Source organism: Aliivibrio sp. S3MY1 (assembly GCF_028765575.1).
GTDB lineage: Bacteria > Pseudomonadota > Gammaproteobacteria > Enterobacterales > Vibrionaceae > Aliivibrio.
Genome location: NZ_JARACO010000012.1, coordinates 1 through 108,284, shown reverse-complemented (window position 1 = coordinate 108,284; position 108,284 = coordinate 1). Strand labels below are relative to the sequence as shown.

Genomic DNA, 108,284 nt, shown 5'->3' with positions numbered 1-108,284 from the left:
CTAAAAGTAAAATGATGCAGACTAGACACCGCGGAGTGGCAGTTCAGTTGGTTAGGCTTTCTATTGGAGAGCTTAGCGGCCAGTCACGCCGGGGGACGTGTCGCTTTCAAGGTTGATAGAAAGTCCCGTTAACGTAGCCACTATTTAAAAAAAGCCCTAATCGAAAGATTAGGGCTTTTTTACGTCTGTATAAAAGTAAAATGATGCAGACTAAACACTGCGAAGTGGCAGTTCAGTTGGTTAGGCTTTCTATTGGAGAGCTTAGCGGCCAGTCACGCCGGAGGACGTGTCGCTTTCAAGGTTGATAGAAAGTCCCGTCCACTCCGCCACTATTTAAAAAAGCCCTAATCGAAAGATTAGGGCTTTTTTACGTCTGTCTAAAAGAAAAATGATGCAGATTAGACACCGCGGAGTGGCAGTTCAGTTGGTTAGGCTTTCTATTGGAGAGCTTAGCGGCCAGTCACGCCGGGGGACGTGTCGCTTTCAAGGTTGATAGAAAGTCCCGTTAACGTAACCACTATTTAAAAAAAGCCCTAATCGAAAGATTAGGGCTTTTTTACGTCTGTCTACAAGTAAAATGATGCAGAATAGACACTGCGAAATGGCAGTTCAGTTGGTTAGGCTTTTTATGACTGGTCTTTTTATTGAGAAATTATCTCTTTCTCTAGTAGCATTGTTCTTAATTTTTCTACACGCTTCCTATTTACACCAAAGTCAGAGTGTCCAGTACGAGACTCAGAACGAACAATAAGATTGCTCCCTTCTATTCTAAGCTCTAAATCATCAACAAAGCGAAAAACAGTGCTTGTCGATTCTATTCTGGCGTAGTTTTCGCTCATCACTGCAATCTTTGCACCTTTAAGCTGCTCGGCTATTTGAGCGATAGACTCTATTTTTGTATCGGAGTTATTTAGAGTGAAAGGGGAAGCGCTGAAATCCGTTCTAGTTTCTAATGTCGAGATGCAGTTAGGTTTATCAGCACACATCATTTTTGATTTATCAGGCATATTATCGACTCCTTTACTGCAGGCGGTAAGTGTTAGCAATATTGAAAATATGGTGAGTATTTTTATCATAGGTAAGTTCATTATTTTGAATAGGCGTTGTCAGTATAGAATAAAAAAGGCCAACATCGAAATGTTGGCCAAAGGTTTGGAAGGAAACCTGAATTAATCTATTTCAAAAACTATGATGCTGATAGCATTAGCGAATCCGCTTTTGCTTCTAGATTCGAGTTACCCATAAGGTAAGCATCAATTTCTCTAGAACATTCACGGCCTTCATTAATACAACGTACAATCAGGGATTGACCTGTACGCATATCACCAGCAGCAAATACACCTTTTTGATTGGTTGCATAGCCATTTGTTGCTACGTTACCACGGTCATCCAGTTTAATATCTAGTTGAGCTAATACACCTGTAGGTTCAGGATGTAAGAAGCCCATCGCTAAGAATGCTTGATCACAAGGGATCACTCGTTCACTACCCGCGACTTCATCAAATCCTGGACGTTCACCTGGCTTCGCATCTTGCCAAACGATATCAGCAATACGAAGACCTGTGACATTACCAGCATCATCAGAGATAAACTCTTTGGTTAAGATATTCCAATGACGTTCACAGCCTTCTTCGTGAGAAGTTGTTGTTTTCATTATCATTGGGTATTGAGGCCAAGGCATATTTGCAGGGCGTTTCTCTGGTGGGATCGGCATGATCTCAACCTGAGTAATGCTTGCAGCACCATGACGATTCGACGTGCCTACACAGTCAGAACCCGTATCGCCACCGCCAATAACAACAACATGCTTACCTTTAGCATGGATCTCTTTAGTTTTAAGATCCATATTATTAGCACGGCGGTTGTTTTGACCTAAGAATTCCATAGCAAAGTGAACGCCATTAAGTTCACGCCCTGGGATAGGAAGATCTCTTGGTACTGTAGAGCCGCCAGTGAGTAGAACGACATCGAAGTCTTGGCGTAACTGCTGTGCATTAATATCGACACCAATATGAGCATTAACTTCAAACTTGATGCCGGCATCAGCCATTAAGTTGATTTTACGATCAATGATGTCCATGCCTAACTTAAAGTCAGGAATACCAAAGCGCAGTAGACCACCAACTTTTTCATCTCGCTCATAAACAGTGACAGAGTGGCCTGCACTGTTTAATTGTTCAGCCGCGGCTAAACCTGCAGGACCGGAACCGATAATAGCGACAGTTTTTCCTGTTCGAGAACGAGGTTTTTTAGGTTGCGCGTACCCTTCACGGTACGCGGTTTCTACAATTGTTTTTTCGATATTACAGATGGTGATTGGGTCTTGATTAATACCAAGAACACAAGCACTCTCACAAGGAGCAGGGCACACTCGACCTGTAAACTCTGGGAAGTTATTGGTTGAGCTTAAGATCTTCCAGGCTTCTTCCCAGCTATCACGATATACCGCATCATTAAACTCAGGAATGATGTTACCAATAGGGCAACCGTTATGACAAAACGGAACACCGCAATCCATACAACGTGATGCTTGTGTACCAATCTTATCGCCAAATTCTTCGTTTAAAACAAATTCTTTATTGTCTTGAATTCGAACTATTGGGGCGAGTTTCTTTGGTAGCTCACGACCATGTTCTAAAAATCCAGTAGGCTTACCCATTATACTGCCTCCACTTCTTCCGTTTGTGCCTGTTGTGCTTCAGCTTTACGCTTTTGAAGAACCGCTTTGTAATCACGCGGCATCACTTTAGCCAGAGTGGTCAAGTTTGCTTCAAAGTTATCTAGGAAAGACTGAGCAACTTCACTTCCTGTGAATTCAACATGCTTAGTTAGCATTTCTAATAGAAGATCTTTATCTTCTTGTTCTATAGGGTCTAGGTCAACAAGTTCAGGGTTTAGTTTGCTTTCGAAATCACCAGACTTATCCCAAACATAGGCAACACCACCGCTCATTCCTGCCGCAAAGTTACGACCGGTAGAGCCAAGGATTAGTGCAACACCGCCAGTCATGTATTCACAACCGTGGTCACCAACGCCTTCTACAACGACTTTTGCGCCTGAGTTACGTACACAGAAACGCTCACCAGCCATACCACGAATATAAGATTCACCAGAAGTCGCACCGTAGAAACAAACGTTACCTACAACAATGTTATCTTCAGCGACAATCGTTGATTTTAGGTTTGGATAAAGTACTAGCGTACCGCCAGATAAGCCTTTACCCCAATAATCATTCGCATCGCCTTCGACTTCAAATTTCACGCCTTTGGCAAGGAAAGCACCTAGACTTTGACCCGCAGAACCGTTGAACTTCACGTTCATTGGTTGCGGCAAGCCTTGGTCTTTATAGACTTTTGAAATCTCATTCGACAGCATAGTACCGACACTTCGGTCAGTATTTAGGATATCGAATTCAGCAGTAACGGCTTCACCTTTTTCAAGTGCAGGAGTAGCGACTTGAATAAGTTTACGATCCAATACGTCTTCTAGATTATGCTGCTGTTTAATTTGGTTATAGATACCATCTTCAGCACGAGGTTGTTCAACGTGTAGTACTGGTGATAAGTCTAAGTTTTTGTATTTCCAGTGGCCGATATCATCACGAACTTTCAGTTTATGAGATTGACCAACCATTTCATCAATAGAGCGGAAACCAAGTTCTGCCATTACTTCACGTAGACCTTCAGCCATATACTGGAAGAAAGTAACTACATCTTCTACGCGACCGTCAAAGCGTTCACGAAGTGTTTTGTTTTGTGTTGCGATACCAACAGGACAAGTATTCTTATGACACTTACGCATCATGATACAGCCTTCAACAACAAGAGCTGCTGTTGCAACGCCCCATTCTTCAGCACCAAGAAGTGTTGCTACAGCAAGATCTCGAGGTGTTTTCATTTGGCCATCAGACTGAACAACGATACGGTTACGTAACCCATTTTTCAGTAGTGTTTGGTGTGTCTCAGCCAGACCTAGTTCCCACGGAAGACCAGTATGACGGATAGAAGACATTGGGGATGCACCCGTACCACCATCAAAACCTGCGATAAGAACCACATCTGCTTTTGCTTTGGCTACACCAGAGGCGATAGTACCAACCCCCGCTTCAGATACTAACTTAACGTTAACGCGGCCTTTACGGTTGGCGTTTTTCAGATCGTAAATAAGCTGTGCTAAATCTTCGATAGAGTAAATATCATGATGTGGTGGTGGTGAAATCAGACCAACTCCAGGAGTTGAGTGACGTGTTGCACCGATCCAATCATCGACTTTATCACCCGGTAGCTGACCACCTTCGCCAGGTTTCGCCCCTTGAGCCATCTTAATTTGTAGCTCATCAGCGTTAGTTAGATAGTAAGACGTAACACCAAAACGACCAGAAGCCACTTGTTTAATTGCTGAACGTTCCCAGTCACCATTATCTTTTTTCTCAAAACGAATCGGGTCTTCACCACCTTCACCTGAGTTAGATTTAGCGCCGATACGGTTCATTGCAACAGCAAGTGTTGAGTGAGCTTCGTGTGAGATAGAACCAAACGACATTGCACCAGTCGCAAAACGTTTTAGGATTTTCTCAATAGGCTCTACTTCTTCTAAAGGAATCGATCCTGCTGGATTTTTGATGAAATCTAATTGGCTACGCAGTGTTGCTGCATTATCACCTTGGTCATCAACCGCTTTCGCGTATTTCTTAAATTGACCGTAATCTTTATTACGAGTTGACTCTTGCAGTAGAGAAATTGTTTCAGGGTTAAACAGGTGCTTCTCACCACGTTGTTTCCACTGATATACACCACCCACATCAAGTACTTGAACTGGGATCTCACGAGTTGGATAGCCAACACGGTGACGGATTAGCACTTCTTTTGCGATATCATCAATCGTTAGACCTTGGATACGAGAAACGGTCCCAGTGAAGTATTTATCAACCACTGATTTACTGATACCAAGCGCTTCAAAGATTTGAGCGCCATGGTATGACTGCAGTGTTGAAATACCCATCTTAGAGAAGATCTTAAGCAGTCCGCCGTTAACCCCTTTACGGTAGTTATCAAACAATACTTTTGGATGTACTGTTGGGTCTAGCTTCTTAACTCGTTGAAGCTCAACAATTGTTTCTATTACTAAATATGGGTTAACTGCGTTTGCGCCGTAACCAACCAATGTAGCAAAGTGATGCGTTTCACGAGCATCGCCCGTTTCAATTACGATGTCACACTTAGCACGTAACCCTTTACGAATTAGGTGGTGATGAACCGCACCAACAGCAAGCATTGCTGGAATTGCTGCATGGTTTGAGTTTACTGCGCGGTCTGTTAGTAGAATGATAGAGTAACCATCAACGACGGCATCTTCTGCATACTGACAGATTCGTTTCAGTGCACGCTCAAGTTTACCTGCATCTTCATTAGCTTGGAAAACGATATCCAGTGTTTTTGCTTGTAGATGTTCGTTATCAATAGCACGCAGTTTTTCTAGCTCAGAATTTGAAAGAACCGGTGATTCAAGCTCAACCTTCTGACAGTGCTCAGGCGTTTCAGTAAGTAAGTTTTGGTCTTTACCTAAGTAGGTGTTTAGCGACATAACCATACGCTCACGGATCGGGTCGATCGGTGGGTTAGTTACTTGGGCAAACAACTGCTTAAAATAGTTAGATAAATGCTGAGATTGATGAGAAAGGATCGCTAGTGGCCAATCGGCACCCATAGCAGTTAATGGCTCATAAGCCGTCTTCGCTAATGGTAGGATGATCTCATTCACTTCTTCAGAGGTAACACCAAACGCTTGTTGACGGTTAAGTAGCCGTTCAGGAGAAGGTTGGCTGTATTGGTTTGTTGCTTCAGGCAGCTTATTTAAGTTTAGGAGATTCTCTTCAACCCATTTTTCATAAGGTTGTGATTTCGCAATACTATCTTTTACTTCCTCATCAGAAATAATACGACCTTGTTCTAAATCAGCAACAAAGATACGACCTGGTTGTAGGCGACCACGGAACTCAATGTTTTCTGGTGCTATTTTTACAACGCCAGATTCTGATGCCATTACAAGGAAATCATCTTTAGTCACAGTATAACGAGAAGGACGAAGACCGTTACGGTCAAGTGTTGCACCTACTTGAACACCATCAGTGAAACAAACAGACGCAGGACCATCCCAAGGTTCCATTACATTGGCGTGGTATTGATAGAACGCGCGACGGGTAGGATCCATGTTTTTATTTTCTTGCCACGCTTCAGGGATCATCATCATTAATGCGTGTGGCAAGCTACGGCCAGAAAGAACCAGCAGTTCTAACGCCATATCGAAGTTTGATGAATCTGAGCTGCCTTCCTGACAAATAGGAAGTAGCATATCCATTTCTTGTTGGCTAAAGAGATCGGATTCGATGATAGCTTCACGTGCTTTCATCCAGTTTAAATTACCACGAACAGTGTTGATCTCACCATTATGAGCAATGTAACGGAATGGTTGAGCTAGACGCCAGCGAGGGAAGGTATTCGTCGAGAAACGAGAGTGAACTAGCGCTAATGCCGTTACCATCGTTGGATTTTGTAAATCTAGGAAGTACTGTGGAACTTGCTCAGTCGTTAATTGGCCTTTATAAACAAGTGTTTTGTACGATAGAGAGTTGATGTAGAAATCATCACCAATATTAGAAATACTTTCTAAGCACACTCGAACGGTGTAATTACGTAGAACATACAATTTACGCTCAAGCTCTTCTGGGGTCATTGATGGACCACCAGAAATAAATACGTGTTCAAATTGAGGCTCTGTACTTAGGGGATCGTCACCTAGCATAGAGTTATCTACAGGGAGAGCACGATAGCCAATGATTTCCAAATCAAGACGTTGAGCATTACGCTCTAAAATATCTCTACATTGTTGACGTTTGTATTCATCTTTAGGGAATAAGACAACGCCAACACCGTATTTCTCAAAAGATGGCAGTTTAATACCAAGTTTTACGGCTTCTTCTAATAAAAATTCATGAGGTTTTTGTAACAGAATACCCGCGCCGTCACCACTGCATGGATCACAGCCTTGACCACCACGGTGTTCCATACGAGCAAGCATATCAAGTGCTTGAGTAACCACATCATGAGATTTACGGTTTTTGAGGTGAGCGACAAAACCGATACCACACGCATCATGCTCCAACTCGGGAGTATACATGCCTTGTGTATTCTGCTCTCTATCTACCATAGATACATCCTTCCAGTATTATGCAGACACAACTTCTCTACGTAAGTTTCTGTCTAGTCCTTTGCTAAATTTTAATCGAACTTGCTGTGAGTTAGTCTCAAGAAGTAGCAAGTTTGAATCCATTCTGGTGTTTGCTGGCATCACTTAATATGACGTGCAAACGAACCCAATCCATTGTGATATCTATCAAATACATTTTATCCATTGTATTTGTTGTTTGAGAGTAGATACCACTATCGAAAAGCCACAACATTCGTGTTGGTGGCAAATTAAACTATTTTACGATGTAACTATCCTACATTTTTGTCATATTAAATACCAACGAAAGTTGCACGTAATTTTCACTTTTTTTATTTAAAATGAATAAGTATTTATAATAATACGGCTTTTTTCGCGTTTAATTGCCACTTTATGCGTCTTTTATTGATATAAATTACAATTGCGAGTGACGATTTTCGCTATTATTTACGGTCTTTTTTTACAAACGAGTTAGCAACTTTCACAAATAGAATTGAGACTTCTTTTTATTTGTGAAGTAAGTACTTGATTTATTTAATTGGTTATCGCGATGCAACTTCATGAACTAGCAAATACCTTTGGGCAGGATTTACAACGCCGTTATGGTGAAAAAGTACATAAGCTTACTCTTCATGGTGGATTTAGTTGTCCAAACAGGGATGGAACGATAGGAAAAGGAGGCTGTACTTTTTGCAATGTAGCCTCATTTTCTGATGAACAAGAGCAGTTCAAATCGATTCATGATCAGTTGGTAGATAGAGCTGGAGAAGTGCAGCGTGCTAAAAAGTATCTTGCTTATTTTCAGGCTTATACTAATACCTTTGCTGAAGTCCAAGTTCTTAAAAATATGTACGAAGAAGCGCTTAAATCTGCAAATATTGTTGGTCTATGCGTTGGAACTCGTCCTGATTGTGTGCCTGATGCCGTATTAGACCTATTGAAGGGTTATGTTGATGATGGCTACGAAGTTTGGCTAGAGCTTGGGTTGCAAACGGCCAATGATAAAACCCTAAAGCGTATCAATCGAGGTCATGACTTTGCTTGTTATGATGCGATTACTCGTAAAGCAAGAGCGCTTGGGATTAAGGTGTGTACTCACTTAATTATTGGTTTACCCGGCGATACCCAGGAAGACTACCGCACTACATTAGCTAAAGTACTTGAAACAGGAACGGATGGACTTAAATTACATCCTTTACATATTGTTGAAGGCAGTACCATGGCCAAAGCGTGGCGAGCGGGAAAAATAGAAGCGCCAGAGATGGATGATTATGTCGATGTTGCTTGTGAGTTAATCAGATTAACCCCACCAGAGATTGTGTATCATCGAGTGTCAGCAACAGCACGACGACCTACTTTACTTTCGCCATTGTGGTGTGAGCCTCGCTGGTTAGGGTTAACTAACGTAGGTATGGCCCTTAATAAAAAAGGGGCGCAAGGTTCTCTGATAAACCAACCCTTCAAATATACAACGCCAATATTGAAAAAATAACTCAAATAGAACTAACCCTGATATTATTTAGTTGAATACTATCAGGGTGTGTTTATGAAGCAGTTAAAAATTCTCGCGCAATTTTATGTCGATCTCATGGTGAGACTTGGCATCATTCGTTTTAGTCTCCTACTTGCCATTGCTTTAGTTGCATTGGCCGTTATCGTTCAAGTTGGCGTTACGCTTGTATTAAGTGGTGAAGTTAATGATTTGGATATTGTTCGTTCGGTGTTTTTTGGGTTATTAATTACGCCATGGGCTGTCTTTTTCTTATCCGTCGTCGTTGAACATTTAGAAGACTCTCGTCAAAGACTTTCTAAATTAGTCAGTAAGATGGAAGAGATGCGCACTCGTGATTTAGAGTTAAATAAAAAATTACAAGGCAACATAAAGAAACTAAATCAAGAAATTGAAGAGCGTGAAAAAGCAGAAGATGCTCGACAAGAAGCGATGGAAGATCTTGAAAATGAAGTCTTTCAACGAGAAAAAGCGCAATTAGAATTAGCAGAGCAAACCGCATTACTTAGATCTTACTTAGATACCTCACCAGACATTATCTATTACCGAAATGACCTTGGTCTTTTTTCTGGCTGTAATAAAGCGATGGAAGAGCTGACGGGTAAAACAGAAAAAGAATTAATTGGTTTGTCTCCTAAAGACGTTTATAACGCAGAGGTTGCAGCAAAAGTTATTGATACCGATAGACAGGTACTGCAAGATAATAAACCATTAACTTATGAACAATGGCTAGATTACCCTGATGGGCGAAAAGCATGTTATGAGCTCAGTAAGATCCCATTCTATAGTAAGTCAGGGCGTCATCTTGGTTTGGTTGGTTTTGGACGAGACATTACCGAGCGTAAAGAATATGAAGAGGCATTACAAAAAGCCAGTCGTGATAAAACCACCTTCATTTCTACCATAAGCCATGAGTTACGCACGCCACTAAATGGCATTGTTGGTTTAAGCCGTATGTTGTTAGATACCCGCCTTGATGATGAACAACATAACTACATGAGAACCATTAATGTCAGTGCGATCACGCTTGGTAATATCTTTAACGATATTATCGATATGGATAAGTTTGATCGTCGTAAATTAGAATTACTTCCAAAACCTCTTGATTTTATAAGCTTTGTTACTGAGATGGAAAACATTTCAGGTTTGATGGCTGAGCAGAAAGGATTGCGCTTTGATCTTGAGCGATTAACCGACTTACCGGCAAATATTAGTGTTGATAGTACACGTTTGCGGCAGGTACTTTGGAATCTAGTTGGTAATGCCACTAAATTTACCAAAGAAGGCAGTGTTGTAATGTCGGTTGGTGCTGAAATTTATTCAGACAGTGCTGAGATTACTTTTGAAGTTGAAGATACAGGGATCGGGATCCCTGAATCAGAATTAGATAATGTTTTCGCCATGTATTATCAAGTTAAGCAAGGCAAAGATAATCTGCATGCCGTCGGAACAGGGATTGGCTTAGCGGTATCTAAAGAGCTTATAAATCTTATGGATGGAGACATTACCGTAAACAGTGAACTAGGCTTTGGCAGTACATTTACAGTAACCATTAATGTGCCATTAGTTGATTCTGTAGAAGAAGAAGAGGCGATGCCAGAAAAGAAAAGTGCTAAGTCATTACGGATCTTCATGTTGGAAGATATTGAGCTGAATGTGACAGTTGCTCGCTCGCTACTTGAAAGCCTTGGCCACACTGTTGATGTAGCCATGTGCGGTGAAGACGCTCTTAATCAATTTGAGCCAACTAATTATGATTTAGCTTTGCTTGATATTCAATTACCAGATATGACAGGGTTTGATGTTGCTCAGGCATTGAGAGATAAGTTCGATGAGTTACCGCCACTCGTCGCATTAACGGCTAACCTATTAAAAGAGAAAGATGAATACTTTGAAAAGGGCATGGATGAGGCGATAAGCAAACCTCTTAGTGTGAAAGCATTAACTGAGGTGCTTGAGTTATTTTCTATGTCAGATAAAAAAACGGTTCAACAGAAATTACAACAGCCAGTAAAAACGGCGGAACAATTAGAGAATGAGCAGCTGATTGAGCGTTTATTGGATATAGAGATGCTAGAGTCATACATTGATATTGTAGGAACTAAACCTGTTTATGCCAGTATAGAAATGTTTGAAAAAAGCATGAAAGAATACATTCAAATTCTAGATACAAATATGACAGCAAGAGATCAAGACGGTATTGTGTTTGAAACACATAAAATGAAAGGGGCAGCTGGCTCTATTGGATTGAAGCATATTCAACAAGTCGCTCAAAAAGCACAATCGCCAGATTTACCTGCATGGTGGGAAAACATTGATGATTGGGTTGAAGAAATTAAAAATGAATATGAAAATGATATTCAAATATTAAAAAACTGGCTAGAGCTGCAAGATAAATAAGGAATATTATGAGAAGGGTACTATTAGCTTCTGTAATGATGGTTGCGTTATCAGGCTGCCAAATGACATCTCAGTCACAAGCTGATTGGAAGCAGGATAATAAAATTGAAGTAATGAATGCTCAAATCCAGCTTAATTCAGCGATATGGGTTGATCAGATGCCTACCATTGGTGAAGAAAGAGATGAGAGTAAAGTCAATTTTGCTCTGACGTTAACATCAGAACAGGTAATCGCTCCAGAGCTAGTGATTGATAAAGTGATTATTCGCCAAGGTGAGAACTCATGGCCGTTAACAGAAGATGAATTTGAAGTTCGAGTGCATGATAACCATACATGGGAAATTGCAGGACAATCCTTCTACGATATAGATGCTGCACAAGCAGTTGATATCGCAATTGAAGCAAATAATGAGTGGATTGTTGAAACTGACGTTCAGATCGACACGGTTTATTAGTCAACCTCAACTAGAAGTTAGTCGCTTTATATAAACTAAAAATGCCCAGCTATTACTAGCTGGGCATTTTTTATTGGATAAATTAAAAGAGGCCTATAGCTCTTCTAAATCACCACAAAAACGGTAGCCTTCACCGTGAATCGTAGCAATGATCTCTGGAGTATCAGTTACTGATTCAAAGTGCTTGCGGATACGACGAATTGTCACATCAACCGTACGATCGTGTGGCTTAAGCTCACGACCTGTCATTTTTTTCAGAAGATCTGCACGAGTCTGGATCTTGCCTGGGTTTTCACAGAAGTGAAGAAGCGCACGGAACTCTGAACGAGGAAGCTTATAGCTTTCACCGCTTGGGCTTACAAGAGAACGGCTATTGATTTCAACTGTCCAACCATTGAACGTATAGCGCTCAACCGTTTTCTTATCTTCAACGGTTGTGCTTTGGTTCATTGAGCGAGTTAATAAGTTACGCGCACGAATAGTTAATTCGCGAGGGTTAAACGGCTTAGTGATGTAATCATCAGCGCCAATTTCTAGACCTAAAATCTTATCAACTTCATTGTCTCGACCTGTTAGGAACATTAGAGCCATATCGCCACGCTCACGAAGTTCACGAGCAAGAAGAAGGCCATTTTTACCTGGTAGGTTGATATCCATAATCACAAGGTTAAGTTGTTGCTCAGAAAGCACACTGTGCATCTCTTCGCCGTCACTCGCTTCAAAAACATTATAGCCTTCGGCTTCAAAAATGCTTTTTAGTGTATTACGAGTTACGTGTTCATCTTCAACGATTAGGATCTGAGGGGTTTGCATGGGCGGTACCTAACTAACTGATTAAAGTCAAAAGTAGAATTAAGGGTGTTAATTCTATAATAAAAAATTTACAAAATAGGAATAGATTCTTCAATACTCAACTAAAATGTTAAGAGAAGAATAGAATCCTAAACGGTACGCCATCCTTGGTGGTTGTTATTGAATATATACTCAATAACATGATAAAGCTCTAATTTCGTGAGCTACTCGCTGAAACTCCATTAGAAAGGGGATTTTAATCCCTTAACACCACTCTAACAATAAGCGGTTTTTATTTCCATACATTTTATTGATTTAGGTCAATAGTAATCGATATCAATACCGTGTAGCAATAAATATAGAGACATATTCATGTTAGCTTTGTAAATAATCATGCTAATAATCGCAAGGTATTTTAACGAATGTTGTTATTGTAGAGTCAGTTTTACAAACAAGGAGAAAATAAAATGGATTTATTACCCGATATTTGTGACCAATTTGAAGATAAAGTACAGCTCATTGATGTTGAGTTTAAAAATTATGGTGGAAAAGTGTGCTTTTATGGTGAAATTGTAACGGTACGTTGCTACCAAGATAATTCGTTAGTGAGAGAAGTACTACAAACCAACGGCAAAGGCAAAGTATTAGTGATTGACGGCAATGGTTCTTGCCAGAAAGCGTTATTAGGTGATCAAGTTGCAACACTTGCGGTCAATAACCAATGGGAAGGAGTCATCGTTTATGGTGCGGTACGCGATGTTGGTGCTATACAGAATATGCGATTAGGATTAAAGGCGTTAAGTACCTCCCCTTTTAAAACAGAGAAAAGAGGGGCAGGAGAGCAGCAGGTGTCTGTCACCATTAATACACAGATCATCTCTCCCGGCGATTATATTTATGCCGATCTCAATGGCGTTTTGATGAGTAAAGAATTACTGATTTAACGGTAAATATTAAAATTATAAAATCTTATTTTATAGATGAGACTCAATGACTTGAGGCGATATATTCTTTTTTTGTTAAAATAATGAATAATTTTTTCATTGACTTGTAAGAGGAAAGTAAGGTAATTATTGTATATCGCAATCATTTATTTTAGAGTTTTTATTATATGTTTACTATCAGCTCAATGATTATCACCACAACAATTACCGGCACCATGGTTGCTGGGGTGGGCTGATACGCGTAAGTATTTTAAAAAAGCCCGCCCTGATTAATCAGAGCGGGCTTTTTTTTTGCAATTTAGTTACTAATTTTTAACTGTATTCTTTCATTCTTTACCGAAATGGTTATTATGCTAAGAGCAGTAAGGATACTGCAGTAACACTCGTTTTTAGGGAGGATAGAAATGCGAGTATTAAAGTTTGGTGGTTCGTCATTAGCCGATGCAGATCGTTTTTTACGTGCCGCAGATATCATTGCCAATAATGCACAGCAGCAAGACGTTTCAGTTGTTTTATCGGCACCAGGAAAAGTAACCAATAAATTAGTCTCAGTGGTGGATAACGTTCTTACCAATGGGGAAGCTGAATTACAGATTTTAGAACTGGAATCTGCTTTTGTTCAGTTATTTAATGGAATTGCTACCGCTTTTCCACAAGTTGATCTTAAAACGCTTGAAAATAAGCTAAAAGATTCGCTTTCTCAACTTCGTCAGTATGTTCATGGCATCACCCTGTTAGGTATGTGTCCTGATAACGTATATGCAAAAATCATCAGTAAAGGTGAACGCATATCCATCGTTACGATGAAAGCCGTTCTTGAGGCTAAAGGCCAGCCGGCAAGTCTGATTGACCCTGTTAAATATCTCTATGCTCGCGGTGACTTCCTTGAAGGTGCTGTTGATGTTGATATCTCAACGCTCAACTTTAAAAACGAACCTTTACCTTCTGGGCATGTAAACATTATGCCGGGTTTTACTGCGGGTAATGCTAAGGGTGAGCTGGTGACATTAGGCCGTAATGGTTCTGATTATTCAGCAGCGGTACTTGCGGCTTGCCTTCGTGCTGAATGTTGTGAGATTTGGACTGACGTTGATGGTGTGTATAATTGTGACCCTCGATTAGTTGATGATGCACGTTTATTAAAATCATTAAGCTATCAAGAAGCCATGGAACTCTCTTATTTTGGCGCCTCTGTTCTACATCCAAAAACCATCGCACCTATCGCGCAATTCCATATCCCTTGTTTAATTAAAAACAGCTTTAACCCTCAAGGCCCTGGTACTTTAATTGGACAGGATACAGGCGAAGATAATCTTGCCATTAAAGGAATCACAACACTAAATAACTTAACAATGGTTAATGTTAGCGGTCCGGGCATGAAGGGCATGGTTGGGATGGCAAGCCGTGTATTTGGTGCAATGTCTACTTCTGGTATCTCTATTGTTCTTATTACGCAGTCCTCTTCAGAGTACAGCATTAGTTTCTGTATTGAAGCTGAAGACAAAGCTCAAGCAGAGCAAGTTTTAAGAGAGGCATTTGAACTTGAATTAAAAGATGGCTTATTAGAGCCGGTAGAGTTCACTGATAACGTAGCAATTGTGACCTTAGTTGGTGACGGTATGCGTACATCTAAAGGTGTGGCATCTCAATTCTTTACTTCATTGACAGAAGTAAACGTTAATATTATTGCCATTGCACAAGGTTCATCTGAGCGTGCAATTTCAGCTGTTATTCCAGAAGATAAAATTTCAGAATCAATCAAAGCGTGTCATGAAAACTTATTTAACAGTAAGCACTTCTTAGATGTATTTGTGGTTGGTGTCGGTGGTGTTGGTGGTGAGCTAGTTGATCAAATTCAACGTCAGCAACCAAAACTTGCAGAGAAAGGCATTGAAATCCGTGTTTGCGGTTTAGCAAATAGCCGTGGTTTATTGCTGGATAGTAAAGGCATTCCGCTAGATACTTGGCGTGATCGTATGAGTAATACGTCAGAAGAATTTAGTTTAGCTCGACTGATTGCTTTGGTGCAACGCAACCATATTATTAATCCTGTGATTATTGATTGTACGTCAGATCATGGCATTGCTGCTCAATATGTCGATTTCTTATCTGCGGGTTTCCATGTAATTACTCCAAACAAGAAAGCCAATACAGATTCAATGGCGTATTACCATCAGTTACGTAATGCTGCTCGTAGTACTCGTCGTAAGTTTATGTATGAGACAACAGTAGGCGCAGGTCTACCAGTAATTGAAAATCTTCAGAATTTGATTGCTGCTGGTGATGAACTGGTGAAGTTTAATGGTATTTTATCTGGTTCTTTATCATATATTTTCGGTAAGTTAGATGAAGGTATGTCATTAAGTGATGCGACTAATGTTGCGAAACAAAATGGCTTTACTGAGCCAGATCCTCGCGATGATCTTTCTGGTATGGATGTCGCTCGTAAGCTGCTTATTCTTGCTCGTGAATCTGGTCTTGAAATTGAACTAGATGATGTTGAAGTTGAACAAGCTCTACCACCAGGTTTTGATGATTCGGGGACTGTTGATGAATTTATGGCTCGGCTTCCTGAAGCGGATGCTTATTTTGCACAAGAATCTGCAAAAGCAGCAGCAGAGGGGAAGGTACTGCGTTATGTCGGTGAGATCCTAGAAGGAAAATGTAAGGTTCGTATCGCGGCTGTTGATGGCGATGATCCTATGTTTAAAATCAAAGATGGTGAAAATGCCCTAGCTTTCTATAGTCGTTACTATCAACCGATTCCATTGGTACTACGTGGTTACGGTGCCGGTACTGAAGTAACTGCGGCTGGCGTATTCTCGGACTTAATGCGTACCCTTGGTTGGAAATTAGGAGTATAAAAATGAGTGTGGTTGTTTATGCTCCAGCATCAATTGGTAATGTAAGTGTTGGCTTTGATGTATTAGGTGCCGCAGTTTCTCCTATTGATGGCACATTACTGGGTGATCGTGTTTTAGTTGAATTAGGAACAGAAGCTTTCACCTTAGCAACGGCGGGTAGCTTTGTAGATAAGTTACCTGAGAACCCAAAAGAAAATATTGTTTATGATTGCTGGCGTGTATTTGCAAGAGAGCTTGTAAAAAAAGGCACTGAACTTAAACCGATTCATATGGTACTTGAAAAGAACATGCCAATTGGCTCCGGACTTGGTTCTAGCGCCTGTTCAATTGTAGCCGCATTAGATGCGTTGAATTTATTTCATGATAAACCATTAACAGACATGGAAGTGTTAGCATTAATGGGTGAGATGGAAGGGCAGATATCAGGTGGTATTCATTATGATAATGTTGCTCCTTGTTATCTTGGTGGTCTGCAATTAATGGTTGAAGAGTTAGGTATTATCAGCCAAGAAGTCCCGTGTTTTGATGAATGGTATTGGGTGATGGCATACCCAGGAATTAAAGTATCAACAGCAGAAGCTCGTGAGATTTTACCTTCTCAATATCGCCGTCAAGATGTGATAGCTCATGGTCGTAATTTAGCAGGCTTTATTCATGCATGTTATTCAAAGCAGCCTGAATTAGCGGCGAAAATGATCAAAGATGTGGTGGCTGAACCCTATCGTGAACGCTTATTACCTAACTTTGCGAAAGCGCGTGAATATGCTGCCTCAGCAGGAGCGCTGACAACGGGGATCTCAGGTTCTGGTCCAACGCTGTTTAGCGTCTGTAAAGATAAAGACGTCGCTGAGCGAGTATCTCGTTGGCTACAAGAAAACTACGTACAAAATGATGAAGGATTTGTCCATGTTTGTTGTTTGGATAAGCAAGGCTCACAAGTAACAGGAAGTAAACTATGAAGCTGTATAACATAAAAGAAAATGATGAACAGGTCTCTTTTGGTCAAGCGGTTCGTCAAGGTTTAGGTCGTAATCAAGGACTGTTTTTTCCATCAGAATTGCCTAAGTTTGATGATGTTGATGCGCTTCTAGCTGAAGATTTTATTCCACGTAGTACTAAGATCTTATCTGCGTTTATTGGTGATGAATTATCACAAGATACAGTGAAAAGCATGGTCGAAAATGCGTTTCAATTCCCTGCACCAATTCATGCAGTAAAAGAGGGGGTTTATGCGCTTGAGCTATTTCATGGTCCGACATTAGCGTTTAAAGATTTTGGTGGTCGTTTTATGGCGCAATCTTTAGCTGCGGTAACAGAAGGCAATGAACAAATTACTATTTTAACAGCGACATCAGGTGATACTGGTGCAGCCGTTGCTCACGCATTCTATGGGATGGATAACATTAACGTTGTTATCCTTTATCCAAAAGGAAAGATCAGCCCGCTGCAAGAGAAGTTATTTTGTACACTAGGTAAGAATATTCATACTGTCGCTGTCGATGGTGACTTTGATGACTGTCAGGCATTAGTTAAACAATCGTTTGATGATGCTGAGCTACGTAAAGAAGTTGGATTGAATTCAGCGAACTCAATCAATATTAGCCGCTTAATGGCGCAAATTTGTTACTACTTTGAAGCCGTGTCTCAGCTGCCAAAAGAAAAACGTAATGAGGTCGTGATCTCTGTACCAAGTGGTAACTTCGGTAATTTAACCGCAGGCCTGTTAGCTAAATCATTAGGCTTACCAGTTAAGCGCTTTATTGCTGCAACTAACGTTAATGATACCGTTCCGCGCTATCTTGAAACAGGTAAGTGGGAGCCAAAAACGACGATCCCAACAATTTCCAATGCAATGGATGTGAGCCAACCAAACAACTGGCCTCGAATCGAAGAGCTATGTCAGCGTTTAGGTTGGGGGCTAGAAACGCTTGGTAAAGGAGCGGTAACGGATGAGCAAAGTGCTGAAACACTAAAAGCGATGCACGCTGAAGGGTATCTATGTGAGCCTCACGGTGCGATTGCTTATCGCATTCTTGAAGAACAGCTTAATGAAGGTGAGACAGGACTTTTCTTATGTACAGCACATCCTGCGAAATTTAAAGAAGTCGTGGATGATATCTTAGGTGGTGATCTGGAATTGCCAGCACCATTAGCGAAACATAATGCAATGGATCTATTATCTGAAGATCTTGATAACGATTTTGATGGATTAAAAGCAGTACTTCGTAAAGTTCAGTAACTAAAAGTATTAATAATATAACTCAAGTAGCACATCATAATTAATTGATGTGCTATTTATGAAAAAGCCTCTTAAATACAGACTAAATAAGTCATTATTTAAGAGGCTTTTAAGTATAAAAAACGGCACTCATGAGCAATGAGTGCCGTTTTTATTGAATTCAATGCACTCTAAAATTATAGAGTTTCAGTGAATGTACGTGCGATAACGTCTTTTTGTTGTTCAGTTGTTAGAGAGTTAAAACGCACAGCATAACCAGAAACACGGATAGTCAATTGTGGGTAGTTCTCTGGGTGCTTAACCGCATCTTCTAATGTATCACGTTGTAGAACGTTCACATTTAGGTGCTGACCACCTTCGATTTTTGGTGCTTTTTCAATGGCAACGTCACGGCTTTCGTATTCGCCTAGTTCATTTGCAGCAATTACTTGGTCAGCTTCAAAGCCTGAAGTTGCAACAACACAACGAGCTTCATTTTTCTCGCTATCTAGTAGCCAGATAGAGTTAAGAAGATCGTCATTTGCAGCTTTAGTAATTTGGATACCTGTGATCATTTTACTTTCTCCTAGTCCACTTTGTGGTTATTTTGTAAATATATTGTGGGTCACATTATATACATGATACCCTTACTTTGTATATTGATATAGGTCAAAAAACCACAAAAAGTGCTAATTATTTCGTCTTATAAACTTTGCTTTAAATCAATAAAGTACCATATAGCTAGCTTGTAGCACGAAAAACACAGTCTACCACTTTGTTGTTACATGTTTATTTTGTGGTAATATTACTACAAAATGGGTGTTTTATGTAATCAGTGAAATGGAAGGAAATCGTTAGGCAAAACAAGAGAACTACTGACAAATAAAGTGTTTACCGCAATAATAGTGTGACGTTAATTTTGAAAGGAAAGTACAGAGATGAAATATATTGGGGCTCACGTATCGGCGGCGGGTGGTGTTGATCAAGCACCTAAACGTGCTTATCAAATTGGAGCTAATGCATTTGCATTATTTACTAAAAACCAACGTCAATGGATAGCAAAACCACTGACAAGAAAAATCATCTCTGATTTTAAGGCAAACTGTAAGCGTTTTGGCTTTTCTAGTGATCAAATTTTACCTCATGATTCTTACTTAATTAATTTAGGTTCTCCAGAAGAAGAGAAGTTAGAGAAATCTCGAGCAGCATTTATTGATGAGATGGAGCGTTGTAATCAACTTGGTCTAACGTTACTTAATTTCCATCCCGGAAGTCATTTAAAGAAAATTTCAGAAGATGAATGTTTAGCCTTGATTGCCGAGTCAATTAATTTGGCGCATCAAGCGGTTCCTGATGTGGTTGCTGTTATTGAGAATACAGCAGGACAAGGCACCAATTTAGGTTGGAAGTTTGAACATTTAGCGCAAATTATCGATCAAGTGGAAGACAAAACACGAGTAGGGATTTGTCTTGATACTTGTCATACTTTTGCTGCGGGTTACGATCTAAGTAGCAAAGAAGCGTGTGAGCATACTTTTGCTGAATTTGAGCGCATTGTTGGTTTTCAATATTTACGTGGCATGCATATTAATGACGCAAAAATTGAATTAGGCAGCCGAGTTGACCGTCATCAGTCGTTAGGCGAAGGGAACATTGGTTGGGATTGCTTTGAGTATATTATGCAAGATGAGCGATTTAATAATATCCCTCTTGTTTTGGAAACCATTGATCCTGAAATTTGGAAAGATGAAATAGCCCAACTCAGAGCATTAAGCGAGAAAAAGTAATGACGACCTGGAATTCAATTTTATCAGCTGAAAAAGAAAAAGCCTATTACCAATCTATGATCGCAAAAATAGAGGCAGAAAGAGCGCTTGGTAAAATAATTTTCCCTGAAGAAAAGGATATTTTTACGGCATTTGATTTAACCGCTTTTGATGATGTGAAAGTAGTGATCCTGGGTCAAGACCCTTACCATGGAGCAGGTCAAGCTCATGGCCTCTCTTTTTCAGTTTTGCCTGAGACTAAAATTCCACCTTCTTTGCGTAATATGTATAAAGAGTTAGCGCAAGATATTGAAGGTTTTGTTATTCCAGAACACGGATATTTAGATAGCTGGGCTAAACAAGGGGTTTTATTGCTCAATACGGTGTTAACTGTAGAAGAAGGAAAGGCCCACTCTCATGCTAAATTAGGTTGGGAGACCTTTACTGACAGTATTATTGAGCAGCTTAATAAGAAAAAAGAAAATATTATCTTCTTACTATGGGGAGCCCATGCCCAAAAGAAAGGGGCCAATATTGATGTTATTCGCCACTCTATTCTAAAAGCGCCACATCCTTCTCCGCTTTCTGCACATCGAGGCTTTTTTGGCTGTAAACATTTCTCACAAGTCAATGAGCTATTAAAGTCGAAAAATTTATCAGAGATCAATTGGACGCCAATCGCATAACTTTTTTGTATAAATTTCGAACTGGTGAGTAAAGTAAGATAAGAGTCTATTTAATAAAAAGGAGAGCATTTAGTCTCTCCTTTTTATTTGTTTTAACGTTAAAAAACTACTTAAAAAAAGCGGCGTCAATGCTGCCTTTAAATGAGGGATCCAGTTCTTTTAGTTCGTGTAACAATTGGCGACGATCTTGAATTTCTTCTATCTCACGCCAAAGGCGCTTTTTTTGTTTTTTTTTGGTTGTTGTTTTTGTAGCTAATAAATCATTTAGTGTGTACCCATCCATAAGCACCTCATTTTATAAATTAGTTAATTATTACAAAGAGTAAAAGTATTTATTTAGCGTGTTATTAAATACCACAGAGTGAGAATTATGACCTTGAAGTGTTTCGCATTTGTTTGTTTTTAATGAATTTTATGTGAGATGGTGATCACTAAAATGATCTTAATTTAGAATTATGAACTACAATTTGCCCCATCTTTATTATTTAGCTAGAAAAAATGGACGGCTTTTTTGTTTGATTTTTGTTAATCAATGGAGCTATTTATATCTATTCGTTATTTGGTTGTTTTATAAACTATTTTTAGCTGTGATGAATGACTAAGAAAAAATAAAGGGAGAAAATAAGCTTGATATCCTACTGTTTTCTATTATTCATGATTAGGGTTTTATCGGCTGAGATAAGGTTAATGACTATTTGTTGATATTTTTTTATTGATTTAAATGTCGGTAATGTGTTTTTTTTATGTTAGTCAAATAAGTGTTAAGTCTAAGGTTGTAGAAAAAGTGTCATAAGCTCAACGTCTGTTTTTTTATTGATTTTTTAGTAAATACTGAGCATCATTCAGCGCGCTAATCTTATTGGGTGAGTAAATATTTAGATTTACTGTAAATAAGTGAATAGAGTTGCAATGTATGACGGTAACTCTCCACTATACCCAAATAATTAATCGACAATAACAATGAAGATTAGTGGGAGCGCTTTATATTATAAGCGTATGCAATCATTACTATTAATGTAACTGAGAGGGAAATGTGACAAGTCTTATTAATTTACTGAATGACCTATTGTGGGGTTCGGTACTTGTATATCTATTAGTTGCCATTGGTATCTACTTTACTATTCGATTAGGTTTTATTCAGTTTCGCCATTTTGGTCATATGTTTTCGGTACTGAAAAACAGCAGAAAATCAGATCCATCAGGAATATCCTCATTTCAAGCGTTATGTACCAGTCTTGCCGCTCGTGTTGGTACTGGTAATATGGCAGGGGTTGCAGTTGCATTAACTGCTGGTGGTCCTGGTGCTATTTTTTGGATGTGGCTGATAGCAATGCTAGGTATGGCGACTGCCTTTGCTGAGAGTACATTAGCGCAGTTATATAAAACCAAAGATGATGAAGGGAACTACCGTGGTGGTCCTGCATATTATATGGAAAAAGGATTAGGGATGCGCTGGATGGGCGTATTGTTCTCTGTCTTTTTGATCATCGCTTTTGGTTTGGTATTTAACGCAGTACAAGCAAACTCTATTGTAGGAGCAATGCAAACCGCTTTTGGTTGGGAGCCTCTATATGTAGGTATCGTAATTGTAATTATCTCTGCGGTGGTTATTTTTGGTGGCTTCAGAACGATCGCTCGTACGGCAGAAATAGTCGTACCAGTAATGGCTCTTGCTTACTTAGCTATTGCTTTATTTATCATGGTTACCAATATAGAAAAACTACCGGGCGTGATTACCTTAATATTTAAGAGTGCCTTTGGTCTGCAAGAAGCGGCAGCTGGTGGTTTAGGTTATGCGATAGCCCAAGCGATGATTAATGGTATTAAGCGTGGTTTGTTCTCTAATGAAGCGGGTATGGGCTCTGCGCCAAACGCTGCTGCTTCAGCGACACCATACCCACCACACCCAGCATCTCAAGGTTATGTACAAATGCTAGGCGTATTTATGGATACTATTGTTATTTGTTCTTCAACGGTAGCTATTATCTTAATGTCTGGTGAGTACGTGCCGCATGGTGAAGTGACGGGGATTGAATTAACACAATTAGCATTGAGCAGCCAAGTGGGTCATTGGGGTGGTATTTTTGTAGCTGTAGCGATTTTCTTCTTTGCGTTTACTTCAATTATTGCTAATTATTCTTATGCAGAAACCAACTTGATTTTCCTAGAGCACAATCATAAGGCTGGTATCGGTATTTTCCGTGTCGTTGTATTGGGTATGGTAATGTTCGGTGCATTATCTTCATTACCGACAGTATGGGCCTTGGCGGATGTTTCAATGGGATTAATGGCAATAGTTAACTTAATTGCTATTTCTCTATTATCAGGTACCGTTATTAAGCTTGCGAAAGATTATAATAAGCAGCTGAGTGAGGGGAAAGTTCCTACGTTTGATAGTAAAGAGTATCCAGAACTGCATTCTCAGCTTGAAGAAGGCATTTGGGATAACACGAAAGAGCAAAAATAATCATTGCGTTCACCCATTGAATAAATAGATAAAGCCACGCAACCGAACGTGGCTTTTTTATACCTGAATAGTTACTATCTTAATATATAAAAATATATAGGATATCTTGCTCATGCTTATTGTCGTTTCTCCAGCTAAAACTCTTGATTATAAAACGCCACTACCAACTACAATTCATACTCAGCCTGATTTTATTACAGATTCAGCGGAGCTTATTGACGTTTGTAAGCAGTTAACGCCATTAGATATTTCGAGTTTAATGAAGGTGAGTGATAAGATTGCAAGCTTGAATGCCGTGCGATTTGAAGAGTGGACAACGAATGTCACTCAAAAAAATGCTCGTCAGGCTTTATTTGCTTTTAAAGGTGATGTGTATACCGGCCTAGACGCAAACAGCTTAACCAGTAGTGACATTGATTATGCTCAAACCCATTTACGTATGCTTTCAGGGTTATATGGTTTATTAAAGCCATTGGATCTGATGCAGCCTTATCGTTTAGAGATGGGAACCAAGCTTGCTAATAAGCGAGGAACAAACTTATACCAATTCTGGGGCAGTTCAATTACTCAAAAATTAAATCAAGTTATTGCAGAGCAAGGTGATGATATCTTGATTAACTTAGCATCAAATGAGTATTTTAAAGCGGTTAAACCAAAAGAGCTCACGGCTAAGGTGATAACACCTGTTTTCAAAGATTGTAAAAATGGACAATACAAAATCATTAGCTTTTATGCAAAAAAAGCCAGAGGTTTAATGGCTCGTTTTATGATTGAAAATAGAATATCAACGATAGAAGAACTAAAAAGTTTTACCGTTGATGGTTACTACTTTGTGGATGCAGAGTCATCAAGCAGCGAACTTGTATTCAAAAGAGAAGAGCAGAAGAAATAATAGTGGTTAGATAAATAAATGTATCTTTTATGTAATTAAATTGTGTTAGCAATTATTCTTATCTGATAGTATTGGGTAGGTTATTGTAATTAAGGTTGTTTTTCTTTTCTTATTGAAGATAATGAGAGCAAATACGTGTGTTTAAAAAAGGATTTTACATCAAGCTGACGCTCGGAGTGTTAGAATTGGTATAAATCGTCAACATAATGGCAATCATCTCAGTTTATGCTGAGAATAACTATAAAGGACAAAGCAAATGGCAGATCAAGGCGCTGTAACTGATTTAGCTACTAGTGGAGTAGCAAATTTAGAACATTGGCTAACAGATAATTCAGAATTATTTATCACTTATGGGGTAAATATTATTTCAGCACTCGCTATTCTTTTTATCGGTAATATTATCGTTAAGAAAATCGCAGGTGGTGTAGGCAAGGCTCTTGAGAAAAAGAAAATGGATAAAGCGGTTGTCGACTTTGTTCATACTCTAGTTCGTTACCTTCTATTCATTATCGTATTAATTGCAGCTTTAGGTAAAGTAGGCGTTCAAACGGCTTCTGTGGTTGCTGTTATTGGTGCCGCTGGTTTAGCGGTGGGGCTTGCACTTCAAGGTTCTTTATCAAACTTTGCAGCAGGTGTATTAATTGTTGCTTTCCGTCCATTTAAATCTGGCGATTACGTTGAAATTGGTGGTGTTGCAGGTTCTGTTGATTCAATTCAGATCTTCCAAACTATTCTAAATACTCCTGATAACAAAATGGTTGTCGTTCCAAATGGTGGTGTTATTGGTAGCCCAATCACAAACTACTCACGTCATGCGACTCGCCGTATAGATCATGTAATTGGTGTTTCTTACAGTGCAGATCTGAAGAAAACAAAAGAAGTGATCACTAAGGTACTTGAGTCAGACGAGCGAGTTCTAAAAACACCGGCACCAAAAGTAGGTGTTGTTGCTCTTGCTGATTCATCGGTAAACTTTGTTGTTCGCCCTTGGTGTAAAACTGAGCAATATTGGGATGTTTACTTTGATACGCTTCAAGCGATTAAAGAAGGTCTGGATAACGAAGGTATCGAGATCCCATTCCCACAAATGGATGTTCATTTAAATAAAGTGGATTAAGTTTTATTTAAATCAAAACATGAAATGCTGCCCTCGGGTAGCATTTTTTTTGCTAGGTATTTAATGCATATCAATATATAAAGTACCTAAGGGAATTATTTATAACAACGACAGTCATAACTATATGATGTCACTTTGAGAAATTTAAAATGAAAAAAATAATCAGCGCTTTATGTTTATCGGCTTGTTTAACTCCGGCTGCTTTTGCGTCATCACCTGATTTCCCTCATCTTGAAGTGTCGGGAAAAGGTGAGGTATTTGTTGTTCCTGATATGGCTCAGTTTTCCGTTGATGTCGTTGAAAGTAAAGCAACGGCAGAGAAAGCGAAACAAGCAACAGATAAAGCAGTGACTAGTTTTCTGGCTCGTTTAGAAGTTCAAGGCGTTAAGCGTGAAAATATTAACAGTGGCAATATTCGTTTAACGCCAGAGTATCGTTATCCAAAAGGAAAAAAGCCAGAGCTTGTAGGGTATAAAGCGATTCGCAATATTACGGTTACGGTTATGGATTTAAATAAGTTAAATAGCTATCTAGACAAAGCCCTAGGTGATGGTATTAATCGCATTAACCAGATTGAGCTACAAACCAGTAAAGAAAAAGAATACATTGAAGCGGCGCGCTTAGAGGCGATTAAAGATGCCAATGAAAAAGCCAATTCATTAGCAAAAGGGTTTGGAACGCAGGTTAAAGGTGTTTGGAAAGTCTCTTATCATAATAACTACAGCCAACCTATTATGATGAAAAGTATGAGAATGGATGCGGCATCTAATGTGGCTGAAAGTTATCAAGACAGTCAAATGGTCATTTCTGATTCGGTATCAGTTGTTTATCGTCTTGAAGATTAAAGAGATATAGTGACAGAAAAAGGGTTACCGTAATGGTAACCCTTTTTATATCAAAAATAATAAACCCGGTTAATTAGTGCAGGATGCGAGCTCGGATTGTGCCTTCTATTGCTTTTAGTTGAACTAGAGCTTCTTCTGAACGAGCCGTTTCAACATCAATGACTACATAACCCATCTCAGCAGAGGTTTGTAAATATTGTGCTGCAATGTTAATGCCTTCATCAGCAAAAATACGGTTAATGCTTGTTAGAATACCAGGGCGGTTTTCATGAATATGAAGTAGACGTGAGGTATCTGTATGCAATGGAAGAGAGACTTCAGGAAAGTTAACTGATGATAAAGTTGAACCGTTATCTGAGTATTTTGTTAATTTGCCAGCAACTTCAACACCGATATTTTCTTGAGCTTCTTGAGTTGAACCACCAACATGCGGTGTAAGAATAACATTATCAAACTTCTGCAATGGAGACTCAAATGGTTCCGCATTTGTTTTTGGCTCTGTAGGGAATACATCGATAGCTGCGCCTCCTAAATGCCCAGATTCAAGAGCGTCACATAAATCAGGGATCTTCACTACCGTGCCACGAGCGGCATTAATAAAGATAGCACCAGGCTTCATACGAGCAAACTCCTCAGCGCCCATCATGTCTTTTGTGCCAGCGGTTTCTGGTACGTGAAGAGAGATAACATCACACTTATTTAGTAATTCACTCATGGTTTGGATTTGAGTAGCATTACCTAGAGATAATTTGTTTTCAATATCATAGTAATAAACACGCATACCTAGGTTTTCAGCTAAGATCCCCAATTGTGTGCCGATATGTCCATAACCTACAATACCCAAACGTTTGCCTCTCGCCTCAAAAGAAGAGTCAGCGCTTTTTTTCCAAACACCACGGTGAGCTTGTGCATTTTTTTCAGGGATGCCTCGAAGTAGTAATAAAATTTGTCCTAGTACTAATTCAGCGACACTACGTGTGTTTGAGAATGGGGCGTTAAAGACAGGAATACCGCGTCTTGCTGCTGCGGTTAAGTCAACTTGGTTTGTACCAATACAGAAACAACCAACAGCCACTAATTTGTTTGCAGCATCGAATACTTCTTGAGTTAATTGAGTGCGTGAGCGTAAACCGATGAAGTGAACATCTTTTACTGCTTCAAGAAGTTCTTCTTCTGACAATGAACCTTTGTGGTATTCAATATTGGTATAGCCATCAGCTTGGAAGACTTCAACACAAGATGGGTGCAATCCTTCTAAAAGAAGAACTTTAATTTTTTCTTTTTCCAGAGATACTTTTGCCATGGTGTTCTTATCCTTAAAAACAAATTTAAATGGAGAGTTTATGTTCAATGATTATAAAGTATCAAAAAATAATCAGTTTGGGTAAGAAAATTACGGAATAGTTAATAAAAAACGGTGCTAATGAGCACCGTTTGTAATCAAATGACATTTTTATCTCTCAATAATAAGAGATAAGAAAGGAGATTTATGTCTTAATCGAATTTTTTCACACCGTCAGGTGAACCAACTAGAAGTACGTCTGCGCCACGGTGAGCGAATAAACCGACAGTGACAACACCTGCAAGGCTATTGATTTTATCTTCTAATTCTTTAGCGTTAGTGATCTGCATATTATGAACGTCTAAGATCATATTGCCATTATCGGTGATTACGCCTTCACGGTATGCAGGATCCCCCCCAAGCTTAACTAGTTCACGAGCTACATAAGAGCGAGCCATTGGGATAACTTCAACTGGCAGAGGGAATTGACCGAGTACGTCGACTTGTTTCGTATCATCAACAATACAAATGAATTTTTCAGAAATAGCAGCAACGATTTTTTCACGAGTAAGAGCTGCGCCACCGCCTTTAATCATTTCGTTTTTAGCGTTGATTTCATCTGCGCCATCAACATAAACATCAAGACTGAAAACATCATTACACTCGAAAACGGGAATACCTAACTCTTTCAGCTTTTCAGTTGATGCGACAGAGCTTGATACTGCACCTTTAATTTCTTTTTTCATGGTCGCAAGTGCGTCGATGAAATGATTTACAGTTGATCCTGTACCAACACCAACAATGCTACCAGCTTGTACGTATTCTAACGCTGCCCAACCGGCTGCTTTTTTCATCTCGTCTTGAGTCATGACATTCTCCTAATGAAATAATAGTGTTTATACCAATTTAACTAAGCCGTTGATTAAAGGTTTAGTTAAATTGGCATTAAATGGAATCGGCGTGATTATAACGCACTGTTTTTTCTTCGTCAGGAAAAAGAAGTCAATAAACGGAGAAAACAGAGAATAAATGCAAACGTTTTCGTTGCTGGTTGATTTGACTGTAATATCGAGAATGGGAGGGGGGTAATTAGATCCTTACCAATGCCAGATCTGTTTTGGTGTAATTATCCGTGGTAGAGGAACATCCCAAGATTCAATGGGTAATACATCAACTTGCTGGCAAGCATGAGCAATACCAATAGGCATTGGCCCTGTTTGATTTTGCGCCCAATTAACAAGAGTGCGATCGTAATAGCCTCCTCCCATGCCTAAGCGATTACCCAAATGGTCAAAAGCCACAAGCGGCGTGATGATCACATCTAACCGGTTGACTGGAACGACCTGAGTTTTATTTAGTTTAGGTTCTAAAATTTGGTATTTATTTAAAATAAGAGGGGTGTCTTTGGTATATTCAAGAAACAGTAAATGCCCTTTACAAAAAGGGTGGATCACCGGCAGAGTGACGGATTTACCTTGTTTCCAGAGCCAGTCAATGAGAAGTGAGGTATTGATTTCACCATCAACAGAGAGATAAATAGCGACCGATTTGGCTTTTTGAATATAAGGATCATTAGCGCACTGTAAGACAAGGTCTGTGGCTGCTTGATGTTGTTCTTGAGGAGTTAATGAATTACGAGTGTGGCGAATGGATTGTCGAATGTGTCGACGAGATGTCATGGAATACCCCAAAGTGCCGTAGTGGTCGTAGCCCTTGAACCCTAGGTTCAAGGCGGATCAGCAAAATTTACCGTAGGCTTCTCAGTACAAGCCGAGCATGCTCAATAGTAAATAAATACTAACCCTAATTTGTGCTTATCGGCTCAGGGACATAGATCCGCCTACAAACACTCCAGGGTAAATTTTATTCTTTTGCTATCCTTAGCGAGAGCTCTATTCTGCCGTATTTTCTTCTATTTGGCTAGGCTTTACGGTAGAAATTGCCGCTTCTAATGCGTTAGCAAGTAATCCCATTCGCTCATAAACATCTGAAGAATGCTTATTTGCTTCTTTTTTCGCCATATGCAGTTCATAGCAGATATTTAACGAGGTAATAGTTAATAGTTGCTCTGTATTGGTTACTTTCGTTCGTTCAGATAATTCATTTACACGGTTATCTAAATCTTTAGCGGCCTCTTTTAATGCAGCTTCTTGGCCAGCAGGGCAGTTAACCTTGATGGCTCGTCCTAAAATTTGGACTTGCACGGCTTGGCTTGTCATCACAATACATTACTCATCGTTAAACTATGGGATTACACTGATAGGAAAGCATCCTCAGTGATAAGTAAATGAAACTATAAGAAATGCAGTAATAAGATTCAAGCATTTCCCTTATCTTTGTTGATAGTGGTTAACTATATTCTTAATAAAACAACAATATGATGAAAAGATACGCAATTGCGAGAGATAGTGAGTTTTCTGAGTATGCTCAAAGTGGTAGCATTGCGCTATCAATTATAAATACAGAGATCGTCTAATTATGAGCGAAATTAAAATACCTGAATTCCTGGCTGTAGAGTCAGTTCTAAAAGACAGCGGACTGGCTGTTACGCCATCAGAATTACATGGCTTACTGACAGGAATGATCAGCGGTGGATTATCGTTAGACGATCAAAGCTGGAAACCGCTCATTTATGACTACACTAACGATGGGATGGGATGGCCAGACAGTGCTATTCAAGTTGGTACTCAGGCTTTCCAATCAACAGTGGAAGAACTGATGTCGGAAAAAATAGCGTTATCACTATTAATTCCTGATGAAAAAGAAACGCTAATGAATCGCGCAGATGGGTTAAGTGAGTGGGTTAATCACTTCATTTCAGGGCTTGGGTTAGTCGGTCTAAAAATGGATAACGCCTCTGATTCACTTAAAGAAGCCCTTTTAGATTTAGAAGAGATTGCACGCTTAGGTATTGATGAAGATGATGATCTTGAAGAGCAAGAAAACTTATTTGAACAAGTATTAGAGCATGTTCGTATTTGTGTATTAACCATTCATGCCGAGTTAGGGCAGAAAGTACATAAAGACGCATCGAAAACAGTACATTAATGGGTAATGCTATGACACATTATGATGTAGTGATCGTGGGTGGAGCAATGGCTGGGGCAACTTTGGCTTTAGCTTTGGAAAAAATGAATCAAGAGACATTATCGATAGCGGTAATTGAAGCGTTAGAGCCAAACTTGGATCAACATCCAGGTTATGACTCAAGAAGTATTGCCTTATCAAATGGCACTGCTCAATTATTACAAGATATTGGTCTTTGGTCAGAGATGGAATCATTTTCAACGGCCATTCATCATATTCATGTGTCAGATCGGCAGCATATGGGATTAACAGAATTAACCTCTAAAGAGCTTAATGTTGATGGTCTAGGCTATGTTGTTGAGTTAGCTGATGTTGGTCGTTTTTATCATCAAAAATTAGCCAGTTCTAAAAATATTGAGCTGCTTTGTCCAGCCTCCGTCGTTCATATCGAACGCGAAATAGCAGTATCTACCTTAACGTTATCTACGGGCGAGGTGATTTCTACATCATTAGTGATTGCGGCTGATGGCGCGGAATCTAAAACGTGTAAGAGTATGAATATTGAGAGTCAGAATGATGATTTTCAGCAAGTTGCGATTATTGCAAATATCACGACCAATATTCATCCTCAAGGTAAAGCATTTGAACGTTTTACTGAGCACGGGCCATTAGCTTTACTTCCTATGTCCAAAGGACGCAGCTCTTTAGTTTGGTGCGTAAGCCCTGAAGAGTCACAACAGATACTAGCTTATGATGATGCTGTGTTTTTAGAGCATCTGCAGCGTGCTTTTGGATGGCGTTTAGGTCAGTTGATTAAAGCAGGTAAGCGTGCTCATTACCCACTATGGTTACGTCGTCAAACGCAGCATGTATCGCATCGTTTTGCTGCCGTAGGTAATGCCGCTCAAACGCTTCACCCGATTGCGGGACAAGGTTTTAATCTGGGCATTAGAGATGTTTTTTCTTTAGCTGAATGTATCTCTCAAGCCAATCAGTTAGGTCGTGATGTTGGTGAATATGCTGTACTTTCAGCGTATCAAAAACGTCGCCAACCTGATCAGCAACAAACAATAGGCATGACAGCGGGGCTGATCTCTATTTTTGCAAATAATGCGTTTCCCATGATTATAGGAAGAAATGTAAGTTTGTGTGCTGTTGATACTTTCCGTGCTTTTTTAAAGCCCTTAACATTACGAGCTATGGGCAGAGTGAATAGATAATTATGATGCAAAGTGTAGATATTGCGATTATTGGTGGTGGCATGGTTGGTTTGACTGTTGCTGCTGCATTAGAAAATAGTGGATTACGAATCGCCATCATTGAAAGTAAATTACCTGACACTGAGTTGGCCAATTTACCGGATGTGCGAGTTTCTGCGATTAGCCGAGCAAGTGAAAATATTTTAGAGCATGTTGGCGCATGGCAAGGGATTGTTGCTCGAAGAGCTTCTCCTTATTCTTCAATGAAGGTATGGGAACAAGACAGTTTTGCTCGTATTGAATTTGAAGCAGAGCAGATAGCTCAGCGTAATTTAGGACATATTGTTGAAAATCGAGTTATTCAACTTTCACTACTTGAGAAAGTCTCAAAACAAGAAAACGTAACGCTATTAGCACCAGAGCGTTGCCATAATATTATGTTTGGTGAAAGCGAAGCGTGGCTTAATTTAGAATCAGGGAAAGCGGTTACCGCTAAGCTTGTTGTTGGTGCTGATGGTGCTAATTCATGGCTACGCCAGCAGGTTGATATCCCTCTGACTCATTGGGATTACGGGCACAGTGCGTTAGTTGCCAATATTAGAACCGTAGAGTCTCATGATAAAACAGCCCGCCAAATATTTAGACCGGAAGGACCATTAGCTTTCCTTCCATTAGGTGAAGATAATTTAAACTCAATAGTCTGGTCATTAGATCCTCTTCATGCAGAGAATTTAGTTTCAATGCCAGAAGAAGAGTTTAATAAACAGTTAACCGCCGCATTTGATAATCAATTAGGTTTATGTAAAGTTGAAGGTGAGCGACAAGCATTTCCTTTAAAAATGCGCTATGCCAAAGATTTCGTTAAAGAGCGCGTTGTACTTGTTGGTGATGCGGCGCACACCATTCATCCATTAGCTGGGCAAGGTGTGAATCTAGGTTTAGCGGATGCTGCAGCGTTGGCTGAGACTATTAATGAGTTGCATCAAGAAGGCAAAGATATCGGGCTAAAAACGAATCTACGTCCTTTTGAACGTTGGAGAAAAACAGAAGCGGCACAGATGATTGCCTCAATGCAGGGATTTAAAGAATTGTTTTCAGGTTCTAATCCGATTAAAAAGTTAGTTAGAGGGATCGGTATGTATCTGACGAATGAAGTCACCCCTGTTAAAGATGAATGCTTAAAACGAGCATTAGGAGTATCTGGCCGATTACCAAAAATAGCTCAGAATAAAGCATAATTTACATTGTTATAGATATAAAAAAGGTAGCGTTAGCTACCTTTTTTATTTGTATCGATTTTACATATGGGTCTAGTAAGAAAGTCGTAATCGAGCTACTTCCAAGTTAATCTCTTTTATCATTCGATAGTGTTCACGTTCCGCTTGAGAAGGGATAATTAATTTCCCCGCCTCAAATCTAAACTCTCCAATACCATGAATATGAATCTTTCCGTTAAATAGTCGACTGATATGTTTAGCAATCATGCTTGGTGCATAGTGCTTAAAAAACCGCATCACATTATCCTTTAGTGATTAATACAACAAAGCGCTTTATGTGCTTTTGCAATAGTATAAATCAGAACAGATGAAGGTTGTGTTACAAATGTAGGATAGGGTGATGATGAAGTCAGTTTTTGTATTTTTATGTTCTTAAATTTGATCTTTATCTAATATTAAATACTACCCATTAACGGATTAAGATAAAAAAAAGCCCGAATAAATTCGGGCAAACAGTCACAGATGCATTTCCAACATATAGATATATTGGAATAAATTGTTTGGAGTTAAACAATTTATGCGTTCTTTTGTAAAAAGAACACAGTAAAGATAGCTAAAGAACAATTAACTTGCTACTTATTCATAAAAAATAAATAACAATGCATGTTTATTGGCTGAGATCTGCGTTTAAGATCAATAATAAAATGCAATAGTGCAAATTAATCTTATTTTTGATACGAAAATAATCGTTTTATTCGTCATCAAGAGAGTATGGAAGGGACATTTTCTCCCAAATAGACTCTTGAAGCTTGAATTGAGTATCGTCATCAAGATCATTTGGAAGAATAGCTAAGGCAAGGGTATAACCATCTTCGTGACGGAAAGCAGAAACAATCGTTCCGCCTTTACGCCAGTTGTCACCCACACTACGCTCAATGGCATCACCAGCAACTGGAACTTGTTCTGATTGACCTGAAACAAGATACATTGCTCGTTTATTTATACCTCGATACTTAGCTCTTGCGACTGTTTCTTGACCGGTGTAACAGCCTTTTTTAAAGCTAATTCCACCAATAGCCTGTAAGTTCATTGCTTGAGGAATATGCTCATTAACGAGTGCCTTATCAAGCAGAGGAAGAGCTTGTTGAATGGTATAAAGCTCCCACAATGATTCATCACATAAGGTGGCTTGAGTTAATGATGATAGCAGGGCTTCTTTATGTTCATTTGTTGTTACTAATAACCATTGTGACTCACCTGTTTTCGCAAAAGTACCAAATAGAGAAGTACGAACAGAGCTCTGTGAATCTGTATTTTTATTAATCCAGTCTTCTGCTTCTTGTCCAGTAAAGCCAAGTAATACATCGTCAGATACCGCGATATCAACTTTAGAGAATACTGAATATTTTTTGATTTCAGTTAATTCAGTTTCAATTGCACTTTTACGTTGAAATAAGGCATAACCTTCGTTGTGATGGAAAAGTTGAAAGATACTCCATAACTTACCTTTAGCATCACAGTGGCCACCAAACGTTATCTCATCTTGAGCTAACGCCACGACATCACAAGTAATTTGGCCATGTAGATAGGATTTTTTATCGTTACCCACCATGGTAATTAATGCCCAATTATTCAATTCTGAAATAGCAAAGCTTGGTAAGGTAGCGTCTTTTTTAATGGATAATACAGGGAATAAAGTGCTCATCATTACATTCTTATTTGGTTAGGTTATTTCCCTTATAGTAAATGTCTGCATTTTAAATGTCAGTAAAAAGAAACAAGTAGTTTTATGTCTCATCTTCTTCATCTTGTGACTTTAGATCATGGTTGTCGTAGAAAGAGACTGGTAGACTCCAGTGAGTTATTTCTATTTTTAAACTAGGTACAGTATGTATAGTGTCGAAGAGAAAGCACGAGTAAAGTGGGCTTGCCGTCGTGGAATGCTGGAATTAGATGTGGTAGTGATGCCATTTTTTGACGAATGTTTTGAGGAGCTAACAGAAGCTGAACAGCAACACTTTGTTTCATTATTAGAGTGTGATGATCCTGATTTATTTACATGGATCATGGGGCACGGACGCAGCGATAATCTTGCTCATGCATCTATGATTGATAAGATCGTTGAGCATAACCTCAGTAAGCTCCGTTAAGGTCACTCTTAACTTTTCATCTATCGCCTACCTTACATTGCATGGTTGTTATTTTTGCATCGGGTGGGTGATGGTATTGATGGATGTCATTCTGTTTCCTTTGATCCCCCTTCTGTTTTATTTTATACATCAACATATCACTTCTATTTACCATCAATTACTAGAACGACAAGGCCATTATACGTTTGTAAGAAAGCCTTCTGATGATCATCGAGATTGGATTGTTACGCGTGTTTTTTGGGTGAGTAAAAATATAATCATTATTCATGCGCATAATGATTATGTAGGGCAGTATTTTTATCTATTTCAGGATTCGATGGGGATAAATGAACAGCATCAGTTCAGTGTGCTTTTAAGATAGACCACACCCTAGCAATACGTAGAGTGTGGTATTTAAAGAGATGATTAGTTGAAGCTTTTAGGCGTTAGAATGGTAGGACCTGATTCTTCAAGTGCTTCAGGGTAATCTAGCGTGTAATGTAAACCACAGCTTTCTTTACGCTCCATCGCGCAGCGTACCATTAATTCAGACACATCAAGCAGATTTCGCAATTCGATCAAGTTATTAGACACGCGGAAATTACTATAGTAATCATGGGTTTCTTGCTTCAATAATTGAATACGACGAAGAGCGCGCTCTAAACGTTTATCAGTACGAACAATTCCCATGTAATCCCACATAAATAAACGCAATTCATGCCAGTTGTGTTGAATCACAACTTCTTCATCAGAGCATTCAACCTGGCTTTCATCCCACGCAGGCAATGATGGCGGAAGCTCTCGGTTATTGATGTCTTTAATAATATTTTCTGCAGCAGACCATGCATAAACAACGCACTCTAACAGAGAGTTCGACGCTAAACGGTTTGCGCCATGAAGGCCTGTATAACTCACCTCACCAATCGCAAATAAACCATCAATATCTGTTTGGCCTTGTTTATCAACCATAACACCACCGCAGGTATAGTGAGCCGCAGGTACGATTGGGATAGGCTCTTTAGTCATATCAATACCAAATGAAAGCAGTTTTTCATTAATGGTAGGGAAGTGGTGGTGAATAAAGTCTTCTGGTTTATGGCTAATGTCTAAGTACATGCAATCAGCACCTAAACGTTTCATTTCAAAGTCGATAGCACGAGCCACGACATCACGAGGAGCAAGCTCACCACGCTCATCAAAGTCAGGCATAAAACGCGTACCATCTGGACGACGTAGATAAGCGCCTTCACCGCGAAGTGCTTCTGTCATTAGGAAATTGCGAGCATCTGGATGGAATAGGCACGTAGGGTGAAATTGGTTGAACTCTAAGTTTGCTACACGACAACCTGCACGCCAAGCCATCGCAATCCCATCTCCTGAAGAGACATCAGGATTAGAAGTGTACTGGTAAACTTTAGAAGCGCCGCCTGTTGCTAAAACCACAAATTTAGCGCGAACGGTTTCCACATGCTCAGCATCACGGTTCCAAATATAAGCACCAACAACTTTATCAGCTTCTCCGCCGATTTTATCTTCAGTGATTAAATCCAGCGCATTATGACGCTCAAATATGGTGATGTTAGGATGATTAAGGACGTTATTTTGCAGCGAGTTTTGCATCGCTTTACCCGTAGCATCAGCGGCATGCAAAATACGGCGGTGACTGTGACCACCTTCGCGAGTTAAGTGAAATTTTGGGTCGGTAATATCCGTTTCTTTTTCATCATCATGATCAAAAGGAACACCACCATCGATCAACCATTGAACGCAGTGCTTCGCATTTTCAGCAATAAAAGTAACAACATCTTTATCGCAAATATGAGCGCCAGCAATAAGGGTGTCATCTACATGAGACTCTACGGTATCACTTTCATCAAATACGGCAGCGATGCCACCCTGAGCGTAGTAGGTAGAGCCTTCATTTCGAGGGCCTTTACTTAAAACGATCACCTTTCCATGTGGTGCGACTCTAAGTGCAAGTGAAAGACCAGCAGCACCACTGCCTATGACTAAAACGTCGCAACTGTGTTCATTGGTTATGTTCATATATTCATCATTTTCCTGTGATAATCCGATCATTTTATCAGAATCTAGACAATAGCGTCATATTTTGAGGTGGAATCTTAAATATCAAGAATAAAAAATAGAAAGTGAGAGGTTAAAACGAGGTAAAAATATCCTTAAATCAATCATTGAACTATTAAATTGATAAAAAAATGTAATAATAAAGGAACTTTCTAAAGATTAGAAACTCATACATAGTGCTCAAGTTAATCGTGGTATAGCTGATTTACTGTCAGTTATTTGCGTAATCTAAACTTTATGCGCATCTAAGAAGAATAACATGGGAGTACCCGCTCCAATGAGTGAGCAGTTAACAGATCAAGTTTTAATTGAGCGTGTTCAGCGTGGTGATAAGCAAGCCTTTAATCATTTGGTAATTAAATACCAAAACAAAGTATGTAGTCTTGTTGCTCGTTATGTAAAAAACAGTGGTGATGTACCTGATGTCGCACAAGAGGCGTTTATTAAAGCGTATCGTGCGTTACCGACTTTTCGTGGTGACAGTGCTTTTTACACCTGGTTGTATCGCATCGCAGTGAATACAGCAAAGAACTACCTTGTTGCTCAAGGACGCAGACCACCAGCATCGGATGTTGATGCTGAAGACGCTGAATATTATGAAGGAGCTAGTGCCTTAAAAGAGGTGACTAATCCAGAAAATTTATCATTAACTGAAGAATTACGACAAATTGTATTTTCGACAATTGATGGTTTACCTGAAGATTTAAAAACAGCAATTACACTGCGAGAGCTGGAAGGCTTAAGTTATGAAGATATTGCTGCTGTAATGGAGTGTCCGGTTGGTACGGTTCGTTCACGTATTTTCCGAGCTCGTGAAGTTGTTGAGAAAAAGATCCAACCGCTGATGCAGCGTTAATTATTTTCCAACGGTCAAACGGTGAAGACAATGACTGATAAAGAAAAAATTTCTGCGTTTATTGATAATGAAGAGATGGACAATGCGTTCATTGAATCATTATCGCGTGAAGAAAATACAGAAACCTGGAAACATTACCATCTAATTGGTGATGTGATGAGAGGCGAAGCTCCAAAAACTAAAGCGTGGGATATTTCAGCTAGTGTTGCGCTTGCGCTTGAGGATGAACCCGTTCATCAAATGAATGATACGGTGACGGACTTTATGCCTTCGCAGCCGGCACCTAATGAGGCAAAGAAAACATTGCCAAGTTGGTTAACACAGTTTAGCCAAGTTGCGATGGCGGCATGTTTTTCATTGGTCGTTATTGTTGGTGTACAGCAATATAATGGGGCAGATCCGAGTATTATTCCATCAAGTGGAGATATACAGGTTCTTGACACTATCCCATTTAGTGGAACGGCTGAGCCTGTAAGCTTAACTCGAGATTCTTTGGTTAAGAAAACATCAACAGAGGCGGATATTATGGAGCAACGTAAACGTATTAATGCGATGCTGCAAGATTATGAATTACAACTTCGTCTAAATGCTCACGATGGTTCTATTGACCGTAATTTATTAGAGACAAATATAACATTGGCAGAATAATGAAACATATCCTGATCAGCTTTATCGCTTTGATCAGCTTCTTTCCAATAACAGCCTCAGCCGAAGAAACGCCTTCTGCTGAGGCTTTGTTGCATCAAATGGGAGAGGCGAGTCATAAGTTAAACTATGAACTTTCTTATATTCTAGTTAAGAAAAATAGCATTGAACCTTATATGTATCGCCATTCTCATACTGAAAAGATGACGTTATCTCATTTGGTTTATTTAAGTGGTTCGATGCGTGAAGTGATTCGCCGTAATGATGAGATTTCTTATTTAGAGCAAGGCAGTAAACCTTTTTCAATCCAATCAGAGTCCATTGTTGCTCCAATTATTCCTTTGTTACATAAGGATATTGTTCCTCTTAATCAATATTATGATTTTGTATCAATGGGAAGGGCAAGGGAGGCGGGTTCACCTGCGCAAGTGATTCGAATCGTGTCAAAGGACGGAACACGTTACTCGTATATTGTATGGATTGACGAGCGTAGTCAATTACCATTACGCACTGACTTGGTAAGCCGTGATGGGGACATCATTGAGCAATACCGCGTAGTATCATATACCGTCAATGATCAAATTTCAGATTATATGAAGCAACGTTTAGGTGATGTTGAGTTACCTAAAATTGTATCGCCATTACCGACAACGCAAGACCAAGCGATGTGGAGTGTCCGTTGGGTGCCAAATGGCTTTAAAGAAAGCGATTTTAAACGCTATCGTTTGGCTATGAATCAACGTTCAGTTGAGAGCCAAATGTATTCTGATGGTTTATTTAATTTTTCGGTCTATATTTCAGAAGCAGATAAACTTAGCCATAAAGAGCAATCGATTCAACAAGGTCGACGTTCGTTATATAGCTATGTTCAAGGGGACTATGAGATTAGTGTCGTTGGAGATATTCCTGAGGTAACGGCAAAGCGTATTGCTAAATCCATTATATTTAGTGCATCAGAAACAGATCGTGAGGCGAAGTAATTATAATGATGACTGCATTAGCAACGGTACTTGAAATCCAAGATAATATAGTCGTTGTCGGCTGCCAGCAGAAGAGTAGCTGTAATCATTGTTCCTCTAAAGATTCTTGTGGTACTGGCATTGTATCAAAAGTGCTTCCGGGAAAAGTTCATCATTGGGCTTTTCATACAGATAAGAAACTGACAGTAGGGCAAATGGTTGAGATCGGATTGCCAGAAAAGAATTTACTGCAATCTGCCACTATTGTTTATTTGGTACCATTATTTTTTCTTCTGTTTGGTGCTCTATTTTCGGAGTGGTTACTCTCTCCATTAATAGGTATTGGTGAAATTACGACTATTGCCGTATCTGCACTTTCAGCGTGGGGAGGATATTTTATTGCGAAACGCCTTTCTCATCGGATTGAACAGAACACAGAACAACAAGTTAGCCTAGTTCGTATCCTTGGCGAGCCTATTTCTGACACTATCTCAGTAAATGCTGCAGGATAAGATAGCGACTTGCGATGAAATTGGGTAGAATCCCATTACTTGATCTCACGATCCAATCCCATTAACTAATTGAGTTTGTCACGTCATTCATGAAGCATATTCGTAATTTTTCTATTATTGCCCATATCGATCACGGTAAATCAACACTATCTGACCGCCTAATCCAAGTTTGTGGTGGCCTGTCAGACCGTGAAATGGCAGCACAAGTTCTTGATTCAATGGATCTAGAACGTGAACGTGGTATTACCATTAAAGCCCAGAGTGTTACTCTAGACTATACGGCGAAAGATGGTGAAACCTATCAACTAAACTTCATCGATACTCCAGGACACGTTGACTTCTCTTATGAAGTATCGCGTTCACTTGCCGCTTGTGAAGGCGCATTATTGGTAGTCGATGCAGGTCAAGGTGTAGAAGCACAGACTTTAGCAAACTGTTACACCGCAATTGAAATGGATTTAGAAGTAGTTCCAATCTTAAATAAGATTGATTTACCTGCGGCTGATCCAGAGCGTGTTGCAGAAGAAATTGAAGAAATCGTAGGCATTGACGCGATGGAAGCAACGCGTTGTTCTGCAAAAACAGGCTTAGGTGTTGATGAAGTTCTTGAAACTATCGTTAAATCGATTCCGGCACCAGAAGGTGATCCTGAAGGACCAACACAAGCCCTAATTATTGATTCATGGTTTGATAACTACTTAGGTGTTGTTTCTTTAGTTCGAGTTAAACATGGCTCACTTAAGAAAAATGACAAAATCAAAGTAATGAGTACAGGCCAAGTTTGGGGTATTGATCGCATTGGTATCTTTACACCAAAACAAATTGATACAGATGGATTAAATACCGGTGAAGTTGGCTGGGTTGTTTGTGGTATTAAAGACATCCTAGGCGCACCTGTAGGTGATACGCTAACCCACGCTAAAGGCGGTTGTGAAGAACGTCTACCAGGTTTCAAAAAAGTGAAACCACAGGTATATGCAGGTCTGTTCCCAGTATCTTCTGATGATTACGAAAACTTCCGTGATGCACTAGGCAAGTTAAGTCTAAATGATGCATCGCTTTTCTATGAACCAGAAAGTTCTGCAGCGCTTGGGTTTGGTTTCCGTTGTGGCTTCCTTGGAATGCTGCACATGGAGATTATTCAAGAGCGTTTAGAGCGTGAATATGATCTTGATCTAATCACAACAGCACCGACAGTAGTTTATGAAGTCGTATTGAATAATGGTAATTTACTGTATGTAGATAGCCCATCAAAACTGCCTGCTGTAAACGACTTAGAAGAGATTCGTGAACCTATCGCTCGTTGTAATATTTTAGTTCCAGCTGAGTATTTAGGTAATGTAATTACGCTATGTGTTGAAAAACGTGGTATTCAAGTTGATATGGTTTATCACGGTAACCAAGTTGCACTGACGTACGATGTACCTATGTCTGAAGTTGTTCTGGATTTCTTTGACCGTTTGAAGTCAACCTCTCGTGGCTACGCGTCACTGGATTACAACTTCCAACGTTATGAAGTATCTAACATGGTACGTGTAGATGTATTAATCAATGGTGACAGAGTTGACGCATTAGCGATCATTACTCACCATGAGAATGCACAAAGCCGAGGTCGTTTATTGGTTGAGAAGATGAAAGAATTCATCCCTCGTCAAATGTTTGATATTGCTATTCAAGCGGCGATTGGTGCTCACATTATTGCGCGTTCAACAGTGAAGCAATTGCGTAAAAACGTAATCGCAAAATGTTACGGTGGTGATATCAGCCGTAAGAAAAAACTGTTGAAGAAGCAAAAAGAAGGTAAGAAACGTATGAAGCAGATTGGTAATGTTGAATTACCTCAAGAAGCTTTCCTTGCGATTCTTCATGTAGGTAAAGATTAATTTTTTATTTCTGAGCATTCAGAGTGATATAAATTAAACTTTATTACAGCTCAAAGAAAGCGATGATCAATGGTCTTCGCTTTCTTTGTTATTGCAACACTTAACTTAAGGGAATGAAATGGCTAACACTTTTTCACTTATATTAGTTCTAGTAACACTATTTACGGGTGTTGTTTGGGCTATTGATAAATTCGTATGGGCACCAAAGCGCAAACTAAAAATTGCAGCAGCACGTGAGCAAGCGAATGGACAAGTTGATGAAGCAACGCTCGCAAAAGTTGCCCCACAACCTGCATGGATAGAGCAATCTGTTTCTATTTTTCCAGTGATTGGCCTTGTTTTAGTGTTGCGCTCATTTATTTATGAGCCGTTCCAGATCCCATCCGGTTCGATGATGCCGACGCTTTTAGTCGGAGATTTTATCTTGGTCGAAAAATTCTCTTATGGAATTAAAGATCCCGTTTGGCGTTCACAACTTGTAGAGACGGGTAAGCCTGAGCGTGGTGATGTTGTTGTTTTTAAATATCCACCACAACCAAATATAGACTATATTAAACGTGTAGTCGGCAAACCAGGAGATACTGTTATTTACAGTTCTTCAAAACAGTTGTGTATTAAGCCAAAAGGCGAGAGCAAGTGTAATATCATCCCGTTAACGAACATGAAAGACAGTGAATTCATGCAAGAACGTACTAACTTAGTTCAATATACTGAGCAGTTAGCAAAAGAGACTACGCATGATATTTTGGTTAACCCTATGAGAGCTGATCGTGTATCTATGTACCAACCACGACCAGGTTACAATGAATGGGTTGTACCAGAAGGTAACTACTTTGTGATGGGCGATAATCGTGACAACAGTGCCGACAGTCGTTATTGGGGTTTTGTTCCTGAAGCGAATTTAGTGGGTAAAGCGGTCGGGATCTGGATCAGCTTTGAATTTGAACGTGGTAGCGATAGTGTGCTGCCTTCCTTTATTCCTACTGGTGTGCGTTTTAACCGCATCGGTGGCATAGACTGATTGAACGATTATGAATTCTTCATTACAACGCTTAGAAAAGAAAATTGGCTATCAATTTAAAGATGAAAACTTTTTAAAATTAGCGTTAACACACCGTAGTGCAAACGGCACTCATAATGAACGCCTAGAATTTCTTGGTGATTCAATCTTGAGTTTTGTTATTGCTGATGAGTTGTATCATCGATTCCCTAAAGTGGACGAAGGTGATATGAGTCGTATGCGTGCAACCTTAGTTCGCGGCCATACGTTAGCTGAACTAGGACGTGAATTCCAGTTGGGTGATTACCTATTTTTAGGCCCTGGTGAATTGAAAAGTGGTGGCTTCCGTCGTGATTCGATTTTAGCGGATGCGGTTGAGGCGATTATTGGTGGCATCTACTTAGATAGCGACACTGAAGTGATACGTGGAATTATTTTGGCGTGGTACAAGACTCGTTTAGATTCTATTGAACCTGGCGTATCACAAAAAGATCCAAAAACACGTCTTCAAGAGTACCTGCAAGGTCGTCGTAAGCCGTTACCAACGTACACAGTAACAAAAATTAAAGGTGAAGCTCATAACCAAGAGTTCACTATTGAATGTATCGTAGCTGGCTTGGATGAGCCAGTTATCGGCAAAGGAAGTAGCCGCCGCAAGGCAGAACAGTCGGCTGCTGACATAGCATTAGGACAAGTAAACTAATGTCAGATGAAAAAGAATTTGATCTAGATGCGTACTTCTCATCAGAAGCTAAAACAGAATCTAGTGACAACCAACATTGTGGTTTTATTGCTATCGTTGGTCGTCCAAACGTAGGTAAATCAACACTTTTAAACCAAATTTTGGGACAGAAGATTTCGATTACTTCACGTAAACCTCAAACAACTCGTCACCGTATTATGGGTGTTGACACGGATGGAGACTATCAAGCTATTTACGTTGATACTCCAGGTCTTCATATTGAAGAGAAACGTGCAATTAACCGCTTAATGAACCGTGCGGCAAGCTCATCATTGAGTGATGTTAACCTAGTTCTATTTTTGGTTGATGGTACTCACTGGACTCCTGATGATGAAATGGTATTGAACAAGCTGAGAAAAGCGGAATTCCCTACGGTTTTATTAGTCAATAAAGTTGATAACGTTAAAGATAAAAATGACGTTATGCAGCATCTTCAAACCATGACTGAAAAAATGGACTTTGTTGATGTTGTGCCAATCTCTGCTAAATCAGGTTCAAACGTTGATGTTGTGCAAAAGTTGGTTCGTCAGTATTTACCAAAAGCGGTACATCACTTTCCTGAAGAGTATGTAACAGATCGTTCTCAACGTTTCATGGCGTCTGAAATTATTCGTGAAAAGCTGATGCGCTTTACGGGTGAGGAATTACCATATTCAGTAACTGTTGAAATCGAACGATTTGATTACAATCCGAAAATGGATGGCTTTCATATTAATGGTCTTATTCTTGTTGAGCGTTTAGGTCAAAAGAAAATGGTTGTTGGTAAGAATGGTGAGAAGATCAAGATTATTGGTCGTGAAGCTCGTATTGATATGGAAGGTTTGTTTGACCGTAAAGTGTATTTAGAGCTTTGGGTTAAAGTTAAATCTGGTTGGGCTGATGATGAGCGAGCACTTCGTTCTCTAGGTTACATCGACGATTTATAATTTCTAGAAACTAGAAACTAGAAACGATAAGATCTAGAACAAGATCCCGAATAACTTAATCAAATTATTTTAAGTTGTTTGGGATTTTTTATTATAGCGAAATACATCTTTTATAGTCTCTAGAAGCGAAGCGTTTATAGTTAGCGAAGCGCATAGTGCATTCTTTTTTATAGGTAAGAAACGTGGAAGAAGGCTTACAACGTTGTTTTGTCCTGCACCGAAGACCATACAGTGAAAGCAGTCTAATTTTAGATGTGTTTAGCGAAGAGTATGGCCGTTTATCTATTATCTCAAAAGGGGCGCGAAGCAAGCGCTCTAATCTAAAAGGCGTATTACAAGCGTTTACCCCATTATTAATGAAATGGTCAGGCAAGGGCTCTATGCGTACACTGCGACAAGCTGAAACCATTAGCTTGGGCATTCCACTCTCTGGTATAAATCTTTACTCAGCTATGTACATCAATGAATTAGTCGTTCGAGTAATAGAGCAAGAAACGCCGTATCCAGCCCTTTTTTTAGATTACCTTACCGCTCTTACCGAGCTTGCTCAAAGTTCAAATCCTGAACCAGCACTAAGGCGTTTTGAGTTGGCGCTTTTATCTTCATTAGGTTATGGCGTTGATTTTTTACATTGCGCAGGCAGTGGCGAAATGGTTTCTCCAGAGATGACGTATCGTTATCGTGAGCAACAAGGCTTTATGGCATCCATCCGTCACGACCCTTTAATGAGCTTCAAAGGTAATGAGTTAATTGCGATTAGTGAGCGTCGATTTACTACCTCAGAGCAATTAAAAGCAGCAAAACGCTTTACACGCATAGCATTAAAGCCGTATCTTGGCGGCAAGCCTCTAAAAAGTAGGGAGCTGTTTCTTCCAAGAACAAGGAGTATTCTAAAATGAGTTCAATTTTACTTGGCGTTAATATCGATCACGTAGCCACCCTTCGAAATGCAAGAGGGACTAAATACCCTGATCCTGTTCATGCGGCAGAAATCGCAGAGCGGGCTGGTGCGGCGGGCATTACGATCCACCTACGTGAAGATCGTCGTCATATTAACGATCGTGATGTGCGTATCTTACGTGAAACGTTACAAACACGAATGAACTTAGAGATGGCAGTCACGGATGAAATGGTAGGCATTGCGCTTAAAACACAGCCAGAGTTTGTTTGTTTAGTACCAGAAAAACGTGAAGAGCTAACCACTGAAGGTGGCTTGAATGTATTAGGTCAGCTTGAAAAAGTAAAAGCAGCAACGAAAATATTGTCTGATGCAGGGATTAACGTTTCTCTATTTATCGATGCAGATAAAGAACAAATAGATGCTGCTGTTGAATGTGGTGCGCCATATATTGAACTTCACACCGGTGCTTACGCGGATGCAGAAACAGAAGAAGCGCAGCAAGATGAGTTGAAAAAAATCGCAGCAGGCGCAAGTTATGCCGCTTCAAAAGGCCTCATTGTGAATGCTGGCCATGGCTTGACGTACCATAATGTTGAAGCGATTGCGGCTCTGCCAGAAATTTACGAATTAAACATTGGCCACTCAATTATGGGACGTGCAGTGTTTGATGGCTTAGAAAAAGCGGTCGCGGATATGCACCGTATTATGCTTGGTGCTCGTAACTAATGGCAATTGTTGGTCTAGGGACTGATATCGCTGAAATAGAAAGGGTTGAAAAAGCCCTTTCTCGTTCAGGAGATGCATTTGCAGAGCGCATCTTAAGTGTATCTGAATTTAATAAATATCAATCATTAAAGCAAAAAGGACGTTTCTTAGCTAAACGTTTTGCAGCAAAAGAAGCCGCTTCTAAAGCGTTAGGTACCGGTATTGCTCATGGTGTTACCTTTCATGATTTTAGTGTCTCTAATGATGAGAACGGTAAACCCATCTTAGAACTCATGGGTAAAGCTCTTGAGTTATCTCAAAAAATGAATGTTTCTCATATTCATCTTACAATATCCGACGAGCGCCATTACGCGGTCGCAACGGTAATTTTTGAATCCTAACTACTTATCCATAATGGTATAAGCTAGTTTAACCATTGAGTGGCATCTTTTGTCACTTTATACATTTCATCTTGCAGCTCAAATAATTCAGGTTCAATTTCTTCAATCGATTGCTGCTGTCTTAGCGCCGTTTCAATTAAATTACATAACTGCTTTAGTCTAGGTACGCCACAATATGAGCTACTTCCATGAAGTTTATGTATGTAATGACAGAGTTCTTCAGTTGATAAGTTCCCCTCTAGGGCTTTTTCTATCCAGCTATCAACTTCCGGAATAAACTCTATCAGCATTGCAAGCATCTCTTTTGCGAGATTATCTTTTCCTGCTGATTGCTTTAATGCCGCTTCCCAATCAATGCTGCTACTCTTATCACAACTTGCTTCTGCCACATGAAGTTCAGGGATCGCGTCGGCTAAAATTTCAATTTTTTCCACATCAGATTTATCCGTTAAGGGGCTCCAGTGAATGATGACTTGTTGAAGGACATGTTCTTCAATTGGTTTGGTTAAGTAATCATCCATGCCTTCACTGATTAATCGTTCTCGTTCGCCGGCCATGGCGTGGGCTGTTACAGCCACTACAGGCGTTTGTGCATTTAAGACTGTTTTACGGATTTCTTTACATGCCATCACGCCATCCATTTTTGGCATTTGAATATCCATTAAGATGATATCAAACTTTTGCTCAGTGGCTTGTTGTACCGCATCGATACCATTTTTACAGGTAACAACAGTCTCTACTTGTTCGTGTAATAAAGCAGAAATAAGTTTGAGATTTGCAGGATTATCATCAACCGCCATCACTTTAATCGGTAAGCGCTGAGGTCCTTTATGTGAAGCCATTAAATCAGGTAAAACAGGTACTTGCTCTAATTGCTTGTGGTTGAGTAAAGCATCAAGCAATTTTTTCTTAGCGAATGGCTTCGATAAACAAGTAATATGAGTCTGTTCATTTAACTCCTCAGTAAGAGCAAGCTCTGTACTTGGTAAACCGATAATCACGGTAGGGCAATAAGGGACGAGTTTATCTGAAATTTTTTGTAATGATTGCGCTGTCGGCTTAGCGGTAGAGCTTAAGCTGATTAAAGCGAAATCATGGGGTTCAATATGATTAGGCAGTGTTGTTCGGTAAGTGACAAGGACACCGTGATTGATCAATTGCTGCTGTAAAATAGAAGCTGACTGCATATTTGGTTCTATTAATAACAGTTTTTTCTTATCTAATTGAGCAATATCCCGCTCATCAATCATAGGCAGATCTGTTGAACTCATTTTTATCGTAAACCAGAAGGTCGACCCCTGGTGAAGGCGGCTACTAAGACCAATTTCCCCTCCCATTTGAGCGACTAATTTTTGAGTAATAACCAGACCTAAGCCAGTACCACCATAACGTCGTGAAATACTGGCATCTGCTTGACTAAATGCTTGGAATAATTGAGCTTGTTGGCGCTCTGAAATACCAATACCGGTATCACGAACAATAAATTGAAGATCAATGCTGTCGCTATGTAAGTGCTTTAGTTCAACAGAAATATCAATGTTGCCTTTTTCGGTAAATTTAATTGAATTACCAACTAAATTATTAAGAACTTGTTGAATACGAAGTGGATCACCGATAAGTCCTGAAGATAGGCGTTGATCAATTTTTAATGTGATTTCTAAGCCTTTTTCATGCGCACTTGGAGCAAGTAGGCTAACCACTTCATCTAGACTGTCTTGGAGGTTGAATGGTAGATTTTCAAGTAATAATTTACCCGCCTCCAGTTTTGAGAAATCCAGAATATCGTTGATGATGGTTAATAAGTTGTTTGCTGAACGTTCAATGGTTTGCAGATAATCTTGTTGGTTATCAGATAGTGATGTTTTTAGCATTTGACGGGTAAAGCCAATCACACCATTGAGGGGGGTTCTTAACTCGTGGGACATATTCGCTAAAAATTCTGACTTAACACGCGCCGCTTCTTGAGCTCGTTTTTTAGCAATATCTAATTCAACGTTTTGAATTTCTAATTGTTCTAAGGTTTCACGTAAATCTGAAGTCGCTTGATCGATACTTTGCTGCATCTCGACATGATATTCAGACAAGGAGATGGCCATGGCATTGATACCGTTTTTGAGGGTATCTAGCTCGCCATGCAATTTATTCTCAATTCGAACATTCAAATGGCCACGACGAATACGGTCAACCACGCTGACCATGTGTGAAATAGGTTGAGTGACATCCTGCATTAAACGATAGGCAAAGACACCAGACAGGCTCAATCCAAGCATCAAAACAACCAAGGCAGAGAATATTTCTTGGTATTGCTGTAATCGTAAACTGGATAAGTCTAATTCAATGGCGATGTAACCTAAGGGGTCATTGATATAAGAGGGGTCAAAATTGGTAGAGAACTGTCCTTCAGGAAGAATAGGCGTTCGTAATATTAAAGACTCTTCTTGAAAAGAAATATCAAGTAATAATGGAATAGGTTTATCTTTGGGAAACGTTAAGCTTTCAAAATTAGGATGGAAATTAGAAGTAACGAACAGTTCGTGATGTTCATCAAATACAGCAATACTGCGAACGATTTTAGAGTGCTTTCGATGCGCGTAGCTAATTAGACGACGAACGGCTTCACGGTTTTGTCTCGTCATGCCATATTCACTTGAGATGGCTAGGGGTTCAATAATACTGGTGCCGCTCGAAATGAGCTGAGCTTCCAAATCATTGTATCGATTCATTGTAAAGAAGCCACTAAGTAGCAAACCGATAATTAATGTTGGCGCTAGTGTCAGGGTAATAACACGTGCGCGTAAACCGTATTTTCTCATATTGATTCGTTCTTATTAACATCCTTGAGCGCGTAGCTTAATCAAGTTAACGAGTAAGCTCAAATATTCTATGTAGAAATCGTAAATTGAAACATAAATCAATGCCCATTCTGCACTACATCTTAATATTGTTTGGGTATAATGGCGCTAATTTCTAATTTTGGTAAATCAGGCAATAATCATGGCGCAATTCTTCAAACCTAAAAAGAAAGCTTCAGTAAACACAAAGCATCAATCTGTTGATGTGGTTCGATTAGATCACAATGGTGCCGGTGTTGCTTTTGTAGATAAGAGACCGGTATTTATTGACGGTGCTTTACCTGAAGAAAAAGCGATTATTCAATTTATCGAACAGAAAAAACAATACTCTCGAGCTAAGCTTATCAAGCTGACAGAAAAAAGCCCAAAGCGTCAAGATGCGATTTGTGAGTATTATCATGAGTGTGGTGGCTGTAATTTACAGCACCTTCAACGCGATGAGCAAATAGTCGCAAAAAATATTAAGCTGCAAGAGCTAATGCAAAAACAAGGCGTTGAATGTTGTGAAATAATCGAGCCGATTGTTGGTGATGACAAAGGATATCGCCGTCGAGCTCGCATTAGTTTAATGTTTAATAAACAAACGAATCAGCTTGATTTTGGGTTTCGTAAGAAGCAAAGCAAAGCGATTGTAAATGTTCGCCATTGCCCAGTATTAGTGAGTGAACTTGATCAACATCTAACGTCACTTTATGAATTATTAAATTCGTTTAAATCGAAAAAGCAATTAGGGCATGTAGAGTTAGTTCAGGCAGATAATGGCAGTGTCTTGTTGATCCGTCATCTGGTTGATTTTAATCAGACCGATCATCAAGCATTACTCTCTTATTGTGAAGAGCGTGATTTAATCTTGTACCTAATGCCAGAGTCAGACGTCTTAAATCATGTGTGTGGTGAAGAACCATATTATCTTATTGATGGCGCTAAAATTTACTTTACACCAAAAGATTTTATTCAGGTTAACGGTGATGTGAATAAAAAAATGGTCCATCAAGCTCTTTCTTGGTTAGATCTAAAAGAAAATGACACCGTATTAGACCTGTTCTGTGGCTTAGGTAATTTTAGTTTGCCTCTGGCTCAAAAAGTACAAAGCGTAGTGGGTATTGAAGGTGTTGATGAAATGGTTCAACGCGCACAACAAAATGGCAAAAGAAATAAATTATCGAATGTCACATTTTATCAAGCTAATTTAGAAGAAAGTATTGATGATCAAGTGTGGTCTAGTACAAAGTTTACAAAGATTTTACTCGATCCTGCCAGAGCAGGGGCTGCAGGAGTGATGCAAACTGTGGCAAAATTGAAACCTCAAACCGTGGTTTATGTATCGTGTAACCCAGCAACACTTGCACGCGATAGCCAATTACTTATTCAGCACGGTTACAAGCTTACTAGGCTAGGTATGCTTGATATGTTCCCACATACAGGACATTTAGAATCTATGGCATTGTTTGAGCGATAATTAGCGGCAACATTAGCTACGCTTAAGCAGCCTAAAAGAATCATTATAAAATTGGATTATAGGAAACGGACATGGTCGCAGTTCGCGGAGCACATCTTAAGGAAAATGAAGAGTTCGAGTTAGGTGAATGGATCGCCAGCCTTGAACAAGATAAAAACACCTCAAAAAAATTGACTGAGGTGTATAAGCAATGTGAAGAGTTAGTCGCTTCTCATGAAGAAGGACAGCTCTTGCTATGGCGTGGTCGTGAGATGATCGAGATATTGATCACCTTAAGCATGGACAAGCCAACCCTTATTGCCGCTCAGTTATTCCCTTTAGTTTCATCTGGTGTTTTAGACAGAGAAATGCTAACTGAGCACTACAGTAAAGAAATTGAAAAACTGATTGATGGCGTTGAAGAGATGGACGCCATTGGTCAACTGAATGCATCTGTAGGTGCAGAATCAGCGTCTTCTCAAGTGGATAATATCCGTCGAATGCTGCTGGCGATGGTGGATGATTTCCGCTGTGTGATCATAAAATTAGCGGAACGTATCTGTAATTTACGTGAAGTAAAAAATGAACCGGATGACATTCGTCGTGCTGCAGCAAAAGAGTGTAATAACTTATATGCTCCACTCGCAAACCGTTTAGGTATTGGCCAATTAAAATGGGAAATTGAAGATTACTCTTTTCGTTACCAACACCCTGAGACCTATAAAAAAATAGCTAAGCAACTATCTGAACGCCGCATTGTTCGTGAGCAGTATATTCATGATTTTGTCACTGGATTAAGTGATGAAATGCAAGAGTACAACATTAATGCTGAAGTCAGTGGGCGTCCAAAGCACATCTATAGTATTTGGCGTAAGATGCAGAAAAAGAACTTGGCATTTGACGAGCTATTTGATGTGCGCGCGGTACGAATTATCGCCGATCAACTGCAAGATTGTTATGCGGCTCTTGGGGTTGTTCATACTAAATTTAAGCATTTACCTAGTGAGTTTGATGATTACGTAGCGAACCCAAAACCTAATGGCTATCAATCAATCCATACCGTTGTTCTTGGTCCTGAAGGTAAAACTATTGAGATCCAGATCCGCACTAAGGATATGCATGAAGACTCTGAACTAGGGGTTGCTGCACACTGGAAATATAAAGAAGGTTCGTCAAGCAGTAGTCGCAGTGGCTATGATGAAAAAATCACATGGCTACGTAAGCTGCTTGATTGGCAAGAAGAGATGTCTGATTCTGGCGAAATGCTGGATGAGCTACGAAGCCAAGTTTTTGATGATCGTGTGTATGCCTTTACGCCTCGTGGTGATGTGGTCGATTTACCTATGGGGGCTACACCGTTGGATTTTGCTTACCACATTCACTCTGAAGTGGGGCATCGTTGTATTGGTGCGAAAGTGGGCGGACGAATCGTTCCATTTACACATCAATTAACGATGGGTGATCAAGTTGAAATTATCACCCAAAAAGAACCTAATCCATCACGAGATTGGTTAAATCCAACACTTGGTTTTGTTAATTCAGGTCGCGCTCGCGCTAAGATCAACGCATGGTTTAGAAAGCAGAGTCGTGAGAAAAATCTTGATGCAGGTAAGGAGATTTTAGAAACTGAATTAGCGAAGATTGGTGGTACATTAAAAGACGCAGAGCGATATGCTTTAAAGCGTTTTAATGTTAATTCAACCGATGAGTTATTTGCTGGTGTGGGCAGTGGTGATCTCCGTATTAACCAAGTGATTAATCATATTAATGCGCTAATCAATAAACCAACAGCAGAGCAAGAAGATCAAAAAGCATTAGAGCAATTGCAAGAGTCTGAAGCCAAAGCACAAGCTCATGCTCAAGCGCAAAACAAGAAACGTAATGATGCCGTTGTTGTTGAAGGAGTCGATAACTTAATGACGCATCTTGCTCGTTGTTGTCAACCGATCCCTGGAGATCCAATCGCAGGTTATATTACTCAAGGGCGTGGTATCTCGGTTCACCGTAGTGATTGTGATCAACTTAATGAACTGCGTCATCATGCTGCAGAGCGTATTATAGATACGGTGTGGGGCAGTGGTTTCGAGGGGGCTTACATATTAACCCTACGTGTGACAGCAATGGATCGTTCTGGCCTATTAAAAGATCTCACAACACTTTTTGCGAATGAAAAAGTAAAAGTATCAGGAATGAAGAGCCGAAATGATCATAAAAAGCAGTTGACGATCATGGACTTTGATCTTGAAGTATTTAATGCGGATATTCTTAGTCGATTAATTACTCGTGTTGAGCAAGTGAAAGATGTAATGGAAGCAATGCGATTATCTTAATAAAGTACTTACCAATAATGCGCATCTAAGTTATTGATTAATAGTAACTATATTTTAAAGCCAAATGTTATTCATAACATTTGGTTTTTTTTTGAAAAAAAATCTCAAGTTCTGAAATATCAGGCCGTAAATATAGGTATCAACGATGAATTATAGGCTTCTATCCTATAACAATAAGTGAAGCCGACCGGAGCAAATATTATGTCAATTTCAGTAAATACAAACATCTCAGCAATGACAGCACAACGTTACATGAACAATGCAACCGCTGCTCAAACTGATTCAATGGAGAAATTGTCTTCAGGTTCAAAAATCAACAGCGCTGCTGATGATGCTTCTGGTCTGCAGATCTCAAATCGTATGACAGCACAAACTCGTGGTTTAGATGTTGCGGTTCGTAACGCTAACGACGGTATGTCAATTGCGCAAACAGCAGAAGGCGCAATGAAAGAAACGACTAACGTACTTCAACGTTTACGTGACTTATCGCTACAATCTTCAAACGGCTCAAATACTGACGCTGACCGTAAAGCGATGCAAGAAGAAGCAAGTTCACTGACTGATGAGTTGAACCGTATTGCTGAAACAACGTCTTTTGGTGGTACTCGTTTAATTAACGGTGAGTTTGGTACAAAATCTTTCCAAATTGGTGCTGATTCAGGTGAAGCAGTGGCAATGACACTAAACAGCATGCGTGCTGATGAGTCGACAATGGGTGGTAAATCGTACTTCGCAGAAGAAGGTCGTGATATCAACTGGACGGTGGGTAAAGAAAACACACAATTTAATGTGACGTATAACGATAAAAACGGCAACCCTCAAGAAATCAACATCTCAGCAAAAGCAGGTGATGATATTGAAGAGTTAGCAACTTACATTAACGGTCAAACGAACGAACTAAGCGCATCTGTAACTGAAGATGGCGTACTTCAAGTGTTCATGTCAGGCGAAACTATCTCTTCACCATTAGAGTTCAATGGCTCTCTAGCGAATGAATTAAAAATGGGTGGCGAGTCAGACGATACGGTTGCATCTATGGACCTAACAACCGTTGGTGGCGCACAGCGTTCAATTGATGTGATTGATGCTGCTCTAGAATACGTTGATGGTAATCGTGCTTCATTAGGTGCATTCCAAAACCGTTTTGAAAGTGCCGTTAAAAACTTAACTAACATTAACGAAAATATCACTGATTCAAATAGCCAAATTAAAGACACTGATTTTGCTAAAGAGACAACAAACTTAACGAAGACGCAAATTTTAAGTCAATCAAGTTCGTCAATTTTAGCACAAGCAAAACAAGCGCCAAGCATGGCAATGAGCTTATTAGGTTAAGTTAACAGAAAGCCTTCTTAATTTAAGGCGAATGTATTTTTAAAAAAGCGGTGACTATAATGGTCACCGCTTTTTTGTTTTTAAATCGTAGGGAATAGAAATGACAACCAAAAATAATATTGAACAATTACTTTCAATAATGGCTCAATTAAGAGATGAAGAATCCGGTTGTCCGTGGGATAGAAAGCAAACTTTTGATTCTATTATTCCACATACTATAGAAGAGACTTATGAAGTGGTGGATGCGATTCATAAGAAGGACTGGGAGAACTTAAAAGAAGAGTTAGGAGATTTACTATTCCAGGTTATTTTCTACGCTCAAATGGCAAGAGAGGACGGTTTGTTTGATTTTAGCGATGTGGTTGATACGTTAAATGAAAAATTGGTTCGTCGTCATCCGCATGTCTTTGGTGATGATGAATTTGCATCAGAAGAAGAGATCACAGCGAATTGGGATAAAGTTAAGCAACAAGAACGTTTGGATAAAGCATCATCGGAGCAAGACTTATCTTCTCAACAGAGTATTTTAGATTCTATCCCAAGCGCTTTGCCAGGATTACTACGAGCAAATAAGCTTCAGAAGCAGTGTGCAAAGGTCGGTTTTGATTGGGATGACTTACAACCGGTTGCCGATAAGGTAAATGAAGAGGTTGCAGAGGTTCTCGAAGAGGCTCTTAAAAAACCGAGAAATGAAGCCAAACTTGAAGAAGAGTTAGGAGATTTACTTTTTGCTACAGTAAATTTTTCTCGTCATTTAGGAAAAAATCCGGAGCAAGCGTTATGCAAAGCAAATGATAAGTTTGAGCGCCGATTTCGACAAATTGAGGCGAACGTCGCCAAAAAGAATAAAAAAATAGAGCAATGTGATTTAAATGAACTAGACTCTGAATGGGAAAATGTGAAGCGAAGTGAGCGGAATTGATTTGGAGCAAAAAATAAATCAATTAACTGTGATACTTTTCACGTTGTGGCGATAAAGCGGTTCTGGTATATTCACTTCCCGTCCAGATGAAATCCATTTTTATTCCTCATTTACACCAATTTCAGGTAACGTATGACGACGAATTACATTTTTGTAACTGGCGGGGTTGTATCCTCACTAGGTAAAGGTATTGCAGCAGCATCATTAGCAGCTATTCTTGAAGCTCGTGGCTTAAAAGTCACTATGATGAAGCTTGACCCATACATCAACGTTGATCCAGGCACTATGAGCCCAACTCAACACGGTGAAGTATTCGTCACGGAAGACGGCGCAGAAACAGATCTAGACTTAGGTCACTACGAGCGCTTCATCCGCACCAAAATGACTAAGCGTAACAACTTTACTGCTGGTCGAGTATACGCAGATGTTCTACGTAAAGAACGTCGCGGTGACTACTTAGGTGCAACAATCCAAGTTATCCCTCATATTACTAATGCGATTAAAGAACGTGTTATTTCTGGCGCTAAAGGCCACGATATCGCAATCGTAGAAGTTGGTGGTACCGTTGGTGATATCGAATCTCTACCATTCATGGAAGCGATCCGTCAGCTAGCAGTAGAGTTAGGCCGTGAGCGTGCTATGTTTATGCACTTAACACTGGTTCCTTACTTAGGCGCTGCAGGTGAGCTTAAAACTAAGCCAACTCAACACTCAGTAAAAGAACTACTATCTATCGGTATCCAACCAGATATCCTAGTTTGTCGTTCTGATCGTGTTATCCCAGCGAACGAACGTAAGAAAATTGCTCTTTTCTGTAATGTTCAAGAAAAAGCAGTTATCTCAATGAAAGACGTAGATTCAATCTACAAAATCCCACAACTTATCAAAGCACAAGGTACTGATGAATTAGTATGTCAACGCTTTGGTATTACCGCTCCTGAAGCTGATCTTTCTGAGTGGGAACAAGTAATTTATGAAGAAGCGAACCCAACTGGTGAAGTTACTATCGGTATGGTTGGTAAATACATTGAATTACCAGACGCTTACAAGTCAGTAAACGAAGCATTAAAACATGCGGGCTTGAAAAACCGTCTAAACGTCACTATTAAATATGTAGATTCACAAGATGTAGAATCTAAAGGTACTGAAATCCTAGAAGGTCTAGACGCAATTCTAGTTCCTGGAGGTTTCGGTGATCGCGGTATTGAAGGTAAGATCCTTGCTGCTCAATACGCTCGTGAAAATGAAGTACCATATTTAGGGATCTGTCTTGGTATGCAAGTTGCGCTGATTGAATATGCGCGTAACGTTGCTAATATGGAAGGGGCTCACTCTTCTGAATTCTCTAAAGACACGAAGTTCCCTGTAGTAGGTTTAATCACTGAGTGGATTGATGGCGACGGCAATGTTGAAGAGCGTACTGAGAAATCAGATCTAGGCGGTACAATGCGTCTTGGTTCTCAACTATGTCACCTTGCTAAAGGTTCAAAAGCTCGTGAACTTTACGGTAACGCAACTGTTGAAGAGCGTCACCGTCACCGTTATGAAGTAAATAATAATTTACTTCCTCAGCTTGAAAAAGCCGGTCTTAAGATTTCAGGCCTATCAGCTGATAAGAAGCTGGTGGAAATTATTGAAATCCCTAACCACCCATGGTTTGTGGCAGCTCAATTCCACCCAGAATTCACATCAACACCTCGTGATGGTCACCCATTATTTGAAGGTTTTGTTAAAGCTGCGGGCGTAAATGCACGCGGTGAATTAGAAAAGTAATAGGATATTACGGATAGCTGCTCAATGTTGTAGCAGCTATTTTTAGCTTTTAAATTAAAGATAAAGTAGAGGAAACACAATGTCTAAGATCGTTAAAGTTCTAGGTCGTGAAATCATCGATTCTCGTGGTAACCCAACAGTTGAAGCTGAAGTTCACCTAGAAAGTGGTTTTGTAGGTATGGCTGCTGCTCCATCTGGCGCATCTACAGGTTCTCGTGAAGCTCTTGAGCTACGTGATGGCGACAAATCTCGTTTCCTAGGTAAAGGTGTTCTTAAAGCTATCGCAGCTGTAAATGGTCCAATCGCAGAAGCTCTAATCGGCAAAGACGCGAAAAACCAAGCTGAAATCGACCAAATCATGATCGATTTAGATGGTACTGAAAACAAAGCAAACTTTGGTGCTAACGCAATCCTTGCTGTTTCTCTAGCGAATGCTAAAGCAGCTGCAGCAGCTAAGTCTATGCCTCTTTACGCACACATTGCTGACCTAAACGGCACTCCAGGCGTATTCTCTATGCCTCTACCAATGATGAACATCATCAACGGTGGTGAGCACGCTGATAACAACGTTGATATCCAAGAGTTCATGATTCAACCTGTTGGCGCTAAAACGCTTAAAGAAGCTCTACGTATCGGTGCTGAAGTATTCCACAACCTAGCTAAAGTTCTTAAGTCTAAAGGCTACAGCACTGCAGTTGGTGATGAAGGCGGTTTCGCTCCTAACCTTAAATCTAACGCTGAAGCGCTAGAAGTTATCGCAGAAGCTGTTGCCGCTGCTGGTTACGAGCTAGGTAAAGACGTTACTCTTGCTATGGACTGTGCTGCTTCTGAGTTCTTTAACAAAGAAGACGGTATCTACGACCTTAAAGGCGAAGGTAAGAAATTTACGGCTGAAGAGTTCAACCATTACCTAGCTGGTCTTGTTGAGCAATTCCCAATCGTATCTATCGAAGATGGTCTTGATGAGTCTGATTGGACTGGTTTCAAACACCAAACTGAACTTCTAGGCGACAAAATCCAACTAGTTGGTGACGATCTATTCGTTACAAACACTAAGATTCTTGCTCGTGGTATCGAAGAAGGCATCACTAACTCAATTCTTATCAAGTTCAACCAAATCGGTTCACTTACAGAGACTCTAGCTGCAATCAAGATGGCTAAAGATGCTGGTTTCACAGCAGTTATCTCTCACCGTTCTGGCGAAACTGAAGATGCAACAATTGCTGATCTAGCAGTTGGTACAGCTGCAGGTCAAATCAAAACTGGTTCTATGAGCCGTTCTGACCGTGTTGCTAAGTACAACCAACTTATCCGTATCGAAGAAGCTCTAGGTGAACTAGCACCATTCAACGGCCTTAAAGAAGTTAAAGGTCAATAATCTCAATTTTTGAGAGTATGACTTAATTCTTTAATCGTTCGATTAGAATTTTGATACAAAAACCGTCTCATTTGAGGCGGTTTTTTTTATTTCCGCTAGACAGCTAGTGAAGTTCTAATGATGGATTGATATAGTTAGCTTTCTTTTATCATTACCAATTTTGTGGAGCAATCATGCGCGCTTTTGCCCTTTTATTACTGTTCACCTTAGGCTGGCTTCAATCGACGTTATGGTTTGGTAAGAATGGACTGTCGGATTATGCAACAGTGTCTGATGATGTCATCTTACAAGAAGAGGTTAATCAAGGATTACGAAACCGTAATGAGCAGATGTTTGCTGAGATTGATGACTTAAAAAAAGGCTCAGAAGCGATAGAAGAACGAGCTCGGCATGAGTTGGGAATGATAAAAAAAGGCGAAACCTTTTATCGAATTATTGATGAAGACAGTGAGGGGTAATTGATGTCTATAAGTTCTGATTTTTCAATTAGTGTTATAGTTCCTGCTGCTGGAGTGGGGAGCCGTATGAAAGCGGATCGGCCAAAACAGTATTTATTACTTGATGGAAAAACCATTTTAGAACATACCATTGATCAATTACTGGCTTTTCCTAGTATTGATAAAGTGATAGTCGCTATTAGCGACATCGACCCTTACTTTAATGAATTGCCAATATCAAAGAATAAGCGGGTAATACGTGTCTCAGGAGGCGTAGAACGAGCCGATTCTGTGCTTTCAGGCCTAGTGTATTTAAAAGAGCATCAACTCAGTGAGTGGGTAATGGTGCATGATGCTGCGCGTCCTTGCATTCGACATGATGACATTGAAAAATTGATCGCTGAAGTTATTCCTCATCATATTGGTGGCATTTTGGCTTCTCCCGTACGAGATACAATGAAACAAGCCAATCAAGAGTCGATCATTGAAAACACCATTGATCGCAGTGTGTTATGGCATGCATTAACTCCGCAACTTTTCACAACAGAGCTGTTGTATTCGGCATTAAAAATAGGATTAGAAAAAGGCGTATCGATAACCGATGAATCTTCTGCTATCGAATTAATGGGGTATCAGCCTAAACTCGTTCATGGGCGTGCCGATAACTTAAAAGTCACGCAACCGGAAGATCTTGATTTAGCTGAGTTCTATCTTCACAAAATGAAAAAGGAAACCAAATAATGAGAATTGGACACGGATTTGATGTACATAAATTTGGTGGCGAAGGCCCCGTCATTATTGGTGGTGTCAGTGTTCCTTATGAGCAAGGGTTAATTGCGCATTCAGATGGTGATGTCGCACTTCATGCATTGTGTGATGCATTACTTGGCGCAATAGCAGAAGGCGATATCGGACGACACTTTCCTGATACCGATGATAAGTGGAAAGGGGCAGATAGCCGAGCTTTATTGAGAGATGTATACCGTAGAGTAAAAGAAAAAGGATTAGTCTTAGGTAATGCAGATGTGACTATCATCGCTCAAGCTCCTAAAATGGCACCACATATAGAAGCAATGTGCAGTGCAATTGCTGAAGATTTAGAAACCAGTTTAGATAATGTAAACGTGAAAGCAACCACATCAGAGCGTTTAGGTTTTACTGGAAGAAAAGAAGGCATCGCTTGTGAAGCGGTGGTGCTGTTAGTTAAAACATCTTATTAATTAGAGACACATTCTATGTCAGACATCATGTCTAATTTTTCGTGGTTATACGGAAAACCAGTAGCAACAGGTAAATTAAAGCAACTACCAGAGCATTTCATTGTAAAAGAAGTGCTAGGATTTTCGTTCACTGGTAAAGGTGAACACCTAATGGTTAAGATCCGTAAAACGGGTGAAAATACCAAATATGTTGCTAATGAATTAGCTAAATTTTGTGGTGTAAAATCAAAAGACATCAGCTGGGCTGGCTTAAAAGATCGTCATGCCGTGACAGAGCAATGGTTAAGTGTTCACTTACCAAAAAGCGATCATCTTAAATTTGCCTTATTTGAAGCGACACACCCAGGTGTTGAAATTTTAGAAATGACACGTCACAACAAAAAATTACGTCCGGGTGATCTTCTAGGAAACCGCTTTCAGTTAATTGCAACTGAAGTGACTGACATGGAAGATGTATTGGCTCGTTTAGAAAAAGTGAAGTTAACTGGTGTGCCAAACTATTTTGGTGCTCAACGTTTTGGCCATGAAGGTAATAACGTAACAGAAGCACGCCGTTGGGGTCGTGAAAATGTGCGTACTCGTGATAATACTAAGCGTAGCTTCTATCTGTCTGCTGCTCGCTCTTGGATTTTCAATCATATTGTTTCTCAAAGAATAACAGAGGGTTACTTCTCTCAACCTGTTGATGGTGATATTCTATTAGATCAAAATGATCGTATTGTAAATGAGAATGTGACATCACAAGAGAGCATTCAAAAAATTCAAAATGGTGAATTGTCTATCTCTGCTGCGCTAGCAGGTGATAATCAGCTTCCTACGAAAGATAAAGCACTTACGTTTGAGCAACCTCAATTGGATGCTGAACCTGATTTAATGGCGTTGATCTGTGGTAACCGTATGCGTCATGAGCGTCGCAGTGTTGAATTACATCCAGAGAATTTAACGTGGTCTTCTGAAGGCGATACGTTAACGCTGAGTTTCTCTTTAACATCAGGCAGTTTTGCAACTGTGATTGTGCGTGAATTACTGCAAGAAATCGAAGTAGAGCGTACATACGATTAGTACCGTTTAGAATGAGAAGTGGAGAGTTGAGTGAGTAAATTGCGTATATTGCTAAGTAATGATGATGGGGTATTTGCTGAGGGAATAAACATACTTGCAAATGTGCTTTCGGATATTGCCGATATTACCATTGTAGCGCCTGATCGTAATCGTTCTGGAGCATCAAATTCTCTGACTCTGGAATCACCACTTCGAGTTCGTCAAATAGCAGGCAATATTCATTCCGTGCAAGGAACGCCAACCGATTGTGTGCACTTTGCATTGAATGAATTAATGAAAGATAACTTACCTGATCTAATCATTGCTGGCATTAATCATGGTGCGAATTTAGGTGATGACACCCTCTATTCAGGTACAGTTGCAGCGGCAACAGAAGGGCATTTTCTAGGGTTACCCGCAATAGCGATATCTTTAGTTGGACGCACACATTTCGATACGGCAGCTCAAGTTGCTTTAGCATTGGTTAAGAAGCATTTAGAAAAACCGTTAACAACAAAAAGAGTACTCAACGTTAATGTCCCTGACTGTGAATATGTTCAACTCTCTTCTTGGGAAGTGACTCGTTTAGGGGCAAGGCATCACTCAGAAAGTATGATTAAAGACACCGATCCCCGGGGAGAAACTATTTATTGGTTAGGTCCTCCTGGCAAAAAGCAAGACGCTGGTAAAGGAACTGATTTTTATGCTGTTAAGCATAATCATGTATCAATAACGCCGTTACAAGTTGATTTAACCGCTCATGACTCATTAACTATGATGGTAGATTGGTTATCAATAGAGAGTGATAAATAATGACGAATTCACGAGCTGAATTACTTGAACAGTTTTTACGCCAGCAAGGTATCCAAGATGAACACGTTTTGGCTGCGATTCGAGCTTTGCCGCGAGAGCGTTTTATTCCAGAGGCATTAGGACATCAAGCGTATCAAAATAACGCACTGCCTATTGGTGAGGGACAAACAATATCTCAGCCTTATATCGTTGCGAAAATGACTGAGCTATTAGAACTACAGCGTGACTCTCATGTATTAGAAATTGGTACCGGCTCTGGTTATCAAACCGCAGTATTGGCGCAATTACTTGATCATATAAACTCCGTTGAACGGATCAAGTTGCTTCAATGGAATGCCAAGCGCCTATTAAAGCAATTGGATATTTATAACGTATCGACTAAGCACGCAGATGGGTGGCAAGGTTGGGCAAACAAAGGCCCTTTTGATGCTATTATTGTTACCGCTGCTGCTAAATCAATTCCCAATGATTTATTGTGGCAATTAAAAGAGGGTGGCCGACTTGTGATCCCTATTGGCGAAGAAACACAATATTTATATCGTATTGTTCGTCAGGGTGATGAGTTTTACTCAGAAGTCATCGAAGAGGTGCGTTTTGTGCCATTAGTAGCAGGCGAATTAGCATAATAATAATGAATAAAATGACAGTGTTCTCTTCTCGTTTGTGGTTAATAACCACACTATTTAGCTTGTTGCTTTCTGGTTGCTCTATGGGACCACATCGCCCCGCGCCTGTATCTAGTGTAAATAACTCTTCTTCTTCATACGGAGGAGCAGAACGTGGCAGCTATAGGGGCAGTTATTATCGAGTTGAAAAAGGGGATACGTTATATTTCATTTCTTATGTTACTAATAAAGATGTTAAAGAACTGATAGCTTATAACGAGCTAAAAGCACCTTATTTAATCCACCCAGGACAAAAAATCAAATTATGGGGACCTAAATATGTAGCCCCTGCTTATGGTGATGGCGGTCACCTCGTAAATGAAAAGAACAGTACCCCAAAGACCACTGCAACAGCTGTTGCGGTTGTTCCTTTTGTTGCTGATAAACCAGTAAGTAGTTCTAAACCAACAATAGTTAAGAGCTCTCCTCCCCCTTTAGCACAAAAAACAAGCACGAAAAAGGTTGAAAAGCCGAAACCTAAGGAGTATGTTGGTAGTAACAAACCAGTAACATCTTCTAAGCCGAAGCCGGTTGTTAAACCAAAACCAAAACCTGTTCCTAAGCCAAAACCAGTACCGCAAAAATCAGAGAAAGTAGATTCATGGTTATGGCCAACTAAGGGGCGAATTATTGCTAAGTTTTCGACAGGAGAACAAGGAAATAAAGGGATCGATATTGCAGGTCAACGAGGCCAAGACATCATCTCAACAGCAAAAGGAAAAGTGGTTTATGCAGGTAATGCACTACGAGGTTATGGCAATTTAATAATTATTAAACATAACGACGACTATTTAAGTGCTTATGCTCATAATGAATCACTGTTTGTAAAGGAAGGTCAAAGTGTGAGTGCAGGACAAAAAATTGCATCAATGGGCAGCTCAAGTACAAGCAGCGTTCGTTTACATTTTGAGATCCGTTTTAGAGGGAAATCGGTAAATCCACAACGGTATTTACCTTAACAGGGATGACATAGCTGAGTTGTAATGTCTTGCTGGCTCGCCATGGGGAGGCGCTATGAGTAAAAGCAATGCAGTAACTAAAAAAGTTGAAGAGTTCGATTTAGAGACAATCAATGATAATGAATCAGCGAGTGTAGTAGAAAAATCGGAACGCCTTGAGGTAAGTCGCTCACAAAAAGTAATGGATGCGACGCAACTGTACTTGGGTGAGATAGGTTTCTCACCGCTACTAACGGCAGAAGAAGAAGTGTACTTTAGTCGCCTAGCATTAAAAGGTGACGAAGCCGCTCGTTCTCGAATGATCGAGAGTAACCTTAGATTAGTGGTAAAAATAGCTCGTCGTTATAATCATCGTGGCCTCGCCTTATTAGATTTGGTGGAGGAAGGAAATCTTGGATTAATTCGAGCCGTTGAAAAGTTTGACCCAGAAAGAGGCTTTCGTTTCTCAACTTATGCCACATGGTGGATCCGTCAAACGATTGAGCGTGCCATCATGAATCAAACTCGAACCATACGTTTACCGATCCATGTTGTAAAAGAATTGAATGTATATCTACGCGCCGCTCGTGAGTTATCACAAAAGCTTGATCATGAGCCAACACCAGAAGAGATTGCAGAGAAACTCGACAAACCCGTTAGTGATGTAAGTCGAATGCTACGTTTGAATGAACGAGTGGCCTCTGTTGATTCAATGGTTGCGGGTGAATCAGATAAAGCACTACTTGATATCCTACCTGACACTAAGCATGCTGATCCTGAAGCTGAAACTCAGACAGAGGATATTAATGCGTCACTTGTTGGTTGGCTTGGTCAATTAAACCCTAAGCAGAAAGAAGTAGTAGCACGACGCTTTGGGCTATTGGGTTATGAGACAGCGACACTAGAGCAAGTAGGTAAAGAAATTGGATTAACTCGTGAGCGAGTAAGACAGATCCAAGTCGAAGGGCTGCGTCGTTTAAGAGAAATCATGACGCAGCAAGGCCTGAACATGGAAACGTTATTCGCGGTTGAAGAATATTAACCACGATTAGTATCAACCTAGATTGATATACATCATGAAATAATAAGAAAGCCACAGTACATAATGTCCTGTGGCTTTTTCTATTTTTGGCTTTAGTTAATTCTGATAATACGCTTTATTGCCAATATCAAAATGAAGTGGCATTCGCCATTTTTGTATTGATAGGAAAAGAAAAATCATTCCGCAGAGAGCAAAGCAAATTATAGGAATAATCCAGACTTCAAGCGCGAGCATAAAGGTAGATACGCACAAGAGAATAGGAACTAATTTTAATCCCATCACTTTAAAGCAGAATGATTCTTTTAACGCAATTCCCGAAAAAGTCACAAAAAGAAAACCTAGTGGTAGCCAAAGCAGTTGAGAGTTATCAAGTTGAATTAATAACACTAACCCTATCCAAGCAGACCAAGTAATGATCATTCTGATTTTCTTGTCGTAAACATGTAAATTAGCAGCGCTCATTGCTGAGGATAGGGCAATAAAAATAAGCGCGAGTTCTTCTATTGGCTCATTAAGTAAAATGAGTGAAATATCATCAGCAATAGCGATGCTACTTAGAAATAGAGCCAAGGAAAATAAAGTAATACCAGCTCGATAAGTGATCACGCTGAGTTTATCAAGAAGATCAAGTTTCTCTATATGTTCTGGATTTGCCATTTTTAGGGCCTAATGGAAGTTACTTGCTTATGATTTTAGCACGTCTAATAAAGTAGGCCTTGTTTGAATTTAGTTTTGAATGTGTCATTTCAGTACGTGAGTTGATATTTGGTTTCTTATTTGCTACAAAGTTTTTTATTATAAGTAAAATTTGTGATTTAATTCACATATTTCGTGATTTTAAATTTGCTCTATGTATACTCCTACTCCCAATACAAGCCGTCACATGGAACAGTGAATGACCCCAAGGACTTGGACCAGCTACTGTTAAACAGCTTGTAAGGGTAAACAATGAACATACTTATTTCTATTATTACTTCCTCTTGGTGCAGTCACTTCTCACCGATCTCGTCATCTACGATGGCAGGCCCTTTTGTTTCTTCTTTTAATTCTAAAATTTTATAGGCGTAATGATGACTATTTTATTTAGCCTATTAGGCATGTGTGCACTTATTTTTTGTGCATGGGTATTCTCTGAGAAACGTTCAGCAATTAATTGGAAAACCGTATCTAGAGCCCTTTTATTACAACTTTCTTTTGCCGCTCTGGTGCTTTATTTTCCATGGGGACAAGCTGCGCTGGCTGGATTAAGTAATGGGGTGGCCAGTTTGCTTGGTTTCGCTGATGAAGGTATTGCCTTCTTATTTGGTGATTTAGCTTCAAGTGGTTTTATTTTTGCAATTCGCGTTCTCCCTATTATTATTTTCTTCAGTGCTCTTATCTCTGCTCTATATTATTTAGGTATCATGCAAAAAGTCATCGCTATTCTTGGTGGTGTAATTCAAAAATTCCTCGGTACAAGTAAAGTAGAATCTCTCGTCGCAACTGGTAACATCTTCCTTTCTCAAGGTGAATCTCCTCTTCTTATTCGTCCATTCCTAGCTCAAATGACCCGTTCAGAACTGTTTGCTGTAATGGCAGGTGGTATGGCATCGGTTGCTGGTAGTGTACTTGGTGGTTATGCTGGTTTAGGGGTAGAGCTTAAATACCTCATCGCGGCAAGTTTCATGGCGGCTCCAGGTAGTTTATTAATGGCGAAGATCCTCGTTCCTGAGCAATCAACACCGGTTGACCAACACGAACTAACGATTGATAAAAGCGAACAAAGTAATGTGGTGGATGCGCTAGCAAGTGGTGCAATGAACGGCATGAAAGTAGCTGTTGCTGTAGGTACTATGCTAATTGCGTTTGTAAGTGTTATCGCAATGCTAAACAGTGGTTTAGAAATGGTTGGCGAGTGGTTTGGTTTTGCGGGCATTACACTGCAAACGCTATTTGGTTACTTATTTGCACCAGTGGCTTGGGTTATCGGTGTACCTAAGCATGAGATGATCATGGCAGGGTCTTACATTGGACAAAAAATCGTGTTGAATGAGTTTGTTGCTTTCATCGACTTTGTTCAGCATAAAGACCAATTATCTGCTTACACTCAAGTGATTATTACTTTTGCTTTATGTGGTTTTGCTAATATCGGTTCTATTGCTATTCAATTAGGTTCTATTGGTGTGATGGCTCCAGAGCGTCGTGCTGAAGTAGCGAATATGGGCTTTAAAGCGGTACTAGCTGGTACGTTAGCTAACTTGATGAGCGCATGTTTAGCGGGTCTATTCTTTAGTTTATCGATGTAATAATCTTAAGCAAAAATAAAGCCCATGCAGTATGAAAATACGCATGGGCTTTTTTATTTTTGTTTTTAAATGGCGAGACTTTAATTAACCTATCACGATTTGACCTAATACATAGCCAAGCATACAGGCAGAAATTACCCCGATTAAACCGACTGACATAAATGAGTGGTTAAAGTAGTACTTACCAATTTTGGTTGTGCCTGAGCTATCAAAGTTAACCGTTGCAATATCTGATGGGTAATTTGGAATGAAGAAATAACCATATACCGCAGGCATCAAGCCTATCACCAAGGCCGGCTCTAATCCTAAAGCCAGACCAACAGGTAACATCATACGAGCCGTTGCGGCTTGTGAGTTAACCACAACAGATACAATGAATAATGCTAAAGCAAACGTCCATGGATGAAGTGTAACCATGTCTACAATGCCCGCTCTAAACTGAGGCATAGCGTATTGGAAGTACGTATCTGACATCCACGCGATACCGAAGATAGCAATTGCCGCAACCATACCAGATTTAAAGACCACACCATTAGGAACATCACGAGGATCGGTTTTCGTTGCTAATAGAATGACACCACCAAACGCTAGCATCATCATTTGAATAACAACAGACATTTTGATTGGTGCGCCACCTTCGGTGATCGTTCTCACCTCTGGCCACATTGCGATAACAACGATAGAAACAATAGCTCCTAAAAAGATAAGTACCGCGTTACGTGCTGTTGTTGGTAGTTTCTCATCTAAAGAAGTGGATGTTGTATTTAAGATTTTTTCACGCCAAACAGGATCTTTTAAGCGTGCTTGGTATTCTTCGTCATCTTCTAATTCTTTACCACGACGTAAGCTGTAAAGTGATAACATTAATGTACCGAATAGCGTTGCAGGCACGGTTACCATTAAGATAGACATTAGAGTAATAGAAGCGTCAATATCGACTAATTGTGCCAGATAATACACAACAGCAGCAGAAAGAGGTGAGGCTGTAATAGCGATTTGAGAAGCAACAGAAGCCGCAGCCATTGGTCGTTCAGGACGAATACCATTCTTAAGAGCGACATCACCAATGATTGGCATAATGGAGTACACCGCATGGCCAGTACCGAGTAAAAAGGTCATCGCATAAGTGACAAATGGCGCAATAATGGTAACGCGTTTAGGGTTCTTTCTTAAGATCCGTTCAGCCACTTGCAACATGTATTTTAGCCCTCCGGCAGCTTCTAATATCGAAGCACAGGTCACTACGGCTAAAATGATCAACATAACGGTGACAGGCGGAGAGGTTGGTGGCATTTTGAAGATAAAGACTTCAATCACCAAACCAATACCAGAAACTACCCCTAAACCTATCCCACCAAATCGAGAGCCGATATAGAGTACGAGTAATAAAAAGAGAAATTCAAAATACAACATAGATCCACCTGCATAAGTGCAATTTATAATTAAGATTAACTACAGGCATTAATAGCTTATATTTCATAGGGTTTTATTGAGCACGTTCTCATTTCGATTGTTGTTGGTTTTATAAATAGAGGCTTGATTGATCTGAATTAAATGAAAGGGCAGTATCTATTAAAAAAGTGAAAAATGGGTTGCATCTATCAGATTTCAGAGACTATTTTGTGCTTATAGAGGAGCATTAACTATGTGCTAATGCCCAAATTAACGTTAATCACGTGTGAAGTTTTGCTCTGAGAAGTGGTCAAGATCGTACGGTGTTTGTTGGTAAACACAGTAATTAAGCCAGTTAGAAAACAGCAAATGCCCATGACTGCGCCATGTCGCTTTAGGTGGGATCTCGGGGTTATTATCTGGGTAATAATTGAGAGGAATAGTCGGTTCCATTCCTTCGCCTAAATCACGAATGTACTCATGATGTAGAGTGAATGAATCATATTCAGGGTGCCCTGTGACAAATACATTCCGCTTATCTTTTGTTGAAGCAAGGTACACACCTGCTTGTTCAGATGTTGCTAGAATATCTAGATCCGTGTGTTCATTCAGGTAATCTGCCGAGAAATCAGCATAACGAGAATGAGGAGCTAAAAACTGATCATCAAAACCTCGTAAAATAGGGTGGTGCTGATCGAGATTATCATGATTATACACGCCGGATAATTTCTCTTTACGTGTACGTTTTGGTAAATCATAAAGCAGTTTTAAGCCAGCTTGTGCAGCCCAGCAAACATAGAGGCTTGAAGTCACATGATCTTTTGCCCATGTCATAATGGTTTGTAGGTGATCCCAATAAATCACATCTTCAAATTGCACTAAACCTAATGGAGCACCTGTGATGATCAATCCATCAAAGTTACGATTCTTAATGCCTTCAAATTGGCGATAAAAGGTATCTAAATGCTCTGTAGGAGTATTTTTACTGGTGCGATTATCAATACGTAATAGCTCAACATCCACTTGTAATGGGCTATTAGAGAGTAAGCGTAAAAATTGAGTTTCTGTTTCGATCTTTTTTGGCATCAAATTTAAAATGATGACTTTAAGAGGTCGAATGGCTTGTGTGGTGGCCCGGGATTCTTGCATGATAAAGATATTCTCTTCACGCAATACTTCAGCAGCAGGGAGTTGGTCTGGTATTTTTATTGGCACAACTTATCCTTAAGTTATTTTGATTTCTAGCGTTCTATACGTCTATACCCCTAAGCTACCTTATTATGAATAGAGTGTCGAGACTGTGTCTAATTCATTTTCTATATTTCTACCATTATAAATTTAGATAAAACTAATGTTTGTTTATCTAAATAAGTATTGACTAATATATTGGTCGTGCGTACTCTTATCAATGTGTTTAAAAAATAAACGAATGGGTAAGAATGATGACTATTCCATGGAACTCTTTATTTGGCGGTATGTTATTAGGTATATCTGCAACGTTATTACTTTTATTCAATGGTAAAATTGCGGGTATTAGCGGGGTACTTACCGGGTTAATAACACCGAAAAAACGCGATTATGCATGGCGATGGTTATTTGTTATTGGCATGGTAAGTGGTGGGCTAGTTGGGGTTTATTTTTTAGGTGCAGAAGTGCCAAAGGAATATCAAACTTCAATTAGTATGCTTATTGTTGCTGGTTTACTGGTGGGTATTGGCACTCGTTTAGGCAATGGTTGCACAAGTGGTCATGGTATTTGTGGTATTGGGCGTTTATCCGTTCGCTCAATGGTTGCCACTGCAGTCTTTATGTTGGTGGCTGCAGTAACTGTGTTTGTTCGATTGCATGTACTTTACTAAGGAATGGGTATGAATAATCTATTGTTTCGTTTAGTTGCTCTTATCTCTGGCCTTCTATTTGGTTTAGGTATGGCAATCTCTGGCATGGTAGATCCTGCAAAGGTGATTGGCTTTCTAGATGTTGCTGGCCACTGGGATCCAAGTTTAATGTTTGTAATGGCAGGTGCACTATTAGTATTTATGCCTGCCTATTTCTTGTTAATTAAACCCAAAACAACCCCATTTAATGCTGATCAGTTTTGCTTATCTAGCAACAAAAAAATTGATACGAAATTACTATCAGGTGCAGCTATCTTTGGGATAGGCTGGGGAATGTCTGGAGTTTGTCCAGGGCCTGCGGTATCGAGTCTGGCTTTAGGTAATAATGATGTCGTTATATTCATCTTTGCTATGATGTTAGGGTTAGGAAGTACTCATTTTATTCTGAATAGAAACACATAACATCAAACAGTCATAGGAAGGTGCTAATCTTAGTATTGGCTTATTTTATGTATAAAGCGATTAAGCCAAGTAATATTCGATTAATCTAGTAATAGATAGATGAAGAAAAGGCCCGTCGAACTAAGTTTGACAGGCCTTTTTGTTTTTAGCTAAGAGTAATGTGAGCTAGAAAAAGATTATGCTTTCTTTTTCTTCGGGTGCCATGCACCGTCTAAATCATCCAATTCAGGGAACTTAGTTCTATCAAACTCTGGTGTTTTACCGGCTTTAAGTTGAACTTCGTAATCTTTAATGATTTTGATAGCCAGCTTAGAAAGAAGGATTAATGCAATAATATTGATTAATGCCATCATACCCATAGAGGCATCAGCTAGATTCCATACCACAGGTAGTGAAGCAACAGAGCCAAACATAACCATAGCTAGAACACACAGACGGAAACCAAATAGGCCTTTCTTAGAGTTACCATTCAAGAACATTACGTTTGTTTCAGCGTAGCTGTAGTTCGCAATGATAGATGTAAAACAGAACAGAAGAATCGCTAGTGCCATAAAGTAGCTTGTCCAGCCGCCTAACTCATTGGTTAGCGCTTGTTGAAGCAGGCTAATACCTGTTGTAGCATCAGGTTGGTCCATTACGCCAGAAAGCATAATCATTGCAGCAGAAGCCGTACAGATAACTAGTGTATCAACAAATACGCCTAGCATTTGCACAAAACCTTGTGATGCTGGGTGGTTAGGGTTTGGTGTAGCACTTGCTGCGATGTTAGCCGCAGAGCCCATCCCCGCTTCGTTTGAGAATAGACCACGAGCGATACCTGATTGCATAGCTTGAGCGATAGTATAAGCAACACCACCTGCCGCCGCTTCTTGCCAGCCGAATGCGCTCTTAACAATAAGCGTTAATACTGCAGGTACTTCAGTAATATTCATTACAACAATAATTAAGGCAATCGCAAGGTAACCAATCGCCATAACAGGGACGATTTTTGATGATGCACTAGCAACACGACGTAAACCACCCATGATAAAGAAGCCAGAAACCGCAACAATAACCAGACCCATGATAGTTTTATCAAAACCAAATGAGTGATTTAGAGCGTCAGTAATTGTATTTGCTTGAACCGCGTTGAACACTAAACCAAAAGCGATGATTAAGAAGATAGAGAAAAGCGTTCCCATCCAGCGTTGACCAAGGCCTTTTTCCATGTAGTAAGCAGGGCCGCCGCGGTATTGACCATCAACGTCTTTCACTTTGTATACTTGAGCCAGTGTCGATTCAATGAATGCTGTCGCCATACCAAATAGAGCAATAACCCACATCCAGAAAATAGCACCAGGGCCACCAACGGTTAAAGCGACTGCCACACCTGCCATGTTACCCGTTCCCACGCGAGCTGCCATAGAGGTGCAAAATACTTGATAAGAGCTGAGACCATTTTCGATCTCTTGGCCATTGCGTAAAATTTTAACTGAATGACCAAGTTGACGAAGCTGAATAAAGCCAAGACGTACTGTGAAGTAGATGCCTACACCAACAAGAAGATAAACGAGGACTTGTCCCCAAAGAAGGCCATTGATAGTGCCAATGACAGACATTAACGCCTCGTTCATTGACTCAATTAGCGTTGAATCTGTGTTTGTCATGAAATTTCCTTATTTTAAATCGTTAATTTATTTTTCCTAAAAAATGGATAACGAAACACCAATCTTTAAGAAATACAAGTAACTTTGTTATAAATTTGTATGAAATATCGTTTACTAAGGATTTGCGGCGATTAATATAGTTCAGTCGACTTTAGCTAGTCAATCATAATGAAACAATATGTCGTACTTTTTTTACGTGTAACTATAAATATTTACAATTTTTTAATTGAAATTTTCTCACTCAATGAACCATGAAAGTAATCTGGGCTTTAGTTGCTGAGTATTTTTATAACGAAGAGATAAAGGTCATAAATAATCCCTTATTATTATCAGTGTTAGAGGTTTATATTTTTGTTTTTTAATTAAGGCTAACACTTAAATTGTTGAAAATATTCGTTATTTTATTTTTATTATCTTAACTCATCAGCTCTTTTCTTTATTTTTTATCATTTTTTTATTGATAATTTTATCCTTATTTTTTTCGATTCATTGGGCGTAATCTTCATCTCAACATTCGAGCAGGATGTTGTGTATTTACCCCAACAGAGTTTGCATGCTCTGTCTAAATAACCTCCCGCCCTCTTAAATAAAATTTTGCATAACGGGCCAATAATAAAGCCCATTTGATAATTCCTGGAGATATATGGAATCGAATACAAAAAATTGGCTTGCCTGTACGGGTGTTGTTGCTGGCAACATGATGGGGAGTGGTATTGCACTATTACCTTCAGATGCTCCACTACCTCACCATCAAAAAAGATGAGCTTCCAGGTGAAATGGTGACAACAGAGTCTCGTCCTGTTCTTGATTTCTTAGATATGCTATGTGCTATCGGCGCACATTACCCTGGCTTTGAAACGGATATTCATGGTGTATATGCTCAAAAAGATGGCAGTTACACAGTGAAAGTTCTAAAACAAAATTAAGCCCTAGGGTTTTGAAGGAATATCGTTTATTTTAGGGCACGGAAGCCCTTACTCTATTTAAAATTATGGTGATGTTATGAAACGTATTCTTTCCATTCAGTCTCATGTGGTATTTGGTTGCGCAGGCAACAGTGCTGCGGTTTTTCCAATGCGAAGAATGGGAATGGAAGTATGGCCTATCAATACGGTACAGTTTTCAAATCACACACAATATCAACAAGGTTGGAAAGGCATTGCCATGCCTGCTGGCCACATTTCAGAATTGGTTGATGGTCTATCAGCGATTGAAGCGACTTATGGTTGTGATGCGGTGTTAAGTGGTTACTTAGGATCTGCAGCGCAAGGTCAAGAGATCATCACAGCGGTTCAGAAAATAAAACAAGACAATCCAAACGCAATTTACTTCTGTGATCCAGTGATGGGGCATCCTGAGAAAGGCTGCATTGTTGCACCAGAAGTGACCACTTTTTTTAAAGAGTCCGCACTTGCATCTGCAGATATTATTGCGCCTAATTTATTAGAGTTAGAAAGTTTAACCGGTATGACGATCAACACCTTAGATCAAGTGATTGAAGCGAATAATCAACTGCTTGAAAAAGGCGTTAAGATGGTAGTGGTAAAACACTTAAGTCGTGCGGGGATTAAAAAAGATCGTTTTGAAATGCTATTAACCACCAAAGAAGGGAGCTACCACATTTCTCGTCCTTTATATGACTTTGATGCAAAGCGTCAGCCAGTAGGGGCTGGGGATTTAATCAGTGGTGTAATGCTTGCTAACTTAATGGCGGGTTACTCTCCAATTGATGCGTTGGAACGTACTAATGCTGCGGTTGATTCAGTAATGAAAGAAACCTTCAATCGTGGAGCGTATGAACTGCAACTTATTGCATCACAAGAACATTTCAATACTCCAGAGATCACTGAGAAAGCAGAAAAAGTCGCTTAGTGAAGTTCTAGTCACTAAAACTAGAACTGAAAAAAAGAGATTATTTAATCTAATTGATAGAAAGTGCGCAGCCCGTTCGTAGTTAATATGAGCGGGCTTTTTTATGTTTATCATCTGAAATTAAGATTTATAAAATTGATCTAAAACAAGAAATTAGCGGCTAGTAATTTAACAAAAAACACACAAACAAAAGTCGAGAGTCCCTTATCATTATGAAAAGTAAGGTTATTTGATGTTATCAGGTTGGAGTATCGATTAAATCGATGATTCTGATGATATTTCTTCCTTGGAAAGCGTTTTTTTTTCACTCTATCGTGTGCGCATATTCAGATTGCAGGAGAGAATGATGAAAAAAATAGGATTAATTATAGGGCTTGGCGTCATTGCCTATCTTGGTACTGTCTATGCTGTTGACTCATCAGATGATGCTCGGAGTCAAAAAAAGCTAGCAAATTCACAAATTAAAGATGACCCTATATCCTCAGCTGCGTTTCAAGTATTAACAGAAAATGGGTGTGGCTATTGCCATACTGAAAATAGCGAAATGCCTTTTTATGCCAATTTTCCTATCGCTAAACAATTAATGAAAAAAGATGTAGAAAGAGGATTACGTCATTTTGAATTTGATGAAGTACTAAGTAGCTTTGAAGAGGGAAATCAAATTTCAGACGTCGCATTGGCTAAGATAAGTGGTGTGTTGAATGATAACTCTATGCCCCCAAAAGCCTACCTATCAATGCATTGGCGTTCAAGTTTATCTAATGATGAAAAACAAACGTTACGAACGTGGATAAAACAAGAACAAAAGAATAAACACTCATTAGCAAGCTCAGAGTTTAAATATGAAGCTGTTCAACCGATTAATGCTGACATAACGGTAGATGAGAAAAAAGTGACACTAGGTGATGCGCTATATCATGATAAACGTCTTTCTGGTGATAACACGGTAGCCTGCTCTAGCTGTCATTCATTATCAACGGGTGGGGTAGATAGGCTGACGACATCAACTGGTATTAATGGTGCCAAAGGTCCAATTAATGCACCAACAGTGTTTAACTCCTCTTACAATATTCATCAGTTCTGGGATGGTCGTGCAAATGATTTACAAGAACAAGCGGGTGGGCCACCGATGAACCCAATTGAAATGGGATCAACCTCATGGGAGCAAATCACAGCTAAACTTGAGCTTGATGAAGAGATGAAAGCGACTTTTGCTGCGATTTATCCTGATGGGATCACAGGTGACAACATTACAGATGCGATTGCTGAATTTGAGAAAACCTTGGTGACACCTAATAGTCGATTTGACCAATTCTTAAAAGGTGATGCGTTAGCGTTGAACGCGCAAGAGCAACACGGTTATGAATTATTTAAGCAAAATAAATGCTCAACGTGTCATGCTGGTCAAGCTATGGGTGGACAAACATTTGAAGTGATGGGCTTAAAAGCGGATTACTTTGGTGAGCGAGGCAATGTATCTGAGGTGGATAATGGCCGCTTTAATGTGACAAATAAAGCACATGACATGAATCGTTTTAAAGTGCCTACCTTACGAAATATTGCACTAACTGCACCGTATTTCCACGATGGCAGTGCAGAAACATTAGATGATGCAGTTGCATCGATGGCGCAATATCAAGTGGGTGTAACTTTATCTCAAACTGAAGTTGCAGATATCAGTGCTTACTTAAAAACCTTAACCGGTGAATATAATGGTGAAATGCTGAATTAGAATAAACACAGATAATCAAAAGGAGATCATATGATCTCCTTTTATTTTATTGGTGAGTCAGTTTTCTTAGTTATTATAAGTATAAGCGTGAAAGAAATTTCATCAGAGTTAGCTCTTTTTAAGCAATTACCTTTGTAAGGTAATTACTCAACTGTTATTTCGTAAATAGAAGTATTAATTGCGTTCTCATTTATGACCTATGTAAGTAGTTCGCCTATGGTAGGCAAATTGCTTGCATTAACTAGCTTTTTGCTATGCCTTCAAGTTGTAACACAGGAGCAGCATCAATATCTTCTGCGTTCATCATCGAAGAGACGCGTTGCATTGAAGACAGTATTAGGCTTTGTTCCCAAGATTCTAAATTATGAAATTTATTCACAAAATTGTCTTGTAAAGAAAGAGGCGCTTTACTGAGTAATTCTTTGCCTTTTTCTGTCAAATTAGCATGTACTTTTCGTCGGTCAGATTCACTACGAATACGTTGAACATAGCCGTTATGTTCTAAGCGATCGATAATAGTGGTGGTGGTTGCTTGGCTTACACTTGTGTGTTTTGATAGCTCTTTGATCGTTACATTATGCATACTTTGAATAGCACGCATTAGAATAAGTTGAGGACCAGTTAATCCATATTCTTTGCTCAGTTTTTTCGATTGTAAATCGATAGCTCGAATTATCTGACGAATAGCAACCAGAACTTCTTCATGTTTATCCACGTAACAGACCTTTGTATAAATGCAAAATTGAATAATTTACAACGTTGTTGATTTCCGCATTGTACTGATGTTCAGATGATTCACAATCTTTTCTGCATAAGATTGTGAATACAAAAAAGCCCAACCTCTTTCGAAGTTGGGCTTTTCCAAACGTTTGGTGGAGCTGGGGGGATTTGAACTGATTTCTCATTTTAAATAAATACAAAGACTTAAAATGGTGTTACTAATTTGGTGTAGCATCAAATGTTACATGAATTTCCTACTCCAAAAGGAATTGAACGCCCGTCCAAATAGCACTTTTTGTTATTAAAATCCTTTTTCTCATAGCAAAACAATCTTAAAACTAGCTGCAACCGTTATTCATCAATAGGCGATTTATTACTGTTGAGCAATGAGTTTAGCATACTCGATGAGGATGGTATTAGACCAACTTTTAGACCAAAAGGTTTGAAGACACGGCAAGATCATTATAAATGAAACTTTTGAGTAGCGAAGCGATCAGAGCAGTAAATAATCATTTATTGTAGTGTTTAAAACATGACTGACTCTTTTCTCCAACACTTTGAAGCTATTGAAGACCCACGTATTGACCGATGTAAGCGACATGAGCTTCTCGATATTATCCTTTTAGCCGTCAGTGCTGTCCTATCAGGAGCCGAAGGCTGGGAGCAAATTGAAGATTTTGGTATTCCACGCCATGACACCATCGCTCGCGTTATATGCCGTCTTAAGCCAGAAGAAATAGAGACAGCGTTTCAACGCTGGATGAGCTCTCTTATTGAAGCTACTGGAAGCGATGTTATTGCTATCGATGGTAAAACAGCTAGGCGTTCATTTGATACTCGTGAGAGGCAAAATCCCCTCCATGCTGTCAGCGCTTGGAGTTGTCAACATCAACTCGTTCTTGGGCAGGTTGCGGTTGATGAGAAAAGCAACGAGATAACAGCTATTCCAAGGCTGCTCACGCTACTTGATATTGAAAACTGTATTATCACATTAGATGCAATGGGGTGCCAGAAAGAAATAGCTAAGCAGATTATTAAAGAAAAAGCAGATTACGTATTAGCTTTAAAAGGTAATCATTCTGGGATGAAAGCAGAGCTTGAAGCTTGGTGGCACAAATCAATGCGAGAAGGTACAACGTCTAATACTTACGACGAATTTAGTGAAGTGAGTGCTGGTCATGGACGTATTGAAGTCCGTCATTGCGAGCAATTAATCATTGATAAAGGCTGGTTAGGCAAGGAGTACCGTTGGGATGGTATACACAGCATAGTGAAAGTGACCGCTAAGGTTGAAGAAAAATTAAGTGGTAGGAAGTCTGAAGAAATTCGTTGGTATATCAGTTCGTTACCACTCAATGCGCGACAAGCATTACATGCAGTAAGAAGTCACTGGCAGGTAGAAAGTATGCATTGGGTGTTAGATATGACGTTTAGAGAAGATGAATCTCGCATCCGTAGAGGCACAGGAGCATTAGCTTTCAATGTATTGAGGAAAATAGCACTGAGCCTTTTCAAGCAAGATACAACTAAAAATATCAGCATGGTGAGAAAAAAGAAGATAGCAGCACTTGATGATGAATACCGTTCAGTTCTTTTGGATGCTGGAATTAAAATGCTCTAGCCGTGGGTTTGAAGACTTTATCCAATATGTCTGTTTTGTAATTACCACGGTCATTCTCTATATCAGAGAGTGTTTTTCGGGATACATCTACGAGCTTTGCGTAAATATCTTGCTTTAAACCTAGTACATTGATTCGAAGCTCTTTTAATGCCTGACCTTGAGTTAGTTCGCCAAACAATAATTGTTTAGATATCTGATTTATCGCTCTAGTTCGCTCGATAGCTTTTGCTGGTGTGATCTTCTTTGAAACTCTTTGAGGGTATCGAACTTTGAGACTAATGTTTTCAGCTTTCGAGTCATGATTGTTGTCTTCGTCATTATGGTCGGAGATGCTTTTTCGATTATCCCTGAGACGGTTAATGACATCACTTACAGACTCTTTGGACGATTTTCGACTATTACTCATAATGCTCTTCTTTATTTAAATGAGTAGTATAATGCTCATAAACCTAGTTATACATAATTAATGTGTACTATATTACTCGTTAGTTGGTAAGGAAGCCTGTGATGGCTCCTAATTATCAACTGTTGTTATTTAAGATCTACATAGTTCCAGAACTATAGGTAATAGACCTTGATCTTTAAGCCTCCTGACTTGATGAGATCTCGCTAGCGTATAGGTGGTTATGGCATTTAGGGCAGATTGGTTTATTCGGTAATATAACTTGCCACTGACATTGGCACATGATGCATTCAAATTGAGCATGACGTGACGGGATAGAATTTGTTGATGGGTGCAACGAATCGGAATGGTGAAGTTCGAAATTTTTCGGGTTACGATGACGGTGTTGGTCATTGTGAACACTTGAAGTCGGTGTAGGAGTGTACTGAGATGCCTTTAAGGATAATCGTTCAGTTGCTTCTTGCTCTAATTGAGCGTAGCGCGGGTGAAATACCCACATTTTAGATTCGACATCATGTTGAATATAATCTTTTAGCTTATCTAGTTGTCGCGTTCCTGGTGCTTTATTGTATGTAAATAGGTGGTGTGTATCATCAAGCTTGATTTCGAGTATACCGCATTGTCTGTGATGTGGGGTAAGTAGTCCACTTGGAAGTGGACGGTTTGGATGGGTAAAATAAATCACAAAGATGAAGTCACCGACTCTGCTCATTACATCTACAACACATTTCTCAAATGAAGCTTCTTTATCTACGTTATCAAGTAAGATTGTTGATGATTTAGCAACTAAAAAATCTTCTTTGAAGCACTTTCCTTTCGCTTGTTTTGTTAGAGAACACTTATATTCAGGAAGAGTAATATAAATACCAGTTTCTATTATTTGTCTCGCCATCATGCGAACAGAAACAAAAAAGAAAAATCACATTCTTTATCAGTTTCTTCAACTTTACGGCTCGCATGAGCAAAGTGCCATTGCTTTTCTTCACCTTGCCTCGCGATCAGTGGTGTATGACAAGAAGGGCATATACAGCCACAGTTTTTCCCTCGCATAACATCTGCGACATCAACGAATGTGTGATCTTGGGTTCTTAAGCCGAAAGGCACATGCTGAAGCATTATCAAAACGTGTATAACTCTAAATTTAGCAGCGTATGTACTGATTTTAGGCAAGAAGGCTTAATAAATATGTGAGATAGGTTATGAATTATACCTTTGTTTTCGTATTGTCTTTTATATAATCGATTATTAACTGCATGAAAGCATCTGTCGAGGCTAGATATGGATGAGCTTGAGCGAATAGAACAAAAGATCCTTGAGTTGAAAAAGGCGCTGACTCAACTTGAACGACAGAAGCAGCGTCTATTGACGCAGGATGCGATTAACACAGGTCCTGCATGTGAAATATCACCCCAACAAAAACTTTCTATCTTTCAAAGTTATTTTAAAGGAAGCATTCAATGCTATGCACATCGCTGGCAGAATAAACAAGGCCGAAGTGGTTATGCTATCGCTTGTCATAATGAATGGCACCAAGGGCTATGTAACAAACCCAAAGTAAAGTGCTTAGAGTGTCCTAATCAAGCGTTTAAGCCATTAGGTGATGATGCCATATATGCTCATCTTACAGGGAAAGAAGTGGTTGGTCTTTATCCGATGCTTGCGAATAACACTTGTTGGTTGCTCGCGATTGATTTTGATAAGAGTGATTGGCAAGAAGCATCGTTAGCTTACGTTGAAGCATGTAAACAAGAAGGTATTAATTGTTTGCTAGAGCGTTCACGTTCTGGGCAAGGATCACATGTCTGGATTTTTTTTGAGCAAGCAATTGATGCGAAATTAGCTCGCCAATTGGGTTTTTACTTACTTGATAAGGCCATGAAAATTCATGGTGCACTATCATTTGAATCTTACGATCGACTGTTTCCAAATCAAGATATATTACCAGTTGGTGGTATTGGTAATTTAATTGCTTTGCCATTACAGAAGCAAGCGCGTGTGTCTGGGAATTCGATGTTTGTTGATTTGTCGTTTACTCCTTATTCTGATCAATGGTCAATCCTAAGATCAATGGAACGTTTATCTGTTGCAAAAATAGAAACGCTTTTAGAGGGTAAAATATATAACGAAAACAAAGTTGGTCATACTAGCGCAATCAAACCTTGGGAGCGCTCATTGATTGTTCTAGATGTAATCCAAGACTGCCCTAAAGAACTAGATATTATTTTAGCGAATCGTCTTTATCTACCAATATCTCAGTTATCGAATCCTTTGATTGCACAATTGAAAAAATTAGCCTCATTTTCTAATCCGAAGTTTTTTAAAGCCCAGGGACTACGTTTGTCTACCAATGGAATAGCACGTTTTATTTGTTTGGCTGAAATAGATAATGGCTATTTGAGTTTACCAAGAGGGTGTATGGATGATGTTAATGACATTTGCTCTAAGTTTGGAATTAATCTTAAAATAAAAGATAAGCGTTTTGAGGGGCAGGAACTCAAAGAGGTTGTATTTGTTGGTTCTTTGCGTTCAGCGCAAAGTAAAGCTATCGATAAACTGCTGCAACATGATAATGGGGTACTTCATGCACCAACGGCATTTGGTAAAACCGTTACAGCTATTGGGTTAATCTGTCGACGAAACATAAATACTTTGGTTCTAGTTCACAACAAACAGCTTGTGGATCAATGGCAAGAGCGAGTGAAAGCTTTTACTGAGGGAATTGATGTTGGAGTGTATACGGGAAGTAAGAAAAAACGAACAAGACAAGTCGATATTGCAACGTATCAAAGTTTGATTAATAAGAGTGATAATAGCGTTAATCCACTTGTTCTAGAGTATGGACAAGTCATCATAGATGAATGCCATCACCTTTCTGCTCCTCAGTATGAGAGAGTCCTTTCTGAAGTACATGCGAAGTTTATTATTGGAATCAGTGCTACTTTAGAAAGACGAGATGGACATCAACCAATAATATTTATGCAGGCTGGTAAGATCAGGCATACCATTAAATTAGATAGAAATCATCAATTCATCCAAACATTAGAGCGAAAAGTTCTAGAGTTAGACGTTCCTTTGCATTTGATTACCGATGATATTAAACCTCATATTTCTGATATTTATCGTTGGTTAATGCTTTCTTCAATACGTAATACAGCAATTATCGAAGATATTAAGGCAGAAGTATCTAAAGGTAGAGTTCCAATCGTTCTGACTGAACGTAGGGAGCATGCTCGTATAATTTCTGGCTTACTAGATGATGCAGGAGTAACTCATCAAATGCTAGTTGGAGCGATGAAGAAAAAACAGCAGATTGAAGTTGTTTCAAACTTGGAGACGACACAAGTTCTTGTTGCGACAGGACGTTTTATTGGAGAAGGTTTTGACTTACCTCGTTTAGATACGTTGATATTGGCGTTGCCTGTTTCTTGGAAAGGCTCTTTAATCCAATATGTGGGGCGAATACAACGTGAGTTCAAAGGAAAAAACGAAGTTAAAGTGATCGACTATGTGGATATTAAAGTTCCAATGCTAGCAAGGATGTATAAGAAACGTGAGAAAGGATATCGAGCGCTAGGCTTCTTCGAAAATGACCAGAAAGCGTGGCAAAATAGCCTTATTTAGCTCTACTATAGTTCTTCTGTATGGTTCACCATTTTTAAAATAACGGAGAAAAAAGTGTATGGATAGTTATCATGAAGTAAAAAAAGCAGCGTTGAAGCTATTTAAAAAAGAAGAGCTGACTGAAGAATGGTTAAATACGCCTAAATGGTTTTTTGATGGACTAACTCCAATGGCAATGCTAGATAAAGTAGAAGGGAAGGAGGCTGTTTTATCCATACTGAGTCGAATTAGTAATGGGGATTTTTCATAGTGACAGGTTGCAAGTTTCCATTTTTATTTGCCAATAGAAGCCCGAATAAGATAAGTTTTTGTGAAATTAATATCTCGATATAGTAAGTAGAGAATAATTACTAGTATAAAAAACTAGCAAAACCCTATAGAACTGTTTAATCTTATCTCAATATTTGCACTTTTTGAGATGAAATCAATGTCAGGGAAGTATTTATCACCACCAAAATGCCCATTTAACACAATTGGTGACATTTTGTTTGAGATTGGTAATCAGGGTCTTGATCCTAACGAATATACTTATTATACCACTCCATTTATTGATGATTATCATTCATTCAATGAGTTTAGACGTAGGGTAAAGACTGGCTTAGATGCTAAATATTGCTGGTGGTTAACTCGCTTGTATCGAGATAGTACCTTGATAGATCTAACACCATTAGAAGATAAACTATTACCCCCAAACTTACCTGAGCAAGTTAATCAAGCTTTACTAAATTCCCCTGACTATATAAAAAGTTGCAGATTTAATAACTTATACGAGTTTAGTCGAGTGCTATCACAGATTGATCGTTACACCACACATAGCGCAATGCTTGGCATTTTAGAGCAAATTGGGGAACGAGCACATTTTGAACATTTAGCGAATAATTTAGTTGATGACGAAGCAATATCGAGTAGTCAATTAGAAGGTGCAGCCACAACGACAATTCTTGCGAAAGAGATGATTCGGAAAAAAAGGAAACCTCGTACTGACGATGAGCGTATGATTTTTGGAAATTTTGACTTAATGCAAACAGCTTGGGAGCTTAAAGATGAGCCTTTTAGCATTGAGTTGATAAGAGATTTGCATAGGGCAGGTACGAAAACGTTAGAGCAGGAAAAATATACGTCAGGAGCATTTAGAACAACTGATGATATTGCAGTTGTTAATGCTGAAGGAGAGATTGTTCATCAGCCCCCTAAGCATGATGATATTGAGAGATTACTAAGTCGTGTCGTGAAGTGGTTAAATTCTCATGGTAGTGATCTTCATCCTGTTATTCAGGCTATAACACTTCATTTTGTCATTGGTTATGTTCACCCGTTTCGAGATGGTAATGGAAGAGTCGCAAGAGCTTTGTTTTATTGGTATATGTTTAAATGTGGTTATACTGGTTTTCGCTATATTGCAATATCAGCATTACTTAAAAAAGCACCAATTCAATACGGTGTAAGCTATTTAGATACTGAGCATGATAATTTAGATCTAACATACTTTATTAAGCATCAACTAAAAGTAATTAGTCGCGCTATTGATGAATTTATTTCCGTTTACGAACGAGCAGCTCATCAAATGCAGGAATTAGAAGAGCGATATTCTGGCTTAGAAGATATCGAGAAAAAGATTATAGGATTTGTTTCTGGAGAGCCTCGTTACCGTAAAAAGCCAACTGTTACAGCAAGAGAGGTTGAGAGTTTGTTAGGTATTAGCTATAACAGCGCGAAACAAAAACTTGATGACATGGTTACGGGTGGAATATTAACATGTGAAAAAGTTGGTAAATCAACCGAATATTTCTTAGGTTGAAAATTGTTTATCCGATTAAGTAATCGCGTTCGTTGCTTATAAATTACAAGCTGGCTAATTTGTTGATATTAGCAGCGAACACGCTGTTTTCAGGGTTCAAATATCGAGGTCTAAATGATGAAGTCATATTGGTTAATGATCTAGGTTAACTTGTACTGTTTTTACTGAGTATTACACAAAAATCAGTTCAGGTTTTTGGTCATCTTCGAACCAACGCCATCCGATACAAGCAAGGTCTTCGCCTTCTTTGTCAATATATGGCTCAATCCAGTCAATAAACTTATCAATGTTATCATGGACCATTTTTATGTCACATCGACTAAAAAGGTGTCTATTATTTAGGTAGCTAATTGTTTTGAATGAAGAGTCATTGCATCTTCCAAACATGTGCCAGTTGTAACAACCAAAGAAGACATGATCTGGTAGTAAGGTTGGCTCACTTCCATTGTTAAACAAAAAGTTCAACACACTTTCTGTGTTACTGTCTAATTCAGCCTTTAGCGTTGTGCGTAAAAGTATCTCTGTGTACAGTCCCATATGCTGTAATATGGTTAATCTAAAAGAGGTTCAGTTTTAGATTGCTGGTTAAGTTTTGCACAGCATGAGTGCGATGTAAAAACAGGTTAGATTTTTGGTCACACTATACCTTTGCCAGACTTGGCACTGAATGTGCCAAAGTTGACAGTTGATGTGCCAAGTTTGGCAGAAGAAATTTATCTAGATTGGCGGCAGATTACCGTAATGGTATGAATTTTTTAATTCACTCCTTATATTTAATTATAACATTATAATAGTTACAACAGTTATAATAGTTATAACATGAAAATTTAATAATTAATAGAGAGTGATATTTGTCTTATCTTTTAGATTATGCAGTTAAGTAATATAGATCCAGATAAGTTACTTTATTTTTTATTAGTTTGAAGGTTTTTATTTATGATAAATTAAAAAATAAACTTATATGATAAATGTGAAGTTTGTGATGTTTTAATTTTTAGTTGATGATTTATTTAATTGTAATTGTCGCCACTTTTTAATTTGTGTTTTACTTGATTAAAGTAAAGTTAAAATATACTTTACTATTATTCGTTAGTCTGATATTAATTTGTTTGTATTATTTCATGTATATAAAGAGTAATTATGTCATTAGTAAATATAGCTTATAAGAAGTCTCGTTCGATGTTATCAATAAATGGTAAGAAACAATGTCAGCCTCAGCCTCAGCCTCAGCCTGATAGCGAAGTTACTATTATTCCTGACTCTTCATCGAACAAGCATAAGAATACAGGTGTTAGGTTTGATTTAGAGCATTCTACAGGCATTAAGGATAACAATGTTCCTGGTCTTTACGGATGTAATCGCTATAAATCAAAAAGAAACTTGAATTCATAAAATAGTAGATTGTAATTAAGAAAACTTTATTTTTTTCTTGATTTAAACTAAGAGTTTCATTCGATATGGGTATCAATAAACATCCATTTTACGATACTAGTTATAATGAGCTTAACTCGGTATCAATAAGTACCTATTTATTGTTATTGATACCTTTCCTGTTTTTGATACCACCAGTGATACCAATATAAGAGGTTTTAATGTCAGAAGGACGTACTTTTGCTTATTGTCGCGTTTCGACAAGCGAACAAACTGTAGCGAACCAGATCTTAGCGATTAGGAACGCGGGCTATGACATAGAGGAACATCGAATGATTTCTGAGACAGTATCTGGAAGTATCCCAGCGACAGAACGGAATGAATTTAAAATGCTGATTGATCATAAGTTAGAGGCAGGTGACAAACTTGTTGTACTAAAACTAGATCGGTTAGGTAGAGACAATATTGATGTTCAGCATACGATTAGTATGCTGTTAGATAAAGGCATCACTCCAATCTCGTTAGATTTGCCGACCGCTGATCTAAGCTCAGCGGAGGGGCGATTAATGCTCCAGATGTTTTCAGCATTTGCAGAGTTTGAACGTAATCGTATTCGAGAGCGTACGGTAGAAGGACAAGTGAGAGCAAAGGCTGAGGGGAAGGTTATTGGTAGGCCTGAAGCTATTAGTACAACAATTAAAGTACAAGAATGTCGAATGAAAGGCTTAAGCCAGTCCAAGACTGTAAAACAATTGGGGCTTTCTCTTCCAACGATAAAAAGACATTGGAATAAATGCGTGTGCTGATCAGCACGCGCAATCAGTTATTACTTAATAGCGGATCTTTATCTAAGAACAGTGTTCTGGCGCTTTTTATTCATAGTATAAAGGCTATGATCAGAATGCTTACATATCAGAATTGATTGCGTGTGCTGACCAGCACGCGCAATGAGCTATCACTCAATAGCAGCTCTTTACCTCAGAACAGTGTTCTGGCGCTTTTCATTCATAGTATAAAGGCTATGGCCAGAATGCTTACATATCAGAATTGATTGCGTGTGCTGACCAGCACGCGCAATGAGTTATTACTCAATAACAAATCTTTACCTAAGAACAGTGTTCTGGCGCTTTTTATTCATAGTATAAAGACTATGTTAAGAATGCTTATATTAGAATTGATAGTGGTTATTGGGTGGCATACTGGATTGATTTTTAATCAATAATGCAAGATGATATTGATTGTTATTTTCTAAATTTTAGGTAGCTAATAATATCAATAATAAAAGCTAAAATAATTAGTTTATTATTAATGTATGGAAGGTGATGTTTTAAAATGAAACTTGAAAATTTAAGTTTTTAATGGTGATTTATAGCAATAATATGATTTATTATAAGTAATAAAAAAGCCGAGATAAACTCGGCTATTTTATCCAACGCTTAACCGCTTGTTGGCGCGGAAACGTAACCATCTATTAGTGGATAGGATAATGATTTATTATAACTAATGGTATATCTTTAAGCCACCAGTTAGGTGGATATATTACGTAGCCTTTTAATAAAGGTAAGTAATGTTAGTTGTAAATTAAATCTTTAAGCCACTTTCTAGATTTAAGCTAAGCTTCTTGGGTACGAGGTTTAATATATGTAATTATTTTGATGTAATCAAGAGTTATTTTAACTTGACTGAAAAGTATTTTATGTATAATGATGATAAAAATGAAAGTTTTAAATTAATTAATGAATTTGAGCCAATAGATAATAGGAAAATATTGTTAGCCTCAAAGGCTTTATTATAAATCCATACCTAAATGTTCGACTTCATCATGTAATTCTTTCCAATCAGGACAAAATTTAGTAATAAGTTTCCAAAAAAGTTTATTATGACTCTTTTCAATGGTATGACATAGTTCATGAATAATGACATAGTCCATCGCCTTATTTGAGAAAGTCATACAGCGAGGATGAAATTCCAGAACATTGTTCTCAGTACAATTTGCCCATCGAGCATCAAATTTTTTTATGCGAAATGTAGTAGCTTCTAGACCTGTTTCTTTCTGCCAATAACGTAGACGGGATCCAATTTTTTCATGTGCTTTTTGCTTATAGAAGCGTTCTAGTGCCGCTTTAAATATGTCGCGACTTACATAGTGACCTTCAGGAGAAAGTATCTTAAATCGGCTCTGATTAAAGCTAACTTCAGCGATTGAAAGTTCAGGGGCTGGAATAACCTCACAATAGAATGAGCGGCCACGGTAGGGAGCACGGCTACCTGTTAAAATTTCGTCTTTAAGCGGTTGATTAACCTCAACTAGACGTAGTTTTATCCAACGTGCTCTATAACGAATTAACTCTTGTTGTTCTTTTACTGAAATATTAGGTCCACGTAAAAGCACCTTTTTACCACGCTCAACAGTGACATAATGATGAGATAATTTTGAGTCTAGTTTGAACTCCCACTCAATCTCAGTCGTTCCATATTGAAAAATTGGCATAAATGATTAGCTCGTTATTTTAGATATTGGATTACAGCATATTCGCTGTAATAAAGAGGAAGAACAATGTTCTTTGTCTCTAATGCCGATGAACCTTGAGTACCCGTTAATTTAATGGTTTTTACTGGTTGGCACTTAGTTATGTACGATTGAAGTGATTTTGCTCTTGTGCGTTTCCCACTTTTTACCTCGATAGGCAGTACATTTCCTTGCTTGTCTGTGGCTACAAATTCAATTTCAGCTCGGGCATCGCCCCATGAAAATGTTGGGTCAACCCCTTGTGCGGCAAACTCTTGTTGAACAAAGTTTTCTGCAATATAACCTTTGTATTCATAGCCTTGTTGTTTGATCTCTTTGTAGTTAATCCCAAGCATATGATTGAGTAAGCCAACATCGAATAAAAATAATTTTACGATATTTTCTTTACGATAAGCAGCTAATGGGCTTTTCGGAGTTCCATCAATGGGATGATTCTTCAGAACTAGTCGGCATTTTTCTAACCAAGATATTGCACTTTCAAATTCACCATATCGAGATTTTCTCTCATGTACCCCTTTGAATTTAAATCGTTTTACTGATTCGTCTAACACAGAAGATAGCTGTGATGGAACGTTATTAAATACGGCTTCAATTAGGCCAGCATCCACTTTTCCTGAGTATTTTCCAAAATCACGTTGATAGCCAGATATTAAGTTACGGTGAATATCGGAAACGGCTTGAATACGTTCTAAAATGCTCGATTCTTTCATTGAGAACCATGTTCCAACCGCTTCAGGCATACCACCAGTAAAGTAGTAATCAGTCAGTTTTTCGAACAGTTTAGTATGTGCAGGTGCAGAATTAGTTTGGTTGTTAAATGCATTAATTAACGCCGTTTCCTTAGATGCGATAAGAAACTCACGAAAGGTTAAAGGGCGTAGATTGTGTTGCTCGACCTTTCCAACAGGAAATGAATTCAGTAGACCAATATTAGATCCACTTGCAGCTATATACATATGAGGCGCTTTTTCTGCAAAGTACTTTAATGATGTTACCGCTTTAGAGCATTCCCCAATTTCATCTAAGATGAGTAAATCAGTGGATGGATTAAAGATACATTCAGTCAGTAGCTCTAAGTTAGCAATGATATCCTCAGGAGAGAGCGAGCCTTCAAAGGCTTCAGCCATCTGTGGTGACTCTAAAAAATCAATGCGTAAAACATTATCAAACGTATCGCCAAATAAGGTTTGAAGTAAATAGGTTTTACCCGTTTGACGGGCACCATCAATTAACAGGGGTTTTCGCTGCTTCTTCTCTTTCCAGTCTAGTAACTTACCTAGGATTATTCTTTCCATCATTTATCTATAACCTAATCTATACCTATGGGCATTACACTTTAATGCGCATAAAAAAGCAAGTATTTACACTTTAACGCGCATAAAAATGTCAGTTCTTTTGTTTTTATGCGCGTTAAATGGTGATCAGTTATTTTTCATAATACTAAAAATCTCAGAAGAATGCTGGCGAGCAACCGTCATATCCCACCCCCCAAGACCTCGTAAGATAGTTCTTATCGTCTTCTTAATCTCATTATGAATATCGGTTTGTTTTTTCCAGATTGGAGATAGCATAACTTCAGCGATATCAGGGTGTTTGAAAATACCTTTTGTCCATGCTAACGCTGCTTCTTCTTCTACTTGTTTTACTAAGTAGTTGAAAACAGATCGTTCGGTAGTTGTGCTTAACCCCATTCCTGATGGTTTTGCATCTCTATCACGCACGCGTTGAGTAAATAATTCTAATTGCTCTAAGAAGAGAGCTTGCTCAATACGGCCATCACGCTCATCTTGGATCAGCTTTTCTAACTCTTCTTCTAGATCACCAAAGAATGCTGGATCTTTGCCTTTGCCTGTCTTAATTGTGTGCTTGAGCTTATTTTTCATAACCAAAGCAGCACTGCCTGCACTTTTCTGCTTGCGAAGTAAGTCCATATCGGCAGCATCTAAAATTGATATTTCACGACCGAGTAAGCTTTTAACTTCACTTGCTTCGATATGTTTATCTAGCATATTTTTTAAAAGTTCAGATTCAGAAGCTGTAATACGCACCGCATCGGCAGTGTCTGGCATTTTATTGCGTAATTGCAGTTTAATTTCATTGAATACTTTGAAATAGGGCTGATAAGGTGCCCCTCGCTCATCTGGAAGAACCATATCTAAACGGCTATTGAATTCAGTTAGAGCGACGAGAAAGTCCTCAACAATATCTAAACGAATGCCTGGGTCTAAGTAGAGATCTGCATCCTCTTTATACGGCTCAGGCTGTTTTACTGGGTGATGTTTTTTAGGCAGAATATCTGAAACTTTAGTAAGAGCCGCTTGGAGTCTCGGTAACTCAGCTTCTACATCTGTCCATACTTGGTCGGGTTGTACATCACCGCTGTAAACTTTTAGAGCGTCATCAAGATATTCAACAACGCCAAAATAATCGACGATATAGCCAGCATTCTTACCTTTACGAGTACGGTTAACACGGGCTATAGCTTGGAGTAGAGTGTGCTCCTTTAATGGTTTATCAAGATAGAGAGTGCTGACAATAGGAGCATCCCAGCCAGTTAACAGCATGTCAGAAACAATGATTAACCCGATATTATTGAATTTGGTTTCTTCTTGTGTGTTTGCTGATTCATTACTGTAAGAGAGCTTAAACTCATCGTTAACCAAACTTGGAATATTTTCTGATGGTACAGCGACAGGTATTTTACCTTCTTTCACTTCTCGTTTGACGCGCTCTTCAATGGTTTCAAGTTTTGTTGTCGAGCCTGTTGTGTAATGAGCTTGTTGTTCACTAATGCCTGTACGCTTATCTGTCATACTACCAAGAGAGATAACCACTCGGCTTTCAAAGGTCGGTAGACCTTTGTCTTTACGTTCTTGCATGATTTTGTTCAGGACATCTTTATAGCGAACGGCCATATCACGCCCATCACATACCAGCATCGCTTTAAAGCCACGAGGACGTACGCTAGATAAGAAGTGTTTGACTAAGTGAAGGGCGTTCTCTTCAATACGGCTAATGGCACCACGACGTTTTTTAAGTAACTCTTGTTTGAGTTTTTTCTTACGAGCGAGAGGCTCTTTCCCGAACTGATCTTCAAACGCTTGTTTTAGCTTACCGTCACTGCCCCATTGCGCCATGCCCTCAAGATACTTGATCGGAAGTGTTGCGCCATCGGCAACCGCCTCGTCGAGTCGGTAGGTGTCAATGTAGTCTTTACCACCGAACGTACCTAAGGTTTCTTTGTCATCTTTGAATAGGGGAGTACCAGTAAATGCAATGAATTTTGCATTAGGTAAAGAGGCACGCATAAACGCCGCTAAGAACCCATATTGGCTGCGATGAGCTTCATCAACCATAACAAAAAAGTTTGGTTTGGTACTTAATACTCGAAAGTCGACTTTTTCTTCGCTGACGAGTTCCCATTGTGCTTTTTTAGGGGAACCATCAGCCGCTAATTGGCTATGAAGAACATTGTTTTCTTTTAATATCCAGCATTGATCATTACCTGCATTATCTTTACGTAATACTCGTCTTACGCGGCTTTTTGAGTCGGTTTCTGCATCATCAAGTTCTGATTCTTTAGCGGCTTTAATTTGCTTACCGTCGCTTTCCTGAAACTTTTGTACCGTAGAAGTAAAGATAGCGCCGTAGTCATTGCTGAGTAACGCCTCTAAGCCTGCGACTGAATTTGCTTTTGCTGATTCAAGCCCTATATTGGTGAAAGTGTTGTGAATTTGGCGATCGAGATCAGTACGGTCGGTAAGAACCAGAATACTAGGGTTATTAAAGCCTGAAATTTCCGCACGCATTAAGCGAGCAAGAAGTGCCATCGTGAGCGATTTACCGCTGCCTTGGGTATGCCAAACCACACCACCAATTTCTTTACCTAATAATTCAGGATCGCGGCCTTGTAAACGAAGTAAGGTTTTTTCTACTGCACGCCATTGCTGGTAGCGCGGTAGCTTTTTAATCATGATGCCTTTTTCAACTTCATACATCGGGTAGAAGCAAACAAGACGAACAAAACGAGATGGTTCAAACAGTGCCCACAGGAGCTTGTCTTGCTCGGACGGTGTTTTACCTAGTAGATTTTCTAATGTTTCTAGAACAGTGTTCTCGTCAGGTTTTTTCGGGTCAAGTTTGTATGTGAGATAGAACTGTTCAGGCGCACAAATTGCCCCGTATTTGGCTTGGCTACGGTTAATGGCGGCACATACCATGTTAAACGCGAAATGCTGGGTAAAAGAGCCTTGATAGCCATCGATTTGTGCGATGCCTTTACTGAGCTTAACAGCGCTACTTTTACATTCGATAAGGCCAAGTGGTAAGCCATTAATGAACAACAGCAGATCAGGCTTGAATTGATCCTCATTGGCATTTTTGCCAATGTATTGGTCGACCACATGGAATGCATTACTTTCAGTATCTGTTTGATTAATAAAGCGGATGCTGCGTGGTTGACCGTGTTTATCTTTTTGTTGTAGGTTGGATTGAAAGAGTGCATCTCTCCAAAAGGCGTGGTTAGCGAGCATCAAGTCATTACTATGTTCAAACCAAATGTCACGCAGTTGTTTGATTGCCTTATTTGCACCGTTAGGCACTTCGATAAGCCAAGGGTTTAGTGCATGTAGCCTGTCAGTCAGTACCTCTTCTAAAATCACAGGCTCGGTTTTGTGTGCCTGTTCAACTTGGCTTCCCTTGATATGGGTATAGCCGAGCTGTTTTAGCCATTCAATCGCAGGGCGTTCTACTCCGACGAGTTCTGGTTTCGATGATTCAGCCTGATCTGACATGGTGCGTTCCTTTCTTTATTATTATTGATTTTTTATTGTTTTTATTAATTCGGTTTGTTAATAAGATGCCTTCTGATGAAGGCATCATTACTCGAATGGTTAAGCTGTGTCTGTACTATCTAACGGTACTCGCCATTCGCCAGTTAACAGTTTTTGCATTAAGCCTTTTTTTAATTGCTGTGTTTCGGATTTTTGTGTTTCGAGAAGATTTAGTTTATCGCTTACGGTAGAAAGAATTTCTACGATAGAACACTGTTCTTCAATAGAAAAGACAGGAATCTTAAAGCTTCTTATCTGCTGAAAATTTAAGCCTTCACGATTACCGCCAGCTTGTAGGTTCCATATCTGTTTTTGACCAAGGTTTGAGTTTAAGAACCAGCCACAAAAATCTGGATCTATAGATTCAGACGTTCTTATGATGCAGACATGCTGATTAACATTACCTTCGTCAAAGTCTTCAGGCAAAACGGCACAGCGGCCAATAGAAGCTCCTGTTATGTTTAACAACACATCTTTTGGCTGTAGCTTTGAGCCTTTCATCTTGTCGTGTTGTTGTTCCGTAATGAACGCAACATCATCAAGCTTAAATTTACCAAATAGGACGTTTTGGCTTCGAATTAAAGGTATACCTGAGTCAACATAGGCTTTGCTGCCGCCTTTTGGTGTTACTCCGCTACCGACTTTGATTGTGTGTTCTCCAAGGGTTTCAACTTCCCAACACTTAGGCATTTTACCAAGCGGAGAATCTTGAAACTCACTATGCGGCAGCCAGCTACCATCTGAATCTTGAACACCAACGCCTTGTGAAAACAGTTTTTGCATTAATCCCGTTTTGAGTTTTTCGGTTTCAACTATCTTTTGGTTGATAAGGTCAATCTTCTTATCAACGGTTGATAGGACTTCTGCGATTTTTTGTTGTTCTTTGAGTGGTGGAACCAACATCTTTAGTTTTTTTATATTTTCAGCGTTTATATTGATATTCGCGTTACCTTGACTAATTGCTTTAATTTGAGCTTGCGTTAGTTCCGATTCATAAACTTGACCAACATAGTAACTATTAACCTGTTCATTAAATCTAAAGCGAATTAAATAAGATGCGAAAATGGTTCTCGGTGGTTCAATTTTCACAATTCCATATCGACCAATGGCTCCGCTTCGTGCGAAAAGAAAATCACCTTTGCACACTTTGAATGCTTGGTAGTCTTTTTCTGAAACATCTAATTTAGGCATTGAGCAAAAATTTACTTTCGGATTACCTAAGTCAGTAATGCGAGCTAGTAATACTCCTTTGCTTTCGTATTGCTGCTTAGTGTAGTAACCTTGTTTATGCTCTACAGTAAAATCACCAATCGACATTATTTTCCAGCCATTTGGAACTGAAGCAGTTAACATACCTTCCTCCTACAATCCCAATAACTTCAAGTGATTTTGTAACTCTTTATCGGTATTCACTAGTTTTTCATTTATCTCGTCTAGTCTTTCAAGTGTTGAAGTAATACATACAGTTTCTTCTTTTTCTGAAGTATCGATATATCGACTGATATTGAGGTTAAAGTCGTTTTTCTTAATCTCTTTAATGTCGACCACTCGTAGGTATTTATCTACTGCGACGGAATCAAGTAGTTCGGAAAGTTTATCTTCCGTTTGCTCCCCAGCCTCTACGAGTGTTTGCTTCGCCTTATTGTATTCAGTCGTAATGCGTTTAATATCGACTTCACGAAGAAAGTTCATCGCTTTACCTTCGCCAAATTCAGCAGAGGCATCAACGAAGATAACCTTGTTCTTCAATGCTGTAGGCTTGTTTTTATTGATAATCAGTACTGCCGCCGCGATACCTGTATTGAAGAAAAGCGCAGGCGGCAAGCCAACTACACCTTCAATCAAGTCGCCTTTAAACTTATCTTTACCAACGAGCATGCCTTTACGAATTTTACCTTCATCGCCTTCACGGAAAAGTACACCGTGAGGAACAACAACACCTATTCGACCATCATCTTTAGTCGAGGCTATCATATGTTGAAGGAAGGCGAGATCGGCCTTAGTTCGTGGTGCTGTGCCAAGGCTAAAACGACCAAACTTATCTTTAAGGTCTGTGCTGTATTTTATGTTTCTCTCTTTGCCGTTATCACCAATAATCTTCCCACCATTTAACTCTAATGGCTCCCACCAATTTTTGATTGAAAATGGCGGGTTTGCGATTACTCGGTCAAACGTTTGTAAGCCTTCACCACTTTTGTGCAGCGGGTTAACCAAGGTATCACCACGTTTGATGTCACCATCTAGGTTGTGCAAGAACATGTTTAGCTTGGCAATCGCCCAAGTCCCTAGATTTTTCTCTTGGCCGTATAATTTACAGTTGGGTTTCCCCATCACTGTGCCATTTTCTTTATAGTTGTCTTTGATATGACGAGCAGATTCAACCAACATGCCGCCACAGCCGCAAGTTAGATCATAAATTTCATGCCCTGGTTGTGGGTCAATCAGTTTTACTATCAGTTCTACCACTTCATGCGGGGTATAGAATTCGCCCCCTTTTTTCCCAGCATCATCAGCAAACTTGCCAATCAAATATTCATAGGCATCACCTAATAAATCCGCTTTATAAAGGTTATCGTTGCCCAATTTATATTGATTGAAATGGCGTAATAGACGCATTAAAAGTTCATTGCTGAGCTTTTCTTTATCGCCGAATTGAATCGCTGTTAGCACTTTTTCTAACGTTGGGTTTTGTGTTTCAATCTTAGCGAAGGCTTCATCAATAGATTCACCAATATTTTCTGATTTATTCGTTAAGCTTTCCCAACGAGCTTCTTCAGGCACAAATTGTTCTGGGTTGTCTTCTTGGATGATGTCCATCGCTTCATCAGCATTACACGCTTCTTCTTCGATAATGGCTTGTACACGCTCGTCAAACACGTCAGAGAGGCGTTTAAGGAAAATAAGACCAAAGATATAGTTTTTGAAATCTGAGCTGTCTACGGTGCCACGCATGATGTTAGCGCTGCCCCAAAGCCATGTTTTAAGTTCTTCAAGGCTGATTGTTTCGACTGTTTTTGTTGTCGTTGTATTCGTTGTCATAATAATCTCTATGTCGCTCACGGCTCGCCCTGTTGATTGCTGGGCAAAGAACAAAATTTGTGGGCATTATAACGCAATGTTTGGTCTTATATGTGTTTATTAAATCATGAAATTGAAGCGAGACTTGCGGGAAGGTACGACTCCTATGACGTAGGGCATCACAGGAGAAGAGGGTTAGGCAGCTTTATCTAAATTATCGCGTTGTTCGGTATCTATGCGTGCATAGTGGAGGGCGTATGAGCTTAAAAACACTTTGGCTTTTCCTGTTCCTCCGCTGAAAGGGGTTATTTCTAAGCCAAGCGATGTAAGTAAGTTTTTAATATAAGTTGTCGCTTTATTGGTTTTTTGAGCTTTGTGTAGTGGTTGAATAATGTGATAACTCTTATCTAACGCCCAGTTGAGTACATCTTTATTCTTATAACAGAGCGCCACTATCTGACGCACTTCATCTCTGTGTATGCAAAAACTAGGCTTTTCTTTAGAGAAACAGTGTTCTTTTAATATGTACTTAAAGATAAAGTCAGCGGCTCGCTGATGTCTTGTTTCTCTTCTAGTTTCTGCTTTTTCAGATTGAACAAAAGGCAGCAAATTAAAAATGGCTCTGTTTTTTAGAAATTCGAAATGAAAAAGAACATCTTTCTCTGATATCTCATCCAGTTGGTAGTTATTCTGAATACTATACTTAGTTAGTGCAGCCATATCAGAAGCGCTTCGTTTGTCTGTGGACAGCAGCATCGCAGCTTGTGAAGACGCTAAAGACGGAGATGTAACAATCGTTTTTACCATTAGCTTTCGATAGGATTTTGACTCATTACTTACGCTTTTCGATGACATGATTTGTGAAAGAAAACTGGATGGTGCTGAATTCGTTTTGAAACCTAGTTCTTGCAATGTTAGATGTAAGTTTAAAGCGAGTGGACTATTAAAGCGATTTTTCACATTGCTAAATTCTATTTCTAGTGCGTCAGTTGGTTGGGTGTGAATATGAATGTTGTATTCAGTATCTTTACTTTTTTGACAGATAAAATCTTGATAAGCATCAACGGCAAACCAAATTTGCTTTGCTGCTCGGAATCGTCGTGCGAAGTTGACTAGTTCTAGTGGCATTAAGGTTTTATCGCAGAAAACGACGACTCTTTTAGTAAAATCAGTAGTGATCGAAAAGCCAGAACCCAAACAAGGAGAGGCAAGTATAGCTCTATATTTATTGATTTCTTTATTTGGGTTAGCAAGGAAAGCACTTTGTTCTGGCAATCCTTTATTGTCACCGTGAACAATGAGTACACCATCTTTAAGTGCTGCTTTTTCACAATCAAGACCGTTTGAATCTTCGTAACCCAGAGCTTTAGTTACTTGACGTAATGTTACCAATGAATCAAATAGAAAAACTTTATCACTCAGTAGTTGATCTTTTAAGTTAGTATTTGAAATATATTGGTTTTTATCCGTGATCACAGCGTCAATCGTTGTGTAAGGATTTTGTGAGCACTTTAGAAGAGTAACATCACCTCGTAGTCGACGCAGATAACCAAGGCTAATATCAGATAGGTCTGCATCACCCACAATCAGTTGTGGAATCGTTTTAATTATCTGAGATAAACAAGCAAATACGCGCTGTTTAGGCAGTTGTTTACTCTCTTTTGAGCATACAATGGTACTTAGCACTTTTTCAAACTCATCAATGATAAGAATGTCTGCTTGAGCAATAAAGCTACGGATATGTTCTTTCCAAATACTATTTACGACAACGCCCATTGCAGAAGATTGTTCAATATGATCAAGATTAGGATTGTTATAGCTAACAGCCTGATTGTCATCGCAGTATTGCTGAACTAAGGCCATTAGATATGAAAGGTATACTACTTTCTTATTGTTTTCTCTTGCCGATTTGATTATAGGCCCAAAGATGTATTTTGTTTTACCTGTCCCTGTGGCAGATCTGATGGCTAACGTCGGAGTATTATCGATAATCTGTTTACAAATAGGAGAGTGTAAGCTGTTAATTTCGATAGTATTTGTTTGCATTGACGGAGACATGAATGTTCGAACATTTACTAAGTTAAGAGTAAGTTGTTGATTGAGTGCATGCATTAGGTCATCAGAAATGTTTGATTGTTCCAAATTGGCATGATAGCTATTTAAGCATGACTGAGCGGTTCCATGAATTAGAGGTATCATACGAATCACTTTTTCTGCCAACCACTGAAGTACCTCCGAACATGGTTCTATTTGATGGCATAGAGTTAGGTAGCTAATGGTGTCTTGGAAATTATTAAGAAGGTAATGGGTATTTGTTGCGTTATCGTACAGTGAAACTCTCGCCTTACTGCGGTAATTATCTTTCATAATGCTAGCTGTAAGGGATGGGAATGTTTTTGAATCGATGACTAGTGTGATTGAGTAGCCAGCATCACGATAATAGTTGACGACGTAAGTAAGATTGTTCTTGTTGTTGCTAAGAGCAACAACTCGATGATTTTCAGGCTGGTATGTAATTTTTGATGTAGCAAGAATCACAACAGATGTTTTTGCTGATGCTCGGATTAGTGTGTGTTCAGTGATTTGAGATTGTGCGATAACGTTCATTTTATTTTAATTTCCTGATTGAACGTAAAAGTGCAAAGTTACTAGGTTATATATATAACTAAAAAACTTTGCACTTTTACCAGCATGCTAAAGCATGCAATAAACAATATTTTGATTTGTGAGTTAAACGTTATGCAGCAAGTGCAAAGAAGCTGTTATCTAACAGTGATTGACGCTGTTCGATAAGTTGAGACACGACATGTTGTAGGTTCTTACCTAGCACCATGCTAGCGATGATGGTATCGATTTCGTGTGATAAAAATCCAACAGAATTCGCACCGAGTGGGATCGATGGTGGAAAGGTGCCGTCGTTGATTTTGCGATGTAGGGTAGCGCGAGAGAATGGAACGCGTTTTAGGACATCAGATTTGCGTTCGATTTTGATTTGAGTGTTCATAACAGATATTACCTTCTACAGATATGATCTGCACTAATGCTATGCAAGCCTATTAATAGAAATAGGGTAACTCATCTTAATTTTCAGATGAATTTATGCGCAATGACCCAATGCTTTTGATACTTATCAAAATAAAGTGGATTACTGTAATTACCTCAAGACCTTAAATAATTAGTAATGAGTTGGTTAATAGGTGTTAGTGCTAAATCTAAAATAAATAACTAAATAAATTTTCTGTAGTCTGCCTTTGTGGCAGGAGACCGTTTAGGTCGGTAAATATCTGTTCTCCTTAAGGATTTATTTTAATTTCTTGAACGAGTAATGTTTTATTCGAGATCCTTTTTTTAGTCAATATTAATTTATTTAAATTGAATGCTTTATGTGATGCAGGTCTCAATATTTGTAGTGGGTGAGTAAGAACTGTACAGGTGGTTAGTCGGCTTCTTATGTCTTTGATAGGTAGGTGATTTTGGCTATATTCGCTCTCATAGTTAATGAAAACGAAAAAATACGTCGTTTGCGTAACACAAACGGCGTACTCGATTTTTTATTTATTAATATTATTGTGTTATTGAATTGCGCAAAATACGTAATTTAGAACATTAACTATTTTTACAGAAAGTCTATTTGGGTTTTGCGATCGTATTTACATTTCTAGATGCATTGAAAATGAATTCGCTCCACCATTCCATAATGGTTCGTCGTTCTTCAAGGTATTCAGCATTATTGTATATGTCGCGTATCGTATTTGAATCAACGTGTGCTAGACAGAGTTCAATTGCGTCTTTATTGAAGCCATTTTCATTAAGTGCTGTACTACCAATAGATCGCATGCCGTGACTTACTAAAACCCCTGACATTCCAGCTCTTTTAAGAGCCATATTGATACTTTGACTGTTTATATGTTTACCAGTAGGTTTATCACTTGGGAATACATATTTTTGCCCAAATGAAATAGGCTTCATGAAATTCAATAACTGAATTGCAGCATATGAGAGAGGTATTTTATGATCTCGCTTCATCTTCATTTTATCTCGACTAATCACCCATAAACGGTTCTCAAAGTCTATTTCAGCCCACTCAGCGCGAGCGCATTCAACGGGGCGAGTTAGAGTATGAAGTTGAAACTCAAAAGCACAGCGAGTTATGTGTTTGATGTTTGCTAAGGACATCTTTTGCATTAAGACATTTAGATCATCAGGTTTAATGGTCAGCATATGCTCGGCTTTGGGTTTTTTGAATGCATGCCTAATGCCTGACAGCGGATTAGATTGAATTTTTCCACAATTAACCGCGTAGTTCATGATTTCATTAAGTCGCTGGCAAACGCGTTTAACTGTTTCTAATGTGCCTTTGGCTTCTATAGGTCTTAAAATCTGAATAACAATCGGCGCTGTGATTTCATTGATTGGTAGGTTGCCGATATTTGGAAATGCATGAAGCTCTAGAGAGCGCCAAATATCATCAGCGTAATTATCTGATACATCATGCTTCTTAACTTCAAACCATTCTTGCCCGACGGATTTTAATGTGGAAGACAGAGCTATTTGAGCGCTGATTTGTTGATTGTCGCGGTATGTTTTAGGATCTATCCCTTCAGCGACGTGTTGACGCATTGATCTCGTTTTCTCTCTTGCTGAGGCAAGAGTTATATCAGGAAAAGCACCTAAGCCAATATTTTTACGTTTTTTAGTAATGGGATGAATGTAATTGAAAATCCAAAGCTTTGCGCCATTAGGTTTAATTCTAAGGTATAAACCATTCCCATCAGCAAGCGAATATTCTTTTTCTTTTGGTTTTGATTTATTGACTTGGGTTGTAGATAAGGGTTTGATTTGTCTAGCCATTTATTACTATCCTTTGCAATGTAACAACAGAATTGGATTTAATCCTGTGATGTTGCAAAGAATGTTACTAAAGAAGTGAGATTAAGTGAATCTTAATGATACTTGGTGAGACGCTTAAAGCTAGATATTACAAGGCGTTAGAATAGAAAACGGGACGTCCTGAGACGTCCCGTTACTAGTGATTGGTGGAGCTGGGGGGATTTGAACCCCCGTCCGAAAACCGTTCACCGTTGGCGCTACATGTTTAGTCGATCTTTAATTTCACCGTAAAACTGCGAACCGACACGCTATCTTATGGCTAACCTGAATTATAATTCGAACTTCATCTCTCAGGTGGGAGAATCCATTCTAGTTCGTTTGGGTTTGATCCCCTGTTATTCCCCGTCTTACAAACGGAAGCTAGGGCAGGAGAGCTCTGAGCAGGTTATTAAGCTGCTAGTGCGTAGTTTTCGTCGTTTGCGACTATTTTTTTGCGGCTTTTTACGTGGCCAACCGCCCCACGACATGCTCCTCGGGTTTCAAAATTCCCGTCGAATCCTGAATCAGCCCCAAAGTTGTTACCAGATGATACTAACAGAAAAACAGCGTCTGTCTAGCTAGTATCAGTCTAACTGGTTGAAATTAACGCAAACTACTCTTCATAATTCGTGCTTTATCTCTATTCCAGTCTTTTTCTTTTGAATCTGTACGTTTATCGTGCAGTTTTTTACCTTTAGCTACGCCAACTTTGATCTTGGCCCAAGAGCGAACCCAGTACATTGTTGTTGCAACGAGTGTCATACCTTCACGGTTTACACGACCAATAAGGTTATCAATTTCTTTACGGCTCATTAGTAATTTACGAACACGTGTTGGATTCGCTATAACATGAGTCGATGCGGCTTGCAGTGGTGTGATGTTCATACCACTAATAAAAATTTCACCATCGCGAACATACACGTAGCTTTCCGCGATATTAACTTTACCAGAACGAAGAGATTTAACTTCCCAGCCTTGGAGTTCAACCCCTGCTTCGATTTCATCTTCAATGAAATATTCGTGGCGAGCTTGCTTGTTCATAGCAATGGTATTACTGCCCGCTTTATCTTTTGATTTTTTCTTTGCCATAATGCCCACATTATACGTTATTAGTTGAGAATAGGGGAAGTAGTTTGGCTCTTAACATCAAGATGGTATGATGCAACCCTCTATTATGTAAAGGAGAATTTATGCCTCAGGTTAGCCGTTCTGCATTAGTACCGTTTAGCGCAAAGCAAATGTATGATTTAGTCAATGATGTTGCCTCTTATCCTCAGTTTTTACCTGGCTGTTCTGGCTCTAAGGTAATCGAAGAGACAGAAAGTTCAATGGTAGCGTCAGTTGATGTAGCAAAAGCAGGCATAAAAAAGACGTTTACGACTAAAAATACTCTAATTGATGCGCAATTGATTGGGATGAATTTAGTTGATGGACCATTTAAATCATTAACTGGTGGCTGGCACTTTACTGCTTTGGATGAAACGGCATGTAAAGTGGAGTTAACGTTAGATTTTGAATTTACAAATGCCTTAGTAGCAATGGCGTTTGGTAAAGTATTTCAAGAGCTTACTAATAATATGGTCAATTCATTTACCCAAAGAGCGAAGCAGGTTTATGTCAATAATTAATGAGATGATCCATGTGGAAGTGGTCTACGCATTACCAACAGAGCAGGTGGTTTTTAAACTTGCGGTTAAAGCTGAACAGACAGTACAAGAGATTATCCAACAATCTGGCGTATTAGAGCGATACCCTGATATCGATTTAGACGTAAATAAAGTTGGCGTATTTAGTCGTAATATAAAATTGGATGCAACGATTAGAGATAAAGATCGTATTGAAATTTATCGCCCTTTACTTGCTGATCCAAAAGAAATTAGACGAAAAAGAGCCGAACAAGCGAAGAAAGAAGCGGCGAAAAAGTAGTTTATTTACTTAATTGTAGATAATAAAAAACCGGAGATCGTAAAACGATGTCCGGTTTTTTGTGTTTTAACGTCTTAAAGAAAACTAGATTTTCTCAAAGAAACTGTCACTCATTGGGAATACACCATCAAGGCTGGTTAAGTTACCATTGTCATCAAAGTGAACAATTAAGTTCTTTTGAATCGACTCTTCGTGGCCATGAGTGAAGAGGTAGACGTAATACCAGGTATTTGGGTAGCCTGATTCAACAAGCATTGGAGAACCCATAACATACTGTACTTGTTTCTTTGTCATGCCAAATCGCAGTTTATCGACGGCTTCCTGTTCGACGTAGTTACCTTGGGCAATATCGATTCGATATACCAAAGGTTCTAATAGCGAGCAACCACCCAGAAGCCCAATAGCAAGGGGTAGAGCAATGATCCATTTTTTGAATTGCATAGTTCGTACAGCTTAGCCTTTAAAATAATTAAACAGATGATAAACAAGCTAGACTAATAAGTAAAAAGGTTAAGCCTGTTATGCTGTGTTTTGACCCTAAATTTTGAATCAAGTTGCATTCTATTCATAATTTAAAAGATGGCTGGCATAAAAACGCCAATATCAAGGGGACATTGGCGTTAATTTAAAGATGAAGTCAGTGGTTATTGGTTGCTAAGCTGCGCTTAATAGCTCTTTTGCATTAGCAAGTGTATGGTCTGTTATTTGCGTCCCACCGAGTAAACGTGCTAACTCTTCAATGCGCTCTTCTGTACTTAAGGCTCGCATTTGGGTTTCTGTTTTTCCTGAACTCGTGTTTTTTTCGACAAATAACTGGTTGTGTCCACAGCCAGCAACTTGAGGTAAGTGAGTCACACATAGCACTTGGGTTGATTCACCTAAAGTACGTAGCATTTTTCCCACGACAGCAGCGGTTGGCCCACTAATACCTACATCAACTTCATCAAAAATCAAACTTGGCGTATCGACTTTCTGAGCCGTAATAACCTGAATTGCCAAAGAAATACGAGATAGCTCACCACCAGAGGCAACTTTTGCAATTGGGTGCAATGGCTGACCTGGGTTGGTTGATACTTTAAAGCACAGGGTATCAATCCCAAGTGGTGAAATTTTATTAACACCATCACTTTCAATCTGAATATCAAATACGGCTTTTTCCATACTCAATGTTTGCATGCTTTCGGTGATCTTATTATTTAACTCTTTAGCATAACGTTGGCGACTCTTTGTGAGCTTATGGGCTGCTTCTAAGAAATGCTGTTTTAATTCTTCAACTTCTTGCTCGCGTTGTTCGCGTTTTTCATCTGAACAATCAAGGCGCTCGTATTCTGCTAATAGCTGTTGATGGTGTACATACAATTCATCAGCAAGTACGTGGTGTTTTTTTGCCATTGACATAACTTTGCTGAATCGTTCCTCAACAAAGGCAATTTGTGCGGGATCAACATCAATGCAATCTAAATAGTTTTTAATTTCATGATTTGCTTCTTCTACTTGGATCATCGCTTCATTAAGCATTTCTGATAACGGAGCAAGCTGTGGATCAAGTTGTCCAAGTTGTTGAATATGATTGTTTGCATGTTGCAGCAACTGAAGGGCATTAACCTCATCGTTTTCATAAAGAAGTGACACGGCTTGTTGACAGTATTCAACCAAGTCACCAGAGTTTGATAAACGTTTATGATCTTCTTCTAGTTGAGCAAACTCTTCTTCACCTAGTGCTAAATCATTTAACTCTTTTATTTGATATTCGATCAGCTGCTTTTGAGCTTCATTCTGCTGAGCGTTTTTGATTAACTGCTTAAGAGAGTTATCAGCTTGACGCCACGCTTGGTAACGGCTGCGTGTCTTATTTAGTAAAGATACATGACCTGCGTATTGATCCAACATATTTAGTTGGTATTCAGGTCTCATTAATTCGTGGTGGGCATGTTGACCGTGAATATTGATCAGTAAATGGCCTAGTGTTTTTAATTGAGCAACAGGAACTGTGCTGCCATTAATAAAACCACGAGAACGACCTTCTTTGGTGATTACACGGCGTAAAATACACTCATTGCCATCATAGAGTTCATTGTCTTCTAACCAACGTTTGGCGTTAAGATTATTTTCTAATGTGAAGAGTACGGTGATCTCTGCTTTTTCTTCTCCTTGACGAACCATAGAAGCTTCAGCGCGATCGCCTAAACATAAACCTAGAGCATCAATTGCAATAGATTTACCAGCGCCGGTCTCTCCGGTAATGGTGGTCATGCCTTTGGTTAAATCAAGCTCTAATGATTTTACAATTGCGAAATGAGTAATTTTGATATGTGCCAACATAAGCCATTCTCTGTGAAATTTAAACACTAAAAACACTGTATAAAGAAACAGTATATACTGTTTCTTTATACAGTAAAGTTTAAATTAACTTTTTGTGAGGGGCTTATCTTTGTTTGTATTTAAAGATTTAGAAGAGTTTGCTTGACCAGCCAAGCTTATTTCTAAGTACATGATAATAGCTATAATCTTTAGGGTGGATGAGTTTTAATCGACTAGGGCTTTGGAATATATGCACTTCATCACCAGGGCTGACAGGTAATGAGACCTGCCCATCACAACTCACTTCTAATGCACTACGATTTTCTGGTGAAATGAATAATTTTATATGACGCTTACCTTCAACAACCAAAGGACGGCTTGAAAGGGTATGTGGAAACATGGGTACAATTGAAATCGCATTCAGGTTAGGTGAAAGGATTGGACCTCCACCAGATAAAGAATATGCAGTTGAGCCTGTTGGTGTAGAGATGATTAATCCATCAGAACGTTGAGAGAAAGCAAAGCTGTCATCAATATAGACTTCAAATTCGATCATGTGGGCAACCTGACCCGGATGAAGAACCACCTCATTAAAAGCGGAGTTGTGGCTTTTTATTTGCCCATGGCGGTGAACTTCAGTTTCTAATAAAAAGCGTTCTTCTTTAACAAAGTCACCATTTAATACCGCTTGCAGTGGCTCTTTAAAATTATCAGGGTCAAGATCGGTTAAAAAACCAAGATTGCCTCTATTAACGCCAATGACTGAAATATCGAAACGAGATAAAACACGAGCTGCGCCAAGCATATTACCATCACCACCAACGACAATAGCGAGATCGGCTTGCTCTCCTAATGTTAATAGGTGATTAAATCGATCATCAGGAATGTCAGGTAAAGCTTCACGTAAGCGATCATCGAGTAATACCGAATAATTAAGCTGCGTTAACCAATTATAAAGAGCTAAATGGGTTTTTACGGCGCTTGGATCTCTTGGCTTACCAATGATTGCGATAACGTTAAAGGCGGTTTTCATATCAATCATCCATCATTAAATGGGGAACAAATTTTACAATTAGCACTATTATGCTTGAATCGCTTTATTTAGTCCCCATAATAATGACAAAGTTTTAATTTGCGTATAGAGCGGTGCCTTGGTTTATATTAAGATCGTTTTATAGCTAGTCATCAGCATTCTGGAGAAGCAGTAATGAGTAACGAAGAGAAAAAAGTAAACGAAGAAGTTGTAGTTGAAGATCACATTGAAGCGGTTGGCACTGAAGGTGATGTTGAGTGGAATGAATCTACTGAAGATAACCAAGATGCAAAAGTTGCAGAATTAGAAGCGGCATTACTTGCAACTCAAGCACAACTTAAAGATCAGCAAGATGCGGTATTACGAGCAAAAGCAGAAGAACAAAACGTACGTCGTCGTGCGGAAGGCGATATCGATAAAGCGCGTAAATATGCGTTGAAAAAATTCGCTGGTGAATTACTTCCTGTTATTGATAACCTAGAGCGTGCTCTTGAGAATGGCGATAAAGAAAATGAAGCAGCAAAAGGGTTGCTTGAAGGTGTTGAATTAACACTACAAACGTTTATTTCAACGGTTGAAAAGTTTGGTCTTACTGTCATTAATCCAGTTGGCGAAGCATTTAATCCTGAACTTCATCAAGCTATTGGTATGCAAGCAAGCCCAGATCATGAGTCAAACACCGTAATGATTGTGATGCAAAAAGGCTACTCATTAAATGAGCAAGTACTTCGCCCTGCAATGGTAATGGTTGCTCAATAATCACTATTTTTAATTAAATTAAGTGACGATAAATGAAGCGAATTCAGCAATGGGTTCGCTTTTTTTTGTCTTTCTTTTAAGATAAGTCGTCTTCTTTTTTAGAAAGTGTGTTGTAAATAAGCAATGAGATTCAAGTTTTTAAATGTAATCACTTTTTTATCGTTATTTATTTTGTTTTTTACTACATTTTACACATCATGGATGAATGATTAGGAACGAATAAATGGAAAGAAAATTGAATATTAAATCTCTTTTAGTTGGTGTGCTTTGTCTTTACACACCGTTAAGTTTTGCTGAGCATGTAGTGGCGTCTGAGACTTATACCTCAATGGCATTAGCAAATGATGCCAAGTTATATAATGCACCAGAGACTTCAGCTTGGGCTCGTGGAGCCACTATTGTTCAAGGTATACCTCGTGGAGATGCTGCACCGTCATATTGGATTGATGAGATCATTGATAAAAGTATGACAACTTCTGATGCGTGGACGGGAATGACACAATGGTTCACTGTCTTTGAAGCGCAAGATAATACAGCAAATAATGTTCGAGTTGTTATTGGCGATGCTGACATGTGGTTACTTCAATCGACTGATGGAAGCAGGAATCCACTAACTGCAAAATGGGTTAATGCGACTGTCAATAGAGCATCCGTCTCTTGGGCTGCTTATTATTCACACAACATTATTAAATACATTGAAGATGTACCATATCGCCGTTCTGGTGATGGTTTAAAGGAGTATCAATTACACCCAGAACATTATCCATTGCATGGTGGAACGAATAAGGTTGCTATTGATGGCGAAAATGTCCTTGCTGCGTTTGTTCGAATGAAAGCATGGTTGGTTCCAGATAAATCACAAGGCAAGCAAGATATTAGTACGGCTAAAGTGTTAATCAGTACAGGAGCAGATTATTACCCAACGGTGAATACGTCGGTTTCTCATGGTGATTTATCTAATGCCAATTATTTACCCGGAGCTGGTGGTAGTCGTTTTCAATATTTAACCACGACACCAAAATGGTATTACATGGGAACCGTTGCGTCGGATGATTTACTGATTGTCGATGATAATAGTCCATACATTAAATCGGGTGGTAAAACCTTTTTAACCAAAGAAGAGTGGCAGAAAAACCCACCGCCAATTGATGTTGAAGAACTTAATTGTAAAAGTTTTGATTAAGTGGATATCGATTCATAATATTTTGAATGACAAGCCTGACATGATTGTTAGGCTTTTTTTTGTTCTGTTGAAAATAAAATTGATTTTTTTTTATTGTTTCCCTTGAATTGTGATTTAGCGCCCTTATTAATTAGTCATAGAATGAATTATGGGATTTAGTCCCAACCCTTATTCAAGTTGTTTTGGATAAGTTTAAATAGATAATTGGAGAGAACCTGATGGGTAAGATCATTGGTATT

92 protein-coding genes, 2 other RNA genes and 1 pseudogene are annotated in these 108,284 nt (G+C 39.2%); 58 read left to right on the top strand and 37 right to left on the bottom strand.

All coding sequences use genetic code 11. The features are described from left to right. Window positions 1-641: 641 nt before the first annotated feature. The 3 genes from PVK62_RS10070 to gltB all read right to left on the bottom strand — a co-directional run bounded on the left by PVK62_RS10070 (window position 642) and on the right by gltB (window position 7,206). The gene (locus tag PVK62_RS10070) at window positions 642-1,073 is read right to left on the bottom strand and encodes a DUF1499 domain-containing protein (RefSeq protein ID WP_443111771.1); all 432 of its coding nucleotides are present in this window, start codon (window positions 1,071-1,073) and stop codon (window positions 642-644) included. Window positions 1,074-1,186: 113 nt separating this feature from the next. After that, the gene (locus tag PVK62_RS10065) at window positions 1,187-2,659 is read right to left on the bottom strand and encodes a glutamate synthase subunit beta (protein WP_274444107.1); all 1,473 of its coding nucleotides are present in this window, start codon (window positions 2,657-2,659) and stop codon (window positions 1,187-1,189) included. Then, on the bottom strand, window positions 2,659-7,206 hold the full coding sequence (gene gltB / locus PVK62_RS10060; protein WP_274444108.1) for a glutamate synthase large subunit: 4,548 nt from the start codon (window positions 7,204-7,206) through the stop codon (window positions 2,659-2,661). The genes PVK62_RS10065 and gltB overlap by 1 nt, the downstream gene beginning before the upstream one ends. A 568-nt stretch (window positions 7,207-7,774) precedes the next feature. Here gltB and PVK62_RS10055 point away from each other — a divergent pair. Genes PVK62_RS10055 through PVK62_RS10045 form a run of 3 tightly spaced genes read left to right on the top strand, consistent with a single transcriptional unit; the run spans window position 7,775 to window position 11,589 of the window. Beyond that, window positions 7,775-8,716: a TIGR01212 family radical SAM protein gene (locus PVK62_RS10055; protein ID WP_274444109.1), complete on the top strand. Its 942-nt coding sequence runs from the start codon at window positions 7,775-7,777 to the stop codon at window positions 8,714-8,716. 54 nt (window positions 8,717-8,770) lie between these two features. Then, window positions 8,771-11,134, top strand: a complete 2,364-nt coding sequence (gene arcB, locus PVK62_RS10050) for an aerobic respiration two-component sensor histidine kinase ArcB (protein ID WP_274444110.1) — start codon at window positions 8,771-8,773, stop codon at window positions 11,132-11,134. 8 nt (window positions 11,135-11,142) lie between these two features. Beyond that, window positions 11,143-11,589, top strand: coding sequence for a hypothetical protein (locus tag PVK62_RS10045; RefSeq protein WP_274444111.1), 447 nt, complete (start codon window positions 11,143-11,145; stop codon window positions 11,587-11,589). Window positions 11,590-11,682: 93 nt separating this feature from the next. Here the strand turns inward: PVK62_RS10045 and arcA are convergent, their stop codons facing one another. After that, window positions 11,683-12,402, bottom strand: coding sequence for a two-component system response regulator ArcA (gene arcA / locus PVK62_RS10040; protein WP_274444112.1), 720 nt, complete (start codon window positions 12,400-12,402; stop codon window positions 11,683-11,685). A 446-nt stretch (window positions 12,403-12,848) separates the two neighbouring features. Here arcA and PVK62_RS10035 point away from each other — a divergent pair, with 446 nt between their 5' ends. The 4 genes from PVK62_RS10035 to thrC all read left to right on the top strand — a co-directional run bounded on the left by PVK62_RS10035 (window position 12,849) and on the right by thrC (window position 18,428). After that, a complete protein-coding gene (locus PVK62_RS10035; RefSeq protein ID WP_274444113.1) occupies window positions 12,849-13,325 on the top strand; it encodes a putative 4-hydroxy-4-methyl-2-oxoglutarate aldolase in 477 nt (158 codons plus the stop codon). Window positions 13,326-13,729: 404 nt separating this feature from the next. Then, a complete protein-coding gene (thrA, locus tag PVK62_RS10030) occupies window positions 13,730-16,189 on the top strand; it encodes a bifunctional aspartate kinase/homoserine dehydrogenase I (RefSeq protein ID WP_274444114.1) in 2,460 nt (819 codons plus the stop codon). A gap of 2 nt (window positions 16,190-16,191) precedes the next feature. Further along, entirely contained in the window at window positions 16,192-17,148 is a 957-nt protein-coding gene (gene thrB / locus PVK62_RS10025; protein ID WP_274444115.1) for a homoserine kinase, read from the top strand. Then, window positions 17,145-18,428, top strand: a complete 1,284-nt coding sequence (gene thrC, locus PVK62_RS10020; RefSeq protein ID WP_274444116.1) for a threonine synthase — start codon at window positions 17,145-17,147, stop codon at window positions 18,426-18,428. Before thrB ends, thrC begins: the two co-directional genes overlap by 4 nt. A 176-nt stretch (window positions 18,429-18,604) precedes the next feature. On the opposite strand, the gene grcA is transcribed toward thrC, so the two are convergent. Next, window positions 18,605-18,982 (bottom strand): autonomous glycyl radical cofactor GrcA, encoded by a 378-nt coding sequence (grcA, locus tag PVK62_RS10015; protein ID WP_060991789.1) that lies wholly within the window; start codon window positions 18,980-18,982, stop codon window positions 18,605-18,607. A gap of 363 nt (window positions 18,983-19,345) precedes the next feature. Between grcA and nfo the strand changes: the two genes are divergently transcribed. Together nfo and ung are read left to right on the top strand one after the other, a co-directional pair. Then, window positions 19,346-20,194, top strand: coding sequence for a deoxyribonuclease IV (gene nfo, locus PVK62_RS10010; RefSeq protein WP_274444117.1), 849 nt, complete (start codon window positions 19,346-19,348; stop codon window positions 20,192-20,194). Beyond that, window positions 20,194-20,859, top strand: coding sequence for a uracil-DNA glycosylase (gene ung / locus PVK62_RS10005; RefSeq protein WP_274444118.1), 666 nt, complete (start codon window positions 20,194-20,196; stop codon window positions 20,857-20,859). Before nfo ends, ung begins: the two co-directional genes overlap by 1 nt. Window positions 20,860-20,965: 106 nt before the next feature. Here ung and PVK62_RS10000 read toward each other — a convergent pair whose 3' ends face one another. Further along, on the bottom strand, window positions 20,966-21,142 hold the full coding sequence (locus PVK62_RS10000) for a DUF3545 family protein (protein WP_274444119.1): 177 nt from the start codon (window positions 21,140-21,142) through the stop codon (window positions 20,966-20,968). A gap of 750 nt (window positions 21,143-21,892) precedes the next feature. On the opposite strand from PVK62_RS10000, the gene PVK62_RS09995 reads away from it, so the two are divergent. The 4 genes from PVK62_RS09995 (at window position 21,893) to PVK62_RS09980 (ending at window position 26,180) form a co-directional block, all read left to right on the top strand. Further along, window positions 21,893-23,326, top strand: coding sequence for an alanine/glycine:cation symporter family protein (locus PVK62_RS09995; protein WP_274444120.1), 1,434 nt, complete (start codon window positions 21,893-21,895; stop codon window positions 23,324-23,326). Between the two features lie 112 nt (window positions 23,327-23,438). After that, window positions 23,439-24,218: a peroxide stress protein YaaA gene (yaaA, locus tag PVK62_RS09990; RefSeq protein WP_274444121.1), complete on the top strand. Its 780-nt coding sequence runs from the start codon at window positions 23,439-23,441 to the stop codon at window positions 24,216-24,218. A gap of 256 nt (window positions 24,219-24,474) precedes the next feature. Next, a complete protein-coding gene (mscS, locus tag PVK62_RS09985) occupies window positions 24,475-25,335 on the top strand; it encodes a small-conductance mechanosensitive channel MscS (RefSeq protein ID WP_274444122.1) in 861 nt (286 codons plus the stop codon). Window positions 25,336-25,484: 149 nt separating this feature from the next. After that, complete coding sequence (locus PVK62_RS09980) at window positions 25,485-26,180, top strand: oxidative stress defense protein (RefSeq protein WP_274444123.1); 696 nt, start codon at window positions 25,485-25,487, stop codon at window positions 26,178-26,180. Between the two features lie 73 nt (window positions 26,181-26,253). Here the strand turns inward: PVK62_RS09980 and serA are convergent, their stop codons facing one another. The 5 genes from serA to zapA form a co-directional block, all read right to left on the bottom strand. After that, window positions 26,254-27,483 carry a phosphoglycerate dehydrogenase gene (serA, locus tag PVK62_RS09975; protein WP_274444124.1) on the bottom strand — a complete coding sequence of 410 codons (1,230 nt, stop codon included), beginning with the start codon at window positions 27,481-27,483 and terminating at the stop codon, window positions 26,254-26,256. Window positions 27,484-27,674: 191 nt separating this feature from the next. Beyond that, entirely contained in the window at window positions 27,675-28,331 is a 657-nt protein-coding gene (gene rpiA / locus PVK62_RS09970; protein WP_274444125.1) for a ribose-5-phosphate isomerase RpiA, read from the bottom strand. Between the two features lie 228 nt (window positions 28,332-28,559). Then, window positions 28,560-29,141 (bottom strand): 5-formyltetrahydrofolate cyclo-ligase, encoded by a 582-nt coding sequence (locus PVK62_RS09965; RefSeq protein ID WP_274444126.1) that lies wholly within the window; start codon window positions 29,139-29,141, stop codon window positions 28,560-28,562. Window position 29,142: 1 nt separating this feature from the next. After that, a non-coding RNA gene (ssrS, locus tag PVK62_RS09960) (6S RNA) lies at window positions 29,143-29,323 on the bottom strand. Between the two features lie 31 nt (window positions 29,324-29,354). Beyond that, entirely contained in the window at window positions 29,355-29,681 is a 327-nt protein-coding gene (gene zapA, locus PVK62_RS09955) for a cell division protein ZapA (protein WP_122036278.1), read from the bottom strand. 259 nt (window positions 29,682-29,940) lie between these two features. Between zapA and PVK62_RS09950 the strand changes: the two genes are divergently transcribed. Genes PVK62_RS09950 through PVK62_RS09940 form a run of 3 tightly spaced genes read left to right on the top strand, consistent with a single transcriptional unit; the run spans window position 29,941 to window position 32,926 of the window. After that, window positions 29,941-30,510, top strand: a complete 570-nt coding sequence (locus PVK62_RS09950; RefSeq protein WP_274444127.1) for a YecA/YgfB family protein — start codon at window positions 29,941-29,943, stop codon at window positions 30,508-30,510. An 11-nt stretch (window positions 30,511-30,521) separates the two neighbouring features. Further along, window positions 30,522-31,709, top strand: a complete 1,188-nt coding sequence (ubiH, locus tag PVK62_RS09945; RefSeq protein ID WP_274444128.1) for a 2-octaprenyl-6-methoxyphenyl hydroxylase — start codon at window positions 30,522-30,524, stop codon at window positions 31,707-31,709. A 2-nt stretch (window positions 31,710-31,711) separates the two neighbouring features. Next, window positions 31,712-32,926: an FAD-dependent 2-octaprenylphenol hydroxylase gene (locus PVK62_RS09940; protein ID WP_274444129.1), complete on the top strand. Its 1,215-nt coding sequence runs from the start codon at window positions 31,712-31,714 to the stop codon at window positions 32,924-32,926. A gap of 72 nt (window positions 32,927-32,998) precedes the next feature. Here the strand turns inward: PVK62_RS09940 and PVK62_RS09935 are convergent, their stop codons facing one another. Then, window positions 32,999-33,202 (bottom strand): DUF1107 domain-containing protein, encoded by a 204-nt coding sequence (locus tag PVK62_RS09935; protein ID WP_274444130.1) that lies wholly within the window; start codon window positions 33,200-33,202, stop codon window positions 32,999-33,001. A gap of 454 nt (window positions 33,203-33,656) precedes the next feature. Then, on the bottom strand, window positions 33,657-34,613 hold the full coding sequence (gene ygfZ / locus PVK62_RS09930) for a tRNA-modifying protein YgfZ (RefSeq protein ID WP_274444131.1): 957 nt from the start codon (window positions 34,611-34,613) through the stop codon (window positions 33,657-33,659). A 181-nt stretch (window positions 34,614-34,794) separates the two neighbouring features. Here ygfZ and PVK62_RS09925 point away from each other — a divergent pair, with 181 nt between their 5' ends. Continuing rightward, window positions 34,795-35,055, top strand: a complete 261-nt coding sequence (locus PVK62_RS09925; RefSeq protein ID WP_274444132.1) for an FAD assembly factor SdhE — start codon at window positions 34,795-34,797, stop codon at window positions 35,053-35,055. Between the two features lie 405 nt (window positions 35,056-35,460). Here PVK62_RS09925 and nadB read toward each other — a convergent pair whose 3' ends face one another. Further along, window positions 35,461-37,080, bottom strand: coding sequence for an L-aspartate oxidase (gene nadB, locus PVK62_RS09920; RefSeq protein ID WP_274444133.1), 1,620 nt, complete (start codon window positions 37,078-37,080; stop codon window positions 35,461-35,463). Window positions 37,081-37,396: 316 nt separating this feature from the next. Between nadB and rpoE the strand changes: the two genes are divergently transcribed. The 11 genes from rpoE (at window position 37,397) to acpS (ending at window position 46,649) form a co-directional block, all read left to right on the top strand. Next, window positions 37,397-37,975, top strand: a complete 579-nt coding sequence (gene rpoE, locus PVK62_RS09915) for an RNA polymerase sigma factor RpoE (RefSeq protein ID WP_274444197.1) — start codon at window positions 37,397-37,399, stop codon at window positions 37,973-37,975. Between the two features lie 30 nt (window positions 37,976-38,005). Further along, window positions 38,006-38,623 (top strand): RseA family anti-sigma factor, encoded by a 618-nt coding sequence (locus tag PVK62_RS09910; RefSeq protein WP_274444134.1) that lies wholly within the window; start codon window positions 38,006-38,008, stop codon window positions 38,621-38,623. Next, the gene (gene rseB, locus PVK62_RS09905) at window positions 38,623-39,600 is read left to right on the top strand and encodes a sigma-E factor regulatory protein RseB (protein WP_274444135.1); all 978 of its coding nucleotides are present in this window, start codon (window positions 38,623-38,625) and stop codon (window positions 39,598-39,600) included. Before PVK62_RS09910 ends, rseB begins: the two co-directional genes overlap by 1 nt. Before the next feature lie 5 nt (window positions 39,601-39,605). Then, window positions 39,606-40,091, top strand: a complete 486-nt coding sequence (locus tag PVK62_RS09900; RefSeq protein WP_274444136.1) for a SoxR reducing system RseC family protein — start codon at window positions 39,606-39,608, stop codon at window positions 40,089-40,091. An 89-nt stretch (window positions 40,092-40,180) separates the two neighbouring features. After that, window positions 40,181-41,974, top strand: a complete 1,794-nt coding sequence (lepA, locus tag PVK62_RS09895; RefSeq protein ID WP_274444137.1) for a translation elongation factor 4 — start codon at window positions 40,181-40,183, stop codon at window positions 41,972-41,974. Between the two features lie 118 nt (window positions 41,975-42,092). Continuing rightward, a complete protein-coding gene (lepB, locus tag PVK62_RS09890) occupies window positions 42,093-42,995 on the top strand; it encodes a signal peptidase I (protein ID WP_274444139.1) in 903 nt (300 codons plus the stop codon). Window positions 42,996-43,005: 10 nt separating this feature from the next. Next, the gene (gene rnc, locus PVK62_RS09885) at window positions 43,006-43,677 is read left to right on the top strand and encodes a ribonuclease III (protein WP_122036303.1); all 672 of its coding nucleotides are present in this window, start codon (window positions 43,006-43,008) and stop codon (window positions 43,675-43,677) included. After that, window positions 43,677-44,642, top strand: coding sequence for a GTPase Era (gene era / locus PVK62_RS09880; protein WP_274444140.1), 966 nt, complete (start codon window positions 43,677-43,679; stop codon window positions 44,640-44,642). The genes rnc and era overlap by 1 nt, the downstream gene beginning before the upstream one ends. A 182-nt stretch (window positions 44,643-44,824) precedes the next feature. Beyond that, window positions 44,825-45,541, top strand: coding sequence for a DNA repair protein RecO (gene recO, locus PVK62_RS09875; RefSeq protein WP_274444141.1), 717 nt, complete (start codon window positions 44,825-44,827; stop codon window positions 45,539-45,541). Further along, window positions 45,538-46,269: a pyridoxine 5'-phosphate synthase gene (gene pdxJ / locus PVK62_RS09870; RefSeq protein WP_274444142.1), complete on the top strand. Its 732-nt coding sequence runs from the start codon at window positions 45,538-45,540 to the stop codon at window positions 46,267-46,269. The genes recO and pdxJ overlap by 4 nt, the downstream gene beginning before the upstream one ends. Beyond that, complete coding sequence (gene acpS, locus PVK62_RS09865; RefSeq protein ID WP_274444143.1) at window positions 46,269-46,649, top strand: holo-ACP synthase; 381 nt, start codon at window positions 46,269-46,271, stop codon at window positions 46,647-46,649. The genes pdxJ and acpS overlap by 1 nt, the downstream gene beginning before the upstream one ends. Before the next feature lie 23 nt (window positions 46,650-46,672). Here the strand turns inward: acpS and barA are convergent, their stop codons facing one another. Further along, window positions 46,673-49,462 (bottom strand): two-component sensor histidine kinase BarA, encoded by a 2,790-nt coding sequence (gene barA, locus PVK62_RS09860; protein WP_274444144.1) that lies wholly within the window; start codon window positions 49,460-49,462, stop codon window positions 46,673-46,675. Between the two features lie 181 nt (window positions 49,463-49,643). On the opposite strand from barA, the gene rlmD reads away from it, so the two are divergent. The 14 genes from rlmD (at window position 49,644) to rpoS (ending at window position 64,833) form a co-directional block, all read left to right on the top strand. Then, window positions 49,644-50,960, top strand: a complete 1,317-nt coding sequence (gene rlmD / locus PVK62_RS09855; RefSeq protein WP_274444145.1) for a 23S rRNA (uracil(1939)-C(5))-methyltransferase RlmD — start codon at window positions 49,644-49,646, stop codon at window positions 50,958-50,960. Window positions 50,961-51,031: 71 nt separating this feature from the next. Beyond that, window positions 51,032-53,269, top strand: a complete 2,238-nt coding sequence (gene relA, locus PVK62_RS09850; RefSeq protein WP_274444146.1) for a GTP diphosphokinase — start codon at window positions 51,032-51,034, stop codon at window positions 53,267-53,269. A gap of 201 nt (window positions 53,270-53,470) precedes the next feature. Next, window positions 53,471-54,604, top strand: coding sequence for a flagellin (locus tag PVK62_RS09845; protein ID WP_274444147.1), 1,134 nt, complete (start codon window positions 53,471-53,473; stop codon window positions 54,602-54,604). A 100-nt stretch (window positions 54,605-54,704) separates the two neighbouring features. Next, window positions 54,705-55,526, top strand: coding sequence for a nucleoside triphosphate pyrophosphohydrolase (gene mazG / locus PVK62_RS09840; RefSeq protein WP_274444148.1), 822 nt, complete (start codon window positions 54,705-54,707; stop codon window positions 55,524-55,526). Between the two features lie 132 nt (window positions 55,527-55,658). Continuing rightward, window positions 55,659-57,299, top strand: coding sequence for a CTP synthase (locus PVK62_RS09835; RefSeq protein ID WP_274444149.1), 1,641 nt, complete (start codon window positions 55,659-55,661; stop codon window positions 57,297-57,299). Window positions 57,300-57,378: 79 nt separating this feature from the next. After that, window positions 57,379-58,677 carry a phosphopyruvate hydratase gene (gene eno, locus PVK62_RS09830; RefSeq protein ID WP_130044966.1) on the top strand — a complete coding sequence of 433 codons (1,299 nt, stop codon included), beginning with the start codon at window positions 57,379-57,381 and terminating at the stop codon, window positions 58,675-58,677. A 173-nt stretch (window positions 58,678-58,850) separates the two neighbouring features. Beyond that, on the top strand, window positions 58,851-59,135 hold the full coding sequence (gene ftsB / locus PVK62_RS09825; protein ID WP_274444150.1) for a cell division protein FtsB: 285 nt from the start codon (window positions 58,851-58,853) through the stop codon (window positions 59,133-59,135). 3 nt (window positions 59,136-59,138) lie between these two features. Then, on the top strand, window positions 59,139-59,855 hold the full coding sequence (ispD, locus tag PVK62_RS09820) for a 2-C-methyl-D-erythritol 4-phosphate cytidylyltransferase (protein WP_274444151.1): 717 nt from the start codon (window positions 59,139-59,141) through the stop codon (window positions 59,853-59,855). Beyond that, window positions 59,855-60,334 (top strand): 2-C-methyl-D-erythritol 2,4-cyclodiphosphate synthase, encoded by a 480-nt coding sequence (gene ispF / locus PVK62_RS09815; RefSeq protein WP_274444152.1) that lies wholly within the window; start codon window positions 59,855-59,857, stop codon window positions 60,332-60,334. Before ispD ends, ispF begins: the two co-directional genes overlap by 1 nt. Window positions 60,335-60,349: 15 nt before the next feature. Continuing rightward, window positions 60,350-61,396, top strand: a complete 1,047-nt coding sequence (truD, locus tag PVK62_RS09810) for a tRNA pseudouridine(13) synthase TruD (RefSeq protein WP_274444153.1) — start codon at window positions 60,350-60,352, stop codon at window positions 61,394-61,396. A gap of 30 nt (window positions 61,397-61,426) precedes the next feature. Beyond that, window positions 61,427-62,188, top strand: a complete 762-nt coding sequence (surE, locus tag PVK62_RS09805; protein ID WP_274444154.1) for a 5'/3'-nucleotidase SurE — start codon at window positions 61,427-61,429, stop codon at window positions 62,186-62,188. Beyond that, window positions 62,188-62,814, top strand: coding sequence for a protein-L-isoaspartate(D-aspartate) O-methyltransferase (locus PVK62_RS09800; RefSeq protein ID WP_274444155.1), 627 nt, complete (start codon window positions 62,188-62,190; stop codon window positions 62,812-62,814). Before surE ends, PVK62_RS09800 begins: the two co-directional genes overlap by 1 nt. A 14-nt stretch (window positions 62,815-62,828) precedes the next feature. Then, the gene (locus PVK62_RS09795) at window positions 62,829-63,812 is read left to right on the top strand and encodes a peptidoglycan DD-metalloendopeptidase family protein (RefSeq protein WP_274444198.1); all 984 of its coding nucleotides are present in this window, start codon (window positions 62,829-62,831) and stop codon (window positions 63,810-63,812) included. A 55-nt stretch (window positions 63,813-63,867) separates the two neighbouring features. Further along, window positions 63,868-64,833, top strand: a complete 966-nt coding sequence (rpoS, locus tag PVK62_RS09790) for an RNA polymerase sigma factor RpoS (protein ID WP_274444157.1) — start codon at window positions 63,868-63,870, stop codon at window positions 64,831-64,833. 96 nt (window positions 64,834-64,929) lie between these two features. Here the strand turns inward: rpoS and PVK62_RS09785 are convergent, their stop codons facing one another. Beyond that, window positions 64,930-65,490 carry a DUF2301 domain-containing membrane protein gene (locus tag PVK62_RS09785; RefSeq protein WP_274444158.1) on the bottom strand — a complete coding sequence of 187 codons (561 nt, stop codon included), beginning with the start codon at window positions 65,488-65,490 and terminating at the stop codon, window positions 64,930-64,932. A 413-nt stretch (window positions 65,491-65,903) separates the two neighbouring features. On the opposite strand from PVK62_RS09785, the gene PVK62_RS09780 reads away from it, so the two are divergent. Beyond that, window positions 65,904-67,118 (top strand): NupC/NupG family nucleoside CNT transporter, encoded by a 1,215-nt coding sequence (locus PVK62_RS09780; RefSeq protein WP_274444160.1) that lies wholly within the window; start codon window positions 65,904-65,906, stop codon window positions 67,116-67,118. Window positions 67,119-67,202: 84 nt separating this feature from the next. On the opposite strand, the gene PVK62_RS09775 is transcribed toward PVK62_RS09780, so the two are convergent. Together PVK62_RS09775 and metA are read right to left on the bottom strand one after the other, a co-directional pair. Next, complete coding sequence (locus PVK62_RS09775) at window positions 67,203-68,531, bottom strand: anaerobic C4-dicarboxylate transporter (RefSeq protein WP_274444161.1); 1,329 nt, start codon at window positions 68,529-68,531, stop codon at window positions 67,203-67,205. Window positions 68,532-68,786: 255 nt separating this feature from the next. Continuing rightward, window positions 68,787-69,725 carry a homoserine O-acetyltransferase MetA gene (gene metA / locus PVK62_RS09770; protein WP_274444162.1) on the bottom strand — a complete coding sequence of 313 codons (939 nt, stop codon included), beginning with the start codon at window positions 69,723-69,725 and terminating at the stop codon, window positions 68,787-68,789. Window positions 69,726-69,952: 227 nt separating this feature from the next. Between metA and PVK62_RS09765 the strand changes: the two genes are divergently transcribed. Next, window positions 69,953-70,369 carry a YeeE/YedE family protein gene (locus tag PVK62_RS09765; RefSeq protein ID WP_274444199.1) on the top strand — a complete coding sequence of 139 codons (417 nt, stop codon included), beginning with the start codon at window positions 69,953-69,955 and terminating at the stop codon, window positions 70,367-70,369. A gap of 9 nt (window positions 70,370-70,378) precedes the next feature. After that, complete coding sequence (locus tag PVK62_RS09760; protein ID WP_274444164.1) at window positions 70,379-70,810, top strand: YeeE/YedE family protein; 432 nt, start codon at window positions 70,379-70,381, stop codon at window positions 70,808-70,810. A 176-nt stretch (window positions 70,811-70,986) separates the two neighbouring features. Here PVK62_RS09760 and PVK62_RS09755 read toward each other — a convergent pair whose 3' ends face one another. After that, on the bottom strand, window positions 70,987-72,456 hold the full coding sequence (locus PVK62_RS09755; protein ID WP_274444166.1) for an alanine/glycine:cation symporter family protein: 1,470 nt from the start codon (window positions 72,454-72,456) through the stop codon (window positions 70,987-70,989). 764 nt (window positions 72,457-73,220) lie between these two features. Between PVK62_RS09755 and PVK62_RS09750 the strand changes: the two are divergent. The 3 genes and pseudogenes from PVK62_RS09750 to PVK62_RS09740 form a co-directional block, all read left to right on the top strand. Further along, window positions 73,221-73,382: pseudogene (locus tag PVK62_RS09750) on the top strand (hypothetical protein); the annotation flags it as partial. A gap of 76 nt (window positions 73,383-73,458) precedes the next feature. Then, a complete protein-coding gene (gene pdxY, locus PVK62_RS09745; RefSeq protein ID WP_274444168.1) occupies window positions 73,459-74,328 on the top strand; it encodes a pyridoxal kinase PdxY in 870 nt (289 codons plus the stop codon). Between the two features lie 346 nt (window positions 74,329-74,674). Beyond that, complete coding sequence (locus tag PVK62_RS09740) at window positions 74,675-76,060, top strand: cytochrome-c peroxidase (protein ID WP_274444200.1); 1,386 nt, start codon at window positions 74,675-74,677, stop codon at window positions 76,058-76,060. A 241-nt stretch (window positions 76,061-76,301) separates the two neighbouring features. On the opposite strand, the gene PVK62_RS09735 is transcribed toward PVK62_RS09740, so the two are convergent. Further along, a complete protein-coding gene (locus PVK62_RS09735) occupies window positions 76,302-76,775 on the bottom strand; it encodes a MarR family winged helix-turn-helix transcriptional regulator (protein ID WP_274444170.1) in 474 nt (157 codons plus the stop codon). 537 nt (window positions 76,776-77,312) lie between these two features. Here PVK62_RS09735 and PVK62_RS09730 point away from each other — a divergent pair. Continuing rightward, window positions 77,313-78,401 (top strand): ISAs1 family transposase, encoded by a 1,089-nt coding sequence (locus PVK62_RS09730; protein ID WP_274449402.1) that lies wholly within the window; start codon window positions 77,313-77,315, stop codon window positions 78,399-78,401. Here the strand turns inward: PVK62_RS09730 and PVK62_RS09725 are convergent. From PVK62_RS09725 to PVK62_RS09715, 3 genes are all read right to left on the bottom strand, one after another. Next, complete coding sequence (locus PVK62_RS09725; protein WP_274449401.1) at window positions 78,388-78,807, bottom strand: helix-turn-helix transcriptional regulator; 420 nt, start codon at window positions 78,805-78,807, stop codon at window positions 78,388-78,390. The two genes, PVK62_RS09730 and PVK62_RS09725, sit on opposite strands and share 14 nt — an antisense overlap. 175 nt (window positions 78,808-78,982) lie before the next feature. Further along, complete coding sequence (locus PVK62_RS09720; RefSeq protein ID WP_274449400.1) at window positions 78,983-79,699, bottom strand: competence protein CoiA; 717 nt, start codon at window positions 79,697-79,699, stop codon at window positions 78,983-78,985. Further along, window positions 79,696-79,920: a competence protein CoiA family protein gene (locus PVK62_RS09715; protein WP_274449399.1), complete on the bottom strand. Its 225-nt coding sequence runs from the start codon at window positions 79,918-79,920 to the stop codon at window positions 79,696-79,698. Before PVK62_RS09715 ends, PVK62_RS09720 begins: the two co-directional genes overlap by 4 nt. 162 nt (window positions 79,921-80,082) lie before the next feature. Here PVK62_RS09715 and PVK62_RS09710 point away from each other — a divergent pair, with 162 nt between their 5' ends. The 3 genes from PVK62_RS09710 to PVK62_RS09700 all read left to right on the top strand — a co-directional run bounded on the left by PVK62_RS09710 (window position 80,083) and on the right by PVK62_RS09700 (window position 84,223). Continuing rightward, entirely contained in the window at window positions 80,083-82,425 is a 2,343-nt protein-coding gene (locus PVK62_RS09710; protein ID WP_274449398.1) for a TOTE conflict system archaeo-eukaryotic primase domain-containing protein, read from the top strand. Between the two features lie 58 nt (window positions 82,426-82,483). Continuing rightward, entirely contained in the window at window positions 82,484-82,675 is a 192-nt protein-coding gene (locus PVK62_RS09705; protein ID WP_274449397.1) for an MbcA/ParS/Xre antitoxin family protein, read from the top strand. 177 nt (window positions 82,676-82,852) lie between these two features. Next, on the top strand, window positions 82,853-84,223 hold the full coding sequence (locus tag PVK62_RS09700; protein ID WP_443111770.1) for a Fic family protein: 1,371 nt from the start codon (window positions 82,853-82,855) through the stop codon (window positions 84,221-84,223). Window positions 84,224-84,394: 171 nt separating this feature from the next. Here the strand turns inward: PVK62_RS09700 and PVK62_RS09695 are convergent, their stop codons facing one another. Beyond that, window positions 84,395-84,760, bottom strand: a complete 366-nt coding sequence (locus PVK62_RS09695; RefSeq protein WP_274449395.1) for a hypothetical protein — start codon at window positions 84,758-84,760, stop codon at window positions 84,395-84,397. A gap of 603 nt (window positions 84,761-85,363) precedes the next feature. Between PVK62_RS09695 and PVK62_RS09690 the strand changes: the two genes are divergently transcribed. Next, on the top strand, window positions 85,364-85,615 hold the full coding sequence (locus PVK62_RS09690) for a hypothetical protein (RefSeq protein ID WP_274449394.1): 252 nt from the start codon (window positions 85,364-85,366) through the stop codon (window positions 85,613-85,615). Between the two features lie 200 nt (window positions 85,616-85,815). Then, a complete protein-coding gene (locus PVK62_RS09685; RefSeq protein WP_274449393.1) occupies window positions 85,816-86,400 on the top strand; it encodes a recombinase family protein in 585 nt (194 codons plus the stop codon). A 983-nt stretch (window positions 86,401-87,383) separates the two neighbouring features. Here the strand turns inward: PVK62_RS09685 and PVK62_RS09680 are convergent. The 10 genes from PVK62_RS09680 to smpB all read right to left on the bottom strand — a co-directional run bounded on the left by PVK62_RS09680 (window position 87,384) and on the right by smpB (window position 101,932). Continuing rightward, window positions 87,384-88,085 carry a YgjP family zinc-dependent metalloprotease gene (locus PVK62_RS09680; RefSeq protein ID WP_274449392.1) on the bottom strand — a complete coding sequence of 234 codons (702 nt, stop codon included), beginning with the start codon at window positions 88,083-88,085 and terminating at the stop codon, window positions 87,384-87,386. 14 nt (window positions 88,086-88,099) lie between these two features. Continuing rightward, window positions 88,100-89,419 (bottom strand): ATP-binding protein, encoded by a 1,320-nt coding sequence (locus PVK62_RS09675; protein WP_274449403.1) that lies wholly within the window; start codon window positions 89,417-89,419, stop codon window positions 88,100-88,102. 126 nt (window positions 89,420-89,545) lie between these two features. Beyond that, window positions 89,546-92,917 carry a type I restriction endonuclease subunit R gene (locus PVK62_RS09670; protein WP_274449391.1) on the bottom strand — a complete coding sequence of 1,124 codons (3,372 nt, stop codon included), beginning with the start codon at window positions 92,915-92,917 and terminating at the stop codon, window positions 89,546-89,548. A gap of 99 nt (window positions 92,918-93,016) precedes the next feature. Continuing rightward, window positions 93,017-94,309, bottom strand: a complete 1,293-nt coding sequence (locus PVK62_RS09665) for a restriction endonuclease subunit S (RefSeq protein WP_274449390.1) — start codon at window positions 94,307-94,309, stop codon at window positions 93,017-93,019. A gap of 9 nt (window positions 94,310-94,318) precedes the next feature. Beyond that, window positions 94,319-95,995, bottom strand: a complete 1,677-nt coding sequence (locus tag PVK62_RS09660) for a type I restriction-modification system subunit M (protein WP_274449389.1) — start codon at window positions 95,993-95,995, stop codon at window positions 94,319-94,321. 174 nt (window positions 95,996-96,169) lie between these two features. After that, the gene (locus PVK62_RS09655; RefSeq protein ID WP_274449388.1) at window positions 96,170-98,581 is read right to left on the bottom strand and encodes a DEAD/DEAH box helicase; all 2,412 of its coding nucleotides are present in this window, start codon (window positions 98,579-98,581) and stop codon (window positions 96,170-96,172) included. A 130-nt stretch (window positions 98,582-98,711) separates the two neighbouring features. Next, window positions 98,712-98,978, bottom strand: a complete 267-nt coding sequence (locus PVK62_RS09650) for a helix-turn-helix transcriptional regulator (RefSeq protein WP_274449387.1) — start codon at window positions 98,976-98,978, stop codon at window positions 98,712-98,714. A 623-nt stretch (window positions 98,979-99,601) separates the two neighbouring features. Further along, on the bottom strand, window positions 99,602-100,825 hold the full coding sequence (locus PVK62_RS09645; RefSeq protein ID WP_274449386.1) for an integrase domain-containing protein: 1,224 nt from the start codon (window positions 100,823-100,825) through the stop codon (window positions 99,602-99,604). A gap of 183 nt (window positions 100,826-101,008) precedes the next feature. Beyond that, window positions 101,009-101,375, bottom strand: a transfer-messenger RNA (tmRNA) gene (gene ssrA / locus PVK62_RS09640). Window positions 101,376-101,446: 71 nt separating this feature from the next. After that, window positions 101,447-101,932, bottom strand: coding sequence for an SsrA-binding protein SmpB (gene smpB / locus PVK62_RS09635; protein ID WP_122036405.1), 486 nt, complete (start codon window positions 101,930-101,932; stop codon window positions 101,447-101,449). 101 nt (window positions 101,933-102,033) lie between these two features. Between smpB and PVK62_RS09630 the strand changes: the two genes are divergently transcribed. Together PVK62_RS09630 and PVK62_RS09625 are read left to right on the top strand one after the other, a co-directional pair. After that, entirely contained in the window at window positions 102,034-102,471 is a 438-nt protein-coding gene (locus PVK62_RS09630; protein WP_274444189.1) for an SRPBCC family protein, read from the top strand. Further along, a complete protein-coding gene (locus PVK62_RS09625) occupies window positions 102,458-102,769 on the top strand; it encodes an RnfH family protein (RefSeq protein ID WP_122036409.1) in 312 nt (103 codons plus the stop codon). Before PVK62_RS09630 ends, PVK62_RS09625 begins: the two co-directional genes overlap by 14 nt. Before the next feature lie 84 nt (window positions 102,770-102,853). Here PVK62_RS09625 and bamE read toward each other — a convergent pair whose 3' ends face one another. The 3 genes from bamE to nadK form a co-directional block, all read right to left on the bottom strand. Then, window positions 102,854-103,210, bottom strand: a complete 357-nt coding sequence (gene bamE, locus PVK62_RS09620; RefSeq protein ID WP_274444191.1) for an outer membrane protein assembly factor BamE — start codon at window positions 103,208-103,210, stop codon at window positions 102,854-102,856. Window positions 103,211-103,423: 213 nt separating this feature from the next. Next, complete coding sequence (gene recN, locus PVK62_RS09615; protein WP_274444192.1) at window positions 103,424-105,091, bottom strand: DNA repair protein RecN; 1,668 nt, start codon at window positions 105,089-105,091, stop codon at window positions 103,424-103,426. 127 nt (window positions 105,092-105,218) lie between these two features. Further along, complete coding sequence (gene nadK, locus PVK62_RS09610; protein ID WP_274444193.1) at window positions 105,219-106,103, bottom strand: NAD(+) kinase; 885 nt, start codon at window positions 106,101-106,103, stop codon at window positions 105,219-105,221. A gap of 174 nt (window positions 106,104-106,277) precedes the next feature. Here nadK and grpE point away from each other — a divergent pair, with 174 nt between their 5' ends. Further along, window positions 106,278-106,862 carry a nucleotide exchange factor GrpE gene (gene grpE, locus PVK62_RS09605; RefSeq protein WP_274444195.1) on the top strand — a complete coding sequence of 195 codons (585 nt, stop codon included), beginning with the start codon at window positions 106,278-106,280 and terminating at the stop codon, window positions 106,860-106,862. A gap of 223 nt (window positions 106,863-107,085) precedes the next feature. After that, window positions 107,086-108,045: a hypothetical protein gene (locus PVK62_RS09600; protein WP_274444196.1), complete on the top strand. Its 960-nt coding sequence runs from the start codon at window positions 107,086-107,088 to the stop codon at window positions 108,043-108,045. Window positions 108,046-108,284 lie beyond the last annotated feature (239 nt).

Coding starts and splice junctions, on each gene's coding strand:
- PVK62_RS10065 (WP_274444107.1), bottom strand. CDS start 2,659: ATGGGTAAGCCTACTGGATTTTTAGAACATGGTCGTGAGCTACCAAAG.
- gltB (WP_274444108.1), bottom strand. CDS start 7,206: ATGGTAGATAGAGAGCAGAATACACAAGGCATGTATACTCCCGAGTTG.
- PVK62_RS10055 (WP_274444109.1), top strand. CDS start 7,775: ATGCAACTTCATGAACTAGCAAATACCTTTGGGCAGGATTTACAACGC.
- arcB (WP_274444110.1), top strand. CDS start 8,771: ATGAAGCAGTTAAAAATTCTCGCGCAATTTTATGTCGATCTCATGGTG.
- PVK62_RS10045 (WP_274444111.1), top strand. CDS start 11,143: ATGAGAAGGGTACTATTAGCTTCTGTAATGATGGTTGCGTTATCAGGC.
- arcA (WP_274444112.1), bottom strand. CDS start 12,402: ATGCAAACCCCTCAGATCCTAATCGTTGAAGATGAACACGTAACTCGT.
- PVK62_RS10035 (WP_274444113.1), top strand. CDS start 12,849: ATGGATTTATTACCCGATATTTGTGACCAATTTGAAGATAAAGTACAG.
- thrA (WP_274444114.1), top strand. CDS start 13,730: ATGCGAGTATTAAAGTTTGGTGGTTCGTCATTAGCCGATGCAGATCGT.
- thrB (WP_274444115.1), top strand. CDS start 16,192: ATGAGTGTGGTTGTTTATGCTCCAGCATCAATTGGTAATGTAAGTGTT.
- thrC (WP_274444116.1), top strand. CDS start 17,145: ATGAAGCTGTATAACATAAAAGAAAATGATGAACAGGTCTCTTTTGGT.
- grcA (WP_060991789.1), bottom strand. CDS start 18,982: ATGATCACAGGTATCCAAATTACTAAAGCTGCAAATGACGATCTTCTT.
- nfo (WP_274444117.1), top strand. CDS start 19,346: ATGAAATATATTGGGGCTCACGTATCGGCGGCGGGTGGTGTTGATCAA.
- ung (WP_274444118.1), top strand. CDS start 20,194: ATGACGACCTGGAATTCAATTTTATCAGCTGAAAAAGAAAAAGCCTAT.
- PVK62_RS10000 (WP_274444119.1), bottom strand. CDS start 21,142: ATGGATGGGTACACACTAAATGATTTATTAGCTACAAAAACAACAACC.
- yaaA (WP_274444121.1), top strand. CDS start 23,439: ATGCTTATTGTCGTTTCTCCAGCTAAAACTCTTGATTATAAAACGCCA.
- mscS (WP_274444122.1), top strand. CDS start 24,475: ATGGCAGATCAAGGCGCTGTAACTGATTTAGCTACTAGTGGAGTAGCA.
- PVK62_RS09980 (WP_274444123.1), top strand. CDS start 25,485: ATGAAAAAAATAATCAGCGCTTTATGTTTATCGGCTTGTTTAACTCCG.
- serA (WP_274444124.1), bottom strand. CDS start 27,483: ATGGCAAAAGTATCTCTGGAAAAAGAAAAAATTAAAGTTCTTCTTTTA.
- rpiA (WP_274444125.1), bottom strand. CDS start 28,331: ATGACTCAAGACGAGATGAAAAAAGCAGCCGGTTGGGCAGCGTTAGAA.
- PVK62_RS09965 (WP_274444126.1), bottom strand. CDS start 29,141: ATGACATCTCGTCGACACATTCGACAATCCATTCGCCACACTCGTAAT.
- zapA (WP_122036278.1), bottom strand. CDS start 29,681: ATGACAAGCCAAGCCGTGCAAGTCCAAATTTTAGGACGAGCCATCAAG.
- PVK62_RS09950 (WP_274444127.1), top strand. CDS start 29,941: ATGAGCGAAATTAAAATACCTGAATTCCTGGCTGTAGAGTCAGTTCTA.
- ubiH (WP_274444128.1), top strand. CDS start 30,522: ATGACACATTATGATGTAGTGATCGTGGGTGGAGCAATGGCTGGGGCA.
- PVK62_RS09940 (WP_274444129.1), top strand. CDS start 31,712: ATGATGCAAAGTGTAGATATTGCGATTATTGGTGGTGGCATGGTTGGT.
- PVK62_RS09935 (WP_274444130.1), bottom strand. CDS start 33,202: ATGCGGTTTTTTAAGCACTATGCACCAAGCATGATTGCTAAACATATC.
- ygfZ (WP_274444131.1), bottom strand. CDS start 34,613: ATGATGAGCACTTTATTCCCTGTATTATCCATTAAAAAAGACGCTACC.
- PVK62_RS09925 (WP_274444132.1), top strand. CDS start 34,795: ATGTATAGTGTCGAAGAGAAAGCACGAGTAAAGTGGGCTTGCCGTCGT.
- nadB (WP_274444133.1), bottom strand. CDS start 37,080: ATGAACATAACCAATGAACACAGTTGCGACGTTTTAGTCATAGGCAGT.
- rpoE (WP_274444197.1), top strand. CDS start 37,397: ATGAGTGAGCAGTTAACAGATCAAGTTTTAATTGAGCGTGTTCAGCGT.
- PVK62_RS09910 (WP_274444134.1), top strand. CDS start 38,006: ATGACTGATAAAGAAAAAATTTCTGCGTTTATTGATAATGAAGAGATG.
- rseB (WP_274444135.1), top strand. CDS start 38,623: ATGAAACATATCCTGATCAGCTTTATCGCTTTGATCAGCTTCTTTCCA.
- PVK62_RS09900 (WP_274444136.1), top strand. CDS start 39,606: ATGATGACTGCATTAGCAACGGTACTTGAAATCCAAGATAATATAGTC.
- lepA (WP_274444137.1), top strand. CDS start 40,181: ATGAAGCATATTCGTAATTTTTCTATTATTGCCCATATCGATCACGGT.
- lepB (WP_274444139.1), top strand. CDS start 42,093: ATGGCTAACACTTTTTCACTTATATTAGTTCTAGTAACACTATTTACG.
- rnc (WP_122036303.1), top strand. CDS start 43,006: ATGAATTCTTCATTACAACGCTTAGAAAAGAAAATTGGCTATCAATTT.
- era (WP_274444140.1), top strand. CDS start 43,677: ATGTCAGATGAAAAAGAATTTGATCTAGATGCGTACTTCTCATCAGAA.
- pdxJ (WP_274444142.1), top strand. CDS start 45,538: ATGAGTTCAATTTTACTTGGCGTTAATATCGATCACGTAGCCACCCTT.
- acpS (WP_274444143.1), top strand. CDS start 46,269: ATGGCAATTGTTGGTCTAGGGACTGATATCGCTGAAATAGAAAGGGTT.
- barA (WP_274444144.1), bottom strand. CDS start 49,462: ATGAGAAAATACGGTTTACGCGCACGTGTTATTACCCTGACACTAGCG.
- rlmD (WP_274444145.1), top strand. CDS start 49,644: ATGGCGCAATTCTTCAAACCTAAAAAGAAAGCTTCAGTAAACACAAAG.
- relA (WP_274444146.1), top strand. CDS start 51,032: ATGGTCGCAGTTCGCGGAGCACATCTTAAGGAAAATGAAGAGTTCGAG.
- PVK62_RS09845 (WP_274444147.1), top strand. CDS start 53,471: ATGTCAATTTCAGTAAATACAAACATCTCAGCAATGACAGCACAACGT.
- mazG (WP_274444148.1), top strand. CDS start 54,705: ATGACAACCAAAAATAATATTGAACAATTACTTTCAATAATGGCTCAA.
- PVK62_RS09835 (WP_274444149.1), top strand. CDS start 55,659: ATGACGACGAATTACATTTTTGTAACTGGCGGGGTTGTATCCTCACTA.
- eno (WP_130044966.1), top strand. CDS start 57,379: ATGTCTAAGATCGTTAAAGTTCTAGGTCGTGAAATCATCGATTCTCGT.
- ftsB (WP_274444150.1), top strand. CDS start 58,851: ATGCGCGCTTTTGCCCTTTTATTACTGTTCACCTTAGGCTGGCTTCAA.
- ispD (WP_274444151.1), top strand. CDS start 59,139: ATGTCTATAAGTTCTGATTTTTCAATTAGTGTTATAGTTCCTGCTGCT.
- ispF (WP_274444152.1), top strand. CDS start 59,855: ATGAGAATTGGACACGGATTTGATGTACATAAATTTGGTGGCGAAGGC.
- truD (WP_274444153.1), top strand. CDS start 60,350: ATGTCAGACATCATGTCTAATTTTTCGTGGTTATACGGAAAACCAGTA.
- PVK62_RS09800 (WP_274444155.1), top strand. CDS start 62,188: ATGACGAATTCACGAGCTGAATTACTTGAACAGTTTTTACGCCAGCAA.
- PVK62_RS09795 (WP_274444198.1), top strand. CDS start 62,829: ATGACAGTGTTCTCTTCTCGTTTGTGGTTAATAACCACACTATTTAGC.
- rpoS (WP_274444157.1), top strand. CDS start 63,868: ATGAGTAAAAGCAATGCAGTAACTAAAAAAGTTGAAGAGTTCGATTTA.
- PVK62_RS09785 (WP_274444158.1), bottom strand. CDS start 65,490: ATGGCAAATCCAGAACATATAGAGAAACTTGATCTTCTTGATAAACTC.
- PVK62_RS09780 (WP_274444160.1), top strand. CDS start 65,904: ATGACTATTTTATTTAGCCTATTAGGCATGTGTGCACTTATTTTTTGT.
- PVK62_RS09775 (WP_274444161.1), bottom strand. CDS start 68,531: ATGTTGTATTTTGAATTTCTCTTTTTATTACTCGTACTCTATATCGGC.
- PVK62_RS09765 (WP_274444199.1), top strand. CDS start 69,953: ATGACTATTCCATGGAACTCTTTATTTGGCGGTATGTTATTAGGTATA.
- PVK62_RS09760 (WP_274444164.1), top strand. CDS start 70,379: ATGAATAATCTATTGTTTCGTTTAGTTGCTCTTATCTCTGGCCTTCTA.
- PVK62_RS09755 (WP_274444166.1), bottom strand. CDS start 72,456: ATGACAAACACAGATTCAACGCTAATTGAGTCAATGAACGAGGCGTTA.
- pdxY (WP_274444168.1), top strand. CDS start 73,459: ATGAAACGTATTCTTTCCATTCAGTCTCATGTGGTATTTGGTTGCGCA.
- PVK62_RS09740 (WP_274444200.1), top strand. CDS start 74,675: ATGAAAAAAATAGGATTAATTATAGGGCTTGGCGTCATTGCCTATCTT.
- PVK62_RS09730 (WP_274449402.1), top strand. CDS start 77,313: ATGACTGACTCTTTTCTCCAACACTTTGAAGCTATTGAAGACCCACGT.
- PVK62_RS09725 (WP_274449401.1), bottom strand. CDS start 78,807: ATGAGTAATAGTCGAAAATCGTCCAAAGAGTCTGTAAGTGATGTCATT.
- PVK62_RS09720 (WP_274449400.1), bottom strand. CDS start 79,699: ATGATGGCGAGACAAATAATAGAAACTGGTATTTATATTACTCTTCCT.
- PVK62_RS09715 (WP_274449399.1), bottom strand. CDS start 79,920: ATGCTTCAGCATGTGCCTTTCGGCTTAAGAACCCAAGATCACACATTC.
- PVK62_RS09710 (WP_274449398.1), top strand. CDS start 80,083: ATGGATGAGCTTGAGCGAATAGAACAAAAGATCCTTGAGTTGAAAAAG.
- PVK62_RS09705 (WP_274449397.1), top strand. CDS start 82,484: ATGGATAGTTATCATGAAGTAAAAAAAGCAGCGTTGAAGCTATTTAAA.
- PVK62_RS09700 (WP_443111770.1), top strand. CDS start 82,853: ATGTCAGGGAAGTATTTATCACCACCAAAATGCCCATTTAACACAATT.
- PVK62_RS09695 (WP_274449395.1), bottom strand. CDS start 84,760: ATGGGACTGTACACAGAGATACTTTTACGCACAACGCTAAAGGCTGAA.
- PVK62_RS09690 (WP_274449394.1), top strand. CDS start 85,364: ATGTCATTAGTAAATATAGCTTATAAGAAGTCTCGTTCGATGTTATCA.
- PVK62_RS09685 (WP_274449393.1), top strand. CDS start 85,816: ATGTCAGAAGGACGTACTTTTGCTTATTGTCGCGTTTCGACAAGCGAA.
- PVK62_RS09680 (WP_274449392.1), bottom strand. CDS start 88,085: ATGCCAATTTTTCAATATGGAACGACTGAGATTGAGTGGGAGTTCAAA.
- PVK62_RS09675 (WP_274449403.1), bottom strand. CDS start 89,419: ATGGAAAGAATAATCCTAGGTAAGTTACTAGACTGGAAAGAGAAGAAG.
- PVK62_RS09670 (WP_274449391.1), bottom strand. CDS start 92,917: ATGTCAGATCAGGCTGAATCATCGAAACCAGAACTCGTCGGAGTAGAA.
- PVK62_RS09665 (WP_274449390.1), bottom strand. CDS start 94,309: ATGTTAACTGCTTCAGTTCCAAATGGCTGGAAAATAATGTCGATTGGT.
- PVK62_RS09660 (WP_274449389.1), bottom strand. CDS start 95,995: ATGACAACGAATACAACGACAACAAAAACAGTCGAAACAATCAGCCTT.
- PVK62_RS09655 (WP_274449388.1), bottom strand. CDS start 98,581: ATGAACGTTATCGCACAATCTCAAATCACTGAACACACACTAATCCGA.
- PVK62_RS09650 (WP_274449387.1), bottom strand. CDS start 98,978: ATGAACACTCAAATCAAAATCGAACGCAAATCTGATGTCCTAAAACGC.
- PVK62_RS09645 (WP_274449386.1), bottom strand. CDS start 100,825: ATGGCTAGACAAATCAAACCCTTATCTACAACCCAAGTCAATAAATCA.
- smpB (WP_122036405.1), bottom strand. CDS start 101,932: ATGGCAAAGAAAAAATCAAAAGATAAAGCGGGCAGTAATACCATTGCT.
- PVK62_RS09630 (WP_274444189.1), top strand. CDS start 102,034: ATGCCTCAGGTTAGCCGTTCTGCATTAGTACCGTTTAGCGCAAAGCAA.
- PVK62_RS09625 (WP_122036409.1), top strand. CDS start 102,458: ATGTCAATAATTAATGAGATGATCCATGTGGAAGTGGTCTACGCATTA.
- bamE (WP_274444191.1), bottom strand. CDS start 103,210: ATGCAATTCAAAAAATGGATCATTGCTCTACCCCTTGCTATTGGGCTT.
- recN (WP_274444192.1), bottom strand. CDS start 105,091: ATGTTGGCACATATCAAAATTACTCATTTCGCAATTGTAAAATCATTA.
- nadK (WP_274444193.1), bottom strand. CDS start 106,103: ATGAAAACCGCCTTTAACGTTATCGCAATCATTGGTAAGCCAAGAGAT.
- grpE (WP_274444195.1), top strand. CDS start 106,278: ATGAGTAACGAAGAGAAAAAAGTAAACGAAGAAGTTGTAGTTGAAGAT.
- PVK62_RS09600 (WP_274444196.1), top strand. CDS start 107,086: ATGGAAAGAAAATTGAATATTAAATCTCTTTTAGTTGGTGTGCTTTGT.